The sequence below is a fragment of the Azospirillum sp. genome, from assembly GCF_035628975.1.
In the GTDB taxonomy this organism is placed as follows: Bacteria; Pseudomonadota; Alphaproteobacteria; order Azospirillales; family Azospirillaceae; genus Azospirillum.
Genome location: NZ_DASPIS010000081.1, coordinates 113,987 through 203,040 on the forward strand (window position 1 = coordinate 113,987; position 89,054 = coordinate 203,040).

The 89,054-nt window shown below is 67.8% G+C and carries 72 protein-coding genes and 2 tRNA genes (1 of these 74 cut by a window edge); 36 read left to right on the plus strand and 38 right to left on the minus strand.

Going from position 1 to position 89,054, the window contains the following annotated elements; translation table 11 throughout:
- Both VD964_RS17770 and VD964_RS17775 read left to right on the plus strand, forming a co-directional pair.
- Positions 1 to 432: the 3' end of an electron transfer flavoprotein subunit alpha/FixB family protein gene (locus VD964_RS17770; RefSeq protein ID WP_324869844.1), read on the plus strand. It extends 516 nt beyond the left edge of the window; only the last 432 of its 948 coding nucleotides appear in the window; its start codon lies off the left edge, out of view; it ends in the stop codon at positions 430 to 432.
- 74 nt (positions 433 to 506) lie between these two features.
- Positions 507 to 1,385 (plus strand): 3-hydroxybutyryl-CoA dehydrogenase, encoded by an 879-nt coding sequence (locus VD964_RS17775; RefSeq protein WP_324869845.1) that lies wholly within the window; start codon positions 507 to 509, stop codon positions 1,383 to 1,385.
- Positions 1,386 to 1,619: 234 nt separating this feature from the next.
- Here the strand turns inward: VD964_RS17775 and VD964_RS17780 are convergent, their stop codons facing one another.
- Positions 1,620 to 4,052 (minus strand): glucose/quinate/shikimate family membrane-bound PQQ-dependent dehydrogenase, encoded by a 2,433-nt coding sequence (locus tag VD964_RS17780; RefSeq protein ID WP_324869846.1) that lies wholly within the window; start codon positions 4,050 to 4,052, stop codon positions 1,620 to 1,622.
- 184 nt (positions 4,053 to 4,236) lie between these two features.
- Here VD964_RS17780 and VD964_RS17785 point away from each other — a divergent pair, with 184 nt between their 5' ends.
- Both VD964_RS17785 and VD964_RS17790 read left to right on the plus strand, forming a co-directional pair.
- On the plus strand, positions 4,237 to 4,764 hold the full coding sequence (locus VD964_RS17785; RefSeq protein WP_324869847.1) for a BON domain-containing protein: 528 nt from the start codon (positions 4,237 to 4,239) through the stop codon (positions 4,762 to 4,764).
- Positions 4,765 to 4,943: 179 nt separating this feature from the next.
- Positions 4,944 to 5,153, plus strand: a complete 210-nt coding sequence (locus VD964_RS17790) for a hypothetical protein (RefSeq protein WP_014250120.1) — start codon at positions 4,944 to 4,946, stop codon at positions 5,151 to 5,153.
- A gap of 56 nt (positions 5,154 to 5,209) precedes the next feature.
- Here the strand turns inward: VD964_RS17790 and VD964_RS17795 are convergent, their stop codons facing one another.
- Positions 5,210 to 5,509 carry a hypothetical protein gene (locus tag VD964_RS17795; protein WP_149222581.1) on the minus strand — a complete coding sequence of 100 codons (300 nt, stop codon included), beginning with the start codon at positions 5,507 to 5,509 and terminating at the stop codon, positions 5,210 to 5,212.
- Between the two features lie 304 nt (positions 5,510 to 5,813).
- Here VD964_RS17795 and VD964_RS17800 point away from each other — a divergent pair, with 304 nt between their 5' ends.
- Together VD964_RS17800 and VD964_RS17805 are read left to right on the plus strand one after the other, a co-directional pair.
- Positions 5,814 to 7,076, plus strand: coding sequence for an allantoate amidohydrolase (locus VD964_RS17800; RefSeq protein ID WP_324869848.1), 1,263 nt, complete (start codon positions 5,814 to 5,816; stop codon positions 7,074 to 7,076).
- Between the two features lie 13 nt (positions 7,077 to 7,089).
- Positions 7,090 to 8,340 (plus strand): M20/M25/M40 family metallo-hydrolase, encoded by a 1,251-nt coding sequence (locus tag VD964_RS17805; RefSeq protein ID WP_324869849.1) that lies wholly within the window; start codon positions 7,090 to 7,092, stop codon positions 8,338 to 8,340.
- A 43-nt stretch (positions 8,341 to 8,383) separates the two neighbouring features.
- Here the strand turns inward: VD964_RS17805 and VD964_RS17810 are convergent, their stop codons facing one another.
- The 7 genes from VD964_RS17810 to VD964_RS17840 all read right to left on the minus strand — a co-directional run bounded on the left by VD964_RS17810 (position 8,384) and on the right by VD964_RS17840 (position 17,020).
- Entirely contained in the window at positions 8,384 to 9,091 is a 708-nt protein-coding gene (locus VD964_RS17810) for a hypothetical protein (protein ID WP_324869850.1), read from the minus strand.
- Positions 9,092 to 9,320: 229 nt separating this feature from the next.
- Positions 9,321 to 11,096: an alpha/beta fold hydrolase gene (locus VD964_RS17815; protein ID WP_324869851.1), complete on the minus strand. Its 1,776-nt coding sequence runs from the start codon at positions 11,094 to 11,096 to the stop codon at positions 9,321 to 9,323.
- On the minus strand, positions 11,093 to 13,597 hold the full coding sequence (locus VD964_RS17820; RefSeq protein WP_324869852.1) for a glycoside hydrolase family 2 protein: 2,505 nt from the start codon (positions 13,595 to 13,597) through the stop codon (positions 11,093 to 11,095). The genes VD964_RS17815 and VD964_RS17820 overlap by 4 nt, the downstream gene beginning before the upstream one ends.
- Before the next feature lie 6 nt (positions 13,598 to 13,603).
- Positions 13,604 to 14,560, minus strand: coding sequence for a DUF1839 family protein (locus VD964_RS17825; RefSeq protein WP_324869853.1), 957 nt, complete (start codon positions 14,558 to 14,560; stop codon positions 13,604 to 13,606).
- Positions 14,560 to 15,486 carry an amino acid--[acyl-carrier-protein] ligase gene (locus VD964_RS17830; protein ID WP_324869854.1) on the minus strand — a complete coding sequence of 309 codons (927 nt, stop codon included), beginning with the start codon at positions 15,484 to 15,486 and terminating at the stop codon, positions 14,560 to 14,562. Before VD964_RS17830 ends, VD964_RS17825 begins: the two co-directional genes overlap by 1 nt.
- Positions 15,483 to 16,676: an acyl-CoA dehydrogenase family protein gene (locus VD964_RS17835; protein WP_324869855.1), complete on the minus strand. Its 1,194-nt coding sequence runs from the start codon at positions 16,674 to 16,676 to the stop codon at positions 15,483 to 15,485. The genes VD964_RS17830 and VD964_RS17835 overlap by 4 nt, the downstream gene beginning before the upstream one ends.
- Positions 16,673 to 17,020: an acyl carrier protein gene (locus VD964_RS17840; RefSeq protein WP_324869856.1), complete on the minus strand. Its 348-nt coding sequence runs from the start codon at positions 17,018 to 17,020 to the stop codon at positions 16,673 to 16,675. Before VD964_RS17840 ends, VD964_RS17835 begins: the two co-directional genes overlap by 4 nt.
- Before the next feature lie 590 nt (positions 17,021 to 17,610).
- Here VD964_RS17840 and VD964_RS17845 point away from each other — a divergent pair.
- A complete protein-coding gene (locus tag VD964_RS17845) occupies positions 17,611 to 20,298 on the plus strand; it encodes a methyl-accepting chemotaxis protein (RefSeq protein WP_324869857.1) in 2,688 nt (895 codons plus the stop codon).
- 25 nt (positions 20,299 to 20,323) lie between these two features.
- On the opposite strand, the gene VD964_RS17850 is transcribed toward VD964_RS17845, so the two are convergent.
- The 3 genes from VD964_RS17850 to VD964_RS17860 all read right to left on the minus strand — a co-directional run bounded on the left by VD964_RS17850 (position 20,324) and on the right by VD964_RS17860 (position 24,438).
- Complete coding sequence (locus tag VD964_RS17850) at positions 20,324 to 21,031, minus strand: Crp/Fnr family transcriptional regulator (RefSeq protein ID WP_324869858.1); 708 nt, start codon at positions 21,029 to 21,031, stop codon at positions 20,324 to 20,326.
- Between the two features lie 117 nt (positions 21,032 to 21,148).
- Entirely contained in the window at positions 21,149 to 22,972 is a 1,824-nt protein-coding gene (locus VD964_RS17855) for an ABC transporter ATP-binding protein/permease (protein ID WP_324869859.1), read from the minus strand.
- Between the two features lie 101 nt (positions 22,973 to 23,073).
- The gene (locus VD964_RS17860; RefSeq protein ID WP_324869860.1) at positions 23,074 to 24,438 is read right to left on the minus strand and encodes a GH1 family beta-glucosidase; all 1,365 of its coding nucleotides are present in this window, start codon (positions 24,436 to 24,438) and stop codon (positions 23,074 to 23,076) included.
- A gap of 208 nt (positions 24,439 to 24,646) precedes the next feature.
- Here VD964_RS17860 and VD964_RS17865 point away from each other — a divergent pair, with 208 nt between their 5' ends.
- Entirely contained in the window at positions 24,647 to 25,930 is a 1,284-nt protein-coding gene (locus tag VD964_RS17865) for an alpha-glucosidase/alpha-galactosidase (protein WP_324869861.1), read from the plus strand.
- 7 nt (positions 25,931 to 25,937) lie between these two features.
- Here VD964_RS17865 and VD964_RS17870 read toward each other — a convergent pair whose 3' ends face one another.
- Complete coding sequence (locus VD964_RS17870) at positions 25,938 to 27,089, minus strand: MFS transporter (protein ID WP_324869862.1); 1,152 nt, start codon at positions 27,087 to 27,089, stop codon at positions 25,938 to 25,940.
- Between the two features lie 210 nt (positions 27,090 to 27,299).
- On the opposite strand from VD964_RS17870, the gene VD964_RS17875 reads away from it, so the two are divergent.
- Positions 27,300 to 28,115 carry an alpha/beta hydrolase gene (locus tag VD964_RS17875; RefSeq protein WP_324869863.1) on the plus strand — a complete coding sequence of 272 codons (816 nt, stop codon included), beginning with the start codon at positions 27,300 to 27,302 and terminating at the stop codon, positions 28,113 to 28,115.
- A 41-nt stretch (positions 28,116 to 28,156) separates the two neighbouring features.
- A complete protein-coding gene (locus tag VD964_RS17880; RefSeq protein ID WP_324869864.1) occupies positions 28,157 to 29,026 on the plus strand; it encodes a helix-turn-helix transcriptional regulator in 870 nt (289 codons plus the stop codon).
- Positions 29,027 to 29,121: 95 nt separating this feature from the next.
- Here the strand turns inward: VD964_RS17880 and putA are convergent, their stop codons facing one another.
- The 3 genes from putA to VD964_RS17895 all read right to left on the minus strand — a co-directional run bounded on the left by putA (position 29,122) and on the right by VD964_RS17895 (position 34,616).
- Positions 29,122 to 32,847, minus strand: a complete 3,726-nt coding sequence (putA, locus tag VD964_RS17885; RefSeq protein ID WP_324869865.1) for a trifunctional transcriptional regulator/proline dehydrogenase/L-glutamate gamma-semialdehyde dehydrogenase — start codon at positions 32,845 to 32,847, stop codon at positions 29,122 to 29,124.
- 370 nt (positions 32,848 to 33,217) lie between these two features.
- Positions 33,218 to 33,832: a metal-dependent hydrolase gene (locus tag VD964_RS17890; protein WP_324869866.1), complete on the minus strand. Its 615-nt coding sequence runs from the start codon at positions 33,830 to 33,832 to the stop codon at positions 33,218 to 33,220.
- A 196-nt stretch (positions 33,833 to 34,028) separates the two neighbouring features.
- On the minus strand, positions 34,029 to 34,616 hold the full coding sequence (locus VD964_RS17895; RefSeq protein ID WP_324869867.1) for a DUF1003 domain-containing protein: 588 nt from the start codon (positions 34,614 to 34,616) through the stop codon (positions 34,029 to 34,031).
- Positions 34,617 to 34,786: 170 nt separating this feature from the next.
- Between VD964_RS17895 and VD964_RS17900 the strand changes: the two genes are divergently transcribed.
- From VD964_RS17900 to VD964_RS17930, 7 genes are all read left to right on the plus strand, one after another.
- A complete protein-coding gene (locus VD964_RS17900) occupies positions 34,787 to 35,086 on the plus strand; it encodes a hypothetical protein (RefSeq protein ID WP_324869868.1) in 300 nt (99 codons plus the stop codon).
- Between the two features lie 436 nt (positions 35,087 to 35,522).
- Entirely contained in the window at positions 35,523 to 36,863 is a 1,341-nt protein-coding gene (locus VD964_RS17905; protein ID WP_324869869.1) for a glycosyltransferase family 87 protein, read from the plus strand.
- A gap of 103 nt (positions 36,864 to 36,966) precedes the next feature.
- A complete protein-coding gene (locus VD964_RS17910) occupies positions 36,967 to 37,584 on the plus strand; it encodes a hemerythrin domain-containing protein (protein WP_324869870.1) in 618 nt (205 codons plus the stop codon).
- A 98-nt stretch (positions 37,585 to 37,682) separates the two neighbouring features.
- On the plus strand, positions 37,683 to 38,855 hold the full coding sequence (locus tag VD964_RS17915) for a zinc-dependent alcohol dehydrogenase (protein ID WP_324869871.1): 1,173 nt from the start codon (positions 37,683 to 37,685) through the stop codon (positions 38,853 to 38,855).
- 9 nt (positions 38,856 to 38,864) lie between these two features.
- Complete coding sequence (locus VD964_RS17920; RefSeq protein WP_324869872.1) at positions 38,865 to 39,419, plus strand: cyclase dehydrase; 555 nt, start codon at positions 38,865 to 38,867, stop codon at positions 39,417 to 39,419.
- Positions 39,420 to 39,424: 5 nt separating this feature from the next.
- The gene (locus tag VD964_RS17925) at positions 39,425 to 40,945 is read left to right on the plus strand and encodes a nitrilase-related carbon-nitrogen hydrolase (protein ID WP_324869873.1); all 1,521 of its coding nucleotides are present in this window, start codon (positions 39,425 to 39,427) and stop codon (positions 40,943 to 40,945) included.
- Positions 40,942 to 41,445, plus strand: a complete 504-nt coding sequence (locus tag VD964_RS17930; RefSeq protein WP_324869874.1) for a hypothetical protein — start codon at positions 40,942 to 40,944, stop codon at positions 41,443 to 41,445. The genes VD964_RS17925 and VD964_RS17930 overlap by 4 nt, the downstream gene beginning before the upstream one ends.
- Before the next feature lie 10 nt (positions 41,446 to 41,455).
- On the opposite strand, the gene VD964_RS17935 is transcribed toward VD964_RS17930, so the two are convergent.
- The gene (locus VD964_RS17935; RefSeq protein ID WP_324869875.1) at positions 41,456 to 41,875 is read right to left on the minus strand and encodes a hypothetical protein; all 420 of its coding nucleotides are present in this window, start codon (positions 41,873 to 41,875) and stop codon (positions 41,456 to 41,458) included.
- Between the two features lie 244 nt (positions 41,876 to 42,119).
- Between VD964_RS17935 and VD964_RS17940 the strand changes: the two genes are divergently transcribed.
- Complete coding sequence (locus tag VD964_RS17940) at positions 42,120 to 43,226, plus strand: mechanosensitive ion channel family protein (protein ID WP_324869876.1); 1,107 nt, start codon at positions 42,120 to 42,122, stop codon at positions 43,224 to 43,226.
- Positions 43,227 to 43,248: 22 nt separating this feature from the next.
- Here VD964_RS17940 and VD964_RS17945 read toward each other — a convergent pair whose 3' ends face one another.
- A complete protein-coding gene (locus tag VD964_RS17945; protein ID WP_324869877.1) occupies positions 43,249 to 44,559 on the minus strand; it encodes an MFS transporter in 1,311 nt (436 codons plus the stop codon).
- A gap of 181 nt (positions 44,560 to 44,740) precedes the next feature.
- Here VD964_RS17945 and cyoA point away from each other — a divergent pair, with 181 nt between their 5' ends.
- The 5 genes from cyoA to VD964_RS17970 are packed head-to-tail and all read left to right on the plus strand — an operon-like array spanning position 44,741 to position 49,717.
- A complete protein-coding gene (gene cyoA, locus VD964_RS17950; protein WP_324869878.1) occupies positions 44,741 to 45,850 on the plus strand; it encodes a ubiquinol oxidase subunit II in 1,110 nt (369 codons plus the stop codon).
- Between the two features lie 14 nt (positions 45,851 to 45,864).
- Positions 45,865 to 47,862, plus strand: coding sequence for a cytochrome o ubiquinol oxidase subunit I (cyoB, locus tag VD964_RS17955; protein WP_324869879.1), 1,998 nt, complete (start codon positions 45,865 to 45,867; stop codon positions 47,860 to 47,862).
- 3 nt (positions 47,863 to 47,865) lie between these two features.
- Positions 47,866 to 48,525, plus strand: a complete 660-nt coding sequence (cyoC, locus tag VD964_RS17960) for a cytochrome o ubiquinol oxidase subunit III (protein WP_409017873.1) — start codon at positions 47,866 to 47,868, stop codon at positions 48,523 to 48,525.
- Complete coding sequence (gene cyoD, locus VD964_RS17965) at positions 48,522 to 48,950, plus strand: cytochrome o ubiquinol oxidase subunit IV (RefSeq protein WP_324869880.1); 429 nt, start codon at positions 48,522 to 48,524, stop codon at positions 48,948 to 48,950. The genes cyoC and cyoD overlap by 4 nt, the downstream gene beginning before the upstream one ends.
- Positions 48,947 to 49,717, plus strand: a complete 771-nt coding sequence (locus VD964_RS17970) for an SURF1 family protein (protein ID WP_324869881.1) — start codon at positions 48,947 to 48,949, stop codon at positions 49,715 to 49,717. The genes cyoD and VD964_RS17970 overlap by 4 nt, the downstream gene beginning before the upstream one ends.
- Before the next feature lie 8 nt (positions 49,718 to 49,725).
- Here VD964_RS17970 and VD964_RS17975 read toward each other — a convergent pair whose 3' ends face one another.
- From VD964_RS17975 to VD964_RS17985, 3 genes are read right to left on the minus strand one after another with little or no spacing between them, the layout of a single operon-like run.
- The gene (locus tag VD964_RS17975; RefSeq protein ID WP_324869882.1) at positions 49,726 to 50,064 is read right to left on the minus strand and encodes a transcriptional regulator; all 339 of its coding nucleotides are present in this window, start codon (positions 50,062 to 50,064) and stop codon (positions 49,726 to 49,728) included.
- An 11-nt stretch (positions 50,065 to 50,075) separates the two neighbouring features.
- A complete protein-coding gene (locus tag VD964_RS17980; RefSeq protein WP_324869883.1) occupies positions 50,076 to 50,483 on the minus strand; it encodes a hypothetical protein in 408 nt (135 codons plus the stop codon).
- Between the two features lie 48 nt (positions 50,484 to 50,531).
- Positions 50,532 to 51,581 (minus strand): hypothetical protein, encoded by a 1,050-nt coding sequence (locus VD964_RS17985; RefSeq protein ID WP_324869884.1) that lies wholly within the window; start codon positions 51,579 to 51,581, stop codon positions 50,532 to 50,534.
- A gap of 213 nt (positions 51,582 to 51,794) precedes the next feature.
- On the opposite strand from VD964_RS17985, the gene VD964_RS17990 reads away from it, so the two are divergent.
- Both VD964_RS17990 and VD964_RS17995 read left to right on the plus strand, forming a co-directional pair.
- Positions 51,795 to 53,072, plus strand: a complete 1,278-nt coding sequence (locus VD964_RS17990; RefSeq protein ID WP_324869885.1) for an ATP-binding protein — start codon at positions 51,795 to 51,797, stop codon at positions 53,070 to 53,072.
- Positions 53,059 to 53,625, plus strand: a complete 567-nt coding sequence (locus VD964_RS17995; RefSeq protein WP_324869886.1) for a response regulator transcription factor — start codon at positions 53,059 to 53,061, stop codon at positions 53,623 to 53,625. The genes VD964_RS17990 and VD964_RS17995 overlap by 14 nt, the downstream gene beginning before the upstream one ends.
- A gap of 179 nt (positions 53,626 to 53,804) precedes the next feature.
- Here the strand turns inward: VD964_RS17995 and VD964_RS18000 are convergent, their stop codons facing one another.
- From VD964_RS18000 to VD964_RS18030, 7 genes are read right to left on the minus strand one after another with little or no spacing between them, the layout of a single operon-like run.
- The gene (locus tag VD964_RS18000) at positions 53,805 to 54,899 is read right to left on the minus strand and encodes a CgeB family protein (protein ID WP_324869887.1); all 1,095 of its coding nucleotides are present in this window, start codon (positions 54,897 to 54,899) and stop codon (positions 53,805 to 53,807) included.
- Entirely contained in the window at positions 54,896 to 55,990 is a 1,095-nt protein-coding gene (locus VD964_RS18005) for a CgeB family protein (protein ID WP_324869888.1), read from the minus strand. The genes VD964_RS18000 and VD964_RS18005 overlap by 4 nt, the downstream gene beginning before the upstream one ends.
- On the minus strand, positions 55,987 to 57,111 hold the full coding sequence (locus tag VD964_RS18010; protein WP_324869889.1) for a CgeB family protein: 1,125 nt from the start codon (positions 57,109 to 57,111) through the stop codon (positions 55,987 to 55,989). The genes VD964_RS18005 and VD964_RS18010 overlap by 4 nt, the downstream gene beginning before the upstream one ends.
- Positions 57,108 to 58,196, minus strand: a complete 1,089-nt coding sequence (locus tag VD964_RS18015; protein ID WP_324869911.1) for a glycosyltransferase family 4 protein — start codon at positions 58,194 to 58,196, stop codon at positions 57,108 to 57,110. Before VD964_RS18015 ends, VD964_RS18010 begins: the two co-directional genes overlap by 4 nt.
- 47 nt (positions 58,197 to 58,243) lie before the next feature.
- On the minus strand, positions 58,244 to 59,536 hold the full coding sequence (locus VD964_RS18020; RefSeq protein ID WP_324869890.1) for a TIGR04295 family B12-binding domain-containing radical SAM protein: 1,293 nt from the start codon (positions 59,534 to 59,536) through the stop codon (positions 58,244 to 58,246).
- A complete protein-coding gene (locus tag VD964_RS18025; RefSeq protein WP_324869891.1) occupies positions 59,536 to 60,609 on the minus strand; it encodes an SDR family NAD(P)-dependent oxidoreductase in 1,074 nt (357 codons plus the stop codon). The genes VD964_RS18020 and VD964_RS18025 overlap by 1 nt, the downstream gene beginning before the upstream one ends.
- Positions 60,606 to 61,718 (minus strand): NAD-dependent epimerase/dehydratase family protein, encoded by a 1,113-nt coding sequence (locus tag VD964_RS18030; protein WP_324869892.1) that lies wholly within the window; start codon positions 61,716 to 61,718, stop codon positions 60,606 to 60,608. Before VD964_RS18030 ends, VD964_RS18025 begins: the two co-directional genes overlap by 4 nt.
- 441 nt (positions 61,719 to 62,159) lie before the next feature.
- Between VD964_RS18030 and VD964_RS18035 the strand changes: the two genes are divergently transcribed.
- From VD964_RS18035 to VD964_RS18060, 6 genes are all read left to right on the plus strand, one after another.
- Positions 62,160 to 63,149 (plus strand): myo-inositol-1-phosphate synthase, encoded by a 990-nt coding sequence (locus VD964_RS18035; RefSeq protein ID WP_349255956.1) that lies wholly within the window; start codon positions 62,160 to 62,162, stop codon positions 63,147 to 63,149.
- Between the two features lie 8 nt (positions 63,150 to 63,157).
- Complete coding sequence (locus tag VD964_RS18040; RefSeq protein WP_324869894.1) at positions 63,158 to 63,766, plus strand: histidine phosphatase family protein; 609 nt, start codon at positions 63,158 to 63,160, stop codon at positions 63,764 to 63,766.
- Entirely contained in the window at positions 63,763 to 64,548 is a 786-nt protein-coding gene (locus VD964_RS18045) for a TIGR04290 family methyltransferase (RefSeq protein ID WP_324869895.1), read from the plus strand. The genes VD964_RS18040 and VD964_RS18045 overlap by 4 nt, the downstream gene beginning before the upstream one ends.
- Positions 64,545 to 65,474, plus strand: coding sequence for a beta-xylosidase (locus tag VD964_RS18050; protein WP_324869896.1), 930 nt, complete (start codon positions 64,545 to 64,547; stop codon positions 65,472 to 65,474). Before VD964_RS18045 ends, VD964_RS18050 begins: the two co-directional genes overlap by 4 nt.
- Before the next feature lie 141 nt (positions 65,475 to 65,615).
- Positions 65,616 to 67,025 (plus strand): alginate export family protein, encoded by a 1,410-nt coding sequence (locus VD964_RS18055; protein WP_324869897.1) that lies wholly within the window; start codon positions 65,616 to 65,618, stop codon positions 67,023 to 67,025.
- An 83-nt stretch (positions 67,026 to 67,108) separates the two neighbouring features.
- Positions 67,109 to 68,191 (plus strand): potassium channel family protein, encoded by a 1,083-nt coding sequence (locus tag VD964_RS18060; RefSeq protein WP_324869898.1) that lies wholly within the window; start codon positions 67,109 to 67,111, stop codon positions 68,189 to 68,191.
- Positions 68,192 to 68,233: 42 nt separating this feature from the next.
- On the opposite strand, the gene VD964_RS18065 is transcribed toward VD964_RS18060, so the two are convergent.
- The gene (locus tag VD964_RS18065; protein ID WP_324869899.1) at positions 68,234 to 70,711 is read right to left on the minus strand and encodes a PAS domain S-box protein; all 2,478 of its coding nucleotides are present in this window, start codon (positions 70,709 to 70,711) and stop codon (positions 68,234 to 68,236) included.
- Between the two features lie 327 nt (positions 70,712 to 71,038).
- Positions 71,039 to 72,118, minus strand: a complete 1,080-nt coding sequence (locus VD964_RS18070) for a saccharopine dehydrogenase family protein (RefSeq protein WP_324869900.1) — start codon at positions 72,116 to 72,118, stop codon at positions 71,039 to 71,041.
- A gap of 225 nt (positions 72,119 to 72,343) precedes the next feature.
- Here VD964_RS18070 and VD964_RS18075 point away from each other — a divergent pair, with 225 nt between their 5' ends.
- A complete protein-coding gene (locus tag VD964_RS18075; RefSeq protein ID WP_324869901.1) occupies positions 72,344 to 73,126 on the plus strand; it encodes an NlpC/P60 family protein in 783 nt (260 codons plus the stop codon).
- Here the strand turns inward: VD964_RS18075 and cobA are convergent.
- From cobA to nirB, 4 genes are all read right to left on the minus strand, one after another.
- On the minus strand, positions 73,028 to 73,816 hold the full coding sequence (gene cobA, locus VD964_RS18080; RefSeq protein WP_324869902.1) for a uroporphyrinogen-III C-methyltransferase: 789 nt from the start codon (positions 73,814 to 73,816) through the stop codon (positions 73,028 to 73,030). The genes VD964_RS18075 and cobA overlap by 99 nt on opposite strands.
- 250 nt (positions 73,817 to 74,066) lie before the next feature.
- Entirely contained in the window at positions 74,067 to 76,748 is a 2,682-nt protein-coding gene (locus VD964_RS18085; protein ID WP_324869903.1) for a molybdopterin-dependent oxidoreductase, read from the minus strand.
- Entirely contained in the window at positions 76,741 to 77,118 is a 378-nt protein-coding gene (gene nirD / locus VD964_RS18090; RefSeq protein ID WP_414637194.1) for a nitrite reductase small subunit NirD, read from the minus strand. The genes VD964_RS18085 and nirD overlap by 8 nt, the downstream gene beginning before the upstream one ends.
- A 21-nt stretch (positions 77,119 to 77,139) precedes the next feature.
- The gene (gene nirB, locus VD964_RS18095) at positions 77,140 to 79,647 is read right to left on the minus strand and encodes a nitrite reductase large subunit NirB (RefSeq protein WP_324869912.1); all 2,508 of its coding nucleotides are present in this window, start codon (positions 79,645 to 79,647) and stop codon (positions 77,140 to 77,142) included.
- Between the two features lie 811 nt (positions 79,648 to 80,458).
- Here nirB and VD964_RS18100 point away from each other — a divergent pair.
- The 4 genes from VD964_RS18100 to VD964_RS18115 all read left to right on the plus strand — a co-directional run bounded on the left by VD964_RS18100 (position 80,459) and on the right by VD964_RS18115 (position 85,707).
- Complete coding sequence (locus VD964_RS18100; protein WP_324869905.1) at positions 80,459 to 81,850, plus strand: CmpA/NrtA family ABC transporter substrate-binding protein; 1,392 nt, start codon at positions 80,459 to 80,461, stop codon at positions 81,848 to 81,850.
- Positions 81,851 to 82,011: 161 nt separating this feature from the next.
- On the plus strand, positions 82,012 to 83,091 hold the full coding sequence (locus VD964_RS18105) for an ABC transporter permease (RefSeq protein WP_324869906.1): 1,080 nt from the start codon (positions 82,012 to 82,014) through the stop codon (positions 83,089 to 83,091).
- A gap of 13 nt (positions 83,092 to 83,104) precedes the next feature.
- Positions 83,105 to 84,769, plus strand: coding sequence for a nitrate ABC transporter ATP-binding protein (locus VD964_RS18110; RefSeq protein ID WP_324869907.1), 1,665 nt, complete (start codon positions 83,105 to 83,107; stop codon positions 84,767 to 84,769).
- A gap of 101 nt (positions 84,770 to 84,870) precedes the next feature.
- Positions 84,871 to 85,707, plus strand: a complete 837-nt coding sequence (locus VD964_RS18115) for an aldo/keto reductase (RefSeq protein WP_324869908.1) — start codon at positions 84,871 to 84,873, stop codon at positions 85,705 to 85,707.
- 375 nt (positions 85,708 to 86,082) lie between these two features.
- On the opposite strand, the gene VD964_RS18120 is transcribed toward VD964_RS18115, so the two are convergent.
- The 4 genes from VD964_RS18120 to VD964_RS18135 all read right to left on the minus strand — a co-directional run bounded on the left by VD964_RS18120 (position 86,083) and on the right by VD964_RS18135 (position 89,006).
- On the minus strand, positions 86,083 to 86,769 hold the full coding sequence (locus tag VD964_RS18120) for a hypothetical protein (protein ID WP_324869909.1): 687 nt from the start codon (positions 86,767 to 86,769) through the stop codon (positions 86,083 to 86,085).
- Positions 86,770 to 86,953: 184 nt separating this feature from the next.
- Positions 86,954 to 88,648: a DUF262 domain-containing HNH endonuclease family protein gene (locus VD964_RS18125; RefSeq protein WP_324869910.1), complete on the minus strand. Its 1,695-nt coding sequence runs from the start codon at positions 88,646 to 88,648 to the stop codon at positions 86,954 to 86,956.
- Between the two features lie 178 nt (positions 88,649 to 88,826).
- Positions 88,827 to 88,901 (minus strand) — tRNA-Val (locus VD964_RS18130).
- A 30-nt stretch (positions 88,902 to 88,931) separates the two neighbouring features.
- Positions 88,932 to 89,006: transfer RNA gene (locus VD964_RS18135), tRNA-Gly, on the minus strand.
- Positions 89,007 to 89,054 lie beyond the last annotated feature (48 nt).

Here is an 89,054-nt window from a genome sequence, read left to right on the forward strand (position 1 = left end):
GGTGCCGCCGGCCTGTCGAGCTTCGTCTCGGCCGAACTGACCAAGTCGGAGCGTCCGGAGCTGACCGCCGCCCGCGTGGTGGTGTCGGGTGGCCGCGGCATGCAGTCGGGCGAGAATTTCCCCATGCTGGAGGCTCTGGCCGACAAGCTGGGTGCTGCGGTGGGCGCCAGCCGCGCCGCCGTGGACGCGGGCTTCGTGCCGAACGATTATCAGGTCGGGCAAACCGGCAAGATCGTGGCGCCCGAGCTGTACATCGCCGTCGGCATCTCCGGTGCAATCCAGCACCTCGCCGGCATGAAGGACAGCAAGGTGATCGTCGCGATCAACAAGGATGAGGAAGCGCCCATCTTCCAGGTCGCCGATTACGGCCTCGTCGCGGACCTGTTCAAGGCCGTGCCGGAGCTGACGGCCGAGTTGGACAAGGCGCGCTGATCCGGATCGCGGTCGAGGGGGAAGCTCCCCTCGACCGCGGCCTTTCTACCCACATCCTTCGCGGGACAGCCCCCATGACCACGATCAAGAAGATTGGCATCATCGGTGCCGGCCAGATGGGCAGCGGTATCGCCCAGGTCTGTGCCCAGGCCGGCTATGATGTCGTCCTGTCCGACATCAGCGACGCGGTCCTGGAAAAGGCGCTCGCCAACATCGGCCGGAATTACGACCGCCAGATCCAGAAGGGCAAGCTGGAAGAGGCGGAGAAGACCGCCGCCCTCGGCCGCATCGTCACCGGCACTGACCTGTCGGTGTTCGGCGAGTCCGATCTGGTGATCGAGGCAGCAACCGAGAACGAGGCGCTGAAGCGCGACCTGCTGAAGAAGCTGGTCCCGCATCTGAAGCCGGAGGCGCTGATCGCGACGAACACCTCGTCGATCTCGATCACCCGCCTGGCCGCGGCGACCGACCGTCCGGCCAAGTTCATGGGCATGCACTTCATGAACCCGGTGCCGGTGATGCAGCTGGTCGAGCTGATCCGCGGCATCGCGACCGACGAGCCGACCTTCAACGCCATCAAGGAACTGACGCTTGCCATCGGCAAGACCGCCGCGGTGGCCGAGGATTTCCCCGCCTTCATCGTCAACCGCATCCTGCTGCCGATGATCAACGAAGCGGTCTACACCCTCTATGAGGGCGTCGGCGGAGTCGAGGCCATCGACACCGCGCTGAAGCTGGGCGCCAACCACCCGATGGGTCCGCTGGAACTGGCCGACTTCATCGGACTGGACACCTGTCTGGCGGTGATGCAGGTGCTGTACGAAGGCCTTGCCGACAGCAAGTACCGCCCCTGCCCGCTGCTGGTGAAGTATGTCGAGGCCGGCTGGATCGGCAAGAAGTACGGCCGCGGTTTCTACGACTACTCGCAGACGCCGCCGGTCCCGACGCGCTGAGGGGGTTGTTCGGGAAAGCCCGCCCTGGGGAACCGGGGTGGGCTTTTTTGTTGGGGAGGGGGTGGCTGACGATGCTCCCACCCTAACCCTCCCCCGCTCTCGGCGGACCGAAGGTCCGTCCGATGCAGGGGAGGGGACTGGACTTTTGTCGGCGTTCTACGGCAGTCCCTCCCCCGCCCAGCGGGGGAGGTTAGGTGGGGGTCTAACGTCTCCGTAAAGACACTATCTCCCCCCTCACTTCGGCACCGCATAGGCGATCACCGAATCGCCTCCCTTGGTCCCCAGCGAGCCGTGCCCGCCGGCGACCACCAGCACATATTGCCGGCCGTCCTCGCCCTGATAGGTCATCGGCGTCGCCTGGCCGCCAGCCGGGAGGCGGCTTTCCCACAGCTGCCTGCCGTTGGACACGTCATAGGCCCGCACATAATAGTCGATGGTGCCGGACAGGAAGGCCACGCCTCCCGCCGTCATGATCGGGCCGCCCAGGTTGGGCACGCCCATGCGGAAGGGCAGCGGGATCGGCGAGGCGTCGCGGGTCGTGCCGTTCTTGTGCTTCCACACGACTTGGCCGGTCGTCAGGTCGGCCGCGGCGACATAGCCCCAGGGTGGCGCCTGGCAGGGCAGCCCCAGCACCGAAACGAAAGGTGCCAGCTTCACCGCATAGGGCGCGCCGAAGTTCTCGTTCAGCGCCGGCAGGCTGAATTCCGGCCGCTCGCCGCCCTGGACATACAAATCCTTGTCGTTCCGGCGCGGCACCAGCTGCGAGACGAAGGCGAGATAAGTGGGCGTGGTGAAGGCGATCTGGCGCTGCGGATCGACCGCGACACCGCCCCAGTTGAAGACGCCGAAATTGCCGGGATAGACCAGCGACCCCTGCAGCGACGGAGGCGTGTAGCGCCCCTCGTAGCGCAGCCGCTTCAAGGCGATGCGGCAGGCGAGCTGGTCGAACATCGTCGCCCCCCACATGTCCGCTCCGCCCAGAGGCGGCGGGTCGAAGGACAGGGCGGAAACCGGCTGGGTCGGGGCGGTGTGGTCGCCCTCCGCGGCACCTTGCGGCGCCGGCTTCTCGGTCACCGGCAACACCGGCTGGCCGGTGCGGCGGTCCAGCACGAACAGTTCTCCCTGCTTGGTCGGCTGGACCAGGGCCGGCACGGTCTGTCCGTTCACCGTCAGGTCGATCAGGCTGGGCTGGGCGGGCACGTCGTAGTCCCACAGATCGTGATGCACGGTCTGGAAGACCCAGCGCACCTGCCCCGTCGCCAGATCGAGCGCCACGACGGAGGAGGAGAAGCGCTCCACCTCCGGACTGCGGTTGCCGCCGAACTGGTCGGGCGGCTGGTTGCCCAACGGCACATAGACCATGCCCAGCGCCTCGTCCACGCTCGAGATCGACCAGCTGTTGGGCGAGTTGACGGTGTAGGTCTGCCCCTCCGCGATCGGCGCGGTCTGGTCGGGCCTGGCCGAGTCCCAGTTCCAAACCAGATGGCCATCATTCACGTCGAAGGCACGGATGACGCCCGACTGCTCCTTGGTCGACACATTGTCCAGCACCGTGCCGCCGACGACGATCAGGTTGGCCGTCACCACCGGCGGGGAGGTGGAATAATAGGCGCCGGGCCGGACATTCGGCATGTTGGCCCACAGGTTGATCTCGCCGCTCTGCCCGAAACCGGTGCAGGTCGACCCGTCCTCCGGGTTCAGCGCCACCAGACGCCCGTCGGCGGTCGGCATGAACAGCTTGGCGGCGCACGCACCCCCGGCTGCATTGGCGGACGCTTGCGGAGCCGGATGGTAGGACAGGCCGCGGCAGGTCAGGTGCTGCAACGCCAGCTGCTTGGGATCGATCTGCAGGTCGCGGCGCCACACCTCCTTGCCTGTGGTCGCGTCCAGCGCGATGACGAGTTGGTGAGGCGAGCACAGGAACAGCCGGTTGCCGAACTTCAGCGGCGTCACCTCGAAGGTGGTTTCCTTCGGATCGCCGGGTCGGCCGCGAAGGTCGCCGGTTTGATAGGTCCAGGCGACCTCCAGCTTGTCGGCATTCTCCGGCGTGATGCCGGTCAGCGGCGAATAGCGCTGGCCGTAGCCGGTGCGGCCATAGGCATGCCATTCCCCGTCGGGAATCGCCGGGCCGGGACCGGCAGCCGGAGTTCCGGCCGATGCGGTCTGCTGCCGCGCCGGCACGGTTCCGTCGATGCGGTGCGGGTCGGTGAACCAGGACGCGACGGCGACCAGCAGCACCACCGCCAGCGACGCGGCCAGCGGAATGCCGGAACCGCGGAAGACCCCCACCGGATAGGCGCCGGGCGCGGGCACGCCGGCCATCGGTTGCCGTTCGCCCAGGTGGCGGGTGATCCAGGGCATCAGCAGCAGGAACCCGACCACCGCGATCACGTCGCCGCGCGCCGCCAGCGGCCACCAGTCCAGCCCCGCTTCCCACAAGGCCCATACCAGCGTGCCGATCACCAGCAGCGCGTAGACCGTCAACGCCGCGGGCGACCGCTTCACCAGCAGAAGGGCCGTGACCAGGAACAGGATGCCGGCGACGGCATAGTACCAGGACCCGCCCAGCAGGATCAGCCAAAGGCCGCCGCCCAGCGACCCGAGCCCCAATATTGCCAGCAGAATTGTCATCGCCCACAGGGCGACGCTTCGCTCGGTTTTTTTCATGGCACGTCCTCAACCAAAATCCTTTCCGATCCCAACGAACGGGGGCGGAGTTGGTTGCGACATGTCTAAGCGATGGGTGCCATTCGCTACGTATCGCTGCCCATCCGGCAAAGCTTCGGAACGCGGAGCGCGCCACTTTTGTTGAACGGCGAAAGATCCTGGAATCTGCCAAACGGAGGCCGCCATGCGCATGCACCGCCATCCCTGGAGCGAGGAGTTCGCCAAGATGAGCCCGGAGGCGCGTTACCGCGGCGTCGGCCCGCGCAATTACCGCCGGTCCGACGAACGCATTCTGGAAGACATCAACGAACGCCTGACCGACGATCACCACATCGACGCCTCCGACGTCGGGGTGAAGGTGGAGGGCGGCGAGGTGACGCTGTCCGGCACCGTCGCCGACCGCGCCGCCCGCCGCCGGGCGGAAGACATCGCGGAAAGCGTGTCGGGCGTCGGCCATGTGCAGAACGACCTGCGCGTCGCCAGCCGGAACGCGCCGGGCCGGACCACGACCGTCGGTCTCGGCGAGCGGGTCGAGCCGGCCGCTCCGCAGGGTGAGGGCAGCGTGACCGGCCCCGGCGCCCCGGCGCGGGACGCCATGGTGGCGGCGCTCGACAACAGTTCCATGGTGCTGGGCAAGCAGCCGCTGCCGGAGGATGACACGCTGCGCCGCAACGACGCCATGGCCGGCACCGCCGGGCGGGACCGCCGCTGAGTCATGACCGGATCAGGGTGGGCGGTTACGCCCCCCTGCACCGGATGCGCTGCTGCCCTGCGCGGGCATTCGGAGGACCTGGGAGGGTGCTTAACACTCGGTTAACCGGCGGGGATCATTGTCCCGCAGCAAATCGAGTATCCCCTCTCAAGCCTTCCTGAAACAGAGCAGCTGCCATCATGGGCAACAAGACCATCAAGCTTTCCGACAAGGGCGGTTACCGCGACGTCGCCCTGGAACAACTGCCGCGCAATGTCCGCGCCGCGGTGACCGACCTGTCGACCAAGAATCCGGTCGCCGACATCATCGTCGACCAGTCCGGCATGCTGTACCGCATCCACCTGTCGGCGCCGGCCAACATGTATGTGGACGTGCTGGCCGTCGCCTGAGGCGTCGCCGCACCATCCGGTTTTTCGGCCAATCGCTCCGGAAGGGCGGCTTGCAGCTATTGCAGCCGCCCTTCGTCGTTCCGGCCCTCCAGCCGGGCAAGCGCCCGGTTCAGCAGCCGGGGCGGCAGCATGGCCACCGCGCCATCGCGCACCGCGCGCACATCCTCCGGGTCGAGCCCGGTGACGGCGGCCAGTTGCCGGTCATCCAGCCCGCGGTCTTCCGCCAGCAGCGTTATCCATCCCGCCAGTGTGCGGGCCTGGGCCAATCCCGCCCGGTCGTTGAACCACAGGGCACCGCCCGGTCGGCCAATCGGCGTTGCGTTTTCGAAAGGCATATCGGGATCGAACGACGTCATGGACGCACCTCCCCTCAGCAGTTTCTTTCGCGGTCGCAGCAAATTCCCACCGCTTCGCAGTGGATTTTGTTTTCCTTCATTTATGAAGTCTGCCGATCTCTTCCAGAGGGTGGTAGGCAGTATTCGGCACCACCAACGCTCTTTTCTCCGTCTTTTTGCGTTGCAGTATGACCAAAAGTCGGTGACGGGTCGCCTTTCCGGGATTCTTTGAAACTGTCTTCGCCGGCCGGGGGCTAGGGCCAGGTGGCGGCTTCGGCGTATAACCGGTGCCATCATCCCGAACCCTCTGCAGTCCGGAATCCCGATGCCCGTCTCCCCGTCCTCCCCGTCGCCGCTGTCCGGGCCGGCCCTTCTCGAGCGCATCGACGCGCTGGCGGCGATCAGCGCGGAAGAGGGACGCCTGTCGCGCCTCTACCTGACGCCGGAACACCGCCGCGCCAACGACCTCGTCGCGCAGTGGATGACGGCGGCGGGGATGGCTGTGCGGGAGGATGCCGTCGGCAACATCATCGGCCGCTACGAGGGCGACCGGCCGGGCCTGCCGGCGCTGCTGATCGGCTCCCACCTCGACACCGTGCGGGATGCCGGGCGCTATGACGGCATGCTGGGCGTGCTGACCGGCATCGCCGTGCTGGCGGATCTGCACGCCCGTGGCCGCCGCCTGCCCTTCGCCGTCGAGGTGATCGGCTTCGGCGACGAGGAGGGCACGCGCTTCCAGTCCACGCTGATCGGCAGCCGCGCCATCGCCGGCACCTTCGACCCGGCGGTTCTGGAGACGCGCGACGCCGCCGGCACGCGGCTGGCCGATGCGATGACCGCCTTCCGGCTCGATCCCGCCGCCTGGGCCACTGCCGCCTATGAGCCGCAAGCCGTCCTGGCCTATGTGGAACTGCACATCGAACAGGGGCCGGTGCTGGAGGCGCTGGGCCGCCCGGTCGGCGTGGTCACCGCCATCGCCGGCGCCACCCGGCTGGCGGTGACGGTGGAGGGCATGGCCGGGCATGCCGGCACCGTGCCGATGACCCTGCGCCGCGATGCGCTGGCCGCTGCGGCCGAGATGATCCTGGCGGTGGAACAGCTCTGCTCCGGCCAGGAACGGCTGGTCGGCACCGTCGGCCGGATCGAGGCGTCGCCCGGCGCCACCAACGTCATTCCCGGCAAGGTCCGCTTCACCATCGATCTGCGTGCCGACCGCGACCCCCTGCGGCTGGAGCGGGTCGGCGCCGTCCGCGCCCGGCTGGAGGCCATCGCCGATGCCCGCGGCGTCGCCATCGGCTTCGAGACCCTGCATGAAAGCCCGGCCGTCGCCTGCCACCCGGCGCTGATGGCGCAGTTCGCCGCCGCGGCATCCGCCGAAGGACTGGACGCGCCGGAGCTGCCGAGCGGCGCCGGCCACGACGCCATGGCGGTTGCGGCGCTGACCGACATCGCCATGCTGTTCGTGCGCTGCGAACGCGGCATCTCGCACAATCCGGCCGAACGCATCACCGCCGCCGATGCCGAGGCTGGCGCCCGCGTGCTCGCCCGCTTCGTCGAAAACTTCCAGCCTGCAACCTCCCTTCCGTGACGGACCGCCTGCCATGACCGACCTGTCCCCCTCCCTCGCCGCCCCCCTGGCCACCACGCTGGACGAGGCGGTGAATGCCCGCTTCGACGAGGAGGTCCGTTTCCTGGCGGAGCTGGTGAAGGTGCCGTCCGACAATCCGCCCGGCGATTGCGCCCCACACGCCGTCCGCGCCGCCGAACTGCTGGAGGCGATGGGCTTTACGGTCGAGCGACATCCGGTGCCGGCCGAACTGGTGCGGGCGAACGGCATGATCAGCGCCACCAATCTGGTCATCCGGCATCGTTTCGGGGATGGCCCCACCGTAGCGCTGAACGCCCATGGCGACGTGGTGCCGCCCGGCGAGGGCTGGTCGAGCGATCCCTACGGCGCGGAAATCCGCGACGGCGTGATGTACGGCCGCGGCGTGGCGGTGTCGAAATCGGACTTCGCCACCTACGCCTTCGCCCTGCGAGCGCTGATGGTCTCGCAGGCACCGCTGAAGGGCACGGTCGAGTTGCACCTGACCTATGACGAGGAGGCCGGCGGCGAGATCGGTCCGAAATGGCTGCTCGACCAGGGCATTTCCAAGCCGGACTATGCAGTGTCGGCCAGCTTCGCCTATTCGGTGGTGACCGGTCACAACGGCTGCCTGCATCTGGAGGTGCAGGTCGACGGCAAATCCGCCCACGCCGCCCGCCCCGACACCGGCCATGACGCGCTGGAGGCTGCGACCGGCATCCTGGCGGCCCTCTACGCCCACCGGCCGGAACTGGCGACCCGCCGCTCCAGCGTCGCCGGCATCACCCACCCGTCGCTGACCGTCGGGCTGATCCAGGGCGGCATCAACACCAACGTGGTCCCCGACCGCGTCACCTTCCGCCTCGACCGCCGCATGATCCCGGAAGAGAACCCGGCGGAGGTGGAGGCCGAACTGCGCGGACTGATCGAGCGCGCCGCCGCCGGGCGCGAGGGCATCCGGGTCGCCATCCGCCGCATCCTGCTGGCCCGGCCCTTCCGCTCGGTCGGCGGCGCGCCGAGGCTGGCCGCTCTGTTCGCGGCCCATGCGCAGGAGGTGTTGGGCGTTCCGGTCGGCCAGAACGGCATCCCGCTCTACACCGACGCCCGACATTATTCGGAGGCCGGCATCCCCACCATCCTCTACGGCGCCGGCCCGCGCGACCTGCTGGAAGCCAACGGCCACCGCGCCGACGAAAAGCTGGTGCTGGAAGACCTGCGCAAGGCGACCCAGGTGGTTGCGCGGTCTCTGGCGGAACTGCTGGGCTAAGAGGCATCCTACGCTGCTGAAGGGATCCGGCCCTTCAGCAGCTTTACTGAGCCGGGAGTAAGACGGATCCCCGCTGTACAGGGGCAGGACGCGTGCGCATCACAATGGGCAAAGTGCTGTGATGCCTTACCCGATCAGCGGTATGGACGCAGCGAAACCCAATGAGACGTATGATTATCGTATGCAGATTTGATAAATCTTCTTTGAAGATTGGTTCATAATGGGCCACCCGGTTCCGCAACCACCTTATCCTGTTCACCAAATCGGCAACGTCGCCGCGCCGCGTTCCTGCTGGAAGGTAAGGGAAAGTCGCATGCAATCCGGTTTGCCAGATCGGGCGATCATATTTTCCTTTGAACAGTGACGCCCAAAAGTCGAACGACAATCCCGCCACGATGCGTCCCGTGACCGGCACATATTTCGCCTTGACAATGCGCCCTCTCACACGATCTAAGTTCGCGCCGCTTTCTTCTCCAAGCACGGAACGGAACCGTTCGCTTGTCGGCCACTCCGGACCATACAAAGAACAAAGACGTTCGTTTACAGAATTGCGCAATGTCACTTCTGCGGTTTGAAGTGGCAGATGTAACGCCTCAGATAATTTTGAGTTCCAGACATATAGCTGTATGGCATGCCGCTTGTCGAAACCAGCGGGTTTTAGATAAGTCGCGAACCGATCGCTGGATATCGTCGCTTCCAACGCATCAACCACATTATCTTTGTAATCAAAAATGAGTTGACTTTCTTCCACTTGGACACCATTCTTTTCCCTGTAAGTCGTGAGGCCCCTCTGCCGCAAGGTATGCGCCCACGACACAGATAGAGCCCCAGGACAGGCGTGCCGCGCCTCTCCTGGGGTTTCGCTTTTTCGGCCCAAACAGAATAGCTGATAATATCTCCGGTAGCCAACGGCGCCGAACGATCAACTCATGGCGTGACCCGGCACACGGCGGATTCCGATTGCTTGCAACAGATCGCCCCTACCCCACCCGCTCCCCCGACGGCAGCCCGAGCCCCCAATCGGCCAATCCGGAGGCGGCCGGATCGGTGGTGGCGGTGTCGAGGCTCGCCAGATGGCGGTCGATCAGCAGGTTCAGCCGGTCGCGCGCCTCCCACACCGTCAGGCTGTGGTCGGCGCGATCAAGATAGACGAGTTCGATGCCGGCCAAGCCGTCCAGGGCGCGGCCACCTTCGCCCAGATGCAGATAGAACTCGGCCAAGGTCATGTCGCCGCTGCTGTAGACCAGCAGAACCCGGCGGCCTTCCGCGGACAGGCGGCGGAACATGCGCAGCGCATGGCGGGTCAGGCCGGTACGGATCAGGACCTTGCGGACGAAGCGGCCGGCCAGACGCTTGGCCAGCCCCATCACCCGGGCGCGCTTGCGGAAGCTGGCGCGCAGCCGGGCCGGCTTCAGCGCCTCCAGCAGATATTCGGTGGTGGAGCGGAAGGCGACCGTCCGCATCAACTCCGACACGGCGGTGCCGTCGCCCAGCTCGAACCGTCCGGGATTCAGCGCGATCTGCCCGACCACCCGGTTGTCGCCCAAACCGGCATGCAGGGCGGGTGTCCCGCCGGCACAGAGGCCGATGACGACGACCCGCGCATGCCCATGGGCTTGGAGCCAGTCCAGAGCCGCCCGCACGTCGCCGATCCCGTCCCGGTGGTAGAGCAGGTTGTCGGCGATGCCCGGCCGGCCGGGGCTGTCGCCGATCCCCGCGGCGTCGATCCTGAGCGAGCAATAGCCGCGCGCCGCCAGACGGCGGGCTTGCACCACGGTCGCACGTCCGGACCCGACATGGTGGGTGGCGCCGCTGTTCAGGAACAGGATGGCCGGCCGGCTGCCGGCGGGGTCGGCCAGGACCGGCGTGCAATAGATGCCGAACAGCTCCGGATCCTTGCCGAAGAAGACCGGACGCTCGACCGCCGTCGTGGTCATCAGCCCGGCCGGGCGGTCCGGCGGCGGGGTCGCACCCATAGTGATCGGTCCGGCGGCGATCCAGCGCAGGACCGGGTCGAACACCGCGGCGGCCTGGGCGCGCTGCGGCTGCTGGACCATCTCCAACATGCCGCTGATGCCCATCGGCTCCGCCACCGCGCCCATCGCGCGCCAGCGGGCCGCCAGCTTCACCGGCGTCTTCGCATCCGGACGGTCGGCGATCAGGATGCGTGGAGCCGGCGGCTTCGGCTGGTCGCAAGGGGCAAGACCGCTCAGCGCCAGTGCGGTCTCCGGTGTCAGCGGCATGCCGATCACGTTCAGCCAGGATGCGCGTTCCGGCGGTTCCGGGTTGCAGACCGGGCGCAGCACCATGGTGGCCAGCGTTTGCAGCTCGCGCACCGCCTTGCGGCCGGAGGTGATCGGCGCCAGCAGCGCCAGCGCATCCACCCCCTGGCCTTCCTCCGCCAGTTCCAGCGCCGCCGCGGTAGCCAGAAGCGAGCCCAGGCGGAAGCCGACCAGAGCCAGTTCGGTGACGCCGGTGTCCTCGCGCAGGCGGCGCACCGCCGCCTTGACGCCGTCCAGCCACGCGCGCACCCGGTCCGGCTCGCTGTCGTCGCCGGCGGAATCGCCGGAGCCCGGATAGTCGAACCGCAACGTCGGCAGCCCGGCGGCAGCCAGCTTCTCCGCGAAGGTCTTCCAGGCGCGGTGTACGCAGAGTTCCTCATGCCCGTAGGGGCCGCACAGCACCACCCCGCGCAGGCCCGGCGCCGGGTGCAGCCATCCGAAACAACCCTCGAACACCATCGGTGTCGGCTTCATGCGTCCCCCCTGTAACGGACGGGCGCCATCGCGTTCAGCGCATGGACCTCCCCATCCGGCACCCCATCGCCCGCGCCGGTACGCGGCCGCAGACGGACCACCCGCTCGACGCCGGGGGACAGGTGAAACCAGGCATCTTCCGCCCGGAACCGCCCGTCCTCCACATGCACCGAACAGGCAAGCCGCCGGGTCGCAAGCCGCAACGCCCAGTCGTCCCCCTGCCGCTCCACCACCGCAGTCAGGCCGAGATCCGCGCGCGGCAGCGAGCGACCCTTCGGGAAATAATGAGACTCATCAACTGGTTCCGCTTCCCTTTCAGCCAACAGCAATTGCGCCGACACCACATCGTGTGGGATCGGTCCAAACCTGTAGGTGTAAGTCGTGTCAAAAAAGCGGTCGGTCATCCCGGCGGCCGGCAGGGTGACCGCCGCCCGCGCCGGCAGCGTCACCGGCCGCTCCGCCTTCAGCACCGGAAGCGTCCCGTCGCGCCAGGCCGTCAGCCGCAGCAGCGCCTCCACCGGCCGGGCGGTGTCGTTGACCAGATGCACGGCCAGACCGTTCACCCCCTCGTCGGTCAGGATGACGCGCAACGGACGGAAGGCGCGTTTCAGCGCATGCCAGGCCGGCTTCGGCGTGCCGTCGGCGGCGACCACGCCCCAGCCGGCGCCCGGCCAGGGATCGCGCCATTGCCAGACCAGCCCGCCGGCACAGCCGGACCCGGCACGCCGCCACTCGTCGAACACCGCCTGCATCACCTCCCCCGTCACTGCGCGGGACAGGCGGCGGTAGCGGTCGGGCTCCTCATGGCGCAGGCGTCGCGGATCGACGCCGTAGAGCGCCTCCAGATAATGCTCCCGCACATCCTCGAAGTCCCAGGAGGCGCCGGGATCGCGCGGCACCCGCTCCTTCCAGCGGGGATGATGGAGCGCCGGGACGCCGAGCGGGTCGTCCTCCGGCAGGTTGGCGAAGGCGAGGCATTCGCTGGCGAAGCGCACGTCGGCCCTCCGGGCATCCTCCAGCGGCCTCATATAGGCGCCGACACCGTAATAATGGGTCACCCCGGCATTGGCGACGAAGGGCAGCGGCCCGCCGCTGGGGGAGTTCGCAATCTGGATCAGGTCGGGCCGCCGCGCAGCCGTCTCCTCCGCGATCACTGCCGCCAGCGCTTCTTGCGTCCAGACGGCGCGGGGCAGGCCGAGCATGGCCGCCTGCTGTTCCATCTCGCTGCCGCCGCACAGCACGGCCAAGGAGGGGGAGGCCTGGGACCGGTCGAGAAGCTGCGCCATCTCCGCCCGCACGCCGTCCAGGAAGGCCGGGTCGGTCGGGTAGTCGAAATTGGCGAACATGGCGTCCTGCCAAACCAGGATCCCCAACTCGTCGCACAGTTCGAAAAACGCATCGTCCTCATACAGCATGGTGCCGCCGACGCGGACCATGTTGGCCCCGGCGTCGCGCATCCGCCGCAGTTCGGGCTCATAGGCCGCGCGGTCGGACGGCAGGCCGACCGGATCGACCGGCACCCAGCAGCCGCCGCGGCAGAACACCCGTTCGCCATTCACCAGCAGGGCGAAGCCGTTGCCGTCGGGTCCCCGGTCCACCGCCAGCGAACGGAAGCCGACGCGCCCCAGATCGACCTCCACGACGCCCCCCGGCGCACCGATCCGGGCGACCACGTCGTGCAGCACCGGTTCGCCATGGGTGTGCGGCCACCAGGGCTCCACCCCCGGCAAGGTCATGTCAGCGTGGAAGGCGTCGATGCCGTCGAACCGGAGCGGAGCCACCTGCCCGGCGACCTCCACCGAGCCGGTCATGCCGGTCCCATCCGCCTGCCGGGCGCCGTCCACCGTCAGGCGCAGCGACAGCCGACCGTCGCGCCCGTCATAGACGCTGCGCAGGTCGGCGCCCAGCACACGGATGGGGCCGGTCTCCTCCACCAGTTCCACCGGACGGTAAGGGCCGACCGCATGGACCGGCGGGCACCAGCCCGGCATATGGCCCAGCAGGGTCGTGCGGACGAAGCGCAGCGTCGCCGGCTCGGCCAGCTTGGGCCGCCAGCGCGCACGGCCCTTCCTCGACGACGCCAGGGCTGCCAGCGCCGGATGCAGGGCGTGGAAGCGGATGGAAAGCTCCGCCTCCCCGTTCAGCGTCACCGGCACCTCGTGGGCGAGGAACATGCTGTCGGAGGTCAGGATACGTTCCCCGTCCAGCCGCACCTCCGCGATGGTGGCGAGGCCATGGAAGCGCAAGCTGCGCAGACCCTGGCCGGTCAGCCGGGTACGGTAGACGATATCCTTGTCATGCAGCGGAAGCGGATCGTCCAGCGACCACAGCCCGGCCGCCTGCAGGGCCTGCGCCGCCGTTCCCGGCACTGGGGCAGCCACTGCGTCAGCCACTGGGGCAGCCACGCCCTCCCCCGCGCCGCCGGGCGGCAGCAGGGTCAGGTCCCATCCCTCCGTCAGCGCGGTGATCCGCCGTCCCGTGACCGATCGGATGCGCGCCATCGCCGGTCACCCGTAACGCCGGGCCAGCGTGCCCAGGACGGTGTCGTAGGCCCGCTCCATCCGGTCGAAGCCGTCGGTCAGGTCGGGCGCCTTGCGCCGGGCGACCGTGCGGGCCAGCTGGAACTGCATCGCCTTGGCGCCCTCGGCGATGGTCCGGCAGGCCTCCTCCGCCTCCGCGGGTCCGTCGAGCCAGCGGGTGTGGGCGCCCAGCAGCTCGAAATTGGCGCCAAGCTGGCGCAGCAGGTTGAAGGCGTAGAGGTGGAAATACTCCATCGGCCTGGACAGCAGCCGGTCAAGATGCTCCGGGAAAGCGGCGCGGTAGGCCGCGATGGGGTTCGCCGCCGGCCGGCGCGCGAGGTGGCGGCGCAGAAGCGCCAGTGATGCGTCCATCAGCGCCCGGCCTTCCAGCGCCGGCTGGGCCGGCTTCACGAACTCCACATAGGGGAACAGCGGCCCGGCCGCCGCCGCGGCGACGCCCTCGTAATCGGCCCCATCCAGCCGGTGGAAACCGGCATTGTGGAAATAGTCCATCGTCCGCGCCGCCGGGTCGATGCGGACGATGCCGACCGTCGTCTTGACATGGGTGGTGCCATAGGAGGTGCCGCGGGTGTCCGGCAGATGGAAGCCGTCGACTTCGACCAACACCAGCCCACCGTCCGGACTGCGGTTCAGCTGCTCCGCCACATGGGTTTCGACGCTGTCGTAGATCGCCAGCTCCTGCACGCGCAGGCCGTACAGCGTCTCCAGATCCTCCAGCGGCACCTTGAAGAAGGTGAACTGGTCGCCCTCGAAATCCTGGGTGACGGTAAAGCCCAGCATCGCCAGCGGATCGAGCCCGCGGGCATGCAGCGCCTCGACCCACAGATCGACGTAGCAGTTGGTCTCCAGCCAGATCCGCTCGCCCAGATGCAGGGGATGGCGGTCGTGGCCGTCGGGCTGGTGCCGGGTCCACATGGCGCCCATCAGCCCCACAGCACCTTGCGGACCGCCGCCGGCCAGCCGGCCGGGTCGAAGCCGTGATGGCGGAACAGCGCAAGCGCCACGCGCTCCATCCCGAAGCCGACGCAGGCGGTGTGGGCGACGCCGCCGTCGGCGGTGCGGATGTCCCAGATATGGCCGAAATGGTCCTGGTGATAGTTGAAGCTGAGGCAGGCGGTCGGCTTCTCCGTGCTGGTGACGGGGATCAGCAGCTCGAACTTCAGCTTCTGTTCGCGCTGGCTGCTCGACAGCATGGCGCCGGCCCGGCCGAAGAAGGGATCGTTGGCGACGTCGATGTCCAGCGGCACCTCCAGCGAGGCCATCATTTCGCGGCCGCGCTCCAGCCACCGCTCGCGGAACTCCACGACCTGCTCGGGCGTGCCGATGCGGATGTATTCGCGCATGCGGAACATCTGCATGCGGGCGGGGTCGATCGACGGCTCGTGCCGGAAGCAGTAGGAGAAGACGTCGATCAGCCTGCCGTCACCGGGCAGCGCGCCGCGCCGGGCGATGGTCGGATAGACGGGATAGCAGGCGGCCGGCGTCATCACCACGTCGGTCGCGACCTGATCCTCGGTCCAGTCCTGCCCTTCCTCCAGCCGTCGCAGCAGGGTGCGGTGCGCCTTCTCGTCGCCGCCGAAGCTGTGGATGGTGCCGGCCAGATGGGGAAAGCTCTTCAGATACTCGCTTTCCTCGAAATACCGGCGGTTCAGGGCCGGCGGGAAACGCATCACCTCCGCACCGTCCTGCCCGCCCCAGCGGGTGACCAGCGCGTCGAAGCGCTCCACCACCTCCTCGAACAGGCCGCTGCGGCCATAGAGGCCGTCCACGCCGGTGGGGATCAGCAGGCCGGCCGCCACCAGCTCGTCGCGATAGGCCGCCTGGGCCGCCCCGATGTCGACCATGTTCATTCGAATGGCCCCGACCCGTCCCGCTGGACGAGAAGCTGAGTGGCGATGTGCGACATGATCCGGTCGTTGCCGATCATGAGCGCGGCGGAGTGGGCATCGCGCAGGTGGCGGCCCAGGCTGTAGGGCGTGTCGTTGCGGTAGCCGGCCAGCCCGCAGGTGCGGATCGCCGCCTCCACCACCTCGCGCACCAGTTCGGACGTGGTGACCTTCAGCGTGCCCATCGCGGTGGCGAAGGACAGGGTGGTGAGCAGTTCCGGCGAGCCGCAGGCCAACTCGTACTGGCGGATGGCGGTCAGGATGACCGTCTTCATCTGCTGCAGCTTCGCCGTCGCCTCGGCCAGCCGCACCGCGCAGGGCGGGGTGGTGCCGGGCTTGCGCCTGGCCTCCGACCGGACGAAGGCGCGGGCGCGGCTGACCGCATCGGCGGCAATGCCGAGCCAGGTGCTGCTCCACAGGATGTGGGTCACCGGCAGCATGGTCTGGGCCGACAGGTCGGCGTAGGGCAGCGGCAGGATCTGGTCGGTGACGCCCGCCGCCTCCAGCCGGTAGCCGTCGGAGCAGGTGCCGCGCATCCCCATCGCATCCCACAGCGTCGTCTTCTCCAGCCGGTAATCGTCACGGGTCAGCACCACCAGCACCTGATCCGACGACGGGGCATCGGGATTGCGGCGGGCGGTGACCAGGATCACGTCCGACTGGTCGCCGTAGGAGATGACTGAGGCGTTCTTCGCCAGTGTGAAGCGGCCGTCCCCGGCCCCCCGATCCGCCTCGACGGCGCAGACGCTGTTGCGGATGTCGCCGCCGGTTTCAGCCTCCGTCGTGGCGGAGCCGAGAAGCAGCTGTTCGGCCGCCATGCGCGCCATCAGCTCGCGGTGCCAGCCGTTGCTGCCGTGATTGACCAGACAGGCGACCTGGATCTGGTGCATGGCATAGATCATGCCCGTGGCGGCGCAGCCCCGGGCCAGCGCATGGCAGGCCGCCGCCACCTCGAACAGCGAGGCGCCGCCGCCGCCGAGATCGGCCGGCACCATGGCGCCCAGCAACCTGTCCCGGCGCAGGGCGTCGAACGCCTCGGCGGGGAAGCGGCTCTCCCGGTCCACCGCGTCGGCGTGGCGCGCGGCGATGTCCGCCCCGATGGCGCGCGCGCGGGCCGAAAGGCTCGGAGCCGCGCCGGCCGGGGCGGCGTTCACGCCTCGCCCCCATCGATCAGGCCGCGCACCGCGTCGCGGATCGCCGCGATGCTCTCGAAGGTGCGGCGGTTCAGGAGCTTTTCCGGAAACTCGACGTCGAACTGCTCCTCCAGCCCCAGCATCAGACCGACACAACCATGAGAGGTAAGACCGGCGGCATAGAGATCGTCATCGACGGCGAGCCTGCCGGCATCGACCGCCAGTCCGCCGCATTCGGCCAGGACCGAACGGATAGCGGCGATCATCCCGTCATCTGCACCGCCACCGGCGGTGGGGGGAAGCCCGGCACTCCCGGCCGCTTGGAGCGACGGGTTGGGGAAAGGCGGGCTGGCGTCCTGCGGCATTCTCGAAATCCCTCGGAAACTTGCTGATCCCAAGCTAGCCACGCCACCCCGGTGCTTCCACTCGGCATCGGTATGGCCGTCGGGCTATCCAAGTGATCGCTTTTTCTCCGGTAGGGGTAAGCACAGGGATAGCGTTGGTCGATGGTCCCGATGCCTTTGGTGTTGCCAGTTCGGACCATGACCCACCGGCCTAGGCCTGGGCTTGACCGGAGCGGGTTTTGTGCAGCCGACACCATCTGGACCGCGACCGCCGAGTCCGAACGGATATATGACCCACAGGTAACACACTTTCTCGCCTGCGAAATTTTTCCACCACGGCTGCACAGACATTCCATCTGATGGAATGACCTGTAATCTCTTTTCCTGTCAGTGGAAATTTAATTGACGGGAAATCCTCCGCTCGAAAACCATGCAGGAGCCGGTGTGACCGATCGCCGCAAGAACCTCTCGGTACTTGCAGAACCAAGATTGCATTCAATGCAAACTTGCGGCCGATGGGAGCCGCCGGCGCCCGGGTGGAGCGCAGCCGCCGCCTCCGGGTGACAGCGATCACACCCGCCCCCACACTCGCCCCGAGGGGACCCGACGCCATGTCCACCGCCGCATCTGCCCTCCCCCAGCACGTTTCAGGACCGTCCGGCAGCAATCCAAGCCCGGGCAACCGGCGCCGCCTCGGCGTCCGGGCGAAGCTGCTGCTGGCCTTCGCCGGCATGGCGGCGATGACGGTGGCGGCCAGCGCCGTCGGGCTGATGTCCTTTTCCGCCGTCGAACGGCCGATGGCGCAGATCGCAGACACCAGCCTGCCGGAAATGGAACTGGCGACCCGGCTGGCCGGCGAAAGCAGCCGCATCGCCACCGCCGCCCCAACCCTGGACGGCGCCGGAAGCCAGGAGGAACGCGAGCGCATCCAGGCCGACACGCGCGAACGCTCCCGCGCCTTCCTGGCGCTGGTCGACGAGCTGGCCGGGCGCCGCCCGCAGGACCCGCTGCTGTCGGAGGTGCGGGATACCGGCAACGCCCTGATCGCCACGCTGGATCGCGTCAACGACGGGGTCGCCGCCCGCCTGTCCCTGCGCGACCGGCGCGAGACTGCGTCGGCCAAGCTGGCCCAGGCCTATGACGGCTTCCTCAAGACGCTGGCGCCGCTGGTGGAGGGCGCCGGACAGTCCCTGCAGGACAAGGGCATGGCGCTGGACGGCGGAACCGACAGCGACATGGGGGCGCTGTCGGACGCGGTGCGGTCGATGATCGCGCTCTACGACCTGCGGGGCGGCATCGCCGCTGCGCTCGACGCCATGAACCGGTCCGGCACCGCGCCGGACGCCAAGACCATCGGCGAGCTGCAGCAGGCTTATCTGGAAGCCTCCTCCCAGGTGACGGGCACGCTCGGCACGCTGGGCGACCGGCTGCCGGCCGATATGGCGGGGAAGATCGACACGCTGTTCCTCTTCGGCTACGGCAAGGACAACGTCTTCGAGCTGCGCCGCGCGGCGCTGGACGGCCCCAGCAACAGCGGCGGGAACAGCGGGGAGAACAGCGGCGGGGCCGTTGACCGGCGGCTGGCGGAAAGGCTGGGCGCGGCGCGGGCGCAGGCGGCGGGCCTGCTCGACGGGCTGAAGGTGCCGCTGCGCAAGGTGCAGAGCGACATCAAGCGCACCAGCTTCGACGTCCGCTCCCGCATCCAGGAGTCCACGCAGGATCTGCTGGGCCCCGGCCTGGACCGTTTCCGCACCCATCTGGAACTGTCGACTCACGGCACCGCCCTGGCCGGCGCGCTGAACGAAGCGGCGCAGGCCGCCGACGCCACCCGGCTGGCCCTGCTGGAAAAGCGCTTCATCACCGAGGCCATCGCGCTCGACCAGCGCATCGTCAAGCTCGCCGATACCGATAAGGGCGAAGGCGCCGAGGATGCCGCCGGCAACGAGGTCATCAGCGCCCTGGCCAAGGCGCTGACCGCCTTCGGCCGGGGGGAAGACGGCATCGTCGCCCTGCGCCGGGCCGAACTGGCGGCCGTGGCCGACACCGGCCGGGTCCTGGCGGAGAACCGCCTGCTGTCCCAGAGCTTCGCCGCCACCGTAGACCGCCAGATCGCCGCCATGCGGGACGAGGCCAAGGCCGCCGTCGCCGGTACCGACGGCACCATCGCCGCCGGCCGAAACATGCTGATCCTGTTCGCCGTCGGCAGTCTGGTCGGCGCCGCGGCGCTGGCCTGGCTGGTGGTGGGACGCCACATCGTCGCCCGGCTCAGCGCGCTGTCCGACGCCATGCGGGCCATCGCGTCCGGCGACCTGAACGCATCCATCCCCGCCGCCGGCACCGACGAGATCGGCGACATGACCCGCGCGCTGATGGTCTTCCGCGACACCGCCAACGAGGCCAGTGCGGCCAACGCCCGTGCCGAGGCCGAACGCGGCCGTGCCGCCGGCGAGCGCCGCCGCGCCATGGTCGAGATGGCGGAGAATTTCGAGACCAGCGTCCGCGGCGTGCTGGACCGCGTGGCCCAGGCCGCCGGCGAGATGCAGGACATGGCCGAACGCATGACCCGCAGCGCCGACCTGACCGCCGGAGAGGCGACGACCGCCGCCGGCAGCTCCCAGCAGGCCGAAGGCAACGTCAAGGCGGTCGCCGCCGCGACGGAGGAGCTGTCGGCCTCCATCCAGGAGATCGGCAGCCAAGTCCACGCCTCCAGCCAGATCGCCCGCAAGGCGGCGGAAGAGGCCGAGCGCACCGACCGCACCGTGGAAGGGCTGGCCCAGACCGCAGGCCGCATCGGCGAGGTGATCGGGCTGATCCAGTCCATCGCCGGCCAGACCAACCTGCTGGCGCTGAACGCCACCATCGAAGCCGCCCGCGCCGGCGAGGCGGGAAAAGGCTTCGCCGTCGTCGCCAGCGAGGTGAAGGGGCTCGCCACCCAGACCGCGAAGGCGACGGAGGACATCTCCGCCCAGATCGCCGCGATGCAGTCGGTGACGCAGGAGGCTGTGGACGCTATCCGCTCCATCGCCGGCACCATCCGCGAGGTGAACGAGATCGCCGCCACCATCGCCGCCGCGGTGGAACAGCAGAGTGCGGCCACCCGCGAGATCGCCCGCAATGTGGGAGAGGCAGCGGACAGCACCCAGCATGTCCGCGGCAACATCGACTCCGTCGCCGACGCCGCGCGGGAATCGGGCGAATCAGCCAACCGCGTTCTGTCGGCCTCCTCCACCGTGCAGGGCCAGCTGAGGACCCTGTCCGGCCAGGTCGATGCGCTGGTGGGAGAGATGCGGGCGGCCTGATGCGGGTACGGATGCCGAGGACGGGTTACGGCCCGTCCGCCAGTTCTCGCAGGGCGTCCACGTCGCAGTGGAAGCGGTTGGGCCGCATCTCGTTCAGCAGGCCCTGCCGCTTCAGTTCGGCGACGACGCGGCTGGCGGTCTCGGTGGTGATGCCCAGCACGGCGCCGACATCCTCCCGCCCGAAGAAGTCGCATTCGCCCTGGTCGTCCACCAGGGTTAGGAACAGCCGGGCGACCCGCGCCCGCGCGCTGCCGGTGCCGAGTTCGACCAGGAAGGCGTCGGCGCGTTCCACCGCCTGATGCCAGCGCCGCATCAACTGCTGGTGCAGGTGCTGCGTCTCCTCCGACAGGCGCTGGATCACCGCGCGGGGGATGCGGCAGGTCAGGACCGGGTGGATGGCGATGGCGGTGTGGCGATAGGGTTCGCCCAGTGCCGCCTCAAGCCCGGCGGTGTCGCCGGTGCGTAAGAGCCGGACGATGCGCTGGCCGCCGTTGGGCAGATACTGCACCAGCTTCACCAGCCCGCCGCGCACGGTGAAGAGGGCCGTCGGCTCGTCGCCGACATGGTAGAGCGCCGCCCCCGGCGCCACCGTCATTTCGTCGATGGGCAGATGAATCAGGTTGAAATCGGATTCCGTCAGATCGGCGAAAAGCGCGGATTCCCTGATGCCGCACCCCCGGCAGTTCGCCAGCCCCCGCCACGCCGCGTTGATGCTGGTCTTCTTCACGCTCATGTCCATGGTTTTGCGGGGCGACGATGCTGTGGGTACGAACGGTGGTCGCCGGGCAGTGTGGCAGCTTTTTGGATGCGTTCCAAGGATGCGGCGATCAACGCCCGCATGAGGGAACCATCACGCCACGCTCTCCGTCACCGGCCGGGCTTCGCGCACCTCCTCGCGCAGGGTGACGGCGCCGTTGGTGCGTTCCAGGATCAGCTTGCGGCTGTGGTGGGCGCCGAGCCCCGCATGATGGCCGATGGTCAGCAGGGTGGCGTTCGGCAGTTCCCGCTCCATCAGGGTCAGCAACTCCTCCTCGGCCGGGGGATCGAGGCTGTCGGTGGCGTCCTCCAGGAAAATCCAGTCGGGGCGGCGGATCAGCAGCCGGGCGAAGCCCAGCCGCTGGCGGTCGGGCACCGACAGCACCTCGTCCCAGCGGTCGGTGCTGTCCAGCCGGTCGACCAGATCGGGCAGACCGACGCTGACCAGCGCCTCCGACGCCCGGTCGTCCGCCACCGACGAGGCTGGGCCGGGATAGGCCAGCACCGCGCGCAGGCTGTCGTGCGGCAGATAGGGGCGTTCCGGCATGAAGAAGACGCGGGTGTGGGCCGGCAGGGTGATGCGCCCGCTGCCCCACGGCCAGACGCCCGCCACGGCGCGGAACAGGCGGATGGTCGCCGTCGCATCGCCGCCGATCAGCACCCGGTCGCCCGGACGGACCTCCAGGTCGAAGGCATGGACGACGGCCGTGCCGTTCGGTTCGTCGATGGACACGCCGCTGAAGGCCAGCGTGTGGTGCTCTTCGGAGCGCACGACCTGGATGTGGCCGTCCGGCACGTCGCAGACATCGCGGTCCAGCCGCACCAGCGCGTCGTGCAGGTTCAGCACGCGCTCCACCGAGGCCCGCCATTCGGCGACGCGCGGCAGGTTGTCGATCGGCCAGGACAGGGCGCCCACCGTCTGCTGGAAGGCCTGCGCCGTCTGCATCAGCACGCCGAGCGAGATGGTCCCGGCGATGTAGCGCGGGGCGGCGACCAGGATCGGGAAGGCGGCGGACAGCACCGAATAGCTGGCACTGAACACCATCATGTGGCTTAGCGCGCGGGTCTGCCCGGTCCAGCCGCGCACCACCCCGCCGAACAGCGAGGCGAGATGCCCGCGCTCCGCCGATTCCCCGTGCAGCAGCGCGATGGTCTGGCCGTTCTCGCGGATGCGGGCGAGCGCGAAGCGGAAATCCGCCTCATAGCCCTGGCGCCGGTTGACGGCGTTGACCAGCGGCTGTCCGATCAGCATGGCGATGGTCGTGCCCATGGCGGCATAGAGCAGCGCCACGAACAGCAGATGACCCGGCACCGACAGCTCGGTTCCGAACAGCGTGACCGACAGCGTGCCCGACAGCATCCACAGGATGTTGGTGAAGCTGATCAGAAGCAGCGCGCAATAGGTCAGCGAATGGCCGAGGTCGATCGCCATCTCCGCGGTGATGCGGATGTCCTCGGCGATGCGGCCATCGGGGTTGTCGTGCTCGCCCGGCATATAGGCGATCTGGTGGTGGCGGCCGCGGCGCAGCCAATCCTCCAGCAGCTTGCGGGTCAGCCAGTCGCGCCAGCCCATCTGCAGCCGGCGCTTCACCCGCAGATGCAGCACGACGATGACGATGTTGTAGACGATGATCAGCCCGACCAATCCGATCATGGTCAGGAACCGGTCCATGGAGCGCTGTTCGAGCGCGTCGAACAGCCGCTCGCTCCACAGATTGATCAGGACCGGGACCGAAACCTGTCCGATCGTCAGCACGAACAGCGCCACGGTCAGCGCCCAGACGGTCACCCGCGACCGCCCGCGCCAGTAACCGCCCGCCAGGCGGAGGAAGCGGCGGGCGAAGCCGGGCGCCCCGTCGCCGGTATTGGCATTCCCGGTTTTGCCGCCGCCGGTTTTGCCGCCTCTATCATCGGTCATGTCGGCCATCCCGGGCCTCCGCCCTCAATCCCTTACCGTCCGTATTACTAACGAATAGGACGTGCTTGGACAAAAGTACAGGGGCAGGGGCGAAGAAAGGCTTAAAGCCTTCCCGTTCTCACAACCTCGGCGAGGAAGCGGTAGCTGTCCTTCGGCGTGCGTTCCAGCGTGTCGTAATCGACCCGCACGATGCCGAACCGCTTCGACAGGCCGTAAGCCCATTCGAAATTGTCGAGCAGGCTCCAGCACAGGTAGCCCTTGACGTTGCAGCCGTCCGCCAGCGCCTGCGCCACAGATTCCAGATGCTCGCGGTAATACAGCACGCGCTCCGCGTCATGGATCTGGCCGTCCGGCGTCACCACGTCGTCATAGGCGCAGCCGTTTTCCGCGATGAAGACGGCGGGATTGCCGTAATCGGTGCGGAGCTCGGTCAGCAGGTCGTACAGCCCCTCCGGCTGCACCGGCCACGCCATGCCGGTCCAGCGCCGGCACTGCGCCTCGCCCCAGCCGACGTCGAAGGGCCGCCCCTCCTCATGCTTCATCGTCATGCGGGAATAGTAGTTGATGCCCAGCAGGTCGATGGGATAGCGGATCGCCTCCTCGTCGCCGGGAAGCACGAAGTCCGCCATCTTGTCGGCCAGCAGCGCCGGGATCTGCCCGCGCATCAGCCCGTCCAGCGTCACCCGGTTCCACACCGCGTCCCAGCGGGCGGTCGCGGCCACATCCTCCGGCCGGTCGCTGTCGGGAACGGCGGGCTGCAGGTTCAGCACGGTGCCCAGCGTCAGGCCGGAATGCTCCGCCGCGATGGCGCGCAGCGCCGCCCCCTGCGCCAGATTCTGGTGGTGCAGAGCGCGCAGGATGCCCTGCTCGCCCAGCTTGTGGCCGGGGGCATGCTCCCCCACCCCATATCCGAAGATGGCGACCACGTTCGGCTCGTTCAGCATCATCCAGGTCTTGACCCGGTCGGCCAGCCGCGCGGTGACGATGCGGGCATAATCGGCAAAGGGACCGATGATCTCCCGCCCCTGCCAGCCGCCGGCATCCTCCAGCGGCTGCGGCAGGTCCCAATGGTAGAGGCAGGCCATCGGCGTGATCCCCGCCTCCAGCAGCCCATCGACCAGCCGGTCGTAAAAATCGAGGCCGCGCGTCTCCACCGCCCCGGTTCCCGTCGGCAGGATGCGGGGCCAGGCGATGGAGAAGCGGTAGCTGTCGAAGCCCGCCGCCTTCATCAGCGCGATGTCTTCCGGGAAGCGGTGATAGTGGTCGCAGGCGACGGCGGCGCTGCTGCCGTCCATGATGCGTCCATCAGCGGTGAAGGTATCCCACACGCAAGGGCCGCGGCCGTCGGCATTGACCGCCCCTTCGATCTGGTAGGATGCGGTGGACGCACCCCAGCGGAAATCCGGCGGAAAACTCAGCGGCTTGGCATCGGCGGCCTGGGACACGGGCTGGCTGAAGCTGTCCATTCTTATCCTCCCACGGGGATGGTCGTTTTCCCCAGCATGCCCCAGCCGGCCGCCCTTCGCCATGGGACAAGCACGCGATCGGGCATAGCGCGACGCGGTGGCGCAGCATCGGGCGGTTGCACGCAGGCACTGTGCGGACCCGTCCGAAAGGCGTAGCCTGTTGCGATAAGACGGCGTTCAGCCGCTCCGACAACGGAGGAAAACCACCATGCCGAATACCACCAAGATCGTCTTCATCGGTGCGGGCAGCGCCGCCTTCGGGCTCAGCCTGTTCCAGGACCTGTTCTCCACCACCGAACTGGCCGGCAGCACCCTGACGCTGGTCGACACCAACGCGGAGGCGCTCGACCGCATGGCGGCGCTGGCGGAGGTGATGAACCGCCATGGGGACGCCGGCATCACCATCGAGAAGACCACCGACCGCAAGGCCGCCCTGCAGGGCGCCGGATTCGTGCTGTGCGCCATCGCCATCGACCGCAACCGGCTGTGGAAACTGGATTTCGAGGTGCCGAAGAAGCACGGCATCCGCCACACGCTGGGCGAGAACGGCGGCCCCGGCGGGCTGTTCTTCACGCTGCGCACCCTGCCGCTGATCGTCGACATCGTCCGCGACGTCGAGGCGATCTGCCCGGACGCGCTGTTCATCAACCTGTCCAACCCGGAAAGCCGCATCGTGCTGGGCCTGTCGCGCTGCACGTCGGTGCGGACGCTGGGGCTCTGCCACGGCATCTTCCTGGCGCGCTGGTTCATCTGCCAGATCCTGGGCCTGGCGGAGAAGGAGGTGGATGTCTGGGGCGCCGGGCTGAACCATTTCCAATGGCTGACCGCAATCCGCGAGAAGGCGACGGGGCGCGACCTCTACCCCCTGCTGCGCGAACGCGAAGCGACGCACGACCCCGCCTTCACCCCGCTGGCGCGGCGCCTGTTCCACGCCTTCGGCCTGTGGGTGACGCCCAGCGACGACCACACCGGCGAATTCCTGCCCTATGGCTGGGAGGCCGGGGAGCACGGCTTCGACTTCAAGCACGATGAAGAGGGCCGCGTCATCCTGCGCGACCTGATGGACGGCGTCATCGACGGCAGCAAGCCGATCCCCGACGACTGGACCAAGCCGTCCTGGGGCGAACGGGCGGTTGCGGTGATCGCGGGCCAACTGCACAACCAGAAGCGCTTCATCGAGAGCGGCATCGTCATCAACCGCGGCGTCATCCCCGGCCTGCCCGACGAGCTGGCGGTGGAGGTGCCGCTGGTGGCGGACGCTGCCGGCATCCACCCGATCTCGCTCGGACGCCTGCCCGACGGCATCGTCAAACTGCTGTCGGTCCAGGCCAACGTGCAGCAATTGTCGGTGGAGGCGGCATTGCGCGGATCGAAGGAACTGGCGCTGCAGGCCCTGCTGATCGACCCGGTCATCAACTCCAGCACCGCCGCCGTCGCCATCCTGGACGAGCTGTGGGAGGCGAACCGGCCCTATATCCGGGCTTGTCTCTGAGGAATGCCTACGCCCGTCCCCGCCGGATCAGCCGGGCCGAGGCGAAGCCCAGCCCGGCGGTCAGCGCGCCGACGCCGAGGAACAGCGGACCGAAGCCGGTATGGGTGGAGATGTAGCCGTAGAGAACCGGCCCGATCCCCTGGCCGATGAAGAAGCAGGAAGCGAACAGGGCCAGCGCCGACCCGCGGGCGGTCGGCGCCAGCTCCGTCGCCTGGGTCTGCATGGTGTTGTGCAGCATGTAAAAGCCGAAGCCGGCGACCAGGAAGGCAAGGCTCACCACCGGCCAGGGCACCGGGAAGGCGATGACGAGATAGGCGAGACCGGCCGCCAGACCGCCGGCCTTCATCATGCCCCACTGGCCGAGCGAGGCGATCAGCCGCCGCACCACCGCGCTGTAGGCCACGCCGCCGATGGCGAAGGCGGCGATGGTCAGCCCGGCCTGGAAGGCGCCGGCCGCGCCATGTTCGATCAGCACCGGCGCCACGAAGGGGAAGACGCCGAAGATCAGCAACCCTTCCGCCGCCACCGTGGCGAAGACAATCAGCGAGGCCGGGTTGGTCAGCACGGTGGCGTAGCGCCGCTGCGCGTCCGCGACCGACAGGCGGGAGCGCGTCTCCACCTCTCGTGCCAGCCCGATCAGGGTGGCGACGCAGATCAGCGCGGTCAGGCCTGTGGACAGGCCGAACACCGCGCGCCAGCCGAAGGCCTCGGCCAGTGCCCCCGACACCGCCGACCCCGACATCTGCCCCAGGATCACCGCCAGCAGGAAGCGGCTGATGGCGATCTGGCGCTCCTCATAGGGCACGCGGTCGCCGATCAGCGCCATGGAGGCCGGAATGATGCCGCCGGCGAACGCGCCGGCCAGGATGCGCCCGGCCATTACCGTGCCGTAGGTCGGCGCGATGGTGGACAGCGCCAGCCCCACCGTGAGCACGGCCAGCGCCAGCCGCACCAGCCGCGACTTGCCGATAGCGTCCCCGACCGGTCCCAGCACGATCTGCATCAGCGCATAGGGCAGCGTGTAGGCGGACGCCAGCAGCGCCGCCTGCCGCACCGTAACGCCGAGATCGTCGGCGATCAGCGTCAGCATCGGATCGGTGGTGCGCAGGGAAAAGGCGCTGGCGAACCCGGCGAGGCCGAGCAGGAAGATGAGACGCATGGATGGCCCGAACGGCGACGATGAAGGTTCAGGACCTTAACCGGATCGGCTGCGGGCGTACCGCAGTGCGACGGTGATGGCAGGCATGCGCATGCCGCGGGGAGGTTCGTGGCCACCGTTACCTGCCAAGTAATCGATTCGGCGCCCTCCGCCGGGCGATCCTGGGTTCGCCGGGACAATCCGGCGGGTCGGCAAGGGAGGAAGGACATCATGGGGTTCATTCAGACCGACGACGGCGTGCGCCTGTTCCACCGCGATTGGGGCAACCGCGAAGGCGCCCCGCCCATCGTCTTCGTGTCGAGCTGGTCGCTGACCTCCGATGCCTGGGCCTACCAGATGGCGCCGCTGTCCGAGCAGGGATGCCGCTGCATCGCCTTCGACCGCCGCGGCCATGGCAAGTCGGACGAATCGCCGTCCGGCTACGACTTCGACCGGCTGGCAGACGACGTCGCCGCCCTGCTGGAGGCGCTGGACCTTCGCGGCGTAACGCTGGTCGGCCACTCGATGGCGACGGGCGAGATCGTGCGCTATCTGACCCGCCACGGCGCCGGGCGGGTGAAGGGAGTGGTGATGGTGGGCACCATCACGCCGCTGATGGCGAGGACCGACGACAACCCCGACGGCGTCGATCCGGCATTGTTCGAAACCTTCCGGTCGGAACAGCTGCTGCGCGACTTCCCCAAATGGCTCGGCGACAACATCGATCCATTCGTGACCGGGGAAACATCGGCGGAGATGAAGGGATGGATCACCGGAATGGCGCTGCAATCCTCGTTGAAGGCTTTGCTGGAGTGCCACCGCGCCATCACCTCCGCCGATTTCCGGAAGGAGTTGCCGGCCATCACCGTGCCCACCCTGGTCGTGAATGGCGACCGCGACGTGACCACCCCGCTCGCACTCGCCGAGCGCACGGTGGCGCTGATGCCGAATGCCGCCCTGTCGCTTTACGAGGGGGCTCCGCACGGCCTGTTCCTCACCCACCGCGACCGCTTCAACGCCGAACTGCTGGCCTTCGCCCGCGGGTGACGGCAACGATGGCAGTCGATACCGGTTCGGAGCCAAGTCCCATGTCCCATGGCACTCCTCAATCCGCCACCCGCACCGGCAGGGCGCCGGCGGGGCCGCCCGTCGGCGCCCTGCTGCGGTCCTGGCGCCAGCGCCGCGGCCTCAGCCAGCTTGATCTCGCCTGCGAGGCCGACATCTCCACCCGGCATGTCAGCTTCCTGGAGACCGGTCGCTCGCAGCCCAGCCGCAGCATGCTGATCCATCTGGCCGAACGGCTGGACGTGCCGCTGCGGGACCGCAACGCCCTGCTGGTCGCCGCCGGTTTCGCCCCGGTCTACAGCGAACACAGCCTGGACAACCCGGCGATGGAGGCGGCGCGCAAGGCGGTCGACCTCGTGCTGACGGGGCACGAGCCCTTCCCGGCGCTGGCGGTGGACCGGCATTGGCAGCTGATTGCAGCGAACCGGGCGGTGGCGCCGCTGCTGAAGGGAGTGGCGGCGGAGTTGCTGACCCCGCCGGTCAATGTCCTGCGTCTCAGCCTACATCCCGACGGGTTGGCCGGCCGCATCGGCAATTGGGCGCAATGGCGCGAGCATGTGCTGTCCCGCCTGACCCGCCAGATCGAGGCGAGCGCCGACCCGGCGCTGGTGGCCTTGCGCAACGAGTTGCAGGGCTATCCCGACCCGCCCTCTTCTTCGGATGATGGCGGCAGCGAGGCCGGGCACCATCCCGACGTGGTCGTTCCGCTGCGCCTGCACACGTCCCTCGGCCTGTTGAGCCTGTTCAGCACGACCACGGTCTTCGGGACGGCGCTGGACGTCACCCTGTCTGAATTGGCGATCGAGGCCTTCTTCCCAGCCGATGCCGAGACGGCGGAAAGGTTGCGCCGGACACTTGCTGAAATCCCCTCTCCCTTCCGGGGAGAGGGTTAAGGGTGAGGGGGACGTATAACGGCCCTTTACCGAGAATCTACCCTGTGCATCCCCCTCTCCCCGGGGGGGAGAGGGGGATTTCCCCCTCCAAACCCTCAGCTCATCGCCACAAGGCTGGCGTTGCCGCCGGCCGCGGTGGTGTTGGTGCTGAGCGAGCGCTCGTTCATCAGCCAGGCGATCTCCACTCCCTCGCCGCCGGCCGGCACGCCTTGGGTCAGGACGATGGGGCCGGGCAGTTCGGCGATGCGGCGGTTGGCGGCCAGCAGGCGGGCGGCATCGCCCTCCACCAGCGCACCGGCCAGAGCACCGAAGGACAGCCAGTTCGCCGTCACCCGGACACGGGCGGCAAGCTCCGCCGGCAGGCTCGCCAGGCAGGCGGTGACGGCGCTGTCGCCGTCGACCACCACCTCGTTGCCGGTGGCGAGTGCCGCTCCCAGCAGCCGGTACAGCCCGTCCTCCGTCTGAGGCAGCAGCAGGATGCGGCCGCGCGGGATCAGGCTGTAGACGTTGCTTTCACCCACCGGACCGGCCAGTTCGACGCTGCCGCCGACGGGGGAGCGCTTCGCCAGCGACCGTATGTCGGTGGCGATCTCCGCCTTGCCCTGGTCGGCCAGCCAGCCGGCGAGTGCGTGGGCCGGCGCACGTACGGCGTCATTTCCGCGCAAGCCCAGGTCAAGGGCCGAACGTACGGACAGCAGGCGCGACAGGTACAGCGGGCCGCCGGCCTTCGGGCCGGTGCCGGACAGGCCGTGGCCGCCGAAGGGCTGTACGCCCACCACCGCGCCGATGGTGTTGCGGTTGACGTACAGGTTGCCGGCCTCGATCCGGCTGGTCACCCGGTCGATGGTGGCATCGATGCGGGTATGCAGGCCAAAGGTCAGGCCATAGCCGGTGCCGTTGATGGCATCGACCAGCCGGTCCAGATCGTCGCGGCGGAAGCGCAGGACGTGCAGGACCGGGCCGAACACCTCGCGCTCCAAGTCGGCGATGCGGTCGATCTCGATGATCGTCGGCGCGACGAAGGTACCGTTGGCGGTCTCCGTCGGCAGCGGCAGCGACTCAACCCGGCGGCCCTTGGCCCGCATCGCCTCGATGTGGCGGGTGATGCCGTCGCGTGCCTCGGCGGTGATGACCGGGCCGACGTCGATGGCCAGCCGGTCGGGGCTGCCGAGGCGCAGTTCGCGCATCGCGCCCTTCAGCATGGTCAGGGTGCGGTCGGCCACATCCTCCTGCAGGCAGAGGATGCGCAGGGCCGAGCAGCGCTGCCCCGCGCTGTCGAAAGCGGAGGCGATCACGTCGCCGACCACCTGCTCGGCCAGGGCGGAGCTGTCGACGATCATGGCGTTCTGGCCGCCGGTCTCGGCGATCAGCGGGATCGGCGCGCCTTCCGGCGACAGCCGCTCGGCCAGCTGGCGCTGGATCAGGCGGGCCACCTCGGTGGAGCCGGTGAACATCACCGCGCGGGTGCCGGCATGGCCGACCAGCGCCGCGCCGACCTGACCGGCACCGGGCAGCAGCTGCACCGCACCGGCCGGCACGCCGGCAGCGCGGAGGATGCGAACCGCTTCCGCCGCGACCAGCGGGGTTTCCTCCGCCGGCTTGGCCAGCACCGGGTTGCCGGCGGCCAGCGCCGCAGCGACCTGGCCCGAGAAGATGGCGAGCGGGAAGTTCCACGGGCTGATGCAAACCACCGGCCCCAGCGGCAGATGGGTGTCGGTGTCGAAGCCGTCCCGCACCCGGGCGCCGTAATAGCGCAGGAAGTCGATGGCCTCGCGCACCTCGGCGATGGCGTTGGCGGTGGACTTGCCGGCCTCGCGGATGATCAGGCCCAGCAGGGTCGGCATGCGCGCCTGCATCTCGTCGGCGGCGCGGAACAGGCAGGCGGCGCGCTGGGCCGGCGGGGTGGCGGCCCAGACCGGGGCGGCCGCCTCCGCGAACAGGAAGGCGTCGGCGATGTCGGCCGGGGCGGCATCGACGCAGTGCCCGACGACGTCCCGATGGTCGGCCGGGTTCAGCACCGGCTGGGCGCTTCCGCGGCGCTCGCCGTCGGCCAGCTGCGGGGCGGCGGTCCAGGCGACGGCGGTGCTGTCGCGCAACGCGGCGGACAGGTCGGCGAGCGTGGTTTCGTTCGACAGGTCGAGGCCGGCGGAATTGGGCCGTTCCACGCCGTAGAGATCCGTCGGGAGGGCAATCAGCGGGTTCTTTTCGCCCACCGGCAGGGTGGCGCGGGCCTGCGCCACCGGGTCGGCGACCAGATCGTCGATCGACACGCTCTTGTCGGCGATGCGGTTGACGAAGGAGCTGTTGGCGCCATTCTCCAGCAGGCGGCGGACCAGATAGGCCAGCAGGGTCTCATGGGTGCCGACCGGGGCATAGACGCGGCAGGGACGCTTCAGCGGACCGACCACCTCCTTGTACAGCGGCTCGCCCATGCCGTGCAGGCACTGGAACTCGTACTGGCCGACCTGGAAGCCGGCGGGGTTCATCTGCTCGGCCATCCGGTAGATGGTCGCCAGCGTCTGGGCATTGTGGGTGGCGAACTGCGGGAACACCGCATCCGGTGCCGCCAGCAGCCGGCGGGCGCAGGCGACATAGGACACGTCGGTGTGCAGCTTGCGGGTGTAGACCGGAAAATCCTCCAGCCCGTCGACCTGGGCGCGCTTGATCTCGCTGTCCCAATAGGCGCCCTTGACCAGACGCACCATCAGCCGATGGCTGCTGCGCCGGGCCAGATCGACGATGAAGTCGATGACGTAGGGGCAGCGCTTGCCATAGGCCTGGACGACGAAGCCGATGCCGTTCCAGCCCTTCAGATCCGGGTCGAAGCACAGCGATTCCAGCAGGTCGAGCGACAGCTCCAGCCGGTCGGCCTCCTCGGCGTCGATGTTCAGGCCGATGTCGTAGCGGCGGGCGAGCCGGGCCAGCTCGGTGACGCGCGGCAGCAGTTCCGCCATCACGCGGTCGGCTTGGGCGCGGGAATAGCGCGGGTGCAGGGCCGACAGCTTGATGGAGATGCCGGGACCGTCATAGATGCCGCGCCCGGCCGACGCCTTGCCGATGGCGTGGATCGCCTTTTCATAGTCGGCGTAATAGCGGTCGGCGTCGGCGGCGGTCGTCGCCGCCTCCCCCAGCATGTCGTAGGAATAGCGGAAGCCTTCCGCCTCCATCTTGCGGCTGTTGGACAGCGCCTCGTCGATGGTCTGGCCGGTAACGAACTGCTCGCCCATCATCCGCATGGCGAAATCGACGCCGCGGCGGATCAGCGGCTCGCCGCCGCGCAGGATCAGCTTGGTCAGAGCGGAGGACAGCGCCTGCTCGCCGCCGAAAGTATCGCCCAGCACGCCCGTCACCTTGCCCGTGACCAGCAGCCCCCAGGTCGCGGCGTTGACGAACAGCGACGGGCTGTTGCCGAGATGGGCGCGCCAGTCGCCGCCGGCAATCTTGTCGCGGATCAGCGCATCGCGGGTGGCGCGGTCGGGGATGCGCAGCAGCGCCTCCGCCAGGCACATCAGCGCCACGCCTTCCTGACTCGACAGGCTGTACTCGTGGATCAGCCCCTCCACCCCGCGCCCCTGCGGCTTGGCGCGTAGCGCCGAGATCAGCGTCCGCGCGGTCTGGGCCGCCGCCGCGGTCACCTCGGCCGGCAGCGTCGCCTGCTCCACCAGCCACGCCACGCAGTCCGGCTCCGGCCGGCGGTAGGCGGCGGTGATCGCCTGACGCAGCGGACTGGCCGGACGGACGACGGGGGCGAAAGCGGCGAAGGGGCCGGCACCGGTGGAGAGGGACGGCTCGAAGGCGGGGGCAACGCTCGGGTCGATCATCTGGTTCATCGCGTGGCTGGCTCTGGTCGGGGGCGGGGGGCGAGAGCTGGGAAAAGCTCGTGGCCGGCGTTGCGCAAGGGCCGGTCCGATGCCTGTCAGGCTAACCGATTTCCCCGAATCCGTGCCATCTGGTATTTTGCCGATTTTTCCGATCAACATCTTGGAATATATCCTCCATGCCGAACAGAATTTTGGTTCTGCGGCAAAATTTCAGAACATACTGCCTGTTTGCGATCGCAATCCGAGCGCTTGCGCAAGTTGGCCGAACGAAATTCGAAAACGGCTCCTCGCCGCCGCATGTCTCTTGAGAGCGGCGACGGAAACCGAACTTTCATCGGCGATGGAGCAAAAGCGCGGAAATGGGCGGCGCTCAGCCCTTCAGCGGCTTCGTGCGGTTGCTTTCGGGCGGCTTGCGCACAGGCACGGGGGGTGCGGACTTCTCGCCGCCCTCCCCCAGATAGGTCTGCGCCGCGGCGACGACGGACCGCCAGGGGCGTTCCAGCGGGAACTGCGGCCAGCCGCCGGCGAACAGGCCGGAGATCATCCAGCCCGCCATCAGCGTCACCGCCAACTGTTCGGAAAATCCGCCCGTCTTCAGCACCGGCAGGGCGAAGTTGCGCCGCCGCTTGATCGGCCACAGCAGCGGCAGCCCGGCCGGGGTCAGCAGGTCGCCGGCCAGATGGGTGAGATAGCCGACGATGAAGGGGATCAGCAGGTGCTGGTAGGCTGCATGCTCATGCAGAACCCACAGGCATCCGGCGATGGCAAGGGCCGAATGGGTGACGCCGCGATGTCCGAAGATGTTGGAGATCGCCGTGGACAGCGGCTTCACCATCTGCCCCAGAGTCGATTTCGGATGATCGATGTCCGGCGCGAGCGCCCCCAGAATCGCCGCGCCGAAGGCGACCGGGTCGAAGGTCATCCCGTACCGGCTCGACAGGTAGAACCAGGTGGCGCCACCGACGATTATGTGAGAGGACGCCATCACCGTCGGTCACCGGGGGCCTTAAGCTGGTCTCTGTCGGGACGTGGTCTGCGCCAAGCCCGAAATGGGGGTAGCCTGACCTTAGGATATTCTTCGCCTCCAGAACAATATCGCATGCAGGACCGAGGGATTCCCTAAACGCATAACCTCCATGCGTTCGTCAACGGCGGGTTGCCGGATGGCGCCGCGCCGCCGATCATTTTGATTTGTTCTCCGTCTGGGTGGCTTCGATCTCGTCCAGCACGGCCTCGGGGGCGACGTCCTGCCGGATGACGTCCAGTTCCGCGTCGACCTCCGTCTTCACCCCCAGATGATCGGCGATGGAGGAGACCAGCGTCACCAGCCGGGTCACCTCATGCTCGGCCAGCAGGCTGATCTGCAGGTCGAGGTCGGCGCGCTTGTCCGACACGGAGGCCATGCGGTTCTGGCTGATCAGGACGAAGGTGGACAGGAAGATCGCCTCCACCGACGCGATCATCGCCAGCACGACGAAGGACGGGTCCCACGGCTTGACCAGCGGGATCCAGCCCAGATTGATCAGGATCCAGCCGCCGAACAGCACCAGATGCAGGTAGACGAAGCGCATGCTGCCGGTGAAGCGGGTGATCGCGTCGGCGATGCGGTCCTGAAGCGTGGCCTCCACCACCTCCCGCTTGCGGCGGGCCTGAAGCGCCTGGATGTTGCGCTCCAGCACGGCACTGAGGCCGGGGGTCTGGGGCGGTGGATATGTGGGCGAGCCGCCGCTGCGCCCGGCGCCGGCGGCGGTCTGCGAAGGATTTGCCATCGTTGGGTCTCCAAACTCAGCGGCGGCCGTCCGGGCGCTGCCGCCCACCGCCGCCAACCGACAACCGCGGCCCCCAACGGGCGTTCCGCCCCCTCCCCGTCCGACCGTGTCCGGAACTCCCGACCGGACGGCATGTTGGCCGAAGGGCAAACACCAACCGGGAGGACAGCATGAACAAGGACCAGGATCAGGATCGCGATCGGCAGGTCTCCAACGCCGACAGCCCCAATCCGGGCGCACAGGGTGGCGGGCCGGTCGCCCCCGGCCGGGCCGGCCAGGGCATGGGTGTCGGAACCGGCAGCGCGGACGACCTGCCGCACACCGTCGGCGGCGGACCGTCGACCACCGTCACCATCGGCGAGGGCACCGGACAGCGCCGCGACCTGCCGGACCAGCACGCCGCCCCGCCGACCCCGAAGGACAACGCCGGCAAGCGTCCGCGCAACCGGGAGGAAGGCAAGCCGGGTTGACCGGCCTTCGATACCGGCGAGCGCTTCGGCGCACCCGTTCAGGCACTCGCCGGACTCCGGCACTTGCCCGAGGCATCGGTCGAATGGCGGAAGCGGAAATACCGCGGCAGACGAGTGGACGCTAAGTCGGATTTGGTCGAACCGTCACCTATGATGGCTCTGGCGCGCGGAAATGTTTCTTCCACACAATGGCATTAATCCTGCCTACAACCGGTGGGACATGTTCCAAAAGCCAGATTACTAACCTAGCCTTCCGCTCCGAACGTCGAGCGCTGCGAAGCGTCGACGAGCAGACGATCAAAGATCGGATGTGCCGGCCGTCTCGTCATCGGCCCTCGCCACCGTCGATCGTCAATAATAATCGGGATCGGGAGCGACGAGCATGGATGCTGGCGGGCAACAGGACTTTGGCAGGGCAAATGGCACGAATCGGCTGATGTCGGCAGTCGCAATCACGTCGGCATTCCTACTTCTCGTCATCGTACTGTTCGATATCGTTCTCAAGCCGTTTCTGGATTCCACCAGCCTGACCGAATGTTCGATCTCCGATGTCCTCCAGTTGATTTTCGTCGGATCGCCAGCCCGGCTTCCCCTGGATTCCTGGGAACCGATGATGAAGGCCTTCGACTGGCTGCATCGGCATCTCGGCGAGAATGTCTATGAAGCGATCTTCTTCGTCGAACATGTGAAGTTCCAATATCCGCTGACCTCCCTTCTCCCGATGGAGGTGATGTCGTCGGTCGGCCTGCTGCACCTTCGGGTCTACATCTTGGTCAACCTCATCCTCACCTGCGCCACCGCGCTCGGCATGGGCGTTCTCATGCTGGAACTGGCGGCTCGGCTGGGACTGTCCGGCCCGTCCGATACGCTGTCCGCGCGTCTGAAGCTGGCCAGCCTCGGCGTGCTCGCGACGCTCGGCTTCTTCCCGGTGGCGAAGGCTTTCTCGGTCGGCCAGATCCAGGTCTGGCTGAACGCGGCGTTCGTCCTGTCGACGATCCTCTACTGCCGCAACCGCCGCTGGGCGGTCGGCATGCTGCTGGGCCTGTCGACGCTGATAAAGCCGCAGATGTCGCTGTTCCTGCTGTGGGCGCTGCTGCGCAAGGAGTGGCGGATCGCCGGGGGCTGGGCGGCCGTCGTGGCTGTCGGCACCGCGGTGACGGCAATGCTGTACGGGGTGAAGCCGATGCTGACCTATCTGGACGTCCTGTCCTTCATCGGCGCGCATGGCGAGGGATATTACTCCAACCAGACGCTGAACGGGCTTCTGAACCGGCTGCTCCACAACGGCAACAATGTGCAATGGCTGGGCGACGCCTTCGCCCCGCACCATCCGCTGGTCTATTGGGCAACCATGTCGTCCGGCCTGCTGTTCATCGGCTTCGGCCTGCTCTGGCGCCGGCACGACCACGGTGACGGCGGGATCCTGTCCTTCGCGATGGCCGGCATATGCTTCACGGTCGGATCGCCGGTCGCCTGGATCCACCATTTCGGCATTCTGCTGCCCGCCTTCGCCATCGCCTTCCTCGCCGTGGCCGGGACGGCGGCGGAAAGCCCACAGGCCGCGAACCGAAATTTCCAACTCCTTGGCGTGGCGTTCCTTCTCACCGCCGTCGACGCCTTCAAGCCCGCGAACGCCTTGGCGGACACGTCCTTCAACATCCTGCAATCCTACATGTTCTTCGGCACGCTGATCCTCATGACGGTGCTGTGGCGGGTAGCGGCACCGGTTCGCCAAAGCCGACCGCTGTCCTTCCCTCAGGCGGCGCTGCCGGGCTGACGCGCGGTCCGCGCCGCCTGGCACCCGGCCGCACACCGGAACGCCGGGGCTTCCGCGCCTGTTGGTGGGCCAGATGACCCAACCGGCAGGAAGGAGCCCAGACATGCCACGCTACACGCCACGCTATCCGGAAGCAGGCCAATCCCATGAGGACGGCACGGGCTGGATGTCGGCCCGCGGGCTGGCGATGATGGCCGGCGGTGCGGCCTTGGCGCTGGTGGCGAGCCGGCTGCTGCCGCCGGTGGTGGCGCAGCTCGCCGGATCGGCCCGCGCGTCTGCGGGCCGCGACGGTTTCGACGCGCTGATCGACGACCACCGCCACATCCAGGCGCTGCTGGTGGAGATGGTGCAGACGCCCATCGACGCGCCCGGCCGCCGCACCCAATTGCTGCTGCGCCTGAAGCGCCGGCTGGCCGCCCACGCCATGGCGGAGGAGGACGTCGTCTATCCCATGCTGCACGACCAGGCGCGGAAGGAGGAGGACGCCAAGCATCTCTACGGCGAGCATGCGGAGATGAAGATGCATCTCTTCACGCTGGAACAGACGCCGAAGGACGATCCCCGCTGGCTCGCCGTGGCGCTGGACCTGAAGCGCATCATCGACGGCCATATCCGGCAGGAGGAGGAGATCGACTTCCCCGCCCTGCGCAACAGCCTGGACGAAAGCCAGACCGCCACCATGTCCGGCGGCGTCGCCCGTGAAAAAGCACTGATCCTCTGACCATCGCCATTCGGGAAAGGGCCGGCACCGGAACGCTCCGGCCGCCGGTCCTGTTGCTGAACGCAACCGTAACGAAGGCAAAAGTCGGGGAGAGATCGATGAGAGCACTGGTCTGGCACGGCGCCAACGACATCCGCTGCGACACGGTCCCGGATCCGGAGATCGAGCATCCGCGCGACGCCATCGTCAAGGTGACGACCTGCGCCATCTGCGGGTCCGACCTTCACCTGCATGACCACTTCATGCCGGGCATGGAAAAGGGCGACATCGTCGGCCATGAATTCATGGGCGAGGTGGTGGAGGTCGGGGCCGACGCCAAGAGCGTGCTGAAGGTCGGCGAGCGGGTGGTGGTGCCCTTCACCATCTGGTGCGGCGAATGCGACCAGTGCAAGCGCGGCAACTATTCGGTCTGCGAGCGCTCCAATCGCAACAAGGCGCTGGCCGACAAGGTCTTCGGCCACACCACCGCCGGCCTGTTCGGCTACACCCACCTGACCGGCGGCTATGCCGGCGGACAGGCCGAATATGTGCGGGTGCCCTTCGCCGACCGCACCCACATCAAAATCCCCAGCGGACTGACCGACGAGCAGGTTCTGTTCCTGGGCGACATCTTCCCCACCGGCTGGCAGGCCGCCGCCCAGTGCGACATCCAGCCGGACGACACGGTGGCGATCTGGGGCTGCGGCCCGGTCGGGCAGATGACGATCCGCAGCGCCATCCTGCTCGGCGCCAAGCAGGTGGTCGCCATCGACCGCGTGCCGGAACGGCTGGCGATGGCCAAGGCCGGCGGCGCCATCACCATCAATTTCGAGGAGGAGAGCGTCGTCGAGCGGCTGAACGAGCTGACCGGCGGCAAGGGTCCGGAGAAGTGCATCGATGCCGTCGGCATGGAGGCGCACGCCACGGCCACGCTCGATAGCATGATGGACCGCGCCAAGCAGGCGCTGATGCTGGAATCGGACCGCGCCCATGTGCTGCGCGAGATGATCTATGTCTGCCGCCCGGCCGGCACGCTGTCGATCCCCGGCGTCTATGGCGGGCTGATCGACAAGATGCCCTTCGGCATGTCGATGAACAAGGGCCTGACCTGGCGCATGGGCCAGACCCACGTCAACCGTTGGACCGACGACCTGCTGAACCGCATCCAGGAAGGACAGATCGACCCGTCCTTCGTCATCACCCACACCGTTCCGCTCGATCAGGGCCCCGAGATGTACAAGACCTTCCGCGACAAGCGGGACGGCTGCATCAAGGTGGTCCTCAAGCCCTGAGGTGACGTCATGGCCTATTACAACCGCTCCTCGACCGGAGACAACCTCGCCCGCGGGCTCGGCTGGTTCAGCATCGGCCTCGGCGTCGCCGAACTGATGGCCGGCCGGACCATCGCCCGCTGGATGGGGATGGAGGACAAGACCAACCTGATCCGCGCCTATGGCGTGCGGGAGATCACCGCCGGCGTCGGCCTGCTGGCTCTCGGCGATCCCAAGCCCTGGATCTGGAGCCGCATCGCCGGCGACGCCGTCGACATGGCGACGCTCGCCGCCGGCATGCAGGACAACCCCCGCGCCGGCAACGCCCGCATCGCCTTCGGCGCGGTGGTGGCGGCGACGGCGCTGGACGTGGTCTGCGCCCAGAAGCTGCACCGGGAGGAGGCCTACTACCGCAGCCTGCCGGTGCCGGACTACAGCGACCGCAGCGGCTTCCCCCGTTCGGTCTCCGCAATGCGCGGCGCCGCCAGCGACGCCCCCATCGGCGAGGACATGCGGACGCCGAAGATCCTGCAGTTCCAGCCGGCCCAAAGCCAGACTGCCCAAACCCAGACGGCAAGCCCCTGACGCACATGCACCCTGCCGATCTGTTCATGGCGCTGTGGCGCTTGCTGGAGGAACGGCGCGACGAGGTCCGCGTCCTGGCCCAAGGGCTGGAGGCGGACCACGCGCGGGCCGGCCGGCTGGCCGGGGAGGCGGCGCCGGAGTTGCGGAAGGGCGCCGCCGCTCTGGAGAGGTGGGTCGGGGACGGACTGGACCTCGACCGGATACTCGCGGCGGCGCAGGCCATCGACGGGTGGTTCGCGCCGCTGGCCTCCCGATACGACATCCGGGCATCCGACGACTTGCTCCCCGCCGACCGGCTGGAGGCGCGCCGCCGCCTGAACCGCGACGGCCGCTTCAACGCCGACCCGGCGGACGGACAGCTGATCCTGCGCCCCGGCGTGCTGGCGCGCGCCATGAACATCCGGGAGACGGCACCGCCAGGCGCCGATCCCGACGCTTTCGACCCGGTCGACCTGTTCTCCACCCTGCTGGCCGTGCCGCCCGGCCTGACCATAGAGGCCGAGCGTGACGGCGACCCGGACCGACGCATCGCCGTCGAATACCGCCGCATCGCCGCGGTGTCCGACCAGGACCCGGCCGACCCCACCTGGACGCCGGTGATCGGCATCGTCCCGCTGGCCGAGGCGGAGGACGACCTCGCCATCCACCAGTTCCGCCGCGACGGCGAGGACTGGTACGACCCCACCCCACGCGACTTCAGCCGCCGCGCCGCCGACGCCATCGCCGGACTGGCGGAGCAGGGCGCCACCTTCGTGCTGTTCCCCGAGGTTTCGGTCGGGGCCGGCACGCTGGACGCGATCCGGCAAGCGCTGCGCACCCAGGCGGTGGACGGCCCGATCCGCTACGCCCTGGTCGGGGTTAAGGAGGAGGCGGAGGACGGTGGACGACCGCACAACCGGGCGCTGCTGCTCGACCGCTGCGGCACGGTGATCGGCAGCCAGACCAAGCTTCATTGCTGGGACCTGGACAGCAACCAGTGCCGCTCCTACGACCTGCGCGACCGCAACGGCCGGCTGCTGGACTGCGCCCGCGAGGACATCGAGACCGGCGACTGCTTCACCCTGTTCGAACTGCCCGACCTCGGCCGGCTCGCCGTCGCCATCTGCGAAGATCTGGGGCGCTCGGAGCCCAGCGCCTGGATCGCGTCCGGCATGATGGTGGACTGGCTGGTCACCCCGGTGATGGACAGCGGCCTGACCACCGAGCGCTGGCAGGCGAAGGAAGGCGGGGCCTCGTCGCGCGCCGGCTATTGCCGGGTGATCGTCGCCAACAGCATGGCGCTGTCGCACCGCTTCAACCGCTACTGCCGCGCCAACGGCGAAGAGGACAAGATCATCGAGGACTGCGGCGTGGCCCTGCTGTTCCAGCCGCGGGCCAGCCAGGCCGGCGCTCCGCGCATCCAATGCGTGACCCTGCCGCTGGCCGACCCGTCCCCCGGCTATGTCTGCGCCGGCTGGACGCCCGGCCGCTGGCCCGCCCTGCCCGATCCCGAACCGCCCGATCCCAAGGAGGAGAGCAGCGAATGAGCGTATTGGAGCCGGCGCTGCGATCGCTGACCGATGCGCTTCTGGAGGCCGTCCGGCGGCAGGACTGGGCCGTGGCGGACGCCGAACTGGAAACGCTGGCGCAGGCAGCCGTCGCCGCCGTGGTGGCGAACCGGACCGACGACCTCGCCGCGCTCGCCCGGCTGGTCGCGCGCTGCCACACGGCGCTGTCGCTGGCTGAAGAACTGGGCGGCGAGGCGATGCACCGGCTGGGACAGTTGCGGGCGCTGGCGCTGATGATCGCCGCCGCCCGTGGCCGCACCCCGCCCCGTCCGGCCGATGCGCTCCGCGCCCCCGGTACGCCGGCCGCCGCAATCCTCTCGGCGCTGGGCTCCGGTCCGCAGACCTGCCCCGCCCTTGTCGAGGCCACCGGTCTGTCGGCGGAGGAGGTGGGCAGCGCCCTGCCGGAGTTGCGCGCCGCCGGCCTCGTCCATTCCTGGCCGGCGGGGCGGCTGACGGTCAACGCGCTTCGGACCGGCTGACGGTCGGGCTTCAATCCACCTGAAAGGTGTTCCGCAGCGTCCCGTCGGCGTTGACCATTTGGTAGCGGCCGTCCGGCAGCCGGTAGATCTCCATGCATTGCTGGCGGGGGTCCACGTCAAGCGTCAGGCAATACCGGTCGCCGGTGACGGTCCAGCGCCCGTATTCGTTGCCCTTGGCGCCGGAAATGACGATCGACCCGTCCTTGGAAAAGCGGTTCATGTAGGACTTGCCGCGCGGGTTGACGATGCTCAGCGTGTGGCCGCCCAGCAGCGTGGAAACCTCCGGCCCGGTCAGGCGCTGGGCGCCCGGCTTGCGGAAGTCGGGCTCGATTCCGGCGCAGGCGGAAAGGCCTGCCAGAACGGCCAGCGCGGCGATGGGCAGCCTCTTGCGCATCGGCGCCGGCGTGGTCGCGCGGGGAAGGACTTGCATCGGTCTGGTCGCCTTTTCCGGTTGTCTCACCCTGCAAGATTGGCGGCGGAGCCTCTTCCGGCAAGCATTGCCTCCTCCGGCCAGGGGGTTCCCTCCAACGCCCTATACCCGGCGGGTCGATCGGCGTCCGGATGGGACAGCCCCCGAACCAAATCCCGGCCGGCATGTTCTCAAGCCCGTAAGAACCGGGGGCGCCGCGCCCCCTCGCCTCATCGATCAGCAGAAACCGGATCAGCAGGAACCGATGGAATTTCCGATCTCCTCCACGGTCGCCGCCTTCCTGGCGCCGGTCGTCGCCGTGGCTGTCGCGATCGCCATTCACGAGGTGGTGTGGCGGGTGCTGCAACGGCTGTTCCGCCCGACCAACGCGCCGGTGCTGAGCCGGGTCGTCACGGCCGGCCGCACCGCCACCCGCTTCGCCGTGATCTTCGCAGCCCTTCTCGCCTCGGTGCCGGCGCTGCCGCTGCCCCACACCGCCATGGAGATGCTGGCGCGCGCCGTCGGCATCTGTTTCATCGGCGCGCTGGGCTGGGCCATCGCCGGCAAGGTCGGGGCGGTGTTCGACGCCTATCTCGGCCGCAGCGGCCCCAACGAACGCGGGTTCGAATGGCGGCGGCGGCGGACCAAGCTGACGGTGTTCCGGCGGCTGGCGCTGCTGACCGTCATGGCCCTGACTGTCGGCTTCATGCTGATGACCGTGCCGCTGGTGCGGACCATCGGCATCAGCCTGTTCGCCTCGGCCGGCGTCGCCGGCATCGTGCTGGGCATCGCCGCCCGGCCGACCATCGCCAACCTGATCGCCGGCATCCAGATCGCGCTGACCCAGCCGATCCGGATCGGCGACTCGGTGGTGGTCGAAGGCGAGTGGGGCAATGTCGACGAGATCACCTCCACCTATGTCGTCGTGCGCATCTGGGACGACCGGAGGCTGATCGTTCCGCTGGGGTATTTCCTGGAGAAGCCTTTCCAGAACTGGACCCGCGACGCGCCGAACATCCTGGGTTCGGTGATGCTGTATGTCGACTACTCGGTGCCGATCCCGGCGCTGCGCGACCATCTGCGCAAGGTGCTGGACAGCACCAGCCTGTGGGACAAGCGGGTGTGGAACCTGCAGGTCACCGACCTGAAGGAACACACGATGGAGCTTCGCGCCCTGGTCAGCGCGCCGGATGCCGGCACGGCCTGGGACCTGCGCTGCCTCGTGCGCGAGGAGATGATCCGCTTCCTGACGGAGCAGTATCCGGGATCGCTTCCGCGCGAAAGGCTGGATCTGGCGCGTCCCGCTTCGGGTGCCGCCGGCGAACGGCTGGCGCCCATGGAGGCCCGGGTGGGCGCCAACGGGCAGGCATGAGCCCGCCCGTTGGACACGAACGTCACGAGGACAGGGTCTTGTTGACCCGCAGCGCCACCAGCGTGCAGACCGCACCCGACAGCAGGTAGAGGCCGGACGCGACCAGCCCGAACTGGCTGGACAGGTACAGCGCGACGAAGGGCGCGAAGCCGGCCCCGAAGAGCCAGGCCAGATCGGAGGTCATGGCCGAGCCGGTGTAGCGGTATTGCTGGCTGAAGCCCGATGCCACCGACCCCGACGACTGGCCGAAGGACAGGCCGAGGATGACGAAACCCACCACCATGAACACCGCCTCGCCCGTCTGCCCGCCGTCGAGCAGCAGCGGGGCGAAGCCGCTGAACACCGCGATGGCGGCGGCGCAGCTGCCCAGCAGGGTCCGCCGCCCGACCCGGTCGGCGATGTAGCCGGACGCGACGATGGCGGCGATGCCGAAAGCGGCGGCGATCACCTCGATCACCAGGAAGGCCCCGGTCTCGTGCTGCGCGTTCAGGAAGATCCAGGACAGCGGGAAGACGGTGACCATGTGGAACAGGGCGAAGCTGGCCAGCGGCGCGAAGGCGCCGATGACCACGCGCTTGCCCTCCATCTGCAGCGTCTCCACCACCGGGGCCGGCTGCAGTTCACGGTTCGTGAACAGCCGCTCGAACTCCGGCGTCTGGACCAGACGAAGCCGGGCGAACAGCGCCACCACGTTGATGGCGAAGGCCACGAAGAAGGGATAGCGCCAGCCCCAGGCGAAGAAATCCTCCGCCGACAGGCTGTTGACCATGTAGGCGAACAGCCCGCTCGCCACGATCAGGCCGATGGGTGCGCCCAGCTGCGGGATCATCGCATACCAGCCGCGCTTGTTCTGCGGCGCGTTCATCGCCAGGAGCGAGGCCAGCCCGTCCCAGGTGCCGCCCAGCGCCACGCCCTGCCCGACGCGGGACAGCGCCAGCAACCAGGCGGACGCGACGCCGATCGCCTCATATCCCGGCAGGAAGGCCAGCGCCACCGTGGACCCGCCCAGCAGGAACAGGGCGATGGTCAGCTTCGCGCTGCGCCCGTAATTGTCGTCGATGGCCATGAAGATGAAGGTGCCGATCGGCCGCGCGACGAAGGCAAGCGCGAAGATGGCAAAAGACCAAAGGGTGCCCGTCAGCGGATCGACATAGGGAAACACCAGCTTCGGAAAGACGATCACGGAAGCAATGGCGTAAACGAAGAAGTCGAAAAACTCGGAGGTTCGGCCGATGATCACGCCGATGGCAATTTCTCCGGGATTCACCCCGTGATGCCGCGCGTTCACCAGCCTCGCATCCCGTTCGACCGCCGCAATCGATGAAGTCATCATGTCGGCCCCGGCTGCGTTATTTCGCTTGCGATGATCCGTAGATCATACAATATGTCACCGCACCAATCAGTGACCTGTCAAGCGCGCAGGAGTCGGGGCATTGGACAAATTGTCCAATGTCGCCGCTGGGGCATGGACGCTAGCTGTCTCCCCAAAGCAAACCTTTGATACAGGTCCTGCCTTGAGCCGTTATCGCGCAATCGCCCTGCTGCCAGTGATGGCGGCGTTGAGTGGCTGCAACCTGGTCGTGCTGAACCCGGCCGGCGACGTTGCCAGCCAGCAGGGAGACCTCGTGGTCATCTCCACCCTGCTGATGCTGCTGATCATCGTCCCGGTCATGGCGCTTACCGTGCTGTTCGCCTGGCGTTACCGTCAGTCGAATAACACAGCCCGCTACGAACCGGACTGGGACCATTCGACGCAGCTCGAACTGGTGATCTGGGCAGCCCCGCTGCTGATCATCATCTGCCTGGGGGCCATCACCTGGGTCACCACCCACAAGCTCGACCCCTACCGTCCGCTCGACCGCATCGCGGCCGACAAGCCGCTCCCGGCCGGCGTGAAGCCGCTGGACGTGCAGGTGGTGGCGCTCGACTGGAAATGGCTGTTCGTCTATCCCGAATACGGCATCGCGTCCGTGAACGAGATGGCGGCGCCGGTCGACCGTCCGATCCGCTTCAGCCTCACCGCCTCCACGGTGATGAACTCCTTCTACGTTCCGGCGCTGGCGGGCATGATCTACGCCATGCCGGGCATGGAGACGAAGCTCCACGCCGTGATCAACGAGCCGGGGACCTACAAGGGTTTCTCGTCCAACTACAGCGGCGCCGGCTTCTCGCACATGCGCTTCGCCTTCCACGGCCTGTCGAACCAGGATTTCGACGGCTGGGTGTCCAAGGTGAAGTCGGCGGCGACCCCGCTCGACCGCAACGCCTACATCGCGCTTGAAAAGCCGAGCGAGGCCGTTCCGGTCCAGCATTTCGGCACCGTCGATCCGAAGCTGTTCAACGCCGTCGTGAACCTGTGCGTGCGCCCCGGCACCATGTGCATGAGCGACATGGCCGCCATCGACCGTGCGGGCGGGCTGAACGCCGGCGGCATGGCCGCGGCCAACGGGATCCTGCGGGCCAACAGCCTGGCCGGCTTCCCGGACACGCAGCCGACCGGCCTGTGCACCGTCGCCGAGGCGGTCGAAGCCGCCGCAAACTCGGGCGCCGTGCAGCGCCCCACCGTCACGCCGATCAGCGCGTCCGCCTCCCAGGCCGGACCGCAGCGGCTGGCCAATCCCTGATTGGGCACACCGGCATGCTTGAGACACTGACGACCTTCCTCTTCGGGCGCCTCAGCCTGGAGTCCTTCCCCTATCACGAGCCGATCCTGGTCGCGACCTTCTTCGCGGTCATGCTCGGCGGCATCGCGCTGGTGGCGGCCCTCAGCTACTTCAAGCTGTGGGGCTACCTGTGGAAAGAGTGGTTCACCACCGTCGACCACAAGCGCATCGGCATCATGTACATGATCCTGGGCCTGATCATGCTGCTGCGCGGCTTCGCCGACGCCATCATGATGCGCGCCCAGCAGGCCATCGCCTTCAACGGCAGCGAGGGCTACCTCAACGCCCACCACTACGATCAGGTCTTCACCGCCCACGGTGTGATCATGATCTTCTTCGTCGCCATGCCGCTGGTGACGGGGCTGATGAACTATGTCGTGCCGCTGCAGATCGGCGCACGCGACGTGTCCTTCCCGTTCCTGAACAATTTCAGCTTCTGGATGACCGTCGGCGGCGCCGTGCTGATCATGGCTTCGCTGTTCGTGGGCGAGTTCGCGCGCACCGGCTGGCTGGCCTATCCGCCGCTGTCGGGTCTGGAGGCCAGCCCGGACGTCGGCGTCGACTATTACATCTGGGCCTTGCAGGTGGCAGGCGTCGGAACGACGCTGTCGGGCATCAACCTGATCTGCACGATCGTGAAGATGCGCGCCCCCGGCATGACCATGATGAAGATGCCGGTCTTCACCTGGACTTCGCTCTGCACCAACGTCCTGATCGTCGCCTCCTTCCCGGTCCTGACCGCCGTGCTGGTCCTGCTGTCGCTGGACCGCTATGTCGGCACCCATTTCTTCACGAGCGACATGGGCGGCAACCCCATGATGTACGTGAACCTGATCTGGATCTGGGGCCACCCGGAAGTCTACATCCTGATCCTGCCCTGCTTCGGCATCTTCTCGGAGGTGACCTCCACCTTCTGCGGCAAGAAGCTGTTCGGCTACACCTCGATGGTCTACGCGACCGTCGTCATCACCATCCTGTCCTACCTGGTGTGGCTGCACCACTTCTTCACCATGGGGTCGGGCGCCAGCGTGAACTCGTTCTTCGGCATCACGACGATGATCATCTCGATCCCGACGGGTGCGAAGATCTTCAACTGGCTGTTCACCATGTACCGCGGCCGCATCCGGTTCGAACTGCCGATGATGTGGACGGTCGCCTTCATGCTGACCTTCGTGATCGGCGGCATGACGGGCGTGCTGCTGGCGGTTCCGCCGGCCGACTTCGTGCTGCACAACAGCCTGTTCCTGATCGCCCACTTCCACAACGTCATCATCGGCGGCGTGCTGTTCGGCCTGTTCGCCGGCATCTACTACTGGTGGCCCAAGGCCTTCGGCTTCCGCCTGGATCCGTTCTGGGGCAAGGTGTCCTTCTGGTTCTGGGTGATCGGCTTCTACGTCGCCTTCATGCCGCTCTACGTCCTGGGCCTGATGGGCGTCACCCGCCGCCTGCGCGTGTTCGAGGACCCGTCGCTGCAGATCTGGTTCCAGATCGCCGCGGTCGGCGCCGTCCTGATCGCCATCGGCATCGGTGCCTTCCTGGTCCAGATCGCCGTCAGCGTCCTGAAGCGCAACCAGTATGTCGACGTCACCGGCGATCCGTGGGACGGCCGCACCCTGGAATGGGCGACCTCCTCGCCGCCCCCGGGCTACAACTTCGCCTTCACGCCCGTGATCCACGACAATGACGCGTGGTGGGACATGAAGAAGCGCGGCTATGCCCGTCCGCTGGAAGGCTACCGCCCGATCCACATGCCCGCCAACACCGGCACCGGCGTGATCCTGGCCGGCATCAGCACCGCGCTCGGCTTCGCCCTGGTCTGGCACATCTGGTGGCTGGCGGCGCTGAGCTTCATCGGCCTGCTGGTGGTCGCCATCAGCCATACCTTCAACTACAACCGCGACTTCCACATCCCGGTGGAGGAGGTCGTGGCGACCGAGAACGAGCGGACCCGTCTGCTCGCGGGACAGGTGTAAAGCATGACGACGACCGTTGAAGCCATGCATGGCGGCCACGCGGGGCACGATGCCCCGCGCGACGCCACCCCGCCCGTCTTCTATGTGAGGGACGAGCACGCCCACGAAGCCGGCAGCACCGCGCTCGGCTTCTGGATCTACCTGATGAGCGACTGCCTCATCTTCGCGGTCTTGTTCGCGACCTACGGCGTGCTGGGCACCAGCTACGCCGCCGGTCCGACGCCGAAGGAGCTGTTCGACCTGCCGCTGGTGGCGCTGAACACGGCGATGCTGCTGTTCTCCTCCATCACCTACGGCTTCGCCATGCTGGCAATGGAGAAGGGCCGCACCGCCCAGACCCAGGGCTGGCTGGCGATCACGCTGCTGTTCGGCCTCGCCTTCCTCGGCATCGAGCTGTACGAGTTCGCGCACCTGATCCATGAGGGGGCCGGCCCCGGCCGCAGCGCCTTCCTGTCGGCCTTCTTCACGCTGGTCGGCACCCACGGGCTGCACGTCACCTTCGGCAGCGTGTGGCTGGTGACGCTGATGGTCCAGGTCGCCCGCCGCGGCCTGATCCCGGCCAACCGCCGGCGTCTGATGTGCCTCAGCATGTTCTGGCACTTCCTGGACGTCATCTGGATCGGCGTCTTCACCTATGTCTATCTGATGGGGATGCTGCGATGAGCACTCACGCGCACGGCGATCACCACGCCCATCAGGGCCATGGACATGGTGGGCATGACGGCCACGGTCACGACGACCACGGCCACGTCGAAGGCGCCCACGGCACCTTCGGCAGCTACATGACCGGCTTCGTCCTGTCGGTGATCCTGACGGTCATTCCGTTCTGGCTGGTCATGACCGGCACGCTGGACAACACGACCACCACGGCCGTGATCCTGGGGCTGGCCGTGGTCCAGATCCTCGTCCACATGGTGTATTTCCTGCACATGAACGGCCGCGTCGAGGGCGGCTGGTCGATGCTGGCGATGATCTTCACGATCATCGTCGTGGTCATCATGTTCGCCGGTTCGCTGTGGGTCATGTACCACATGAACCACAACATGATGCCCGGCATGACCACCCCCGACATGAGCAAGATGCCGTGACCGGGCAGCCGTCCGCGCCCCACGCGGGCGGCACGGCCAGGAAGGCCCGCCCGGTCTGGGCGCTGGCCCTCTTCGGCCTTCTGTCGCTGGCCGGCATCGCCGGCCTGACCGCGCTCGGCGTCTGGCAGCTCGAACGGCGGGCCTGGAAGCTCGACCTGATCGAGCGGGTGGAGGGCAGAATCCACGCCTCCCCCGTCCCCGCACCGGGGCCGGAGGCCTGGCCCACCGTCTCCGCCGCGTCGGACGAATACCGCAGGGTTTCCGTCACCGGCCGTTTCCTGCACGACCGCGAAGCGCTGGTCCAGGCGGTTTCCGACCTGGGCGGCGGGTTCTGGGTGCTGACCCCGCTGGTCACCGACCGCGGCTTCACCGTCCTGGTCAACCGCGGCTTCGTGCCCCCGGAAAAACGCGATCCCGCGACCCGCGCCGAGGGGCAGCCGCAGGGCACCGTGACCATCGCCGGCCTTCTGCGCGTCACCGAACCGGAGGGCGGCTTCCTGCGCAGCAACGACCCGGCCGCCGGCCGCTGGTATTCCCGCGACGTCGCCGCCATCGCCGCCGCCAAGGGGCTGGGCGACGCCGCGCCTTATTTCATCGATGCCGATTCCAGCCGCAATCCCGGCGGCTGGCCGGTCGGCGGGCTGACCGTGGTCAGCTTCCCCAACAGCCATCTCGGCTATGCGCTGACCTGGTTCGCGCTGGACCTGATGCTGATCGCCGCCGTCCTGTTCGTGATCCGCAGCGAATTGCGGCGCAGGCGGGCGTAACCCGTCCTCTACTGGGTGCGCGGCCTCAGAAACGGGGTTCCCCCCGGTGCCGAGGCCGCAACCTTGTCCAGCGGCAGCAGGCGCTGCAGGGCGGCGATGTAGCCGTGCAGCGCCTCCCGACCGACGGGGGTGAGAGCGTAGCTGGATTGCGGCCGCCCCTCCCCGGTGTCCTTGCGGACCGACACGTAGCCCGCCCCGATCAGCTTCTTCAAATGCGAGTCGAGGTTGCCGTCCGACACCTCCAGCCGCTGCTTCAGCTCGGTGAAGGTCGCCTCGCCGGCACCGGCCAGAAAGGCGGCGACCTGCGTGCGCAGCGGTTGGTGCAGCAAAGGGTCGAGCGTATCCAAAGCAGTTCCGTTTAGGGTTTGAGGTCGAAGCGTGCCGACATCGTGCCGGGCGCCTTGCTGTCTTTCTCGCCGGGCAGCGTGATGGCGAACTCGCCGCCGACCGCCTGATTTGCGGCCATCCAGTTCTTCCCGTCGAAGCTCAGCCAGATCTTGTAGAGGTAGACGTCACGGTTGGTGGCGACCTCCATCCGCGCCAGGCCGGGCTTGGACAGCAGCGAACCGGAAACCGAAGCCACCACCGGCAGCGGCGCCCCGGCCGGGTAGAGCAGCACGTAATCGCCGCCGGGCGCCGCTGCCTCACCATAGCGGACAACCGGGATTTTCGCCATCTCGTCGGCGCCCGGCGGAGGCATCAAGCCCGCGCAGCCGGCAAGCGTCGCCGTGGCGGCCAGCAGGGCCGCGGTCAGAATCCGGTTCATGTCTTTCTCCTGAGGGTATGGAAGAGTGGAGGGAAGGGAAAGGGCCGGTCAGCGCTGCGGATCGGCCATGGAGTTGGCGTTCACCTGGGCACGGACCGCCGGTCCGCGATCCGGCGTGAGATCGCCTTCCAACTTGGGGACATGGAGCCAGAGGCCGGCCGTGCCGCGCATCCAGGGCTCGCCGTCGAAACGGGCGTCTCCGGTCGGCACGCCGTTCTCCAGCACCAGTTGCACCGGCTTGGAGAGGGTCAGGGGCAGAATGGTGGCCGGATCGTTGCGGAAGATGTTGCCGTTCACGCGGATCTCCACCGGAACCGGCGTGCCCGCCGGCAGGGTGAGAATGTGACGCCCCACGGCACCCTCCCCCTTGCGGAAGGCGTCGAAGGTCAGGGCGGGCGCCTCCGACGGGGCGCCGAGATCGCCGTGGTGCCGCAAGGCGAGCGGCACGCCCAGCACCACCAGCATCCAGGCGGCGGACTGCGCCATGCGGTGCCAGGACGGCCGCGCCCGCCCACGGTCGAGCATCAGCGCCAGAAGCGGCAGCCCCAATCCGAAAACGGATGCTGCGATCTGCCGGATGATGCCGTAATCAAGCCGGTAGACGAGGCTGGCGATGCCCGTGAGAATGGCGAGCACGCCGATCCACTCCAGCAGCTCCTCCGAAAACAGGCCGTGCACATAGAGGCCGAGGCCGATCAGCACCACCCAGGCCGCGCACACCATGTATCCGCCGCCGAAGAAGAAGGTGGCGAAGGTCATCAGGATGCCCAGCGCCACCAGCAGCCACCAGACCTTCAGCACCTGCCGGTGGATGAAGGACCACGCCTCGTCCCTGTGCCGCTTGACCCGCCGCGTGAGCTGCCAGTCCAGCACGGCCACCCCGCCCAACGACAGGGTGAGCAGCAGCAGCCACGCCACGGCCTGCTGCGTCACGTCCGTGAACTGCGCCGGGGTGAAGATGCGGTCGCTGAGCAGAAGCAGCGCCGCCCCCGTCAGTCCCCACAGGATCAAGGTATGCCGCTCGATCCGCAGATTGCGGTGCCCGGCCGAAAGCATGGAATGAATGGCGTCGAGGCGCTGGGACAGGCTGTCGGACATCGGGATCCCGTTGGCTTTCCGGCGGTGTCACTCTGTGATGCAGAGTAACTATACTCTGAAACGCAGAGTGTCAACGGCCAAGCCCACGCCTGCGTCGATAAGGACCAATGCCTTTTGGCGTACCGGAAATAGCCCACAAAGCTCCCCTCCCGCCGGTAACTCTCTATATAAGTCGGTGGGCTGATGAACCGGGTGAGGAACAGGACGTCTTTCGTGCGCGACACCACCGACCGCAAAAACCTGTTCCTGCTCGTCCAGCTGCGTTGGCTCGCCGTCGTCGGGCAGATCGTGACGATCCTGATCGTCCATCTGCAGATGGGCATCCGGCTGCCGCTGATGCCGATGGCCTCGGTGATCCTCGTCCTGGTCGCGCTGAACATCGCCAGCCTGATCCAGATCCGCCGCAGCGCCAGCGTTTCCAACACCCAGCTTTTCCTGGAGCTGCTGATCGACGTCTGGGCGCTGACCCTGCAGCTCTATCTCAGCGGTGGCGCCTCCAACCCCTTCATCTCCCTTTATCTTCTTCAGGTGGCGCTGGGTGCCGTGCTGCTGGAGGCATGGTCGGCCTGGGCGCTGGTGCTGGTGGCGACCGCCGGCTTCACCTGGCTGACCGGCACCTACCAGCCGCTTCCCCTGCCCCATGCCCATGAGGGCGAGCTGTTCAGCCTGCACATCCAGGGGATGTTCATCTGCTTCGTGCTGGCGGCGAGCCTGCTCGTCCCCTTCCTCACCCAGATCAACCGCAACCTGCGCGCCCGCGACGCCTATCTGGCGGAACTGCGCCAGCGCTCCATGGAAGAGGCGCACATCGTCCGCATGGGCCTGCTGGCGTCGGGCGCCGCGCACGAGCTGGGCACGCCGCTCGCCACCCTGTCGGTGATTCTCAACGACTGGCGCCGCATGCCGTCGCTGATGTCCGATCCCGATCTGTCGGAGGAGGTGGCGGAGATGCAGAACCAGATCGACCGCTGCAAGGCCATCGTGTCGGGCATCCTGCTGTCCTCCGGCGAGGCGCGCGGCGAGGGCACGGTGCGCACCACGGTGAAGGGCTTCCTCGACGATCTGGTGCAGGACTGGCTGTCCAGCCGCTCCCCCGGCCGGTTCGAGTACGACAACACCGTCGGCCCGCAGGAGCGGATGATCGCCGACCTCGCCCTGAAGCAGGTTCTGTTCAACGTTCTGGACAACGCGCTGGAGGCGTCGCCGGGCTGGATCGGCGTCGCCGCCCTGCGGCAGGGCGACAATCTGGTGGTGGCGATCAACGACTCCGGTCCCGGCTTCGATCCCGCCATCCTGGAGGAGCTTGGCAAGCCCTACCGCTCCACCAAGATGCGGCCGGGCAGCGGGCTCGGCCTGTTCCTGGTGGTCAATGTTCTGCGCAAGCTGGGCGGCACCGTCTCGGCCAAGAACCGGGCCGGCGGCGGCGCCACCGTCACGCTGACCCTGCCGCTCGCCGCCTTGTCGCCGGGAGGCGCCGATGGAGACGACTGAGCAGGAGACGCCTGATTTGGAAGGCGGCGACCGCACCCTGCTGATCGTCGAGGACGACGCCGCCTTCGCCCGGGCGCTGCGCCGGTCCTTCGAACGCCGCGGCTACGAGGTGCATGCCTGCGCCGGGCTGGAGGAGATGCGGGAGCTTCTGCAGACGGTGGATCCCGACTACGCGGTGATCGACCTGAAGCTCGCCACCGGCTCCGGCCTGGAATGCGTGAAGGAGCTGCACGAGGCGGATGAGGAAACCCGCATCGTCGTGCTGACCGGCTTCGCCAGCATCGCCACCGCGGTGGAGGCGATCAAGCTCGGCGCCTGCCACTATCTGGCCAAGCCCTCCAACACCGACGACATCGAGGCGGCATTCGACCGCACCGAAGGCGACACCTCCATCGCCCCCGCCGCCCGCACCACCTCGATCAAGAACCTGGAGTGGGAGCGCATCCACGAAACGCTGGTGGAGACCAACTTCAACATCTCGGAGACGGCGCGGCGGCTGGGAATGCACCGCCGCACGCTGGCCCGCAAGCTGGAGAAGAAGCGGGTGCCGTGAGGGGTGCAGGCGCGGGTGCCGGTGCCCCCTCCCTAACCCTCCCCCGCTGGGCGGGAGAGGGAACTCCGCCGCTCCTCCCTGGACCATCACGCCGACAAGGGTTCTGCCCCCTCTCCCGCGAAGCGGGGGAGGGATGGGGAGGGGGCAATCCCGCGTGATGCAATCGGACAGAAGAGCCTCTACCCCGCCCTCTCCACCAACGACCTTCCCCGCTCCATCGCCGCGACCAACTCCGTCTCCAGCGTCTCCGCCCGATGGGCCGCGGTGTGCGCCGCCAGGATCCGCCGCCGCGCCTGCTCGCCGATCTCGCCCTCTCCGGCCGGGCGGCGCAGCACGCCCAGCACCTCGTCGGCCGTCTCGGCCAGGATGATCTCCCGCCCCGGCTCCAGCAGCGTGTCGATGCCGTCCCAGATGTCGGAGATGATCGGCGTGGCGCAGGCTGCCGCCTCGAACAGGCGGACGCTGGGGCTGTAGCCGGCGCGGATCATGTCCTCGCGCGTCACGTTCAGCGTGAAGCGGCTCGCCGCATAGAAGGCAGGATGGTCGGCCGGCGGCACATGGTGCAGCCGCTCCACATTCACCGGCCAGACGATGTCGTCCGGGTACTGCGGCCCGGCCACCACGAAACGCAGCTCCGGCGCGCGGCGTGCCGGCTCCAGCAGCAGGCGGTCCAGCGTCGGCTGGCGGTCGATGCTGTAGGTGCCGAGATAGCTGAGGTCCCAGCGCTTTGGCACCGGCAGCGGCGCATAGGCCTCCGCATCCACCGAGCAATAGAGCGCCCTTGCGGCCGGCGAGCCGTACCGCTCCATCAGCCGGTCGAGCGTCGGCCCGCCGGTGAAGGAGAAGTACACGTCGTAGCCGGGGATGACCTCCGGCGCGAGATACTCGTAATCGCCGCGCTCCAGCTTCGCCAGCGTCACCGGCGTGTCGATGTCGTAGAAGGCGACGACGCCCCCGATCACGCTGTGGGCCGTCTCCTGCGCCCAGCGTCCGACCGCCACCCCTTCCGGCACGTATGATCCCACCAGCACCGCGTCCGCCCCGGCGACGGCGGCGGTGAAGCGCTTCAGATCCTCAAGGTCGCTGTAGAAGGCCAGCTCGCACCAAGCCGGATTCGGCAGGTCGCGGTTGTTCGCGTACCAGGGAACGTCCCGCTCCAGGAACAGGATCTCGTGCCCGCGCGCGGCGAAGGATTTCAGCAGCGCGCGGAAAGTGGTGGCGTGCCCGTTGCCCCAGGAGGAGGACAGGCTGAGCCCGAGGACGACCAGCTTCATGCCGCGCTCCGTTCCCGGCGGGCGGCCAGCGCCCCGCGCAACAGCTGGTCCACCTCGACCGCCCGGCGGGCATAGGTGTGGCCGGCCAGGATGCGGCGGCGCGCCGCCTCGCCGATGGCGCGGGAGCGTTCCGGCGTCAGCGCGCGCAGATGCTCGGTCACGTCCTGCCCGTCGCGGGCGACCAGCACCTCTTCGTCCGGGGCCAGGAACAGCTCCACCCCCTCCCAGGCGTCGGTGATCAGGCAGGCGCCGGCGCCGGCCGCCTCGAACACGCGGGTGGCGGGGGAGAAGCCGACCTCCGCCATGCTGTCGCGGGCGATGTTCAGCACCGCCTTGGCGGAGGTGTTGAAGGCGTTGTGATCGGCGGTGCCGACATGGCCGATGTGGGTGACGTTGCCCGGCAGGCCCTTGGTCTCCCAGCCGCTGCCGCCGATGATGTAGCGGGCATCCGGATTGCGCGCCGCCGGTTCCAGGAAGAAGCGTTCCACCCGCGCCTCGCGGTCGGGAAGCCGGTTGCCGAGGAAGTTCAGGTCGGCGCGGAAGCGGTCCTGTGGCGGCACCGGATGGTGGGTGGACGGATCGAGCGCGTTGTAGATCGGCCGGCAGACCGGCGCGCCCATCGCCTCGTAGGCTGAGACCACCGGCGGCCCGCCGCCATAGGTCAGCACGAAGTCCAGCTCCGGCAGGCGGCGGCGCAGCACATGGTCGGGCGCCTGCCGCAGCTCCGCCAGCGTCGCCGGAGCGTCCACGTCCCAATAGATGCGCAACGCCTGCGGATTGGCGGCATCCATCACGCCGTCCAACAGCTCGTCGTCGAAGACGCCGACGCCGTTGGCCTTGACCACCACGTCGGCCTTCACGGCTTCCGCGATCACCACGCGGCAGGCTTCGGGCGTGGCGTCATAGACGACGACCTTGGCATAGTCCGGCGGCTCGATGTCGCGGTGCTTCTGTCGGTCGAAGGCGTCCGGCTCGTAGAAGGTGATGTCCCAGCCATGCTTGGCCAGTTCGCTCAGCATGCCGCGGTAATAGGTGGCCGCGCCGTTCCAGTAGGAGGACAGCAGGCTGGACCCGTAAAAGGCCATCTTCATCGGGCGGACTCCTCGAGAACCGGTTCTTTTTGATTGCCGCGCAGGCTGCCGACGATGGACAGCAGCTCATCGACGCGGTGGGCACAGGTATGGCGGGCGCGGATCGTCTCCAGCCCGTTGCGGACCAGTTCGGCTCGCAGCCCCTCGTCCTCGTCTATGGCGCGCAGATGGCCGGCCATCTCCTCGCCGTCGCGGGCGAACAGGAAGTCGCGGCCGGGGCGGAACAGCCCCTCCGCATCGCTCCACGGCGCGCTGACCAGCGGGATGCCGCAGGCCAGCGCCTCGAACACGCGGATGGTCGGGATGCCGGGCAGCAGGTCGACATAGAAGCGGCGCGGCACATGGACGGTGACGCTGTGGCGGGCGAAGATCTCCGGCGCCCGCGCGTTCGGCAGCCAGCCCTTGTAGGCGATGCCGTAGCGCTTCAGCGTCGCCAGCGCGTCCGCCGGATAGCGCACGCCGTAGATCTCCAGTGGCAGCCCGGCATCCTTGGTCGGCGCGAAGAGGAAGCGTTCAAGCTCCTCCGTCCGTTCGCCGTCGCCCCAATTGCCGATCCACACCGCACCCGTGCGCGGACCCTCCTCCGCCGGCGGATGGAACAGCCGGATGTCGGCGGCCTCGTGCCAGACGAAGACGCGACCTTCCCAGCCCCAGCGCCGGTAGACCGCGGCCAGAGTCTCGCCGAAGGCCAGCACGCCGTCATAGCCGGACAGATCGAAAGCGTTGATCGCCTCGGGATCGCTGACGGCGCGGTGGTGGGTATCGTGGAACAGCAGGGTGAAGTGGCCGCCGCGCTTACGGGCCTCCCCCACCGCCGCGACGAGCGCCGGGTCGTTCCATTCATGGACGATCACCAGATCGGCGCCGTCGCAGGCAGCCTCGACATCGAAGCCCTTCGGCATCACCCGCGACGACAGCTCCGGATAGGCGCTGCGATAGGCGTCCAGCCCGGCCTCGCCATGGTCGGCCAGCAGATTCTGCAGGCTCCAGGCTCCATTCGGTTCCAGCACCTGCACGTCATGGCCGCGGGCGATCAGGTCGCGCAGGACACCGCGGAGGAAATGGGCGTTGCCGTGGTTCCAGCAGGAGGCCAGCGAATGGGTGAAATAGACGATCCTCACGCGATCACCTCCGAACGCACCGGGTGCGTCACCGACCAATAGACGTCGAGCATCCCGGCGGTGAGCCGGTCCATGTCATAGCGGGCGGAGCGGCGGCGGGCGGCGGTGCCGAGCCGGCGCGCCTCCAGCGGGTCGTCGAGCAGCCGGCGCAGCGTCGCGGCCAGCGCCTTGGCATCGCCGGGATCGGCGAAGATGGCGGCACCGTCCCATAACTCGCGGAAGCTGGCGATGTCCGACAGGACCAGCGCGCAGCCGGCCTGCGCCGCCTCCAGCACCGTCAGCCCGAAGGGTTCATATAGCGGCAGCGAGGCGAAGACAGGCGCCCGCGCCATCCATCCGGCGACCGACGCGCCGTCCAGCCGCCCCAGTGCCTTGGCATGGGTCAGGCCGACGCGGTGCCCGGTCGGGCTTTCCAGCGGTCCGGCGGCGAAGACCGGCACGTCCAGCAGCTTCGCCGCCGCGTCCAGCAGTTCGACGTTCTTGCCCGAATCCCAGAGCCGCCCGGCAGTGAAGACGAAGCGTTCCCGCCCCATCGCGGCCCGCCGCGGACCGGCCTTGCGGGCATAGCGCCCGTTGCGCACCACCACCGGCGGCGCCACGTCGTACAGCGCGGCAGTGGCATCGGCGAAGGCGGCGCTCGGCGCCACCAGCACGTCGCAGGCCTGATAGCCGCGGCGCAGCAGTTCGGTCCGCCAGCGGAAATCCTCCGGCATCTCGCCGCCGCGCACCGCCGCCCACCAACTGGCCATGCAGGAATGGCAGACGCCGACGACCGGCATGGTGAAGCCGGCGTCAGCGGCCAGCGCCGGACTGTTGAGATGCACCACATCGGGGCCGAGCCTTGCCGCGAGATCGCCGAGCGCCTCCGCCGTGCGGCGCACCGCGGCCTCATTGGGGGCGGTCCAGTCGAGCGGCAGACCGGTGTCGATCAATTCCAGCCCGTCCACCGCGGCGGCGGCGGCGACCTGATCGGGGTGGGGCGACGGCCCCAGCACCGCCAACGTCACCCGCGTCCCCTGTCCCGCCAACTCGCGGGCCAGATCGAGCGCATAGGTCCACACCCCGCCGACGCTGTCGGCCGTCATCAGCACATAGGGTGGTTCCGCGGGCGGCAATATTCTTTGGGCACTCGTCAGCGGCAGGAGCATGCCGCCTCCAGTTCCGTCAGCGGCAAAGGCTCGTCCTCCTGGATGTCGCTCAGGCGATCGAACTGGGCAAGGTAATGCTCGTGCGCCCGCTCCCACGCCCGGTCGTCCGGCTCGCCCCACAGGCGACGGTAATCGGGCGAGGCCGGATAGGGGTAGAGCGGCACCGGGTCGTTGGCCCACACCCCGGCGGCCAGCAGCTTCTCGCGCCAAGCCTTGACCATGTCGGCATCGTCGCCGGCCATGGCGATCAGGTTGGCCTGGACGAAGGGCACGCTGCGCCGGGCATGGATCAGCCGGTCGGCCAGATCGTCGGTGCTCATCCGGCATTTCTTGTCGAGCGAGGCGCGCCCTTCCTCGGTCAGGCTTTCCACCCCGGCCTCGATCGACACGCAGCCGGCCGCCCCCAAGAGGTCGAGCATCTCCGGCTTCCACAAATCGATGCGCGTCTGCACGCCGAACTCGATCGGCCGTTCCACCAGCGCTTCCAGCAGGTCGCGCCGGGGCAGGAAGATCTCGTCGATGAAATAGACGTAGCGCACGCCGGCCGCGATCAGGCCGTCGATCTCCTCCAGGATGATGGCGGTGTCGCGGCGCCGGTACTGGTCGCGGAAATCGATCTTGGCGCAGAAGCTGCAGTTGTAGGGGCAGCCGCGCGACGCCTCCACCTCCGCCCCCGGCCCGACCGGTTCGGTGCCGTAGCGGTGATGGTGGTGCGGATGGCGCTGCAGCCACGCCACCGGCCAGGACAGCGCCGGCAGGTCGGTGAAGCGCGCGGCATGCGGCCCGCCGGTCACCACCAGATCGCCGTCGCGGTAAAAGGCCAACGACGAGACTTCGTCCAGCGCCGCGCCTTCCGCAAGTTTGGCGACGATCTCCTCGCACTCCCCGCGCACCACCAGATCGACGCCGAGCTTGCTCAAGGTCGGTGCCGGAGTGGTGGAGCCGTGCGGCCCGACCGCGACGGTACGCCCGCCGCGACCGTCCAGTGCCGCCAGGAACTCCTTCGGCACGCGCAGTTCCGGCTGGGCGCAGCGCCAGAACAGGTAGGTCGGCGCCGTGGTCAGCACGGTCATGTCGGCGGCGAAGGCGGCGACCCGCTCCGCCATCTCCGCGTTCGACAGGCCGTCCAGCGCGCCGTCCAGCAGCAGCACCTCGTGCCCGGCCTGCTCCAGCAGCGCCTTGCTGTATCCCAGTTCCAGCGGCAGATGCGCTTCGCGGCATCCGAAATAGATGCTGTGATCGAAGCTCCAGGCCGGGTTGACCAGCGCAACCCTCATCAGGCGGCCTCCACCGACTGCGGTTCGGCAGGGGACGGCATGCCGCTTTTCTCCGCCCGCAGCCATTCGGCGAGCAGCGCCACGCCGCGCTTCCACTCCGTCGGCGCGGCCAGCCCCAGCGCGTCGCGCACCGCGCGGGTGTCCGACACGTAATAGCGCTGGTCGCCGGCCCGCCAGTCGCCGTAGCTGACCTCCACCTTGCGGCCCATCAGATACTCGATATGCGCGATCAGCTGGCGCAGGCTGATGGCGTTCGACGCCCCGCCGCCGAGGTTGAAGGCGCGGCCCTTCACCTGCTCGATCCGCTCCCAGGCGGAAACATAGGCCTGCACCGTGTCGGCGGCGAACAGCACGTCGCGCACCTGCCGGCCGTCGCCGTAGATGGTGATCGGCTCGCCGTTCAGCGCGCGGATCAGGAAATGGGCGACCCAGCCCTGATCCTCCGTCCCCATCTGGCGCGGGCCGTAGATGCAGCTCATCCGCAGCACGGCGGTCGGCAGGTCGAAGCTGCGGGCGTAATCCAGCACATACTGGTCCGCCGCGCCCTTGGAACAGCCATAGGGGGTGTGGAAGTCGAGCGGCCGCGCCTCCGACACGCCATGCGCGCGGATCGCCGGATCGGCCGGCGCATAGGCGTCGTCCACCAACTCCAGAGGCACGTCGGCGAGGTCGCCATAGACCTTGTTGGTGCTGGCGAAGATCACCGGCGTGCGCCTGCCGGTTCGGCGCACCGCCTCCAGCAGGGACAGGGTGCCGCGGATGTTCACTTCGAAATCGTCGACCGGGTCGACCATGCTGGTGGTCACCGCGACCTGGGCGGCCAGATGGAACACCGCCTTGGCGTCCTTGGCAGCATCGGCCAGCGCCTGTTCGTCGCGCAGGTCGGCGGTGACGGCGCTGATGCGCGACGGGTGGCGGGCCTGCAGCCAGCGCAGGTTCCGCTCCACCCCCGGACGGCGCAACGCGTCATAGATCAGCACGTCATGCCCGTCCGACGCCAGTCGGTCGGCAAGGTTCGATCCGATGAAGCCGGCGCCGCCGGTGATCAGAACCGGGTTCTTGGTGCCGCTCATGCCACCAGACCCCGCTCTTCCAGTTCGCGGCGGGCGTCGGCGACGCGGTCCTGCGCCTCCTGCCGGGCGACCCATTCCGCCAGTTCGGCCAGACCTTCGGAGAAATTCTCCTTCCGGTCATAGCCGAGCACGGTACGGGCCTTGGTCAGGTCGGGGATGTTGTGGCGGATGTCGCCGGCGCGCGCCTTGCCGGTGATCTCCGGCGACAGGTCGGCGCGGCCCATCGAGGCCGCTTGCATCAGCGCCACCTCCTCCACCGTGCGCTCCTCGCCGGAGCCGATGTTGAACACCTCGCCGTTGGCGGCCGGGTTGTCCAGCGCCAGCAGGAAGGCGCGGGCAACGTCGCGGACATGCACGAAGTCGCGGCGCTGCTGCCCGTCCTCGAAGATCATCGGGCGCTGGCCGTTGGCGATGCGCGAGGCGAAGATCGCCAGCACGCCGGTGTAGGGGTTCGACAGCGCCTGCCCCGGCCCGTAGGCGTTCCACAGGCGAAGGGCCGAGCCCTCCATCCCATACTGCGCGGTCAGCGTCAGGGTCAGCCGTTCCTGCACATATTTCCCGATGGCGTAGACCGACTTCAGCGCCGGGCGCTTGCTTTCCGGCGTGCGGACCGGCACCAGCGGCCGGCCCTGCTGGTCGAGCGGGTCCCAGGACCCATCGGGATTGCGGGCGCCGCGGACGACGTCCTCCATCAGCGTACCGTCGGCGGTGCGGTACAGCCCCTCGCCATAGATGCTCATGGACGACGCGACGACGACGCGGCGCACCGGCTTGTCGATCAGGCGCTGGAACAGCACGGCGGTGCCGTAGTCGTTCACCGAAGTGTAGCGGTCGACCGCATACATGCTCTGCCCGACGCCGACTTCGGCCGCGAGGTGGATCACCGAATCGACGCCTTCCAGCGCACGGGCGACCATGTCGTCGTCACGCACGTCGCCGACCAGCAACTCCACGTCGGCATCCAGTTCGTCGGGACGCTGCCGCGTCGGGTGCACCTGTTCGATCAGGCTGTCGAGCACCCGGACGCGGTCGCCGCGGGCAAGCAGGGCCTTGGCGACATGGCGGCCGATGAAGCCGGCTCCGCCAGTGACGAGAACGGTCTCTCCCACAAGTCCCTCCGAGGAATTTGATACGATTCTTGACGTTGACGTGCGGAAACAAGGGGCAGGGCCTTACGGCGATCGACACCGAAGGCCCCCCGCTCGTCCCCGCAAGTTGCCCAGGGCACCCTGTGCGGTTTTATTTCGGCACCGACTCGCAACCCCTTGGCGGAGTTACTGCGGCTGCACTGTCGACGTTAACACCGGCTTTAAAAATTGCGCACCTCGTCCAAAAGGCGTGCTACCAACGACCGATCTTCCGATGATTCCTTTTCATGTCTACAAATATCCATGCTCCGTGGAGAGACGTGCATTTAAGGATGGGAGATCTCCGTGACTGGGAAAAAGCTCCGGGTAGCAATCGCAGGCGTCGGAAATTGTGCATCATCTTTTGTCCAAGGGATATGCTATTACGCCGATGCCAAAGCCAATGAGCCGCCCCCGGGGCTTATGACTGTCGATCTCGGCGGTTATCACGTTGGAGACATCCAGATTTCTGCCGCCTTCGATGTTGCAGCGTCAAAAGTGGGGCTCGATGTCGGGGAGGCTATTTTCGCACCTCCTAATAATACTATTCGCTTCGCCAAACCTCCGCGTTTTGGCGTGCCGGTGGAACGCGGTCCGACGCTGGACGGCATCGGCAAATACCTGGCCGGCGACATCGCCGAATCGGAGCAGCGGCCGGTGAACGTGGCGGAAACCCTGCGCCGCACCGGCACCGACATCCTGGTCTCCTACCTGCCGGTCGGATCGCAGCAGGCCACCGAATTCTACGCCGAACAGGCGCTGGAAGCCGGCTGCGCCTTCGTCAACTGCATCCCGGTCTTCATCGCCTCCAACCCGGTCTGGGCACGGCGCTTCGCCGAACGCGGCCTGCCGATCATCGGCGACGACATCAAGAGCCAGGTCGGCGCCACCATCGTCCACCGCATGCTGGCCAACCTGTTCCGCGAGCGCGGCGTGCGGCTGGACCGCACCTATCAGCTGAATTTCGGCGGCAACACCGACTTCAAGAACATGCTGGAGCGCGAGCGCCTGGAGTCGAAAAAGATTTCCAAGACCCAGGCGGTCACCAGCCAGCTCGACGTGCCGCTCGACCCGGAAGACGTGCATGTCGGCCCCAGCGACCATGTGCCGTGGCTGACCGACCGCAAATGGGCGCATATCCGGCTGGAAGGCACCACCTTCGGCGGCGTGCCGCTGAATGTGGAGCTGAAGCTGGAGGTCTGGGACAGCCCCAACTCCGCCGGCATCGTCATCGACGCGGTGCGCTGCGCCAAGCTGGCGCTCGACCGCGGCATCGCCGGCCCGCTGGTCGGCCCGTCCAGCTACTTCATGAAGTCGCCGCCCGAACAGTTCACCGACCACGAGGCACGGGAACGCACGTTGCGCTTCATCGCCGGTGAACCGCTGGAGTCCAAGCCGACCCGCCTGATGTGAGCGGCGGCATGGAGACCATCTTCATCCTGGTGCGCCACGGTTCGCACGACCGGCTGGGCTCGGTCCTGTGCGGCCGCATGGCCGGCGTGACGCTCAGCGCCCAGGGCCGGGCGGAGGCCGATTCGCTGGCCGACTGCCTGTCGTCACTGCGCCTGACCGCCGTGCTGTCCAGCCCGCTGGAGCGCGCCGTCGAGACCGCCACCCCGATCGCCGAGCGGCAGGGCTTGTCGCCGACCATCGAACCGGCGCTGAACGAACTCGACCTCGGCGCCTGGAGCGGCAAGCGGTTCGAGGACCTGCACGGCGACCCCGCCTGGGACCTGTGGAACCGGGCACGCAGCCATGCCCGCCCCACCCCCGGCGAGACTCCAGGTGAGTCGATGGCGGAGGCGCAGACCCGGATCGCAGCATTGCTCGACCGGCAGCGCCGCGCCCATCCCGGCGGCACGCTGGCGCTGGTCAGCCATGGCGACATCATCAAGGCGGCACTGGCCCACGCCATGGGGCTGCCGCTCGACTTCTACGGACGATTCGAAATCAGCCCGGCCTCCCGCAGCGTTGTGATCGCCGGCGATTGGGGGCTGAAGGTCCACAGCATCAACGAGGGTGCGGCATGACGAGCCTGACGGCCGACCAGATCCGCGAACGCGTCGCAGAACTCGGCGACTGGTTCCACAACATCGACCTCAACGGCGTGCGCACGGCACCCGATCATTTCCTCAACGACTACCCGAACGTGAAGTGGAGGCGCTTCGAGCATGCGGTGCCGAAGGATTTGACCGGCCGCACCGTGCTCGACATCGGCTGCAACGGCGGTTTCTACTCCATCGAGATGAAGCGCCGCGGTGCCGACCGGGTGGTCGCCATCGACTTCGACGACCGCTATCTGGCCCAGGCCAAATTCGCCGCCGAGGTGACCGGCCAGGACATCGAATTCCGCAAGATGTCGGTCTACGACGTCGCCTCGCTGGGCGAGAGCTTCGACGTCGTGCTGTTCATGGGCGTGCTCTACCACCTGCGCCACCCGCTGCTGGCGCTGGACTTGATCCACGACCATGTCGCCAAGGATCTGATGATCTTCCAGTCGATGCAGCGCGGCTCGGCCGAGGTGGCGCCGGTGCGCGCCGATTACGACTTCTTTGAGCAGGAACACTTCAACGATCCCGGCTATCCGAAGCTGCATTTCATCGAACACGAATACGCCCGCGACTGGACCAACTGGTGGGCGCCGAACGCCGCCTGTGCCGAGGCGATGCTGCGTAGCGCCGGCTTCGCCATCGTCGAGCATCCGGAACGCGAGGTCTATGTCTGCCGCCGGGTCGACCGCCCGACAGAGGCGGGGGCGGTGTATCCGGCCCAGCCGAAAGAAGACGCCGTGAAGAAAGGGACCGAGGGATGATCGAAGCCGCCAAGATCTGGAACGAGCCGAACAACAAGTCGCACTGGGATCCCAACCTCGACCCCGAATGGGACCTGTTCGCCCGCATGACAATCCTGGCCGGGCAGGCGATCCGGGCGGAGAATTCCACCATCACCCGCGTGCTGGGCGGCATGTCCCCCATCGATCCGTCCTTCGTCCGCCGGCTCGACGAGCGCGGCGTGCTGGACGAGGTGGATGTGGTGGCGGTCCACGGCTTCCCGCTCGACTGGAATCTCTGGCAGATCCACGAGTGGCCGAACAAGATCGACGAGATCCGCGCCGTCACCAACAAGCCGATCTGGGTGACCGAGGCCGGCGTCTCCTCCTTCGGCGCCGAGGAGGTGCAGGCCTGGGGCGTCAAGCGCACCGCGGAGCTGCTGATCGGCAAGGTGCCGCGCATCCACTGGTACAGCCTGTATGACCTGCCCAGCCATTGGGAGGCCACAACCCGCCACAAGGAGGCGGAAGGCTCCTCCTACTACCGCCATTTCCACATGGGCCTGCTTCGGTCCGACGGCACGCCGAAACCGGCGGTGGAGGCCTTCGCGCCTTATGCCGGCCAGATGGGCATCTGCCAGTGGTTCCACTATGAGGACCACCGGCTCGACGAGGCGGTGGCTTGGCTGAAGCGGCTGGGCGTGCGGCACCTGCGCACCGGCCTGTCCTGGGCCGACAGCTTCCGCCCGAATGCGCTGGACTGGTTCGACCGCCAGATGGAGGCGTTGGCCGATTTCGAGGTCACCGTCACCTTCTGCTTCACCCCCGAACACCGCGGCGTCGAGCCCCACCACACCAGCCCGCCCCAGGTGGCGGAGGAGTTCGCGGAGTTCTGCGCCGCGATGATCCGCCGCTACGGCAGCACGCGGACGGCCGATTCGGCAGCGTCGATGGCGGCAGTGGGGTGACAGAATCCCCTCTCCCCAGGGGGGAGAGGGAGAAAGAAGCGATAGCGCGCAGAACCGTCAAAAGCGGTTCCGATGGAGCAATCACCCGGCCGGGCATCTCCATAGGATCGGTGCAGTCCAGCGCCACCACGGAGATGCTCCATGACGGCCCGCCTTCGCGCGGCGGCGGTCGCCCTTTTGCTGTGGATCGGTCCGGCCCACGCCGCCGATCCGCCGCCGCTGACCAACACCCGCTTCGACGAGGACTACCGCTACCTGCTGTCGCCCGAGGCACGGTCCGGCGCCGCTTGGGAGCGGTTCAAGGCCATCCCGCTCACGTCGGACGGCTTCGCCTCGCTGTCCACCGGGCTGGAGTTGCGCCTGCGCGGGGAGGCGGTCCGCAACAGCGGCTGGGGCCAGGACGATCCGCGCAACGACGCCTATGGGCTGTGGCGCGCCCTGCCCTACGCCGACCTGCGCGTCGGGGAAAGCCTCCGCCTGTTCGGTCAGCTGATCATGGCCGATGCGGTCGGCAAGCTGGACCCGCTCGCCCCGCCCGACGCCGACCGCATCGACCTGATGCAGGGATTCGCCGACTTGCACGCACCGTTGGGCGATGCCCAGGGCACGCTGCGCGTCGGCCGCCAGATGCTGGCCTATGGCTCGGAGCGGCTGATCTCCATCCGCTACGGTGCCAACGTCCCCCGCTCCTTCGACGCGGTGAAGGGGATCGTCACCGCCGGCTCCTGGCGGATCGACGCCTTCCTTGGCCGCCCGATCCAGCCGGCGCCGGAGCTGTTCGACGACGGACGCGACGGACGCCGCACCGCCTGGGCGCTCTACGCCACGCGACCGCTCGATCTGGAGTGGACCGACAGCGCCGGGCTCGACGCCTATTACATCGGCTACCGCAACCGCCGCGCCGGCTTCGACGCGGGTGCTGCACGCGAACTGCGCCACACGGTCGGTTTGCGTGCCTTCGGCAAGGCCGCCGGCTGGGACTGGAACTGGGAAGCCATGGGCCAGTTCGGCCGCTTCGGCAATAATTCCTCTGGGGGCGGGTCCATCCGGGCATGGTCGCTCGCCACCGACACCGGCTACCGCTTCACCACCCTGCCGCTGCAACCGCGCCTCGGCCTGAAGGCCAACATCGCCAGTGGCGACGACAATCCCCGCGACGACCGGCTGGAGACCTTCAACCCCCTGTTCCCGCGCGCCAAGTATTTCGGCGAACTGACGCCGGTCGGCCCCTACAACCTGATGAACCTGCACCCGTCGCTGGACCTCGCCCTGTCCGACGAATTCAGCCTGTCCGCCTCCGCCATCGCCTTTTGGCGGGAGAGCCTGGACGACGGCGTGTACGACCTGACCGGCGGCCTTCTGCGCTCCGGAACCGGATCGCGGGCACGCTATGTCGGCACCCAGGGCGAACTGGTGCTGTCCTACAGCTCCGGCCGCTCCTTCGAAGGGCTGATCTCCTACTCGGCCTTCCGTCCCGGTCCCTTCCTGAAGGACAGCGGCCCGGCGAAGACCATCCATTTCGCCGGCATGGAAGCAGTGTTCAAATTCTAAAAAGCGGGAGCCCCGCACCCGGAATGCGGTCTGGCGCGTTCAGACTATCGAAGAACAACAAAACGGATCCGGACGGACGGCCGATGGACAAACCGGCGGAGCGGCGGCTTCAGGACAGGCGGCGGGCGAAGCCTTCCCTGCGCAAGGGAAAGCTGCTGCATGTCCGCTCCGGCCTGTCGGCGGAGAAGACGCTGCTGGTGCGCATCGGGATCGTCATCGTCCTGATCACGCTGGTCATCGCGGTGTTCTGGTTCGACCGCGACGGGCTGAAGGACCAGATCGACGGCAACATCAGTTTCCCCGACGTTCTCTACTTCGCCATGATCACGGTGACCACCGTCGGCTATGGCGACATCGTGCCGGTCAGCCACACCGCCCGCCTGATCGACGCCTTCGCCGTCACGCCGATCCGCATCTTCATCTGGTTCATCTTTCTCGGCACCGCCTACGAGCTGGTGGTGCAGAGGATCGTGGAGGAATTCCGATTGAGCCGCATTCAGAAGCAGTTGCAGGGGCACATCGTGCTGTGCGGCTTCGGGCACAGCGGGTTCATCGCCGCGCAGGAGACGGTCTCGAAGGGCTATCCCGCCGACCACATCGTCGTCATCGACGAATCGGAGGAGCGCATCCAGCTGGCGGCCGAATGCGGCTTCATCGGCCTGCTCGGCGACGGCACCAGCGAGGACACGCTGACCAAGGCCTGCGTCGGCAACGCCAAAGCGGTGATCGTCAGCACCGGGCGCGACGACACCACCATCCTTGTGGTCCTGACGGTGCGCCACCTGTCCGCCGCCACCAAGATCGTCGCCAGCATCAAGCAGGAGGAGAACATCAAGCTCGCCAACCTCAGCGGCGCCGACCTCGTGGTTTCGCCGCCCAAGATCGGCGGCTACCTGATGGCCGACGCGGTGGAGACGCACCACGCCACGCCCTTCCTGTGCGACCTGATGTCGGCCGGCGGAAAGATGGTGCTGAGCGAGCGCCGGGCGGAAGCGGACGAGGTCGGCCGGACCATGGCGGAGGTCACCGCCGGCATGGTCGTCCAGGTCCACAGCCACGGCCGCGACATCCCATTCACCGAGCGCAACCGCTACATCATCCAGGCGCAGGACACGCTGCTGATCATCAGCCCGCCGCAGTCCGGCGGCAAGGAGGCCCGGCCGTAGGCGTCCGCACCCGGCCTCCACCCGGATTTCACCTGGGCGGCTTCACGCCCCACCGCGCCGGCCCGCCTGGGCGTCGGCGCCGAGGCGCACGGCCTGCCCCATCAGTTCGACGACGGCCGTGCGCAGGTCGGTCGCGGCAACGGGCTTGTGAAGAAGGCGGTATCCTCCCGCCTGAGCTTCGGCCAGCCGTTCCGGCGCCGTATCGCCCGTCACGATCGCCGCCGGGATCCGCCTGCCGAGCCGCGCATGCACCGCGCGGATCACATCCAGCCCGGTCTCGCCGTCGCGCAGCCGGTAGTCGGCAAGCAGGATGTCGGGCGGGTGGTCGTCCAGCACCCCGATCGCCTCGGCCCGGCAGGACCCGGTCAGCACCCGGTATCCCCAGGTCTCGATCATCGCCTGCATCCCGGTCCGGACCAATTCCTCGTCGTCGACCACGAGGACGACGCCGCTGGATTCCTCCGGCGCAACAGCTTCGCTGCGGCCGGGAGAGGCGCCGCCGGCGTCGATCAGCGGCACCGTGACGGCGAAGGTCGATCCGCGCCCTGGAATCGACCGGACCTCCACCTCATGCCCCAGCAGGCGCGCCAGACGACGAACCACCGCAAGTCCCAGGCCCAGCCCCTTGTCGCGGTCGCGCTCGGGATTGCCGACCTGGAAGAACTCCTCGAACACCTCCTGCTGACGGTCCGGCGCGATGCCGATGCCGGTGTCGGCCACCTCTATGCGCAACTGACCGTCGCGCCGCCGACACCCGACGAGCACCCCGCCCCGCTCCGTGTAGCGCAGGGCATTCTCCACCAGATTGCGCAGAATGCGCTCCAGCAGCACCGGGTCGCTCTGCACCACCGTGCCGCAGCCGCTCGTCCGGAACCGCAGCCCCTGTTCCGCCGCGCGCAGGGTATATTCGTCGGCCAGGCGCTGGATGATGGGGGCGATCGGCATCGCCACCGGGTTGGCCGTCACCAGGCCGGCATCCAGCTTCGATACGTCGAGCAGCCCGTCGAGCAGCATGCGCAAGCCGTCCATCGACTGCTCCATGGAGCGGAGAATGCGCATCGCCGGAGTTCCTTCGACATGTCCCTGCAGCGCACCCATGAACAGGACCAGCGACTGGACGGGCTGGCGCAGGTCGTGGCTGGCCGAGGCAAGGAACTTGGACTTCGCCACATTCGCCCGCTCGGCTTCCGACTTGGCCGTCCGCAGCCTGTCCTCGAAGCGCTTGCGCTCGGTGATGTCGCGGGCGATGCCGACGACGCCGACGACATGCCCATCGGAGTCCCGCAGGGGTGCCTTGGTCGTCAGGCAGAAACGGATCTGCCCGCTTGTGCAGTCGAGGATCTCCTCCTCCAGCACCACGATCTCGCCGGTCTCGATCACCTGCCGGTCGACTTCCTCGACATGGGCGGCGAGCTTGGGCGGGTAGAAGTCCCGGTCGCGCGCGCCCAGCACCCGGTCGCGGCCGGCACCGAACAGGCGGCAGGTGGCATCGTTGACCACGAGGAACCGCCCGTCCGCCCCCTTCACGAACACCGGGTCGGTGATGCCCTCGATCAGCGTCCCCAGCAACCTGTTGGTCTGCTGAAGGGTCTGCTCGATCATCCGGCGCTGGGTGATGTCGCGCATGATGCCGGTGAAGAAGCGCTGCTCGCCGTCCCACCATTCGGCGATCGCGAGTTCCAGCGGAAACTGCGTTCCGTCCCGCCGCCGCCCCTCCACCTCGCGCCCCGAACCGATGATCCGGGGAATCCCGGTCCGCAGGTAGTGGCCGATATACTCCTTGTGCCGTGACCGGTCGGGCTCCGGCATCAGTTCCGACACGTTGCGCCCGACCATGTCCTCGGCGGCGTAGCCGAAGATGCGCTCGGCGGCGGCATTGAAGGAATGCATCACGCCGGCTTCATCGATCACCACCATCGCGTCCACGGCGGTTTCCACCACGGCGCGATACCGGGTTTCAGCCCTTTCCGTGGCGGCACGGGCCTGTCGTTCCGCCTGCTCCGCCGCCTCGGCTGCGTGTTGCGCCGCGCGCATTTCCAACTCGTGCATGACGATGCGGGCGAATTCCGCCAGATCGCTCTGCTCCTGCTCGCCGAAATCATGCCGCGGCTCATAGTCGATGAGGCAGAAGGTTCCCAGCAGCAGCCCCTCCGGCGTCCTCAGCGGCGCCCCGGCATAGAAGCGGATGAACGGCTCTGCGGTGACGAGGTCGTTATGGGCGAACCGCTCGTCCGCCATGGTATCGTGCACCACCATCGGGCGGTCTTCGAGGATCGTGTAGGCGCAGAAGGACAGCCGGCGGGCGGTGTACTGGGCATGAAAGCCGTAGCGCGCCTTGAACCATTGGCGGCTTTCGTCGACCAGGCTGACCAATGCGGTCGGCACACGGAAGAAGCGGGCGGCAAGCCTGGTCAGCCGGTCGAAGACCGGGTCCGGCGGCGTGTCGAGGATGCAATATCCCTTCAGCCGGTCGATGCGGGCCGGCTCGTTGAGAGGCCATGGCGGCTCAACGAAGGTCACCGGCAGACCCGCGGGGCCAATGCCCAAAGGAATGACGCCTCACACCGCGGTTTGGACATCCCAACGGCAACCGCATCAAGGGCTCTGCTGGCATCGGGATCGACGTGGCGCACGACCGCTCTCCATAGCCGGAACGACAGCTGCCACCCTGCATCGAGCGATGCAAAGGGATGGCGACATCGGCTACTGGACCAACAGAACGGCTCTCTACAATGTTCCTGTTGCTGACAATCTCTTATACTTACAGTCAGGGGCCGCCGTCCCCGTCGTCGCGGGAACGGCGGCCCGAACGGGCTCACACGGCGCAGATGCCGACCAAGCCCCCCTTCAGCCCTTGTAATGCCGGCCGAAGCGGTTGTTGAGGAAGGCGTCCAGCGGCACCTGTTCCTGCCGGATGAATCCCGCCTGCGGGATGGAGCCCTCACGCAGCAGGTCCAGCACGGCGCAGATGCCGGCGGCGGTGGTGACCTGGATTGCGCTCCAAGTGCGGCCGGCGATCGGATTGCTGTAGATCTTGGTGGCGAAGGTCTCCTGCCGCAGCTCGCCCTCCTGCATGCCGGTGGCGGTCGCCAGCACCAGCACCACGTCCTGCAGGGTCAGCGGCACCGCGGTTTCCAGCACGTCCTTCAGCAGATGCCGCCGCTCGCCCAGCCGCAGGTCGCGGATCAGCAGGCGGACGATGTCTCGATGGCCGGGATAGCGCACGGTCTTGTAATCGAGGTTCCGCACCTTGCCGGCCAGCGTCTCGCACAGCGAGCCCAGTCCGCCGGAGGTGTTGAACGCCTCGTAATCGACGCCGTCCAGCGCGAAGCGCTCGTCGCCCTCCAGCGGCATCACCTCGTGCGGGCGGCCGTCGATGATGGCCTCGCACGGGTTGCAGTATTCGTTGATCAGCCCGTCGGTGCTCCAGGTCAGATTGTATTTCAGGGCGTTGGTCGGGTATTGCGGCAGGGCGCCGACGCGCAGATGCAGGTTGTGCAGCTCGTCGAAGCGGCGGGCAAGGTCGTGCCCGACGATGGAGATGAAGCCCGGCGCCAGACCGCATTGCGGGATCAGCGCGGTGTTGGCGGTCTCCTCCAGCATCTTCACCTTGCGGGTGGCGGCGACATCCTCGGTCAGGTCCAGATAATGGGCGCCGGCGGCGACGGCGGCGGTCGCGATGGCCGGGGTCAGCGTGAAGGGGCAGGCGCTCAAGACCGCATGCTGGCCTTCCATCGCGGCACGCAGAGAGACCGGATCCTCCACATCGACGCGCGTCACCCGCAGCCCGGCCCGTTCGGCCCGGTACAGCAGCGCCTCGTCCCGGTCGCCGACGGTGACGGCGAAATCGTCGGTCTCGGACAGCAGCGTGCCGATCATCAATCCGATCTTGCCCGCACCCAGAACCAGAACCTTCATCGTTGCCATGTCTCCCGCTCCTCTGTTCAGCCGTTTGTGTTTTGGCGATTGGCTCGCACACAAAAGGTGTCGGCGGATGTGGCCGGGCAGAACCGGGCAATGCGCCGGTCACGCTTCAGATTTCCGGCGGAATGACGGAAACGCCGTTGAAATGACGGACCCGCTTTATCCCTCGCGCGGCATCGGCTGCGGCGCTATCGTCGCAGCCGGTTTCCCCAAGTCCGGCCCGCCGCCATGACCATGCGCCAACTGACCGCCCCGCACGCCGTCCTGCTGGAGGAGCCGCAACACGGCGTTCCCCAGACCAGCGAGATGATCCGGGGCGAGCGCTTCCGCATTCTGGAGGAGCGTGACGGCTGGATGCAGGCGGAGAACGCCTTCGACGGTCATGTCGGCTGGCTGCCGCCGGGCACCGCGCATCGGGAGCCGGTTGCCCCCACCCACCGCGTGCGGGCATTGCGCGCCGACCTGCACCCCGGACCGACGCACAAGGCACCGCCGGTGGCGACACTCAGCTTCGGCTCGCTGGTGGCGCTGGACGGCCGGGCCGAGAACGGTTGGGTCGGCACCGACGACGGGCTGTGGCTGTTCGCGGGATGGCTGGAGCCGGTGGATGCCGCCCCGGCAACCGACCACATCGCCACCGCCCTGCGCTTTCTGGAGACGCCCTATGTCTGGGGCGGGCGCAGCAGCTTCGGCATCGACTGTTCAGGGCTGGTGCTGACTGCAATGGCGGCGGCGGGGGTGGTCTCCCACCACAGCAGCGGGAGGCAGCGAAAGGACGAGCGGCTGGGGGCGTGGGTGTCCGACGATGGCCGTAATGTCATCTATCAGCGCGGCGACATCGTCTTCTTCCCCGGCCATGTCGGGCTGATGGTGGACGGGACGAACCTGCTGCACGCCACCGTCTTCACCATGTCAGTCGTGATCGAACCGCTGAGCGAGGTCGCCAAGCGCGCGGAGATCAACGGAGTCCGCCGTCCCCACCATTTCATTGACGGCATGACGCGGGCGTAGCGCCTCACCCACCAGCAGCAGGGTCGGCCCCTTGCCGGCGGCGACTCCCTGTTCCGCCATCTCGCCGAGCGTCGTCCAGTAGCGCCGCTCGTCGTGCCGGCAACCATTCTCCACCGCCAGCACCGGCGTGTCGGCCGGCAACCCGGCCCCGGTCAGCCCCTGCCCGACCGCGCGCGCCTGCTCGCGCCCCATATAGATCGCCAGCGTGCCCTGCGGATCGGCCAGCCGCGCCCAATCGGGCTCGAACCGCTCGCCGTCGCGGCCATGGGCGGTGACGAAGGTGACGGCGCGCGACACCCCGCGCTTGGTCAGCGACAGCCCGGTCGAGGCGGCGCAACCGAGCGCCGCGGTGATGCCGGGGATGACGCGCACCGGAATGCCGAGGCCGTCGAGATGCTCGATCTCCTCGCCGGCCCGGCCGAACACCATCGGGTCGCCGCCCTTCAGGCGGACGACGCGCTTGCCACGCTGCGCATGGAAGGCGATCAGCGCGTTGATCTCCCCCTGCGGCAGCGAATGGCGGCCGGACCGCTTGCCGACGCAGATGCGCTCCGCCCCAGGGTGGGCGAGGTCGAGGATGCCGTCACCGACCAACGCGTCGTAGAGCACGACCTCGGCGGCGGCCAGCGCCTTTACCGCGGCAACGGTGAGCAGGTCGGGGTCGCCGGGGCCGGCGCCGACCAGCGTCACTTGCCCCCACCTATCTTCGCCTGTTGGGCGTTTCGGTATGAACGCATCCTCCCGCCCTGAACGAGATCCCCTCTCCCCCCCGGGGAGAGGGTTAGGGTGAGGGGGTCGCGCGGCGGCCCTCAACCAAAAATCCACCCTGTGCATCCCCCTCACCCCGACCCTCTCCCCGGGGGGGAGAGGGGGCAGGATCGATGCCTCGCCAACACCCGCACATCGCGGAAAAGCGAGGCGCGCCAACGCCGCGAGACTCTCACGCCACTTCGCGCTGGTGAGCATGACGAAGCACCTCCTTGAGTTCAGGCACGCAGGAACCACAATTCGTGCCGGCCTTCAACGCCGCACCGATCTCCGCCACGCTGGTCAGCCGGCGGTCGCGGATGGCGCCGACCAGCCGGTTGATACCGACGCTGAAGCAGGCGCAGACGATCCGCCCCTCGTCCGCGGCGGCACCCGGCGCCCGCCCGGCGAGCAGACCGGCCCGCGCCCCATCGTCCAGCCCGTCGGCCTCCAGCAACCCGGCGAGCCAGCCGCGCGGCGGCAGGCGTCCGTCGGCGGCGACGAACAGGCAGGCGTCCAGCCGGTCGCCCTCCATCCAGGCCATGCGCAGGTTGCCGCGCGCCTCGTCGCGGAACTCCACAACCGCCCCGGCAGGGTCGAGGCCGGGCAGCCAATCCTCCACAGCCGGGATGGCTCCGATCCCCGCCATCTCCACCAGATGGCCGCCGGCCACGGCGCGGCGCGCCCAATAGCCGCCATGGGCGGGCTCAACCGGATGGCGGGTCAGCAGGAAGGCGGTCCAGTCCGGCCGCCAGGGCTCCACCGTCGCCGGCATCCGCTTCAGGTCCGGCTGGCCGGAAAACGGGTCCACCGCCTCGTCGTCGATCAGCCGGCCGATGACGCAGCCGCCGGTGAAGCGGTCGGTCCAGTGCATCGGCAGGAAGATGGTGCCTTCGCTTTGGGCATCGGTGACATGGACGCGGGCCAGCGCTTCCCCTGCCGCCGTGGCGATGCGGGCCAGTCCGCCGTCGTTCAGCCCCCGCGCGACGGCGTCCGCCGGGTTGATGTCCAGCCGAGGCTCCGGCGCATGGGCGGACAGCCGCGCCGACAGGCCGGTGCGCGTCATGGTGTGCCACTGGTCGCGCAGCCGCCCCGTGTTCAGCAGCAAGGCGCCTTTCGGCACGTTGCGCGGCAGCGGATTCGCCGTCACCGCCAGCATCCGGGCGCGACCGTCCGCGGTGAAGAAGCGGCCATCGCCGAACAGCCGCTTCTGCGGCTCGCTTCCCACCCGCCAGGGCCAGGGGAACGGCGCCAGCGCGTCGTATCCGGCGTCATCCAGTCCGCTCAGCGCCCCGATGTCGAAGGCGCGCGCCCCGCCATTCTCGAAGTCCGACAGCGCCGCATGCTCGCGGAAAACCACGGCAGCAGTCTCGTAGGGAAAGGCCCCGGCGAAGCCCATGCGCCGCGCGACCTGGGTCACGATCCACCAGTCTGCCCGTGCCTCCCCTGCCCCATCCCTGAAAGCCCGCTGGCGCGAGACGGTGCGGTCGGAGTTGGTGACGGTGCCGTCCTTTTCGCTCCAGCCTTTGGCCGGCAGGCGGATATGGGCGAAGCGGCCAGTGTCGGTGTCGCGGATGCAGTCGGAGACCACCACGGTTTCGCAGCGCTCCAGCGCCCGGCGCACCCGGCCGGCGTCGGGCATGCTGACGGCGGGGTTGGTCGCCATGATCCACACCGCCTTGACCGTCCCGGCCTCGATGGCGCGGAACAGGTCGACCGCCTTCAGCCCCGGCTTGTCCGCCATCCGCGGCGCGCTCCAGAAGCGGCCGACCCGGTCGACCTCTTCCGCCGTGAAGCCCATATGGGCGGCCAGCTGGTTCGCCAGCCCGCCGACCTCGCGCCCGCCCATGGCGTTCGGCTGTCCGGTGACGGAGAAGGGACCGCAGCCCGGCCGGCCGATGCGGCCGGTCAGGAAATGCACGTTCAGGATGGTGTTGACGGTGTCGCTGCCCTGGGAGGACTGGTTGACCCCCTGGGAATAGACCGTCACCACCCGCCCGGTCGCCGCGAACTCGGCATAGAAGGCGGCGACCTCGGCCTCCTCCAACCCACAGCGGCGGGCGACCGTCGCCAAATCCGGCGCATCGGCGTGGGCAGCAGCCAGCGCGTCCTCCACCCCCTCGGCATGGGCGGCGGTGAAGCCGGCATCGCAATGGCCGTGCTCATCCAGATAGGCCAGCAGCCCGTTGAACAGCACCGCGTCGGTCCCGGCCTTCAGCGCCAGATGGCGGTCGGCGGCATCGACGCAGTCGGTCCGCCGCGGATCGACCACGACGATGCGCGTTCCCCGCTCCGCCCGCGCCGCCAGCAGCCGCTGGTTCAGCACCGGATGGCACCAGGCGAGGTTCGACCCCACCAGCACCACGAGGTCGGCGCTCTCGAAATCCTCATAGGTCCCCGGCACCGCGTCGGCGCCAAGCCCACGCTTGTGCCCGACCACCGAGGACGCCATGCACAGCCGCGAGTTGGTGTCGATGTTCGCCGAGCCAATGAAGCCCTTCATCAGCTTGTTGGCGACGTAGTAATCCTCGGTCAGCAGCTGGCCGGAGACATAGAAGGCGACCGAATCCGGCCCATGCTTGGCGATGGTGTCGGAAAAGCGCCGGGCCACCTCGTCCAGCGCCTCGTCCCACGACACGCGCCGGTTCCCGATCTCGGGATGGAGCAAGCGCCCCTCCGGCACCAGCGTGTCGGCCAGCGCCGATCCCTTGGAGCAGAGCCGGCCCCGGTTCGCCGGGTGGTCGGCATCGCCGCGCACGGTGACGGCGCCATTCGCCTTCACCGTCGCGGTCACCCCGCACCCGACCCCGCAATAGGGACAGGTGGTCTTCACCTCCCGTTGTCCGCCGGAGGCAAGCTCCGCTCCGTCAAACATGGCCGCAGGCCTTGCGGCAGCCGCCGCGCGACAGCTTGGCTTCGCCGAGCGCAATGGCGACGCTGCGTCCCTCCACCCGCACCGGAACATGGCCGGTGCGGCCCTCGTCGGGGGCGACGGCCTCGCCGGTCGCCAGCTCGATCACCCAGTTGTGCAGCGGGCAGGTGACGCGGCGGCCGTGGACGATGCCCTGGGACAGCGGCCCCCGCTTGTGCGGGCAGACATCCTCCAGCGCGAAGACCTCGTCGGCCGCCGTGCGGAACAACGCGATGTCGCCGTCGGGGGTGCGGACGACGCGCGACCCCAGCACGGGGATGTCGTCGATTGTGCCGACCAGGGTCCAGACCGTTTCAGCAGCGGCGTTTTCCATGATGATGCTGTCCATGATCGGTTACCCCACTTCGGCGAGCAGATTGAATTCGTGACGATCGACGCCCTTGGCGGCGCGCTCGGCCCACGGGTCGTCCTGCGAGAAGGTCTGCGAGAACAGGAAGCGCGCGTTCAACGCCCGCCGCCGCTCCGGATCATCGACCAGCGCCGCCTTGATGTGGTCGAGGCCGACCCGCTCCACCCACGGCGCGGTGCGCTCCAGATAGCGGGCCTCCTCGCGGTACAGCTGCATGAAGGCGCCGGTGTATTCCAGCACCTCCTCCTCGGTGGCGACGCGGACCAGCAGGTCGCAGGCCCGGACATGCAGGCCGCCGTTGCCGCCGACATGCAGCTCGTAGCCGCTGTCGATGCACACCACGCCCAGGTCCTTGATCGTCGCCTCGGCGCAGTTGCGCGGGCAGCCGGACACCGCCAGCTTGACCTTGTGCGGGGTCCATGTGCCCCAGGTCATGCGTTCCAGCTTCACACCCAGCCCGGTCGAGTCCTGCGTCCCGAAGCGGCACCATTCCGACCCGACGCAGGTCTTCACCGTGCGCAGCCCCTTGGCATAGGCATGGCCGGACACCATTCCAGCGGCGTTCAGATCGGCCCAGACCGCCGGCAGATCCTCCTTCTTCACGCCGAACAGGTCGATGCGCTGGCCACCGGTGACCTTCACGGTGGGGATGGCGAACTTGTCGACCACATCGGCGATGGCACGAAGTTCCGCCGCAGTCGTCAGGCCGCCCCACATGCGCGGCACGACCGAATAGGTGCCGTCCTTCTGGATGTTGGCGTGGGCGCGCTCGTTGATGTAGCGCGACTGGTAATCGTCCCGGTACTCGCCCGGCCAGGCGCACAGCAGGTAATAGTTCAGCGCCGGCCGGCAGGAGGCGCAGCCGTCGGGCGTCGTCCATTCCATCGCCTGGAACACCTCGGCCATGGTCTTCAGCCCGCGGTCGACGATGGCCACCCGCACCGCGTCATGGGTGTGGTGCGTGCATTTGCACATCGGCTTGACCTTGGGCGCCGCTTTGAAGCCGTCGCCCAGCGTGACCGCCAGCAGCCGCTCCACCGTGCCGGAGCAGCCGCCGCAGGAGGCTGACGCCTTGGTGTGCGCCTTCACCTCGTCCAGGCTGGTCAGGCCCTTTTCGGTGATCGCCTTGACGATGGTGCCCTTGCAGACGCCGTTGCAGCCGCAGATTTCGGCAGAGTCGGGCAATGCTGCGATGGCGGCGTTCGGGTCACCGGCGTCGGCGCTGCCGAACCCCTGCCCGAAGATCATGGTGTCGCGCTCGACCGACACGTCGACGCCGTCCTTCAGCAGCGAGAAGTACCAGGCGCCGTCCTTGGTATCGCCATACAGCACGGCGCCCAGCAGCTTGCCGTCCTTCAGCACCAGCCGCTTGTAGACGCCGCGCGCCGCATCGCGGAACACGATGTCCTCGGTCCCCGCCCCGCCCGAGAAATCGCCGGCCGAGAACACGTCGACACCGGTGACCTTCAGCTTGGTCGAGGTGACGGAGCCGGTGTAGGCGGCACCCTCCCCGCCCGCGAGGTCGTGGGCCAGTACCTTCGCCATTTCGAACAGCGGGGCGACGAGGCCCCAGGTGACGCCGCGATGCTCGACGCATTCGCCGACCGCGTAGATCGACGGGTCGCTGGTGCGCATCTGGTCGTCCACCCGGATGCCGCGCCCGCACTCCAGCCCGGCCGCCTTGCCCAGCGCCATGTTGGGGCGGATGCCCACCGCCATCACGACGATGTCGGCCGGCAGCTCGCGCCCGTCCTTCAGCCGCACCGCGCTGACCCACTCATCGCCCACGATCTCGGCGGTATCGGCACCGGTCAGCACCTCGATGCCGCGGCGCTCCAACTCGCGCTGCAGCAGCATGCCGGCGGACGGGTCGAGCTGGCGCTCCATCAGCGTCGGCATCAGGTGGACGACGGTGACTTCCATCCCCTTGACCCGCAGGCCGTTGGCAGCCTCCAGCCCAAGAAGACCGCCGCCGATCACCACGGCGCGGCCGCCCTTCGCCGCCGCCGCCAGCATGGCGTCGACATCGGCCAGATCGCGGAAGCCGATGACGCCCGGCAGGGTCGAACCCGGCACCGGGATGATGAAGGGCATGGAACCGGTGGCGATCAGCAGTTTGTCATAGGGAACGACGCGACCCGACTGCGAAACCACCGTCTTGGCTTCGCGGTCGATGCCCTCCACCGGCTCGCCGGTCAGCAGGGTGATGCCGTTGGCGTCATACCAGTCACGGCTGTTCAGCACGATCTGGTCGAAGGTCTTTTCCCCCGCCAGCACCGGCGACAGCATGATGCGGTTGTAGTTGGGATGCGGCTCGGCCCCGAAGACGGTGACCTCGTAGCGGCCCGGCGCCTTGGCCAGCAGTTCTTCCACCGTCTTCATGCCGGCCATGCCGTTGCCGACAACCACCAGCCGCTCCCTGGCCGGGCCGGCGTTGCGCAGTTCGGCCTCGTTGAGTTCGGCGGCGGGCCCGTTGTTCGATGAGAGATGCATGTCCATGGCGCGTCTGCCTCGTCTATCGTGTCCGGCCTGCTGCAAAGTCAGGCACGGGGCCAAAAAGAAAGGCGTCCGAACGGGCCTGAGTCCCTGCCCCGCGAGTGACTCGCGAAGATGGGTGCAGACCTGTTCGGACGCCGTTGTCCGGGCGGTTCGTCGTCGAACCAGAGCCAATTCCGCGCGTCGTCGCACGGTTTCGGCGGGTGTCGCGGGCACTGGCGACGTTGCTGGCGCCCGCTGTTGTCTCGCCACTCCCTTCGCAATCCGCGTGCCAATCCCTTCGCAAGCGGACGGCTTCGGGAAAACTCCAAGGATTCCGCGGGGTCGCGCCCTGCTTTGCACCCGATACCTAGGTGCCTGATTTCGGATCATCCTTAGGTATTGCACAAAGTATGACCACGCAGACCTGTGTGCGCCGCAAAAATCGGCAGGCGGCGCGATGGTGGCGGCGGGCACCTCATACCTTCCGCCGGGTCATAGCCAACGGAATCAACCGCTCCGGCCCATTTTTCCGCAAAAGCCATCCTTTGGCATGAGGCTTGCGAAGAGGGAGGCCAGAGACGCGCCAACGACGGTGCGTGCATCCCAAGCGTCCAATGATGGGCCAGCCCCGGCAGTGTTGCCGACCCCGGTATCGACAGGCCTTGTGGCAAGGCTTTTCCGGTCGATCCCGCTGGACGCTTTCGACGGCCAAGGTGCCCCACCACCATCTGCCCGAAAAACAGCCAGTCCGGGACTTGCCCAGAAAATCGATGCCGGTGTCGCACGCCCGACCGCTGGTCCGGATTTCAGAGATGGAGCAACCGACGTGGCCCAGACCCTTCCCACCCTTCGCCACCTACTCGCATCCGCCGCTGCCGTCGTTGCGCTGACGGCAGGCGTCTCTGCTTATGCCGCCCCGCTCGACGTCGAGAAGGACCAGCTGAAGCTGGGATTCATCAAGCTGACCGACATGGCGCCGCTCGCCATTGCCGCCGAAAAGGGCTTCTTCGAGGATGAAGGCCTGTCGGTGACGCTGGAGCCGCAGGCGAACTGGAAGGTCCTGCTCGACCGCGTGATTTCCGGCGAACTGGACGGCGCCCACATGCTGGCCGGCCAGCCGCTGGGCGCCACCATCGGCTTCGGCACCAAGGCGCACATCGTCACCGCCTTCTCCATGGACCTGAACGGCAACGGCATCACGTTGTCGAACGACGTCTGGCAGAAGATGAAGGCCAATGTGCCGAAGGGTGCCGACGGCAAGCCGGTCCACCCGATCAAGGCCGACGCGCTGAAGCCGGTGATCGCCCAGTACAAGGCCGAGGGCAAGCCCTTCAACATGGGCATGGTCTTCCCGGTCTCGACCCACAATTACGAGCTGCGCTACTGGCTGGCCGCTGGCGGGATCAGCCCCGGCTTCTACAGCCCGACCGACGTGTCGGGCCAGATCGGCGCCGACGCGCTGCTCTCCGTCACCCCGCCGCCGCAGATGCCGGCGACGCTGGAGGCCGGCACCATCTACGGCTACAGCGTGGGCGAGCCGTGGAACCAGCAGGCGGTGATGAAGGGCATCGGCGTGCCGGTGATCACTGACACCGAGATCTGGAAGAACAACCCCGAGAAGGTCTTCGGCGTCACCGGCGACTGGGCTGGCAAGAACCCCAAGACCCATCTGGCCGTCGTCAAGGCGCTGATCCGCGCCGCCCAGTGGCTGGACGAGAATAACAACGCCAACCGCGCCGAGGCCGTGAAGATCCTGGCCAAACCCGAATATGTCGGCGCGGACGCCAAGGTGATCGCCAACTCGATGACCGGCACCTTCGAGTATGAGAAGGGCGACAAGCGCGACGTCCCCGACTTCAACGTCTTCTTCCGCTACAACGCCACATATCCCTTCTATTCCGACGCCGTCTGGTACCTGACCCAGATGCGCCGCTGGGGCCAGATCGCCGAGGCCAAGCCCGATGCCTGGTACGACGAGACCGCCCGCAAGGTCTACAAGCCCGACGTCTATCTCCAGGCAGCCAAGTTGCTGGTCGAGGAAGGCAAGGTCAAGGAGGCCGACTTCCCGTGGAAGAGCGACGGCTATAAGCCGGTGGATAACGGCTTCATCGACGGCATCCCGTACGACGGCCGCAAGCCCAACGACTACCTCGCCAAGCAGCCCATCGGCCTGAAGGGCGACCAGAAAGTCGAGGGCGGTCAGGTGGTGGGGGGCTGAGCAACATTGCCCCCACCTGCCCAATCCTCCCTCTCCCCCCGGGGAGAGGGTCGGGGTGAGGGGGGAGGCACACGCCGAACTGATTTCGGCTGCGCCGAACCCCCTCATCCTAACCTTCTCCCCAGGGGGGAGAAGGGATCCTGCCGAAGGGACACCCCGCCATGACCAGCCTGACCGACACCGCCTCCGACCTCGCCCGCGCCCAGCGCAAGGCGCGCCGCACGCACACCCTGAACCGCATCGCCTCCGCCCTGAACACCGTCGGCCTCGGCTGGCTGGCGCCGCTGCTGCGGCTTGCCGCCGGCGAGAATCCGCGCCAGCAGGGCGTAGAGCTGTGGCGCCAGATGGGCATCCCGCTGACCGCCATCCTGCTGTTCCTCGCCGCCTGGGGCTGGGCCGCCCCACAGGTGCAGACCAGCCTGGGTGCCATCCCCGGCCCGGCCCAGGTGTGGGAGCAGGCCACCAACCTCTACGCCGACCACAAGGCCGAACGCGCCAAGGAAGCCGCCTTCTACGAGCGGCAAAGCAAGCGCAATGCCGAGCTTCTGGCGAAGGACCCGAAGGCGGAGGTGAAGACCCGCCCCTATGCCGGCAAGCCGACCTACATCGACCAGATCTTCACCAGCCTGAAGACGGTCTTCACCGGCTTCCTGCTGGGCGCCTTGGTGGCGGTGCCGCTGGGTGTCGCGAGCGGCCTGTCGCCGACCGTCAACGCCGCGATCAACCCGCTGATCCAGATCTTCAAGCCGGTGTCGCCGCTGGCCTGGCTGCCGCTGGTCACCATGGTCGTCAGCGCCACCGTGTCGGGCAGCGACCCGCTGTTCGAGAAGTCGTTCCTGACCTCCGCCATCACCGTCACGCTGTGCTCGCTGTGGCCGACCCTGATCAACACCGCGGTCGGCGTGTCCTCCATCGACCGCGACCTGATGAATGTCGGCAAGGTGCTGCAGCTGTCCGGCCCCACCATGGTGCGCCGCCTCGTGCTGCCGTCCGCCCTACCCTACATCTTCACCGGGCTGCGGCTGTCGCTGGGCGTGGGCTGGATGGTGCTGATCGCCGCGGAGATGCTGGCCCAGAACCCCGGCCTCGGCAAATTCGTGTGGGACGAGTTCCAGAACGGCTCCTCCAACTCGCTGGCCAAGATCATGGTGGCGGTCTTCACCATCGGCCTGATCGGCTTCCTGCTCGACCGCGTGATGCTGGCGCTCCAGTCCGCCGTCAGCCACAGCCCCGCCCGCTAAGGAGACCACGACCATGGCGATCCTGGACCTGAAGGGCGTGTCGAAGTCCTACGGCGGCACCACCGTGTTGCGCGACATCGACCTGTCGATCGAAGAGGGCGAGTTCGTCGCCATCGTCGGCTTCTCCGGCTCCGGCAAGTCGACGCTGATCAACCTGATCGCCGGACTGGCGATGCCGGACGCCGGCGAGGTGCTCTATCGCGGCAAGCCGGTCACCGGCCCCGGCCCGGAACGCGGTCTGGTGTTCCAGTCCTATTCGCTGATGCCCTGGCTCAGCGTGAAGGAGAATGTCGCGCTCGCCGTCGACGCCGTCCACAAGGCGAAGGGCGGCGCCGAACGCGGCGTCCTGACCCGCCGGGCGGTGGAGACGGTGGGCCTCGGCCACGCCACCGACCGCCGGCCGAAGGAGCTGTCGGGCGGCATGCGCCAGCGCGTCGGCTTCGCCCGCGCGCTCGCCATGAGCCCGGAGATGCTGCTGCTGGACGAGCCGCTATCGGCGCTCGACGCGCTGACCCGCGCCAAGTTGCAGGACGAGATCGAGGCGATCTGGCGCAAGGACCGCAAGACCGTCATCCTCATCACCAACGATGTGGACGAGGCGATCTTGCTGGCCGACCGCATCATCCCGCTGACGCCCGGCCCCAACGCGACGCTCGGCCCCGCCTTCACCGTCGACCTGCCCCGCCCGCGCGACCGCACCGCCGTCAACCATGACGAGGATTTCAAGCGCCTGCGCGCCGAGGTCACCGCCTATCTGATGGAGGTCGGCGTCGCCCGCGGCACCGGCGGCGATGACGGGCTCACCCTGCCCGACGTGAAGCCGATCACCGCCGCCCCGCCGCCCAAGGCCTATATCGAGGCGATGGGCGGGCGTGGGATGGAAGACCGCTATCTGGAATTCACCCGCCTGACCAAGACCTTCGCCACGCCGAAGGGGCCGCTGACCGTGGTGGACGGCTTCGACCTGAAGATGCGCAAGGGGGAGTTCGTGTCGCTGATCGGCCATTCCGGCTGCGGCAAGTCCACCGTGCTGTCCATGGTGGCGGGCCTTGCCGACGTGACCAGCGGCGGCATCGTGCTGGACGGCAAGGAGGTGGATGGCGCCGGCCCCGACCGCGCCGTGGTGTTCCAGGCCCCCAGCCTGTTCCCGTGGCTGACCGCTTACGAGAACGTCATGCTGGGCGTCGACCGCGTCTATCCCCATGCGAACAAGGGCGAGCGCGCCGACATCGCCCGCTATTATCTCGCTCGCGTCGGTCTGGGCGATGCCATGGACAAGAAGGCGGCGGAGCTGTCCAACGGCATGAAGCAGCGCGTCGGCATCGCCCGCGCCTTCGCCCTGTCGCCTAAGTTGCTGCTGCTGGACGAGCCCTTCGGCATGCTCGACAGCCTGACCCGCTGGGAGTTGCAGGAGGTGCTGATGGAGGTGTGGGCGCGCACCAAGGTCACCGCCGTCTGCGTCACCCACGACGTGGACGAGGCGCTGCTGCTGGCCGACCGGGTGGTGATGATGACCAACGGACCCAACGCCAAGATCGGCCACATCCTGTCCGTCGACATCCCCCATCCGCGCACCCGCCAAGCCCTGCTGGAACACCCGCGCTATTACGACTACCGCGAGGAGTTGCTGAACTTCCTGGAAGGCGGCCACGCCGGAGCGCCGAAGAAGGCGGCCTGAGCCGCTTCCATCTTCCGGAAATCCCACCGAATAGGCATTGGACAAGCTGGCTCCACGGGGCCAGCTTGTTGTTTTTCGGGATGACGGACGAGGGACCAGAGATGAAGCGCGTGACCCTGCCGGACGGCACCGACGTTCCGGCTCTCGGCCAGGGCACCTGGATGATGGCGGAAGGGCGCGGCGACCGCGCCGCCGAGATCGCCGCCATTCGGGCCGGCATCGACCACGGCATGACCCTGATCGACACTGCCGAGATGTACGGCGATGGCGCCTCTGAGGAACTGGTGGGCGAGGCGATCGCCGGCAGGCGCGACGGCCTGTTCATCGTCACCAAGGTCCTGCCCAGCAACGCGTCCCGCATCGGCACGGTGAAGGCCTGCGAGCGCAGCCTGAAGCGGCTGGGGATCGACCGCATCGACCTCTACCTGCTGCACTGGCGCGGCGGCGTGCCTTTGGAGGAAACGGTGGAGGCGTTCGAACTGCTGCGCCAGTCCGGCAAGATCGCCCGCTGGGGCGTCTCCAACTTCGACGTTGATGATCTGGAGGAACTGGGGGAAGCCACCGACCTGCGCGGCTGCGCCGTCAATCAGGTGCTCTACAACCCAGAACACCGCGGCATCGAATACGACCTGCTGCCCTTCCAGCACACGGCGCGGATGCCGGTGATGGCCTATTCCCCGATCGGCCAGGGCGGCCGCCTGCTGCGCTCCCCCGCCTTGCTGGCGGTTGCGAAGCGGCACAAAGCCACCCCGGCACAGGTGGCGCTGGCCTGGGCGCTGCGCCAGCAGGGCGTGATCGCGATCCCCAAGGCGGGATCCACGGCGCACGCCATCGAGAACGCCGAGGCCGTGAAGCTGACCCTGACAGGCGAGGACATCGCGGAGATCGACCGGGCCTTCCCGCCGCCGAAGCGCAAGCAACCGCTGGCGATGATTTGAAGTTGGCTGCGCCCTCACTTCGGTAAATCGCACTTTGGTTTCGTTCACGGACAAATCCCCCTCTCCCGTTGGGGAGAGAGGGAGCACCGTCGGTCGAATATCACTTCGGGTGAAGATGCCCTCACCCATCGATCAATACCCAAAAGTGGGATGCCGGCCACCGACGCCGTATCCTCCGCCAACAGCAGGTCGCCCAGACAGGACCGGCCTATCCACGGATCCCCACCGCCGGATTGCAGGCCGAACAGTTCCATCATCACGCCGATCATCTCGGAGTTGCCTGCCTCTGAACAGCGCCCTTAGCCCGCCCAGACGCTTGAGGCGATGTCTGGATCTGGACCGACAGACGCTCCTGAAATGAACATCGCCCTCTTCTTACGCGAGAGCCAGCGAACGAAAGCGATGGGCCACCGACAAGCGTTCCGACTTCGGGATGGGGCGCTGCCCGGTAACCGCCGCGATCCGCAGGGCGGCAATGATGCCGGGGAACATGTGGGAATGCCCCTGCCGCCGCATCTCGCCCGGATCGCGCATCACCTCTTCCGGGTACCACAGAGCCAGCGCATCCACACCATAATCCAGCGTGATCGTGCAGATTCGGTCGAACAGTTCGACCACGGCGTCACGCCCGGCATCAATCTCCACCACGGGAGTGAAGAAGGTCAGGCCGGCGCGCAGAATAGCGTCACGATTGCGAACCGCGTCGTCTGCCGCCGCGTCCAGCGCACCACGGATCGTTTCCTCGCGCGCGCCCAGCACGGTCTTTTGCTGCTTTGCCTCGATGACAATTTCATTGTCGGTCTTCGGACAGCGTGCCCATAGGTCGCCGCGGCCATGTGTGGATGCCTGGCCTCGGCCTTTCCAGTTTACGTACTCCTCAACCGCAATCAGATTATTCTGCCAGAACGCTGCCGCGAACAGCGACAGCGTTGCCCGCTCGTTGTATGCGTGTCCGAAATCCTCCCAGCCCTGAACGTCCGCGTAACGCTCCAGATTGGCAAGGAATGTCTTCAGCACCGGCCGGAGGAACTGGACCCGTTTGGAACACGCCACACTACGCATACAATCTTACTCCGATATCCAAGATTGGATATCAACTCTCGTACAGAGATTGCAAAAAAACCTTTAATACAAGCTGTGTAAGCCGCTGTCAAATCGTCGCAGAAGAAAGGAGAATGAGATAATTCGTTTATTGGTTGATTTGCACCAGGAGTTTTTGCAACTTCTCGTGAGCCACTGCAAAGTCTCACCTGACATTGAGCTGCCACTCTTCGGCAAGCGTGCCCAGCAGCGTCCGCTGACGGTTCTCCAGCAGTTCGGGTGTCCACTGCTCGATGCTCAGCACCTGGGTCGTGAGGGCGAAGGTGGCGACGCGGCCGCGGGTGAAATATTCGCGCTTCTTACGGTCGAAGGTAAAGTTGCTGGCCTGGGCGTTCTTGCGTCCGCTCAGCAGAACCAGATTGGCAAGCCGGTGGGTCCAGCCGATCCGCTCCCCCTCGTCGGGGAACAGCCGCAGCCACTCGCTGCCGGGAGCCGGGTTCTGCGGCAGGACGTGCTCCACGGTGACCAGCGGCACCTCGTGCACCACGCCGTCGTCGGACAGCAGGGCGTCGAGCCGGAGCAGCAGCGGCAGCCGGACGCGAGTCACCTCGTAGATGTTGCCGTTCAACAGGTCCAGCGTCTCCCGCTGTTCCATGGCACTGAGTTGGAGGGGCGAACCTTCGGCTCCGAGCAGGTCCCCGCTGTCGATGGACTGGAGAAGGCGTGCGTAGCGGGCAATCCGGTCGGTGGACCAGACGCGGCGGATGAACAGACTGTAGGCCAGCCGCTCCAGGCCATGGGTGAAGGCCAGCAGCGCCGCCGGGTTGCCGCGGTGGCGCGCGAAGTACAGCACCGCCGGTGGAATCCAGTCCGCATTGTCCAGGCGGCCGAGATAGCGCAGGCGGGCGTTGATCGCTTTGACCTGGGCCTCGTTCCCGCCCTGGTACTCGGCCGCGCGCACCTCCGCGAAGGCTTCGGCGTAGGGGGCTAGCTTATCGTCGATGAATGCGGCGGGTGCGGCGGCCGGCCTGACCTGTTGCTGCATTTCTTCGACCAGCGAGCGCTGTGCCTTTGCCTTCACCTCGATCATACGGATATGGCCGAACAGGTCGGTGAAACCGTCGCGGGTCAGTTCCTCCTCGATGTCCTCCCAGATCTCGGTGTAATCGGCACGTTGCGTTTCGGGCAGTGCGCCGATCACGTCGGCCTTCAGGATGTCAGTGGGCGAAAGGTCGAGACCTCGGTTGTTCATGACCGAGAAGATGCGGAACGCCGACTGCTGATCACTCGCAGACACGACCACGAGGTAGCAGCGCTGGATCAGGAATGTGGCGAGCCGGTCGCGTTCCGCCGCCGTCATTGCGGACAGCTTCTTGTTAAGGAAAAGTGCGTTTTCGCGGATCCGGCATTGCGAATCGTTTTGATACCGATCGTCGCCGTGCGCGCCCAGGCCACCCCTTTCCTGCACCAAACGCTGGAAATACAGACGATCCTGGTCCCGCAATTGCAAGCGGAAGCGGTCGACCGCACCGGTCAGCGGATTGCCCTCCTCGCAGACCAGCGAATGCAGCGTGTCGGCGACTCTGGCCTGCGCGAGTTCACGCAAAACCGCAAACAGGATGGTCAGCGTGGTCAGCCGCTGCTGTCCATCGACCACATCGGCTTCGGCACGATCCGGGGCCTTGATGAGGACGATGCTGCCGAGGAAATAGGGGGAAACGTCGGTGATCTGGCGGCGCGGGTCATCCCCCGCCAGGGCATTCCGCAGATCCTCGAGAAGTTCGCCCACCTGCTCCGTCTTCCACGCGTAGGGACGCTGATAAGTTGGAATGCGGAACCAAAAATCGTTGCAGAAGATATTCAGCAGCGCGCGCTCTTCCGCTTTGATCGTATTGGGCATGGCAAACTCCTTTTCGGGAGCCTGACATTAGCCAATGGACGCGCGCACTGGTAGATCCAGATGAAGAGATATGCTTATTTGCGTGCACCCTACTGTGTTTGGCCGTATCCAAAAGCTTGGAGCCCGACCCCCAAAATGGCGAAGGCCGCCAACCCGTTCCGGTTGGCGGCCTTCAGAATGGTGGTCCCGACTGGGATTGAACCAGTGACCCCTACGATGTCAACGTAGTGCTCTCCCGCTGAGCTACGAGACCACGGGAAACCAAAAACTGTCGCTCCAGTAATGGAGCGGGCGAAGGGATTCGAACCCTCGACCCCAACCTTGGCAAGGTTGTGCTCTACCCCTGAGCTACGCCCGCAAAGTGGCGCGAGTGACGGGACTTGAACCCGCGGCCTCCGGCGTGACA

What these genes read in the sequence shown, in the direction of transcription:
- VD964_RS17895 (WP_324869867.1), bottom strand. Translation starts at nt 34,616, where the DNA reads ATGGCAAATCCTTCGCAGACCGCCGCCGGCGCCGGGCGCAGCGGCGGC.
- VD964_RS18085 (WP_324869903.1), bottom strand. Translation starts at nt 76,748, where the DNA reads ATGTTTGACGGAGCGGAGCTTGCCTCCGGCGGACAACGGGAGGTGAAG.
- VD964_RS18110 (WP_324869907.1), top strand. Translation starts at nt 83,105, where the DNA reads ATGGCGATCCTGGACCTGAAGGGCGTGTCGAAGTCCTACGGCGGCACC.
- cyoD (WP_324869880.1), top strand. Translation starts at nt 48,522, where the DNA reads ATGAGCACTCACGCGCACGGCGATCACCACGCCCATCAGGGCCATGGA.
- nirD (WP_414637194.1), bottom strand. Translation starts at nt 77,118, where the DNA reads ATGGAAAACGCCGCTGCTGAAACGGTCTGGACCCTGGTCGGCACAATC.
- VD964_RS17855 (WP_324869859.1), bottom strand. Translation starts at nt 22,972, where the DNA reads ATGACCGATGATAGAGGCGGCAAAACCGGCGGCGGCAAAACCGGGAAT.
- VD964_RS17935 (WP_324869875.1), bottom strand. Translation starts at nt 41,875, where the DNA reads ATGCAAGTCCTTCCCCGCGCGACCACGCCGGCGCCGATGCGCAAGAGG.
- VD964_RS17925 (WP_324869873.1), top strand. Translation starts at nt 39,425, where the DNA reads ATGCACCCTGCCGATCTGTTCATGGCGCTGTGGCGCTTGCTGGAGGAA.
- VD964_RS17985 (WP_324869884.1), bottom strand. Translation starts at nt 51,581, where the DNA reads ATGTCCGACAGCCTGTCCCAGCGCCTCGACGCCATTCATTCCATGCTT.
- VD964_RS18125 (WP_324869910.1), bottom strand. Translation starts at nt 88,648, where the DNA reads ATGCCCAATACGATCAAAGCGGAAGAGCGCGCGCTGCTGAATATCTTC.
- cyoC (WP_409017873.1), top strand. Translation starts at nt 47,866, where the DNA reads ATGACGACGACCGTTGAAGCCATGCATGGCGGCCACGCGGGGCACGAT.
- VD964_RS17795 (WP_149222581.1), bottom strand. Translation starts at nt 5,509, where the DNA reads ATGACGTCGTTCGATCCCGATATGCCTTTCGAAAACGCAACGCCGATT.
- VD964_RS17940 (WP_324869876.1), top strand. Translation starts at nt 42,120, where the DNA reads ATGGAATTTCCGATCTCCTCCACGGTCGCCGCCTTCCTGGCGCCGGTC.
- VD964_RS18050 (WP_324869896.1), top strand. Translation starts at nt 64,545, where the DNA reads ATGATCGAAGCCGCCAAGATCTGGAACGAGCCGAACAACAAGTCGCAC.
- VD964_RS17865 (WP_324869861.1), top strand. Translation starts at nt 24,647, where the DNA reads ATGCCGAATACCACCAAGATCGTCTTCATCGGTGCGGGCAGCGCCGCC.
- VD964_RS17930 (WP_324869874.1), top strand. Translation starts at nt 40,942, where the DNA reads ATGAGCGTATTGGAGCCGGCGCTGCGATCGCTGACCGATGCGCTTCTG.
- VD964_RS17910 (WP_324869870.1), top strand. Translation starts at nt 36,967, where the DNA reads ATGCCACGCTACACGCCACGCTATCCGGAAGCAGGCCAATCCCATGAG.
- VD964_RS18005 (WP_324869888.1), bottom strand. Translation starts at nt 55,990, where the DNA reads ATGAAGATGGCCTTTTACGGGTCCAGCCTGCTGTCCTCCTACTGGAAC.
- VD964_RS18025 (WP_324869891.1), bottom strand. Translation starts at nt 60,609, where the DNA reads ATGAGCGGCACCAAGAACCCGGTTCTGATCACCGGCGGCGCCGGCTTC.
- VD964_RS17900 (WP_324869868.1), top strand. Translation starts at nt 34,787, where the DNA reads ATGAACAAGGACCAGGATCAGGATCGCGATCGGCAGGTCTCCAACGCC.
- VD964_RS18120 (WP_324869909.1), bottom strand. Translation starts at nt 86,769, where the DNA reads ATGCGTAGTGTGGCGTGTTCCAAACGGGTCCAGTTCCTCCGGCCGGTG.
- VD964_RS18060 (WP_324869898.1), top strand. Translation starts at nt 67,109, where the DNA reads ATGGACAAACCGGCGGAGCGGCGGCTTCAGGACAGGCGGCGGGCGAAG.
- VD964_RS17980 (WP_324869883.1), bottom strand. Translation starts at nt 50,483, where the DNA reads ATGAACCGGATTCTGACCGCGGCCCTGCTGGCCGCCACGGCGACGCTT.
- VD964_RS18040 (WP_324869894.1), top strand. Translation starts at nt 63,158, where the DNA reads ATGGAGACCATCTTCATCCTGGTGCGCCACGGTTCGCACGACCGGCTG.
- VD964_RS18075 (WP_324869901.1), top strand. Translation starts at nt 72,344, where the DNA reads ATGACCATGCGCCAACTGACCGCCCCGCACGCCGTCCTGCTGGAGGAG.
- VD964_RS18045 (WP_324869895.1), top strand. Translation starts at nt 63,763, where the DNA reads ATGACGAGCCTGACGGCCGACCAGATCCGCGAACGCGTCGCAGAACTC.
- VD964_RS17905 (WP_324869869.1), top strand. Translation starts at nt 35,523, where the DNA reads ATGTCGGCAGTCGCAATCACGTCGGCATTCCTACTTCTCGTCATCGTA.
- VD964_RS18000 (WP_324869887.1), bottom strand. Translation starts at nt 54,899, where the DNA reads ATGAAGCTGGTCGTCCTCGGGCTCAGCCTGTCCTCCTCCTGGGGCAAC.
- VD964_RS18070 (WP_324869900.1), bottom strand. Translation starts at nt 72,118, where the DNA reads ATGGCAACGATGAAGGTTCTGGTTCTGGGTGCGGGCAAGATCGGATTG.
- VD964_RS17840 (WP_324869856.1), bottom strand. Translation starts at nt 17,020, where the DNA reads ATGCCGCAGGACGCCAGCCCGCCTTTCCCCAACCCGTCGCTCCAAGCG.
- VD964_RS17850 (WP_324869858.1), bottom strand. Translation starts at nt 21,031, where the DNA reads ATGAGCGTGAAGAAGACCAGCATCAACGCGGCGTGGCGGGGGCTGGCG.
- nirB (WP_324869912.1), bottom strand. Translation starts at nt 79,647, where the DNA reads ATGCATCTCTCATCGAACAACGGGCCCGCCGCCGAACTCAACGAGGCC.
- VD964_RS17825 (WP_324869853.1), bottom strand. Translation starts at nt 14,560, where the DNA reads ATGGGCGCCATGTGGACCCGGCACCAGCCCGACGGCCACGACCGCCAT.
- VD964_RS17915 (WP_324869871.1), top strand. Translation starts at nt 37,683, where the DNA reads ATGAGAGCACTGGTCTGGCACGGCGCCAACGACATCCGCTGCGACACG.
- VD964_RS18015 (WP_324869911.1), bottom strand. Translation starts at nt 58,196, where the DNA reads ATGACGGCCGACAGCGTCGGCGGGGTGTGGACCTATGCGCTCGATCTG.
- VD964_RS17790 (WP_014250120.1), top strand. Translation starts at nt 4,944, where the DNA reads ATGGGCAACAAGACCATCAAGCTTTCCGACAAGGGCGGTTACCGCGAC.
- VD964_RS17860 (WP_324869860.1), bottom strand. Translation starts at nt 24,438, where the DNA reads ATGGACAGCTTCAGCCAGCCCGTGTCCCAGGCCGCCGATGCCAAGCCG.
- VD964_RS17870 (WP_324869862.1), bottom strand. Translation starts at nt 27,089, where the DNA reads ATGCGTCTCATCTTCCTGCTCGGCCTCGCCGGGTTCGCCAGCGCCTTT.
- VD964_RS18115 (WP_324869908.1), top strand. Translation starts at nt 84,871, where the DNA reads ATGAAGCGCGTGACCCTGCCGGACGGCACCGACGTTCCGGCTCTCGGC.
- VD964_RS17780 (WP_324869846.1), bottom strand. Translation starts at nt 4,052, where the DNA reads ATGAAAAAAACCGAGCGAAGCGTCGCCCTGTGGGCGATGACAATTCTG.
- VD964_RS17785 (WP_324869847.1), top strand. Translation starts at nt 4,237, where the DNA reads ATGCGCATGCACCGCCATCCCTGGAGCGAGGAGTTCGCCAAGATGAGC.
- VD964_RS17800 (WP_324869848.1), top strand. Translation starts at nt 5,814, where the DNA reads ATGCCCGTCTCCCCGTCCTCCCCGTCGCCGCTGTCCGGGCCGGCCCTT.
- putA (WP_324869865.1), bottom strand. Translation starts at nt 32,847, where the DNA reads ATGATCGACCCGAGCGTTGCCCCCGCCTTCGAGCCGTCCCTCTCCACC.
- VD964_RS17945 (WP_324869877.1), bottom strand. Translation starts at nt 44,559, where the DNA reads ATGATGACTTCATCGATTGCGGCGGTCGAACGGGATGCGAGGCTGGTG.
- VD964_RS17995 (WP_324869886.1), top strand. Translation starts at nt 53,059, where the DNA reads ATGGAGACGACTGAGCAGGAGACGCCTGATTTGGAAGGCGGCGACCGC.
- VD964_RS17880 (WP_324869864.1), top strand. Translation starts at nt 28,157, where the DNA reads ATGTCCCATGGCACTCCTCAATCCGCCACCCGCACCGGCAGGGCGCCG.
- VD964_RS17845 (WP_324869857.1), top strand. Translation starts at nt 17,611, where the DNA reads ATGTCCACCGCCGCATCTGCCCTCCCCCAGCACGTTTCAGGACCGTCC.
- VD964_RS18055 (WP_324869897.1), top strand. Translation starts at nt 65,616, where the DNA reads ATGACGGCCCGCCTTCGCGCGGCGGCGGTCGCCCTTTTGCTGTGGATC.
- VD964_RS17875 (WP_324869863.1), top strand. Translation starts at nt 27,300, where the DNA reads ATGGGGTTCATTCAGACCGACGACGGCGTGCGCCTGTTCCACCGCGAT.
- VD964_RS17890 (WP_324869866.1), bottom strand. Translation starts at nt 33,832, where the DNA reads ATGGCGTCCTCTCACATAATCGTCGGTGGCGCCACCTGGTTCTACCTG.
- VD964_RS17775 (WP_324869845.1), top strand. Translation starts at nt 507, where the DNA reads ATGACCACGATCAAGAAGATTGGCATCATCGGTGCCGGCCAGATGGGC.
- VD964_RS18020 (WP_324869890.1), bottom strand. Translation starts at nt 59,536, where the DNA reads ATGAGGGTTGCGCTGGTCAACCCGGCCTGGAGCTTCGATCACAGCATC.
- VD964_RS17805 (WP_324869849.1), top strand. Translation starts at nt 7,090, where the DNA reads ATGACCGACCTGTCCCCCTCCCTCGCCGCCCCCCTGGCCACCACGCTG.
- VD964_RS18035 (WP_349255956.1), top strand. Translation starts at nt 62,160, where the DNA reads ATGACTGTCGATCTCGGCGGTTATCACGTTGGAGACATCCAGATTTCT.
- VD964_RS18105 (WP_324869906.1), top strand. Translation starts at nt 82,012, where the DNA reads ATGACCAGCCTGACCGACACCGCCTCCGACCTCGCCCGCGCCCAGCGC.
- VD964_RS17830 (WP_324869854.1), bottom strand. Translation starts at nt 15,486, where the DNA reads ATGAACATGGTCGACATCGGGGCGGCCCAGGCGGCCTATCGCGACGAG.
- cyoB (WP_324869879.1), top strand. Translation starts at nt 45,865, where the DNA reads ATGCTTGAGACACTGACGACCTTCCTCTTCGGGCGCCTCAGCCTGGAG.
- VD964_RS17920 (WP_324869872.1), top strand. Translation starts at nt 38,865, where the DNA reads ATGGCCTATTACAACCGCTCCTCGACCGGAGACAACCTCGCCCGCGGG.
- VD964_RS17820 (WP_324869852.1), bottom strand. Translation starts at nt 13,597, where the DNA reads ATGGCGCGCATCCGATCGGTCACGGGACGGCGGATCACCGCGCTGACG.
- VD964_RS17815 (WP_324869851.1), bottom strand. Translation starts at nt 11,096, where the DNA reads ATGAAGCCGACACCGATGGTGTTCGAGGGTTGTTTCGGATGGCTGCAC.